Raw genomic sequence first — 111489 nt, forward strand, 5'->3', positions numbered from 1 at the left:
CGGTTGTAGTTGGGGTGCGGCTCGGCGCCGAAGACGGTGATGTCGTACAGGTCGGGGGCGAGCTTCAGCAGCTCTTCGAGCGTGCGCACGCCGGCCATGCCGTTGCCGACCATCACGAGCTTGAGTTTCTTCATCATGGGTGGGGCCTTCGGAGAATCAATCGATTCGAAACAACAAATACAAATGCCGACATGCAGCCTTTGCGGGGCCGCATCGTCGGGCGGGGATTAAGGGGGCAGGGAAGCCCGCGGAGCGCGGGCGGGGTGCTGGGCGCTCTTCACGCTCCGGGCTCCGCAAGACCGCGGAAACCTCACCAAAACAGTGCTTCGTTACACCGTGAGCTTGCAGTCACGCAAAGACCGTGCCTGCGCCACGCCGGGTTTGCGCGGCGCGAAAAACCTTCGGTCCGGCACTTCCAACAAGCGGGCCGAGGGGTCAACATGTGTGCCGTGCGGCCGATCCGCACCGAGAGCAGCTGCGGCGCACCAATTCAAGGAGCAAAAGACATGTCGAATCACGTTTACAAGTCGCTCGAGCTGACCGGCTCTTCGCCGATCGGCATCGAGGATGCCGTGCAGACGGCCATCACCAAGGCGCACGAGACGGTCCGCAACATCCAGTGGTTCACCGTGACCGAGACGCGCGGCCACGTGGTGGATGGCAAGGTCGCGCACTGGCAGGTGACGGTGAAGATCGGATTCACTCTGGAGTAACCGCGGGCAGCGTACCGGCGCAGCCCGGCAGAGAAGGGCGGTGGGCCGGGCCGCTAGGACCCGATCAGGTGCAGGGCCACCTGCCTCCGGTGCGGCTTCAGCCGGTGCTCCCACAGGTAGATGCCCTGCCAGGTGCCCAGCGCCATGCGGCCGTTCGTCACCGGAACCGACAGCTGGACCGCGGTCAGCGCCGAACGCACATGGGCCGGCATGTCGTCCGGCCCTTCGGCGCGATGCCGGAAAAGCGCGTCGCCATCGGGCACCAGGCGCGCAAGAAAACGGTCGAGATCCGCCTGCACTTCAGGATCCGCGTTCTCCTGCACCAGCAGGCTGGCCGAGGTATGGCGGATGAAGAGCGTCAGCAGCCCGGTCTGAAAGCCGGTGCTCGCGACCCATTGCGCCACGGCCTCCGTGATTTCCAGAAGGCCCCGGCCATCGGTGTCGAAGTCGAGTGTGGTGGTTGTCTGCCTGAGCATCGCATCGACACTTTAGCGGCCGCAAGTTTCTGCGCACCTGCTCCAGGTGCACGCCAGTGGGTACCTACCGGGCGAGAAATGCGTCGCCGCAAGCGTGGCCCAGGACTAGTATTCCATCGTTCGGCGCGCGGCTTGGCACGAGGCTGCCGCGGACTGCCTACTCACTCGTGCCAAGGAGAGTAGCGATGGCAAGTTCTATGAATGTCACCAAGCTTCAGACGAAATCCCATGACGAGCCGGACGAGGTTCGGGAGCCCGAAAAGACCCGCGTCGAAGTGGTCCGCCTCGAGGGCTACACCCTGGGGCGCTTCAAGTTTCAGCCCGGGTGGCGCTGGTCGCAGTGCATCAAGCCGGTCGTCGGCACGGACAGCTGCCAGGTGGCCCACGTCGGGTACGTGGTTTCCGGGCGGATCACGGTGCAAATGAACGACGGCTCGAAGACCATCCTCGAGGAAGGCATGTCGTACACCATTCCTCCGGGCCATGACGCATGGGTTGAAGGCAACGACCCGTTCGTTGGCGTCGAGGTGATGAGCGCAGAGGAATACGCAAAGCCCAAGAGCTGATGACCCCGATGGGTCTGTCGGCCGGCTGGCAATGGTGACGAGGATTTACCGCAGCAGCTGCAGGGAGCAGTGGGACATGGACGACAAGGTCCTGCGGGGCGGAGTTGCTGCTTATGTCATTTAACATAATGCACATTGTGTTCCTTTTGGGTGAAGCTGATCGAAGGCCATCCAGGCCAAGCCAGCCCGCCCTCAGGAACCCATGGGGCTCACCGACGCCAGCGTCGGATCGAAGTCCGCTTCCACGCGCCCCACATCCGGCACCCGTGGATAGCGCAGCACGCGGTAGCCGGCTTCCACCAGCAGCGCCTCGCGGTCCAGGTCGCGCTGCGACTTGCCCTTGCTGCTCTTGTCGCCGCCGAACGCGACCACGGCCACGACCTTGAACGAGCGGTCGCACACGACGAAGTCGGCGATCTTCCGGCTGAACGAGCTTCGCGCCGCGCGCGTGCGGGCCGTGAGCAATGCACCGAAGCTGACCTGCGGCAGCACCACGAGATCCGGCAGCGTCTGCACGAGCCGGTTGTACATGGCCTGTTCGCGCGCCGTGAGCGGCGGGCGTGCCTTGGGCTTGTCGACGAAACCGCTGCTGTTTTGCGCCGACCTCTTTTTGGCGACCGCTGCGAGCACAAGCAGTCCGATGGCCAGCAAAAAGATTATGAATAGGAACGTATTCATCTCTGCTTCTCCTTCAGCGCAGAGTCTCGCACGAGGCGCGGGCGCCCTCTTTTTGGCGTTTTCCCGGGCCTGCCGATGCGGCGGATTTGGCCCTCAATGGAGCGTATGGAAGCTCACCATTTGCCATCTTTCGGAATGGCCTTGGGGTCGGCCTTGGCGCCGGCCGCAGCAGCGATCAGCTGCGCAGCCTCCGGGCGGTTGGCCTTGTTCGCGAAGTCCACCGCCGTCATGCCGAGCTGGTTCTTCATGGTGGTGTCCGCGCCCTCGGCCAGCAGGAGCTTCACGGCCTCGGTCGAGCCGTACATCGCGGCCATCATGAGCGGCGTGGTGCCGTTGGGCGATTGCGCATCGATGAAGGCGAAGTTGTCGAGCAGCACCTTCATGATGCTCAGCTGGCCGCTGCTGGCGGCGTAATGCAGCGGCGTCCAGCCGGTCTTGTTGACGGCGGCGTCGCGCTTGAGCAGCTGCGCGACCACGTCCTGCTGGCCCTTGATGGCGGCCAGCATCAGCGGGGTTTCGTCCTTGGCGTTGGCGATGTCGACGTCGGTCTGCGGCGATTCGATCAGCACCTGGACCACCTTGGGCGACGGTTCGCGCAGCGCGATGATCAGGCCGGTCTGGCCGTGCTCGTCGCGCGTGTTGGGGTCGAAACCGCGGTTCAGCAGGGTGCGCACGCCGCTCGCGTTGTCTGCGCGCACGGCCCGGAAGAAATCTTCGAACGAGCCCGCGTGGGTGGAAAAAGTTGCTGCGAGGACAGCAAGATACAAGAACTTCTTGATGTATTTCTTCATATTGCTTTGACGCCCTTGAACAGCGTTTCGAAGTTGCTGCTGGTGGCCTCGGCCACGGCTTCGAGCGGCAGCTTGCGCAGTTCGGCGATCTGCTTGGCCACAAAGGGCACGTAGGACGGGTTGTTGGTCTTGCCGCGGTACGGCACCGGCGCCAGATACGGGCTGTCGGTTTCGATCAGCATGCGGTCGAGCGGCACGAAGGCCGCCACGTCGCGCAGGTCCTGCGCCTTCTTGAAGGTCAGGATGCCCGAAAAGGAAATGTAGAAACCCAGGTCGAGCGCCGCGCGCGCCACTTCGGCGGTTTCGGTGAAGCAATGGAACACGCCGCCCGCAGCCTTGCCGGCGCCGTCTTCACCCTCCTCCTTGAGGATGGCCAGCGTGTCGGCCGAGGCTTCGCGCGTATGGATGACCAGCGGCATGCGGGTTTGCTGCGCGGCGCGGATGTGCACGCGGAAGCGGTCGCGCTGCCACTCCATGTCGGAGATGCTGCGCCCGCCCTTGCGCTCTTCCATCTGGTAGTAGTCGAGCCCGGTTTCGCCGATGGCCACCACGCGGGGCAAGGCTGCGCGGCGCACCAGGTCGTCCACCGTGGGCTCGGCGATGTCCTCGTTGTCGGGGTGCACGCCGACGCTCGCCCAGAAGTTGTCGTAGCGCGCGGCCAGCGCCTGCACATCGTCGAACTCCTCGAGCTTGGTGCAGATGCACAAGGCCCGGTCGACCTGCGCCTCGGCCATGGCGGCGCGGATTTGCGGCATCTGGTCCGCGAATTCGGGGAAAGTGAGGTGGCAGTGGGAATCGGTGAACATGGCGCTGATTGTCTGGCTTATGCCAGAGACACCGAGGAACCGGCTTTGCCGGGCCTCTGGCGTCGCCCCCGGTAGGGGGTGGGCGTAGCGACACGAAGTGCGCGCAGCCTGGGGGCGAGCTAAATGGTTTGTGTGGGGCGGTCGGAGGCCATCGAGCCGCCGAGCGCCGCTTCGATGCGGGCCTTGAGCTGGCGCGATTTCTCGTCCGACGGAAAGCGGATGCCCACGCCCGGCGCCCGGTTGCCCGCGGCGCGCTGCGGCGTGATCCATGCGACCTTGCCGGCCACCGGATAGCGCTGCGGGTCTTCAGGCAGGGTCAGCAGCACGTAGACGTCGTCGCCCAGGCGGTATTCGCGCGTGGTCGGAATGAAGATGCCGCCTTCGGCAAAGAGCGGAATGTAGGCGGCATAGAGCGCGCCCTTTTCCTTGATGGCGAGCTGGATCACGCTCGGCCGTTGAGGCGCCGGGGCGGCGGGTGCGGGTGCGGCTGGTTGGTTCATGGGCGGCGAGCAGCAGAGTTTAGGGTGGTTCGCGCTTCGCTCACAAGCGCTTCCAGCATGAGGCCCGCATTGAAGGGGTGTTCGGCGGTCCTGGCCGCGTTCGCGAGCGACTTCGACCAGCGCGCGAGCGCCAGGTGCGAAGGCACCGCGGACGGCAGGTCGGCGGCATCGAAGAAGCGCGGCGCGGCGCCGCTGCCAACGGCCATCAGGTCGTGGCAGAGCTTCTGCAGCGAGCCGATGGCCTGCGAGGGCGACTGGTCCGCAAGCGCGGCCACGTCGCCGCGCGAAACGGCCTTGGGCAAGAGCGACCAGGCCTTGGGCGACTGGCCGGAGCGCGCAAGCCGCAAGGCATCGCTGGGGCGCCCGCCGGCGGCGCGCAGCAACGCAGTGGCATCCCCGGCGGGCACGTCCTGCGCGGCCAGCCAGGCTTCGGCCTCGGCCGTCTCGGGCCAGGGCAGCGTGAAGCCCAGGCAGCGGCTGCGGATGGTCGGCAGCAACTGCCAGGCCGCCTCGCTGGCCAGCACGAAGCGCACATCGCCGACCGGCTCCTCGAGCGTCTTGAGCAGCGCATTGGCCGTGATGGTGTTCATGCGCTCGGCCGGATACACCAGCACGACCTTGCCGCGGCCGCGGGCGCTGGTGCGCTGGGCAAAGCCGACGGCGTCGCGCATGGCCTCGACGCGGATCTCGCGGCTGGGCTTGCGCTTCTTGTCGTCGATGTCGGCCTGCGCCTTTTCGTCGAGCGGCCAGCCCAGTTCCTGCATGGCCACTTCGGGCATCAGCACGCAAAGGTCGGCATGGGTGCGCACCTCGATGGCATGGCAGCTCGGGCAATGGCCGCAGGCGGTGCCGCCCTCCTCCTTGCTGGGCTGTTCGCACAGCCAGGCCGCGGCAAGCGCGAGCGCGAGTTCGTATTGGCCCAGGCCCGAAGGCCCCTGCAGCAGCCAGGCGTGGCCGCGCTGGCGCAGCAGTTCCGCGAGCGGCCGATGCAGCCAGGGCGAGAGCGCGGGCGTGCTCATCGCGCCGCTCCAGTTGCAGGTGCCGGCGCGCCGCGCGCAACGAGCGCGGTCTCGACCTGTTGCCAGACCTGGTCGCGCGTCTGGCTGGCGTCGATGCGCACGAAGCGCTGCGCATCGGCCGCCGCGCGGGCCGCATAGCCCGCCGCCACGCGCCGGAAGAATTCGACCGGCTGCGATTCGAATTTGTCGGGCAGGCGCGCGCCCGCCAGCCGCTCGGCGGCAATCTCGGGCGCCAGGTCGAACCAGAGCGTGATGTGGGGCTGAAGAAGCAGCCCTGCCGCTCCCCTGCCCCCCTGCACCCATTGCTCCAGCGTCGACAGCAGCTGCGTATCGAAATCGCGGCCCGCGCCCTGGTAGGCGAAGGTGGCGTCGGTGAAGCGGTCGCACAACACCACGTCGCCGCGCGCCAGCGCCGGCTCGATGACCTGCACGATGTGGTCGCGCCGCGCGGCGAACACCAGCAGCGATTCGGTCAGCGGGTCCATCGGCTGCTCGAGGACGAGTCCGCGCAGGGTTTCGGCCAGCGGCGTGCCGCCGGGCTCGCGCGTGCGCACGACCGTGCGGCCGCGGGCCTTGAAGAGCGCCTCCATCGCGTCGAGATGGCTCGACTTGCCGGCGCCATCGATGCCCTCGAGCGTCAGAAACAAGCCTTCACTCATTGCGCAACTTTCGGTTTGGGTTCGCCGCCGCCGCGCTGGTAGCGGTTGACCGCGCGGTTGTGGTCGTCGAGCGAACTGCTGAACTGGCTGGTGCCGTCGCCGCGCGACACGAAGTACAGCGACTTGCTCTGCGCCGGCTGTACCGCCGCCAGCAGCGCCGCCTTGCCGGGCATCGCGATGGGCGTGGGCGGCAGGCCGCCGCGCGTGTAGGTGTTCCAGGGGGTATCGGCCAACAGGTCTTTCTTGCGCAGGTTGCCGTCGAACGCGGTGCCCAGGCCGTAGATCACGCTCGGGTCGGTCTGCAGCGGCATGCCGGCGCGCAGCCGGTTGACGAAGACGGCGGCGATCTCGGCGCGGTCCTTGGCTTTTCCTGTCTCCTTTTCGACAATGCTGGCCAGGATCAGCGCCTGATCCGCCGACTGGAGCGGCAAATCGGCCGCCCGGGCAGCCCACGCGGCTTCGAGCTTCTTGTCCATGGCCCGCATGGCGCGCTGCAGCAGCGCGATGTCGGTCGAGCCCTTCGAATAGGTGTAGGTGTCGGGGAAGAAGCGGCCCTCGGGATGCACGCCGGGCCGGCCCAGTTTGGCCATCAGCGCATCGTCTGGCAGGCCGACGGTTTCGGGCTTGAGCTGCTCGGCCTTGGCGAGCGCGGCGCGCACCTGGCGGATGTTCCAGCCTTCGACCAGCACGAGGCTGCGGGTGGCTTCCTCGCCGCGTACCAGCACGTTGAGCAGCATCTTGGGCGTGATGCCGCGCTCCAGCTCGTAGCTGCCGGCGCGGATCTGGCGGTCCTGTCCCGAAATGCGGAACCAGAAATAGAGCATCTGCGGCTGCACGTCGGTGCCGGTATCGGCCACCGCCTGCGCAACGCCGCGCGGCGTGGTGCCCGGTTCCACGGACAGGTCGACGCTGGGCGCGGGCAGCTTGAGCGGCTGGTGCACCCACCAGAGGCCGGCGGCGCCGAGGCCGAGCGCAGCCAGGGCGGCGAGCAGGAAAAGCGTGAGGAAGAAGCGGCGCACGGGTCCGATGATTTAGCGGAGAGAAGAAAACGAATCAGCACGAAAAGCCGGTGGCCCTGCGGGAACCGGGGCGGGATTCCCTGCGGACCCGACGGAACGGCTCCGACCATGATAATTCAGCGATGACTACTGTCGTTCTCAATGGTGTTACCGCTCTTTCCGACCTGGGCGTGATCCGCGCCGAGGGGCCCGATGCCGCCAGCTTCCTGCACGGCCAGCTCACCCAGGATTTCGCGCTGCTGGGCGCCACCGAGGCCCGTCTGGCGGCGCTTTGCACCGCCAAGGGCCGCGTGATTGCCAGCTTCGTCGGCATCCGGCCGCAGCCGGAGCTGGTGCTGCTGGTCTGCAGCCGCGACATCCTGGCCGCCACGCTCAAGCGCCTGTCGATGTACGTGCTGCGCGCCAAGGCCAAGCTCACCGACGCCACCGAGCAATTCGCGCTGTACGGCCTTGCCGGCACCGCGCTGGCCGCCAACGGGCTCGATGCCACGGCCCTGCCCGGCCAGCGCACCGCCATTGGCCAAGACATCAGCGCGGTGTCGCTGTACCCGGCCGACGGCGTGCCGCGCGCGATGTGGATCGCGCCGGCCGGCAGCCCGGCGCCCGCGGGCCCGGCGCTCGATGCGCAACTGTGGCAATGGAGCGAGGTCCGCAGCGGCATCGTGACCGTGACCACGCCGGTGGTCGAGGCCTTCGTGCCGCAGATGATCAACTACGAATCCGTGGGCGGCGTGAACTTCAAGAAGGGCTGCTATCCGGGCCAGGAAATCGTGGCGCGCAGCCAGTTCCGCGGCACCCTGAAGCGGCGCACCTACCTCGTGCAGGCCGATGCGCCCCTCGGCGCCGGCCAGGAGGTGTTCGCCGCCGGCGATGCCGAACAGCCCGTGGGCACGGTGGCGCAGGCCGCGCCGGCACCTGGCGGCGGCTGGGCCGCGCTGATCTCGATCCAGATCTCGGCACTCGAAACCGGCGGCCTGCATGCGGGCAGCGCCGACGGGCCGGCGCTCACGGTCGAGCCGCTGCCGTATCCGCTGCTCGAAGACATCTAGACGCAACCGGACTGAAGAAACGGACGCCTGGCGCCGCCCCGAAAGAGGCGGCGCCATTTTTTTGCGCGCGTTTAACCCTGCCGCCGGTGCTGCTCCGTAGAAGCCGTACCGATCCACTCCTGGCAAGGAAAGACATCATGAAGCGCAGACTCCTCTTCTCGACCGCCCTCGCATGGACCGCGCTGGGCGTGCTGCCGGCTTGCGCCGAAAGCCCGGTGCGGCCCCTGCCCCCGCTTTCGCCGCCCTCCAACCGCATCGGTTCGCTGATGCAGCTCAGCGTGGTCGACCGCGCGAGCGGCCGCGAACTGCCCATCTACCGCCACCGCGGCGAATACTGGGTGGCCGGCCGGCCCGGCACACGCTACGCGATCCGCGCGCGCAATGCGATGGGTGAGCGCGTCATGGCCGTGATGTCGGTGGACGGCATCAACATCGTGACCGGCGAGACCGCGGGCGTGCTGCAGAACGGCTATGTGTTTTCCGGCGGCGAGCGCAGCGACATCACGGGCTGGCGCAAGAGCGATTCGCAGATTGCGGCCTTCGAATTCACTTCCATTGGCAATTCGTACGCGAGCCGCACCGGCCGGCCAGATGACGTGGGCGTGATCGGCGTCGCGATGTTCCGCGAACGCGTGCCCGAGCCGCCGCCTGCGCCGCCCATCGCCTTTCCGCGCCGCGACGGCGGCACGCGCGAGATGGAACGCCGCAGCGAGGCGCCATCGGCCGCAGCCGAAGCCGCACCGGCCGCGCAGGCCCGCTCGGCCGACAGCGCCCTGGGCGCCGAGGCGGCGGCATCGGCGAAAGGCAGCCTGGCCCGGCCAGCGCCGCCCAGCCCGAGCCTGGGCACCGCCCACGGCCGGCGCGAGACTTCGCATGTCGGCCACACCAGCTTCGAGCGCGCCCAGTCCACGCCCGACGAGGTGGTGCGCATTCGCTACGACAGCCGCGAGAACCTCATCGCCGCGGGCGTGATCCCGGTGCCGCCGCCCGCGCGCTGGCCGCGTCCCAAAGGCCCGTCCGCCTTTCCGGGTTCGGAGATGGGCTACGTGCCCGATCCGCCGGCGCGCTACGAGTGAGCCCTCTCGAACGCCGCGATCAGGCCAGCGTGCGGCGCATCTCGATGTGCGGGATGCCGGCTTCCTCGAAGGGCTCGCCGTGCACGGCATAGCCCAGGCGCGCATAGAAACGCTCCGCGCTGCGCTGCGCGTGCAGGCCGATCTCGCGGTCGCCGCGCGCCTTGGCTGCCGCCTCCAGCGCCTGCATCACGGCGGCGCCGTGGCCGCCGCTGCGCAGCGCGCGGTGCACGGCCATGCGGCCGAGCATGGCGGTGCCGTCGACCGCATCGAGCAGCCGGCCGGTCGCAATCACCTGGCCGAGCCGGTTGCGGACCACCGCGTGCAGCACCACCGCATCGTGCGCGTCCCACTCCAGTTCCTTGGGGATGTTCTGCTCCTCGATGAAGACCGCGCGGCGCAGCGCACCCGCGCCTTCGCCCAGGGTTTTCCAGTCGCCCGTTTCCACCGTGCGCATCGGCTCGCCGGCCTCGAAGCCCGTGAGGATTTCGCGCAAGGCAGATGGCACCGGCTTGGAGGTCTGCGTGGCCGGGTCGGCAAACACATAGACGAGCTCGCAGCCCACCAGGTACTGGTCCTGCCGGAACAGCGCACCCTCGAAGACGATGGACGAGTTGCCGATGCGCGCGCACTTCATGCCCACGTCGATCACGTCGTCCATGCGCGCCGAGGCGCGAAAGTCGACCGTGGCCTTGCGCACGTAGAGGTCGCCGCCCAGCGCATGCATGGCTTCTTCGTATGGCAGCGCGAGCGCGCGCCAGTAGTCGGCAATGGCGGTGTCGAAGTACATCAGGTAGTGCGCATTGAATACGATCTTCTGCATGTCGACTTCGGCCCAGCGCACGCGCAGGCGATGAAAGAAGCGGAAGTCTTTTCTCTGGGGCATGGTCTTGTCGTTCATGGGTTCAGTGCGTCCTTGAGTGCACGGGCCGCATCGTCCTGCGCCTGCAGCGCCTCGGGGATGGCGCGGCCCATTTTCAGAAATTCGTGGATCACGCCGCGGTAGATCTCGAGGTCGACCGCCACTCCCGCGGCGCGGAGCTTGTCGGCGTAGGCAATGCCTTCATCCACCACCGGATCGCATTCGGCCAGGCCGATCCATGCGGGCGCCACGCCGTCGACGTCGTCGGCCAGGAGCGGCGCAAAGCGCCAGTCGTCGCGGTCGGCCGGCGTGCGCACGTACTGGCCGAAGAAATAATCGATCAGCGCCTTGGTGAGCAGCGGGCCGTGGGCGTAGCGCCGGTGCGAGGCGGTGTCCTGGTGCGCCGCGGTGCCGGGATAGATGAGCATCTGCAGCGCGAGCGGCAGGCCCGCGTCGCGCGCGAGGATGGCGCACACCGCGGCCAGCGTGCCGCCGGCGCTGTCGCCGCCCACGGCCAGGCGGCCCGCGTCGATGCCCAGGCGCGCACCTTCGTTTGCAATGAAGGCAAAGGCATCCCATGCATCGTCCGATGCCGTCGGAAACCTGAACGCAGGCGCCAGCCGGTAATCGACCGACACCACCGCGCAGCCGCTCTTGCTGGCCAGCACGCGGCACAGCGTGTCGTGCGTGCGGATGTTGCCGACCGTGAAGCCGCCGCCATGAAAATACACCAGCGCCGGCAGCATCGCCGTTGCCGACGGCGCATAGAGCCGCGCCGGAATCGCGAAGCCGTCGCGCGCCGGTATCGTGAAGTCGTCGACCCGGGCCAGCGCGGGCTTTTGCACTTCGAGCACGCCCGCGCCTTTTTCGTAGGAGGCCTTGGCCTCGTCGGGCGTGAGCTGGTCGAGCGATGGATGGCCGGCCCGCGCCATGCGCTCGACCACGTTGGCCATCTTCGCGGTGAGCGGAGGCTGCCATGTGCCGGGTGCGACAGCGGCAAGGGTTTTGTTCATGTGCAAGACTGTCCCTGCTTGTTAGATTTGGGTGGTCTGCAATCGTACTGCCCCAGGCAAACCCACCTCATGGCCCTCATCCAATACCTCACCCAGATCCAGTTCGAATTCGGCGCCATCAAGCTGCTGTCCAGCGAATGCGCGCGCATCGGCATCAACCGGCCGCTGATCGTGACCGATGCAGGCGTGCGCGCGGCCGGCGTGCTGCAGAAGGCGCTCGATGCCATCGCCGACCTGGAAGTAGCGGTGTTCGACCAGACCCCCTCCAACCCCACCGAAGCCGCCGTGCGCGCAGCCGTCGAGTTGTACCGCAGCGGCCGCTGCGACGGCCTCATTGCCGTGGGCGGCGGCTCGGCCATCGACTGCGCCAAGGGCGTGGCCATCGCCGCCACGCACGAAGGCCCGCTCAAGACCTATGCCACCATCGAAGGCGGCTCGCCGAAGATCACCGACCGCGCGGTGCCGCTCATCGCGGTGCCCACCACCAGCGGCACCGGCAGCGAGGTGGCGCGCGGCGCCATCGTGATCGTCGACGACCACCGCAAGCTCGGCTTCCACAGCTGGTTCCTGATGCCCAAGGCCGCCATCTGCGACCCCGAGCTCACGCTCGGCCTGCCGCCCCGGCTCACGGCCGCCACCGGCATGGACGCGATTGCGCACTGCATGGAAACCTTCATGTCGGCCGCCTTCAATCCGCCGGCCGACGGCATCGGCCTGGACGGCCTGGAGCGCGCCTGGCTGCACATCGAGCGCGCCACCAAGGACGGCAGCGACCGCGAGGCGCGCCTCAACCTCATGAGCGCGTCGATGCAGGGCGCCATGGCGTTCCAGAAGGGCCTGGGCTGCGTGCACTCGCTGAGCCACAGCCTGGGCGGCGTCGATCCGCGCCTGCACCATGGCACGCTCAACGCCCTCTTCCTGCCGGCCGTGATCCACTTCAACGCCGGTGCCGAGTCGGTGCAGAAGGAGCAGCGGCTGCAGCGCATGGCGCGGGCCATGCACCTCGATTCGCCCGGCGATCTCGGCGACGCGATCCGCGACATGAACGCGCGCCTGGGCCTGCCCAAGGGCCTGGCCGAAGTGGGCGTCACGCCCGCCCTGTTCGAGCAGATCATCGACGGCGCCATGGCCGACCACTGCCACAAGACCAACCCGCGGCTGGCTTCGCGCGACGACTACAAGGCGATGCTCGAGGCATCGATGTAGGGGGCGGGTGCGGTTGTTCGGGGCGCGATCACGCCGACGGGGTACCTTGCTCCGCGAATGTCCTCCGGCCTGCGGCCTCCCCCTTGATTTCGCTGCGCAAGGCACCCCATCGACGTGATCGTTATTCAGCGCGGTCGTTGATCAGCGGTACACCGAGAGCGTGCCCCTGTGCACAGAGCATCGGGTGCTCCCCGCAGCGAAATCAAGGAGGAGGCCGCAGGCCGGGGGACATTCGCGGAGGGGAGTACCCGGTGATCTGTGCACGCGCCCCGAACCCTTGAACGCCCCGCAACAGAAGCGCACGTCATGTATATGACATAAGGAATTTCTAGACTGCCAATCGAAGGCTTCGCATCCGCAGAAGCCCCAAGGGCCAGGGAAATTTCGAATGCCACGTACCGTCCAGGTTCACACCGTACTCAACGCCGAGCAGCTGAAGTTCCGCGCGATGCGGGGACAGGAAGGCCTCTCGCAGCTGTTCGAGTTCGAGGTCGACATGGTCAGCCCCAGCTTCAACCTCGACCTGAAGAAGCTGCTGGGCACTTCGCTCACGCTCGAACTGCAGGACGAAGGCGCATCGCGCTTTCTCAACGGCACCGTGGTGCGCTTCGAGCTCGTGGGCCGCGCCAACGAAACCGGCCGCCACTACGTCTACCGCGCATTGGTGCAGCCCTGGCTCTGGTACCTCACGCGCACCACCGACTGCCGCATCTTCCAGAACAAGAGCGTGCCCGACGTGCTCGACGAGGTGCTCGGCAAATACGGCTTCGAATACGAGAAGCGCCTCAGCGGCAGCTACCGCCCGTGGGAATACTGCGTGCAGTACCAGGAGAGCGACTTCGCCTTCGTCTGCCGCCTCATGGAGCACGAGGGCATCGCCTACCACTTCGAGCACCGCAGCGGCTCGCACCTGCTGGTGCTGGCCGACGACATCGGCGGCTACCGCACCCTGCCGGGCCACGCCACCATTGCCTACCGTCCGCGCGACCGCGTAGTGAATGCCATGGAGCCCTGCATCGACCAGTGGCGCATCTCCGAGCAGATCACCTCGGGCCGCGTGATGCTCGACGACTTCGACTTCAGGAAGTCGCGCGCCTCGCTCCAGAGCGTGCAGCAGGATCCGAAGGGCCACGACCATTCGAGCTACGAAGTCTATGAATGGCTGGGCGGCTACAGCGAGAACGACCAGGGCGACAGCTACGCGAAGATCCGGCTGCAGGAGCTGCAGTGCGCGCACGAGCTGGCCACGGGCCACACCAACGTGGCGGGCATGGCGCCGGGCTACCTGTTCCAGATGACGCACTGCCCGCGCGACGCCGACAACCGCGAATACCTCGTCACCCAGACGCGCTACGAACTGCAGGAGCCCGAGTACGCGACCGGCGGCACGGCCGAATCGGTGTGCGAGTTCGACTTCACCGTGCTGCCCTCCAGCGTGCCCTACCGTCCCGCGCGCAAGACGCCCAAGCCGCGCACCAACGGCCCGCAGACCGCCACCGTGGTCGGCCCCGAAGAAATCTGGACCGACCGCTTCGGCCGCGTGAAGCTGCAGTTCCGCTGGGACCGCTACGGCCAGTCGGACGAGAACAGCTCGTGCTGGGTGCGCGTGTCGAGCAACTGGGCCGGCGCCAACTACGGCACCATGCACATGCCGCGCGTGGGCCAGGAAGTGATCGTCGATTTCATCGGCGGCGAACCCGACCGCCCCATCATCACCGGCCGCGTCTACAACAACGACCAGATGCCGCCGTGGGAGCTGCCCGCCAATGCCACGGCCAGCGGCATCCTCACGCGATCCAGCACAGGCGGCGCGGCCAACCAGGCCAACATGCTGCGCTTCGAGGACCGCACGGGTGCCGAGCAGATCCTGCTGCACGCAGAGCGCAACCTCGACGTCGAGGTGGAAGCCGACGAAACACACACCACCGGCGGCACCCGCACCACGCTCATCAAGGGCCACGAGTCGGCCACCTACCAGAGCGGCGAGACGCGCGACATCACCGCGGGCGCGAAAGAAAGCATCACCGGCGGCGACACGCGCGACGTGACGGGCGGCTTCAGCGAAACGGTCAGCGGCGGCGTCACGCAGACCATTTCGGGCGGCAAGAAGCGCACGCTCAGCGGCGGGCTGAACGACACCATCAGCGGCGGCGTCAACCTTGCGATCACCGGCGGCTTCCACGGCACCATCGATGGACGGGAGATCCGCTTCGTGAGCGGCGGACGCAACGACACCATCGACACCTCGAACACCGTGCTGGTCAACGGCCCCTCGAACACCACCGTGACCGGCCCGACGGTGCACACCTCCCCGGATGTGACCTTCAACACGACCAACCACATCCACAACACGACGCAGCACGTCATCAACACCAACGTCTACAACACGACCTCGAACACCTACAACAACCTGACCAACAACTACACGAACAACTCGGTCAGCTACACCAACAACTACTCCAAGAGCAGCGACTGGAGGTGGTTCCGCCTGGGCGGCACCGGCCTGAACATGGACGTGTCGGGCATTTCGCTGGGCGTGGTGGCCGTGCGTTCGATGGCCATCGGCGTGCAGGCGCAGGCCATCGGCGTGAAGCTGGAGGCTGTGGGCGCGGAGTGGAAGAACAAGGCAATGTCGCTGGGGGATGCCGGTGCGCTCATCCAGCTCGTGGGCACGGAGATCAAGACGGGCGGCCTGCGCGCCGGCATCCAGGCGCTCAAGATCCTGCTCTGAAGCGTGGAAAACGTGCTCGAGATCGTGCTGTGGGGAGTGTTCGGCATCGTCAGCCTGGGCGTGATCGTGCTCGCCGCAATCGTGCTCACCGTGTCGCTGATGAGCCATCGCGCCTATGCCGAGGAAGGCCGGCTGTGGCAGCAGCTGCAGGCCAGCGGGCGTCCGCTGCAGGGCGTTGCGGTTTCCCTGGTGCGCTCGCCCAGCGGCTACTCCCGGCGCGGCCCCGTCGGGCAGCGCATGACAGCCGTGCAGCTGGGCGTTGCCTACGTCGATGCCGACGGCATCGAGCAGCAGACCACCTTGCGCACGCTCATCGACGAGGACCTGCTGGCCCATTTTTCCGCGGGCCGGCCCGACATTCATCTGCTGCAGGACCCGCAAGACCCGTCGCGACTGGCCATCGACCGCAGGCACACCCCGCTGGTGATCCGCGGCGCAAGGCGCTGATCCCGCTGTGAAAACCATCAAGCCCCTGCGCCTGAGCGTCCTGACGCGACCCTTCCTGCGCGCGCAAAGCCAGCGTCTCGCACTCACCGTGATCGGCATGCACACCCTCGGCGAAGGGGGCGTGCTGCTGCCGGAGACGGAGCTCTGGAAGACCGTCTCTGCCGAACTGGGAAACCAGTCCGCGATCGATCTCGGCATTCCCAAGCTGCGGCCCGAATTCCTGGTGAGCGGCCAGGCCTACACCTGCCACCAGCAGGACAAGACTCGCTGCGCGGTCGACCTGCGCGTCGGCACCTTGCGGCGCCAGTTCCTCGTTTCGGGCGACCGCTACTGGCTGGATGGCCGCGCCACCGAGCCGCAGGCTTTCGACACCATGCGCCTGGACTGGCGACACGCGTTCGGTGGCCCCGGCTTTGCCGCCAACCCCGCGGGCATCGGGTACGCACCCGAGATGGTCAATGGCCTGCTGGTGCAGCGGCTGCCCAACGTCGAACGCCCGGGCGATGGCATGGACCGCCCCGACCGCAGGCCGGTCCCGGCCTGCCCGGGTGCGATGGACGTCGATCTGCCCGAACGCCTGAAGCTGCTGGGAACGGACTACGGCGACCAGTGGCGCGAGACGCTTTACCCCGGCTTTGCGCGCGACATGGACTGGCAGTTCTTCAATGCCGCGGCTGCGGAACAACGCTGGAACGACGAACTGTCCATTCCCGCAGCCGCGCCCTACGAGATCTGGAACATGCACCCGGAGCATGCGGTGCTGCGCGGACGGCTTCCGGATCTGCGCGCACGCGGCTTCGTGGCGAGAAAGTCTGCGCGGCCCCTTGCGCTGGAAGAGGTGCCGCTGCGGCTGACCACCGCCTGGTTCTTCCCGCACATGGCGCAGGTCATGCTGATCTTTCACGGCGAGACGCTCATCGCCGAGGACGACGCCGCGGATATCACGCATGTCATGCCGGCGATGGAAGCGGCAGACGGCCCGCTGCGCCCCCTCTCCCATTACGAGAAGGTCTTCGAGAATCGCTGCAACCTGGAGAAAGGCGCGATCCATGCGCTGCTCGACGAGGAACTGCTGCCGGCCTCGGCCATCGGCCCCTGGCTGGACCAGATCGACGCGCGCGAATCGATCCTGGCAAGGAACATCAAGGACAAGGGCGAGCGCCTGCGCGCCGAACTGACGGCGCGCGGCCTGGAGGCCGGCCACAAGGCGCGCCATTTCCGGGAACGGCCCCTGCCGAAGCCTTTCGACAAGATGCCCACGCTGGCCGAACTGCCCGAGTTCATCGACAAGACACGCGCCTACCAGCGCGAACAGGAACGCAAGCTGGAGGAAGCCAGGCAGGAGGTCGCGAAGGCGGCCCGGGACAACGCATCCGAATCGCGCAAGGCGGGCTTCGATAGCAGCCGGATCACCGAGGAAAGCCAGAACGCGCAGCTCAAGGGCCCGCCGAAATTCGAGGCCGAGACGATCGTCAAGGGCCTGGCCGGCATCGCCGCGGCCACGGGCGCCCCGGCCATGAGCGCCGCCGAGCACGCCGAGCTGCAGGCCATGGGGCAGCGGGGCCGGCAGGACATGCTGGCGCTGTACCGCATGGCGGCCCACCACCAGGCCGCTGCCGATCCGATGGCTGCCGAACAGAATGCGCAGGCGCGCGAATGCGTGCTCGCCGCCATGGCCGCGGACCGCGATCTGTCCGCCATGGATCTGACGGGCTGCGACCTGTCGGGCCTCGATCTGCGGGGCGCCCGCATGCACCAGACCTTGCTCGAAGGCGCCCGTCTCCAGGGCGCCCGGCTGGATGGTGCCGACCTGAGCCAATCGGTGCTGGTGCGCGCCGACCTGCGCCAGGCCTCGTTGACGGGCTGCAACCTGGAGCGCGCCAACCTCAGCCTCGCGCGCTGCGAAAACACCAACTTCGCGCAGGCCCGCTTCGAGCGCACGCAGATGGAAAAGCTGCGCCTCGACGGCTGCTGTCTCGACGAAGCGAGGTGGAGCCATCTGTTGCTGCAGGGGATCGAACTCGCGGATTGCAGCCTGCGGCGCGCCGACCTCCGCTACGTGAGCATGGCCGAACACTGCCGGCTGGCGCGCTGCGACTTCGGCGAGGCACGCCTGGAAAAGGTGCTGTTCGTGCAGGCCGAATTCGAGTCGGTGGATTTTTCCGGCGCCACCGTCGAAGCCTGCAGCTGGGCCCACACGCCGCTGCACAAGGGCATCCGGTTTCGGCATGCCTTGCTCAAGACCACCAGCTTCGTCGGCACCACGGATCTTCGCGAGGCCGACTTCGAGGATGCCACGCTGGTGCATTGCACCCTGCGCGAGCTGCCTCTCGATGGCGCGAACTTCAGGCGGGCGACGCTCGATACCTGCGATTTCTCCTCCGCGTCGCTCAAGGGCGCGGACCTGCGCGCGGCGGCGGCGCCCGACAGCCTCTTCATCCGCGCCGATTTCACGCGTGCCTCCCTGCGGCTCGCCAATCTCATGAATGCCAACCTTCAGAAGGCCTGCCTGGTCGATGCCGACCTGGGCGAAGCGAACCTGTTCCGTGCCGATGTCTCCCAGATCCTCATCACCCCCGGCACGATCACCCTGGGTGCCCACATCGACCAGATAAAGACACTGCCCCGGCGCCCCGAGGCGGGCGGCGCGTGAATGCCGAGACGCTGGCAGCCCAGGTCCGCAACGGCGAGCCGATCCGCGAGAAGGACTTCAGCCACATGGACTTGAGGGGCATCGACCTGCGCGGCGGCGTGTTCAGCGAATGCAGCTTCCGGGGCGTTCAGGCCGATGCCGCGCGCCTGGGCGAATCCCTCTTCGAGAAATGCCGCTTCGACCAGGCGCAGCTGCCGGCGGCGGAACTGACGCGCACCGCCTTCCACGAGTGCAGCCTGCAGGATGCGGTGCTGGATGCGGCCTCCATGCCGCATTCGGTGTTCAGCGGCTGCACGCTGTGGGGCATTCGGCTGGAAGAGGCCTTCATGGACCAGGCGAACTTCCATCGAAGCGAGCTGCGCAACGCCTGCCTGGACCGTGCCAGCCTCGACAAGGCCGTGTTCTCCGAGTGCGACCTGACGGGCGCGTCCTTCAATGCGGTGGCCTTCTCGTCGACCATCTTCTTTCGCGCAGCGTTGGCGGGCACGCGCTACGCCGGAGCCAGCTTCACGAACGCGATCTTCAGCGAGGCGGATCTTGCGGGACAGGACTTCTCCGGGCAGCAGTTCCACCTCTGCCAGTTCATCGATGCGGTGCTGGCGGCGTGCCGATTCCGCGATGCGCGCCTCACGCAGTGCAACTTCAAGGGGGCCGACCTGCGCAATGCGGTGCTGGCAGGGGCGCAGGCCATGCAGTGCCTGTTTCCCGAGGCCGATCTGCGCGGCGTCGATGCGCGGCGCGGCCAATTCCAGCAGAGCATCTGGGTCGACGCCTATCTCGACGGCGCAGACTTCTCGCAGGCGCAGCTCGAGCAAGGCGTCTTCCATCGCGCGCACTGCGGGCAGACCGCATTCGCCGGCAGCCGCCTGGACTACGCCGATTTTTCCTACGCTTCGCTGGTCCAGGCCGACTTCCGCGATGCCGCTTTCCTGCGCACCGTGTTCCATCGCGCCGACCTGGACGGTGCCCGGTTCAGTACCCGCCTGGGAACGCTGGAGCGGGACCCTGCGCTGCACGAAGCCGAGAAGGTGGCGCTCCAGCAACCCGAGCGCCCATCCCGCCTGGACCGCGACATCCATGGCCGCCGCCCCAAGAAAGAAAGCCCATGACCTCCACCCGGACCACCGACGGCCACACGATCGCCACTGCACGCCATGCAACGCAAGGCGTGCTGGATCCGCTCATGCAGCGCCCTTCGCATGCGGCCCGCGCGGACTCCGGCACGCGGACCGCCACGGTGATCGCCAGCGATGGCGATCCCTGGTTCGAGGTCGACCTCGACGACGGCCAGGGATCGCTGCGCTGCCGGCGCGTCGCCAGCTGCCTGCTGCTGCCCGCGCCGGGCGATACGGTGCTGATCACCTCGACCCGCCAGGGCGGCAGCTACGTCATCGCGGTGGTCGTCCAGGCCGACCCGCGGCAGGCGACGCTGGCCGTGGACGGCGACCTGACGCTGGTGTCGCGCTCGGGTGGCATCCGCGCGCGCAGCGCCGGCCCGATGGCGCTGGAGTCGGACACCTCGATCGCCATGCAGTCGCCCGAGTGGCGCGCGCAGGCCCGGCGGGTCCATTGCGAGATCGGCGAGATGGACTACCAGGGCGCCCGCATCCGCTTCAGCGTGCTGGTGTCGCGCTTCGTCGGGCGCACCTGCGAGGTGGTGCTGGATCGCCTCAACCTGCTCACCCGCTCGAGCTTCCGCCTGACCGAGGAGATGGAACAGGTGCGTGCCGGCCAGATCGACATCCAGGCCGAACAGACCTTGCGCCTGCATTCGAAGAACACGCTGCTGACCAGCAAGGGGCTGGTCAAGGTCGATGCCGAGCAGATTCACATGGGCTGAAAAAAGGAGCACCGCATGTTCGCCAACTGCCAGATGATGGGCCTCGATCTCGCCTTCCCCGACGTCTGCAAGACGCCGCCGGCGCTGCCCATTCCCTACCCGAACTTCGCGCTCGGGCCCACGGCCATTCCCAACGCCTGGAACATCCTGTACGGCGGCGCGCCGGCGCACAACCTGGCCACCGTCACGCCCATCACCAACGGCGACAACGCGGGCGTGCTGATGGGCGTGGTGTCGCAGACGGTGATGGGCCCTTCGCGCCACATCACGGGCGCATTCACCGTGCTGCTCAAGGGCACGCCCTGCACGCGCATGACCAGCCTGTCGGTGCAGAACCGCGGCAACATCGTCGGCATGCGGATCGTGCCGAGCCAGTTCAAGGTGCTGGTGCTGGCGGCCTGATTTTTTTTATTCCGCCTTCACACCCGCCGTGCGGATGACCTTGCCCCACTTGGCCGTCTCGGCCTTGATGAAGGCATCGAACTCCTCGGGCGTGCTGCCGGCCGGAATGGTGCCCATGGCGTCGAGCTTGGCGCGCGTCTCGTCGCTCCTGATGATGCGCGCGAGCTCGTCCGACATGCGCTTGACGATGTCGCGCGGCGTGCCGGCCGGCGCCAGCATGCCGGCCCAGGTGCTGCCGGTGAAGCCCGCGAAGCCCTGCTCGATGAAGGTCGGCACATCGGGCGCAGCGGCCAGGCGCTTGTCGCCCGCCACGCCGATGAGCCGCACCTTGCCTGCCTTGGCCTGGTTGATGAGGCCCGTGGGTGCATCGAAGAACAGCTGGATCTGGCCGCCCATCAGGTCCGTGAGCGCGGGCACTGCGCCGCGGTACGGAATGTGGATCATGTAGGTCTGCGTGAGCGACTTCCACAGCTCGGTCGTCAGGTGCGCGGCCGAGCCGTTGCCCGACGAGCCGAAGCTCACCTTGCCGGGGTTCGCGCGCGCGTAGTCGATGAGTTCGCGCGCGGTCTTGAACGGTGCATTGATGTTGACCGCCGCCAGCAGCGGCGAGATGCCCATCAGCGAGACGCCCGCCAGGTCCTTTTGCGGGTCGTAGGGCAGCTTGGGGTACAGCGTGGTGTTGGCCGCATAGGCCGCGATCACGACGCCGAAGGTGCTGCCGTCGGGCGGCGCCTTGGCAATGGCATCGACGCCGATGAGGCTGTTGGCACCGGGCTTGTTGTCGACCAGCACCGGCTGGCCGAGCCGCGCCTGCAGGCCCACCTGCACCAGCCGCGCCATCTGGTCCGTGAACCCGCCCGGCGTGTAGGGCACGATGATGCGGATCGGCTTGTTCGGCCACGCGCTCTGTGCCAGCACGGGCATCGGAACAGTCGCAGCGGCAGCGGCGGCGGCAAGGGTGAATCGGCGGCGTGAAATGCGGGCCTGCGGCATGGATGGCGGCTTTCTCTGGACAAGAATGATCCGGCCATTCTCGAAGCCGCTGCGCCGCCGACCCCTCAGGGTTTGCCCCGGCGGGGCCTGTTCAGAGCGGCAGGATGTCGCGCGTGCGACCGCCGGTTGCGAGCCAGGCTTCGAACTCGTCCGACAGCCGCTCGGCCTCGCGCGTGGCACGGCTCCATGCGCTGATGCGCGCCTGCGCGTCGTTCGCAAAGTGGATGAAGTCCTTGCGGTCGGGCAGCTTGCCGTTGGGCAGCGAGCGCACCCAATCGGCATCGGGCGCGAGCACCACCATGCGGTCCAGAAAGCTGGTGGACCTGTGGCGCCAGCGCAGGCCCTTGTCGAGCCAGCCCGGCACCACCGCGCGCTGGAAATGCGGGTACAGCACGATGCCTTCGTCGGCCGGCTGGTAGTCCAGGTGCAGGTGGTAATCGGTGATGCCGCCGTCCCAATAGGCACCGCGTGGTGCACCGGGAATGTCGTGCACCGCGGCCAGGAGAAACGGAATGGAGCACGAGGCTTGCAGCACCAGGTTGAAGTTCTCTTCGCTGAGCGCGTGCTGGCGCGTGCGGAAATCTTTCGTGCCGAAAGGCAAGGCCGCGCCAGGCGTGGAAAACACGCAGCGCTCCAGCCATGCACCCAGCCCCTTGCGATGCAGGCTGTTGGTGGCAAAGGCGCCCAGGTAGCCGACCGGCGTGCGCGCCCTGCCCTCGCGCCCGAGGATGTGGCGGCCGCGCGAAGTCACCACATGGAGCTTGTAGCGCGAGTGGTGCAGCACCTCGCCGATGCGTCCGCCGTAGAAGTCGGCCAGGCTTTCGGCAAAGCGCTCGCTGAGCTGCTGCGGGCTCAGGCGCTTCTGCCCCGGCGGTACTTCGAACTGCTGGCGCACGTAGTCGTGCTCGAAACGCGCAAAGGCTTTCTGCGGATCCGCGAGGCAGGCCGTGGCCAGCCGCCATGCGCCGATCGACGCGCCCACCAGGTGCACCGGCTGGCTCGACTGCGCGAGCCAGCGCCCGAAGATGAAGCGGTCGAGCGGCCCAAGGATCAGGCCCTTGGGGCCGCCCGCCGCGCCGGGAATGGTACGCACGTCCTGCGGGCGCAGGCCGTGCTGTTCGATGTGCTTGCGGGCGGTGGGGCCGGCGTAGATGCGCAGGGCTTTCATGCCACCCTTTGCTCGGAAATGACATCCATGTGCAAAGAAGGCATCCGGACTTCTCTCATTGATCCGGCGCAACACCCCGCCTGCGTGCTTCACCTCTCCGCAGAACGAGGAGCTCGCTACGCGCAGGCGCGAAAAGCAGCAACTCCTTGATCGAGGGAGTGGCCGCAGTGGCCTCTTCGCCTTCGGGTTGAGCGCCTTCTTTCGATTGCCCGCTCGGACAGGCATTCGGACGATCGATGACGCGCACCTTCGTGATTGGGACTGGCTGGCGGCTCATTGCACTCACTCCCTCGGCCCGGTTTCTGACTTGCTCGGCAACTTGATCGCCCCGTTCGCTACGAGATGACGCTCTCAATGAATACTACTTGCGCAACCCCTGCAGCTTGGCAAACGCACTCGCCATCTGCCCCGCGGGCTGCGGCGAATTGTCGCGGCGCGGGCCCTGCTGCTGGCCGCGGCCAGCGCCCTCGAAACGGTTGTCGCGCGGGCCGTCGCGGCGCGCGGGCGCCGCATCGAGCTTCATCGACAGGCCGATGCGCTTGCGCGCCACGTCCACTTCCATCACCTTGACCTTGACGATGTCGCCGGTCTTCACGACCTCGCGCGCATCGTTGACGAACTTGTGGCTCAGCTGGCTCACGTGCACCAGGCCGTCCTGGTGCACGCCCAGGTCGATGAAGGCGCCGAACTGCGCCACGTTGCTCACGGTGCCTTCGAGGATCATGCCCTCGACCAGGTCCTTGATGTCGTCCACGCCGTCGTTGAAGCGCGCCACCTTGAAGTCCGGGCGCGGGTCGCGGCCGGGCTTCTCGAGTTCGCCCAGGATGTCCTTGACCGTGATGACGCCGAACTTCTCGTTCGCGAACAGCTCGGGCTTCAGGGTCTTGAGCATCTCGGCGCGGCCCATCAGCTCGGCAATGGGCTTGCCGGTCTTGACGATGATCTGCTCGACCAGCGGATAGGTCTCGGGGTGCACGCCGGTCACGTCGAGCGGGTCGGCGCCGCCGCGGATGCGCAAAAAGCCCGCGCTCTGCTCGAAGGCCTTGGGGCCGAAGCCGCTCACGTCGAGCAGCTGCTTGCGCGTGGAGAACGCGCCGTTGGCTTCCCGCCAGCGCACCACCGCCTTGGCCACGCTGGCCGACAGGCCCGAGACGCGGCTCAGCAGCGGCACGCTCGCGGTGTTGAGGTCCACGCCCACCGAGTTCACGCAGTCTTCCACCACGGCCTGCAGCGTGCGCGCGAGTTCGCTCTGGTTCACGTCGTGCTGGTACTGGCCCACGCCGATGCTCTTGGGGTCGATCTTCACGAGCTCGGCCAGCGGGTCCTGCAGGCGGCGCGCAATGCTGGCGGCGCCGCGCAGGCTCACGTCCACGTCGGGCATTTCCTGCGAGGCGAATTCGCTGGCCGAATAGACGGAAGCACCGGCCTCGCTGACCACCACCTTGTCGACCTTCATCTCGGGCGCGCCGGCCTGCGCGGCCATCTTGGCCAGCAGCTTGATGAGGTCGGCGGCCAGCTTGTCGGTCTCGCGGCTGGCGGTGCCGTTGCCGATCGCGATCAGGTTCACGCCGTGCTTGGCGCACAGCTTGCCGAGCGTGTGCAGCGAGCCTTCCCAGTCCTTGCGCGGCTCGTGCGGGAACACGGTGGCGGTCTCGACCAGCTTGCCGGTGGCATCGACCACGGCCACCTTCACGCCGGTGCGGATGCCGGGGTCCAGCCCCATCACGACGCGCGGGCCGGCCGGTGCGGCCAGCAGCAGGTCGCGCAGGTTGTCGGCAAACACCTTGATCGCCACCTTCTCGGCCTCTTCGCGCAGGCGGGTGAACAGGTCGCGCTCAGTGGAAAGCGCGAGCTTCACGCGCCAGGTCCAGGCCACGCACTTGCGCAGCAGGTCGTCGGCCGCGCGGCCGGCGTGGCTCCAGCCCAGGTGCAGCGCGATGCGGCCTTCGGCGACGCTGGGCTTGCCCGGCTCGGGCTCCACCGGCAGCACCAGCTTGGCGTCGAGGATGTCGAGCGCGCGGCCGCGGAACACCGCCAGTGCGCGGTGCGAAGGCACGCGGCCGATGGGCTCGTCGTAGTCGAAGTAGTCGCGGAACTTGGCGACATCGGCGTTGTTCTCGTCCTTGCCGGCCATCAGCGTGGACTTGAGCAGGCCTTCGTTCCAGAGCCATTCGCGCAGGCTCTGCACCAGCGCTGCATCCTCGGCCCAGCGTTCGGAAAGGATGTCGCGCACGCCGTCGAGCACGGCGGGAACGGTCGAGAATTCAGGGCCCGGCTTGCCGTCGTCGAGCGTGGTGGCGGGCTGCAGGAAGGCCTTGGCTTCCACGGCGGGGTCGAACGTGGGGTCGGCCAGCAGCTTGTCGGCGAGCGGCTCGATGCCGAACTCGCGCGCGATCTGGCCCTTGGTGCGGCGCTTCTGCTTGAACGGCAGGTACAGGTCCTCGAGCTCCTGCTTGGTCGGCGCGAATTCGATCGCGGCGCGCAGCTCGGGCGTGAGCTTGCCCTGCTCGTCGATGCTCTTCAACACCGCGGCGCGGCGGTCTTCGAGCTCGCGCAGGTACGAAAGGCGCGCCTCGAGTTCGCGCAGCTGGATGTCGTCGAGGCCGTCGGTCACTTCCTTGCGGTAGCGGGCAATGAACGGAACCGTGGCACCGCCATCGAGCAGTTCGATGGCCGCCTTCACCTGGTGCTCGCCTACCTTGATCTCGGCGGCGAGCTGGCGAATGATTTTTTGCATGTCGGAGGGGATCCCTGGAACTGGCGACGCCGTTCGGACGCCTTGCGGATAAAGCGCGGAAGTTTGCCATAGGGTGCGGCCGCCCCAAGCGCCGCGGCGACCGCGCAAACGCCAGCGCTAGTGGTAAACCACTATGGGCGGAATTGGTATGCCACGCAAAATGTGGTCTAACCACTTTGATCCGCCATGGCCCTCAAGCTCATTCACCCATCCTCCGAAGCGATGTCGAAAATCGGCCAACCTCCAATGGAGAAGCCGTACCAGCGCTTGGCTGCCAATATCCATGAATTGGTCAAACAGGGTGAGTTTCTGGTTGGCCAGCGGCTGCCCTCCGAACGGGCGCTGGCCGAGCGCTTCGACGTCAGCCGCACCTCGGTGCGCGAGGCCATCATTGCGCTGGAACTGCAGGGCGTGGTCGAGGTGCGCGGCGGTTCCGGCATCTACATCTGCCAGCCGCAGGACGCGCCCACGCGGCTGCCGGTGGTGCAGGAAACCGGTGCCGGCCCCTTCGAACTGCTGCGCGCGCGCTGCCTGATCGAGTCCGAGATCGCCTCGCTGGCGGCCACCACGCGCAAGGACGCCGACCTCGACAAGATGTTCGGCGCGCTCGCCACCATGCGCGAGCAGATGCACGACAAGGAAGCCAACGAGGCGGCCGACCGCATGTACCACCTGCACATTGCCGAATCCACCGGCAACAGCGTGCTGCTGCAGACGGTGACGAATCTCTGGGACCAGGCCAAGGGCCCGATCTGGACGCAGATCGAGCAGCACTTCCATTCGCCCGCACTTCGCCTCCAGTCGCAGGACGACCACCAGCGCATCTTCGCCGCGATCGTCTCGGCCGATGCCGAGGCCGCGCGGCTGGCCATGCGGGCGCACCTGGAACGCGTGATCGGCGAGTTCGCCCAGAGCTGGCGCTAGGCGCCCTGCCCCGCGCGCGGCGGCCCCGGCGCGCTTGACCCTTTCAAAAAAAGACGGAGACACGAACCATGAAGCCCAAACTCGCCCGCGGCCTGGCCGCACTGCTGCTCGCCGGCAGCTTCGGCGCCGTCCAGGCGCAGGAACCGCCCGCGCCCGGCGCGAGCCCGCGCATCGACGCCATCCGCAAGGCCGGCGAACTGCGCGTCGGCGTGCTGCAGAACGCGCCTTGGCTGATCGAGAACACCACCGGCAACGGCGAGCCCTGGAGCGGCCCGGCCTGGCTCTTGGCCAAGGAGTACGCCCGCCTGCTCGACGTCAAGCTCAGCACGGTGCCGGTGTCGCACGAGACCAAGGTGCCGGTGCTGGCATCGAACCAGGTCGACATGACCATCAGCCCGCTGGGCGAAACGCCCGAGCGCTTGAAGGTGGTCGACTTCGTCGTCTATTCCGCCACCAGCGTGTGCATGTTCGGCCGTGCCGACAACGCCAAGCTGGCCAAGGCCGCATCAGTGGACGACCTCAACCGGCCCGAGGTGACGATCGCCTACTTCACCGGCGGCGCCGAGGAAGGCTGGGTCAAGGAACGCTTCCCCAAGGCCAGGCTGCGCGCCGTGGCCAGCTCCGGCGCCACCGCGCCGGTGGAAGAAATCATGGCGCGCCGCGCCGATGCGGCACCGATCAACCGCGTGCCGTGGGTCGGGCTGCAGCACAAGGTCAAGGGCCTCGCGGTGCTGCCGAAGGAAAACAACTGCCAGAGCAGCACCGAAAAAGCCTCGCCGGTCGGCCTGGCCGTCGACAAGAACCAGCCCGCCTACCTCGAATGGCTGCGGCAGGTCGCCAAGGCCCGCAAGGCGCAGCTCGACGCCGACGAGGCCCGCGTGATCGGCGCACTGAAATAAGCAAGCAAGTCACACATCAAGCCAACAGAAAACCGGAGACCTTCATGCCACACATCCCCCGCACTTTCCTCGGCCGCAAGCTGGCCCGCGCAGCACTCGCGGCCGCCCTGGCCGGCAGCTGCATCGGCGCACTGGCGCAGACGCCGCCGCCACCCGGCGCGAGCCCGCGCATCGACGCCATCCGCAAGGCCGGCGTGCTGCGCGTGGGCGTGGTCAACAACCCGCCCTGGCTCGCACAGAACACCGCGGGCGACGGCGAGCCGTGGTCCGGCCCGTCGTGGACGCTGGGCAAGGAGTTTGCGAAGCTGCTGGGCGTGAAGGTGGAGCCCGTGCCGGTGAGCCACGAGACCAAGGTGCCGTCGCTCACGGCCAACCAGATGGACATCATGATCGGGCCGCTGAACGAGACCGCGGAGCGCGCCAAGATCATCGACTTCGTCACCTTCTCGAGCACCGGCGTGTGCATGTTCGGCCGCGCCGACAACCCGAAGTTCACCAGCGCGCGCACGCTGGAAGACTTCAACAAGCCCGAGATCACCATGGCGTATTTCTCGGGCGCGGGCGAGGAGCCGCTGGTGCGCCAGCAGTTCGCGAAGGCCAAGCTGCGCGGCGTGGCCAACTCCGGTTCGGTCGCGCCCATCGAAGAGGTGCTGGCCGGCCGCTCCGACGTGGCGCCGCTCAACCGCATGCTGTGGCCCAACATCAGCAAGAAGGTCAAGGGCCTTGCCGTGTTCCCCAAGGAGAACGACTGCCAGGACAGCAAGATCTTCCAGATCCAGACCGGCATGGGCGTGGCGAAGGACCAGCAGGTGTACCTCGACTGGCTGCGCGCCGTGGCCCAGCGCATGCAGCCCGCGCTCAGCGAAGAAGAGCGCCGCATGACGCAGAACCTGAAGTAACAACACCATGCTGAACTGCGAAATCCACGGCGCGCTCGACCTGCGCCTTGCCGAACGCCCGGCCGAACCGCTGGCGCCCACCCAGGTGCGCGTGGCCGTCAAGGCGGTGGGCATCTGCGGCTCCGACCTGCACTACTACCGCCACGGCCGCGTCGGCGACTTCGTCATCCGCGCGCCGCTGACGCCGGGGCACGAGGCCTCGGGCCAGGTCATCGAAGTGGGCGCGCAGGTGAGCTCGGTGAAGCCGGGCGACCGCGTGGCCCTCAACCCGTCGCGCACCTGCGGCGTCTGCCGCTTCTGCCGCGCGGGCGCCTCCAACCACTGCGAGAACGTGCACTTCTTCGGCAGCGCGAGCCGCTGGCCCCACATGCAGGGCGCGATGCGCGAGCAGGTGGTGGTGGAGGCCACGCAGTGCCTCATCGTGCCCGACACGCTGTCGTTCGAGCTGGCCGCCTTCGGCGAGCCGCTGGCGGTGGCGCTGCATGCGGTGCAGGAGGCCGGCTCGCTGCTCGGCAAGACGGTGATGGTGGTGGGCGCGGGGCCGATCGGCGCACTGATCCTCATGGCCGCGAAGCTCGCGGGCGCGAGCCAGCTGATTGCGGTGGACATCGTCGACGAGACGCTCGCGGCCTGCACCCGCGTCGGCGCGACGCGCACCATCAACGCGGCCACGCAGCCCGATGCGCTGCAGGCATTGGCCGCGGACAAGGGCCAGGTCGATGCGTGCTTCGAGGTTTCGGGCCACTACGGCGGCCTGGCCAATTGCATCCGGTCGACGCGCCCGCGCGGCACCATCGTGCAGGTGGGCACGCTCGGCGGCAACAGCGAGGGCTGCCCGTTCAACCAGGTCATGGTCAAGAGCCTGCACCTGGTCGGCAGCTTCCGCTTCGTCGACGAATACGCCTGGGCGGTGGACTACCTGAGCCGCGGCCTGCTGGACGTGTCGCCCCTGCTGACCGAGGCGGTGCCGGTGGCACGCGTGCACGACGCCTTCGCGCTGGCGGCGGACCGGCACCGCGCGATGAAGGTGCTCGTCACGTTCTGAGGGCGGGGTCGCTTGATCCTGCCGCCCTTCCCTCTCCCGCGGAGCTTCCATGGAATTCGACTTTTCCCCGATTGCCGACAACTGGCGTTTCTTCGCCAGCGGCCTGGGCGTGACGGTCGCGCTGAGCCTGATCAGCGCAGTCACCAGCATCCTCGCGGGCCTGGCGATCGCGCTGCTGCGGCTGTACGGCCCCGGCTGGCTGCGCCGGCTGCTCGTGTTCTACATCGACTCGATGCGCGCCATTCCGGTGCTGGTGGTGCTGGTGTGGATGTACTTCGCGTTCCCGCTGCTCGTGGGCTTCACCTTCGCGCCGTTCTGGGCCGCGGTGATCGCGCTGACGCTGCACATCGCGGCCTATGCGGCCGAGGTGATCCGCGCGGGCATCGAGTCGATCCGGCCGGGCCAGACGCGCGCCGCATTGGCGCTGGGCATGTCGCGTGCGCAGCTGCTGCGCAAGGTGCTGCTGCCGCAGGCCACCATCCGCATGCTGCCGGCTTTCGGCTCGATCCTCACCATCGCCATCAAGGACACGGCCATTGCCACCGTGATTGCCGTGCCCGAGCTGATGCACCGCGCCGAAACGGTGGCGGGCCAGAGCTACCGGCCGGTGGAAGTGTTCACCGCGGTGATGGTGGCGTACTTCGCGATCCTGTTCCCGGTCACGCGCGGCATCGACCGGCTCTACCACCGCGTCGCGCACCTGGGGCGTTCATGATGAAGAGGGCCATCCCATGACTTTCGACTGGTCCGTGATCTGGACGCACCGCCAGGCCTTGCTCGAAGGCGCGGCGCTCACCGTGGGCCTCACGGTGCTGACCATGCTGCTGGCCGTGCCGGGCGGCATCGTGCTGGCACTGATGCGGCTGTCGTCCAACAAGCTGCTGCAGTCGGCCTCGCTCGGCTTCGTGGAGTTCTTCCGCAACCTGCCGCTGATCCTGGTGATCTACTGGGTCTTCTACGTGATGCCGATGGCGGTGGACTTCCAGCTGTCGCCGCTCGTCACCGCGCTGGTGGCGCTGGTGCTCAACATCTCGGCCTACAACGCCGAGACCTTCCGCGCCGGCATCAACTCCATCCGCAAGGGGCAGCTGGAGGCGGCGCTTGCCATGGGCATGTCGCGCCGCCAGGCCATGTTCAAGGTAGTCATTCCGCAGGCGGGCCGCCGCATCCTGCCGGTGATCGCGAGCACCTGGGTCTCGCTCTTCAAGGACACCTCGCTGGTGTCCGTCATCGCCGTGAGCGAACTGGCCTACACGGCGATGCAGATCCGCGCGCAGACCTCCCGCGTGCTGGAAATGCTCACCGCCATGGCCGTCCTCTACTGGCTGATGGGCTACCCGCAAGCCAAGCTGGTGGACTGGATCCACCGCAAATATGGAGTCAAGGAATGATCAACGACATTGCCCGCGCCCCGGCGCGCAAGAACGCCGACCAGCCGCCGGTGCTGGTCTACGAAGAGGTGCGCAAGCTCTATGGCGACTTCGTGGCGCTCGATGGCGTCTCGCTGCAGGTCCACAAGGGCGAGGTGATGTGCCTGATCGGCCCTTCGGGCTCGGGCAAGTCGACCCTGCTGCGCTGTACCAACGCGCTGGAAACCATCAACGGCGGGCGCGTGCTGATCGACGGCGTGCCGCTGCCCGCGCAGGAATCGGCGGTGCGCAAGGTGCGCCAGCGCATGGGCATGGTGTTCCAGAGCTTCGAGCTGTTTCCGCACAAGTCGGCGCTCGACAACGTGGCCATGGGCCCGATCACCGTGCTGGGCATGCGCGAGGCCGAGGCCAAGGCGCGCGCCATGGCGCTGCTCGAGAAGGTCGGCCTGTCGGCCAAGGCCGGCAACTTTCCGGCCAATCTCTCGGGCGGCCAGCAGCAGCGCGTGGCCATCGCGCGCGCCCTGGCCATGGAACCCGAGGTGATGCTGTTCGACGAGCCCACCTCCGCGCTCGACCCCGAGACCGTGGGCGAAGTGCTCAGCGTGATGCAGAAGCTCGCGCAGGAGGGCATGACCATGATCGTGGTCACGCATGAAATGGGCTTTGCGCGGCGCGTGGCCGACTGGGTGGTGGTGTTCGAGTCCGGCGCCATCATCGAGCAGGGCCCGCCGGCACAGATCTTCGAGCACCCCACCGTGGAGCGCACGCGCGACTTCCTCGGCCACCTCGGCTGGAACGGCTGACGACGCACGAACGCTGCTGCCGCCCCCGCCATCTCTCTTGCTTCAACCATGAAAATCACCAACGCCCGCGTCATCGTCTGCAGCCCCGGCCGCAACTTCGTCACCCTCAAGATCGAAACCGACGAGGGCCTGACCGGCATCGGCGACGCCACGCTCAACGGGCGCGAACTCTCCGTGGCCGCCTACCTCACCGAGCATGTCATCCCCTGCCTGATCGGCCGCGACGCCCACCAGATCGAGGACATCTGGCAGTACCTCTACAAGGGCGCCTACTGGCGCCGCGGCCCGGTCACCATGACCGCCATCGCCGCCGTGGACACCGCCTTGTGGGACATCAAGGCCAAGGCCGCCGGCCTGCCGCTGTACCAGCTGCTGGGCGGCAAGAGCCGCACCGGCGTGATGGTCTACGGCCATGCCAACGGCAGCGACATCGAGCACACGGTGGACGAGGTGCTGCGCTATGCGGACGCCGGCTACAAGGCCATCCGCGCGCAAAGCGGCGTGCCGGGGCTGGAGAAGGTCTACGGCGTGGGCAAGGGCACTCTCTTCTACGAACCGGCCGATGCCGACCTGCCCTCCGAGCACGACTGGTCCACCGAGAAGTACCTGCGCCACACGCCCAAGCTGTTCGAGCGCATCCGCGAGAAGCTGGGCTTCGAGCACCACCTGCTGCACGACGTGCACCACCGCCTCACGCCGATCGAGGCCGGGCGCCTGGGCAAGGCGCTGGAGCCCTACAACCTTTTCTGGATGGAAGACGCGACGCCGGCCGAGAACCAGGACGCCTTCCGCCTGATCCGCCAGCACACCACCACGCCGCTGGCGGTGGGCGAGATCTTCAACTCCATCTGGGACTGCAAGGCGCTCATCGAGAACCAGCTGATCGACTACGTGCGCGCCACCGTGGTCCACGCCGGCGGCATCACGCACCTGCGCCGCATTGCCGACCTGGCCTCGCTCTACCAGGTGCGCACCGGCTGCCACGGCGCCACCGACCTGTCGCCGGTGTGCATGGGGGCGGCGCTGCACTTCGACCTGTGGGTGCCGAACTTCGGCATCCAGGAATACATGCGCCACACCGAAGAGACCGACGCCGTGTTCCCGCACGCCTACACCTTCGACCAGGGCATGCTCTACCCCGGCGACGTGCCCGGCCACGGCGTGGAAATCGACGAGGCGCTGGCCGCGAAGTACCCCTACAAGCGCGCCTACCTGCCGGTGAACCGCCTGCAGCACGACGGCACGCTGTGGAACTGGTGAGCGCCATGACCAGGCTGAATGCCGAGATGCTGGCCGCGCTGCCGCCCGCGGTGTCACGCCCCGCCTACGACCGCGCCACGCTCGAGGCCGGCATCGTCCACCTCGGCGTCGGCGCGTTCCAGCGCGGGCACCTGGCCGCCGTCAACGAAGCCGCACTGCATGCGAGCGGCGACTTGCGCTGGGGCATTGCGGGCGTGTCGCTGCGCAGCCCCGACACGCGCGATGCGCTCGCGCCCCAGGACGGCCTCTACACGCTCACGCTGCGCGACGTGGACGAGGCCGGCACGCCGCGCGCGTCGCTGCAGGTCATCGGCTGCCTGCTCGGCGTGCAGGTCGCGCCCGAGGACCCGGCGGCGGTGCTCGCGCGCATCGCGCATCCCGCGACCCGCATCGTGAGCCTCACCGTGACGGAAAAGGGCTACTGCCACGACCCCGCCACCGGTGCGCTGCGCGCCGACCATCCCGACGTGCTGCACGACCTCGCGCGCCCCGATGCGCCGCGCGGCACGCTCGGCTTCGTGGTCTCGGGCCTGCGCCTGCGGCAGCTGCGCGGGCTCGCACCGGTCACGCTGCTGTCGCTCGACAACCTGCCGTCCAACGGCCATTTGCTGCGCGGCCTGGTATTGGACTTCGCGCAGCGCGTCGATCCGCAGCTGGCACGCTGGATCGCCGAGCACTGCAGCTTTCCCTGCTCGATGGTGGACCGCATCGTGCCGCGCACCACCGACGCCGACCGCGCGCAGGTCAACGCCGCGCTCGGGCTGGAGGACGCCTGGCCGGTGGTCGGCGAACGTTTTCTCGAATGGGTGGTGGAAGACGATTTCGCGGCCGGCCGCCCGGCATGGGATGCCGGCGGCGCCCGCTTCGTGCCCGACGCGCGGCCCTTCGAGACGCTCAAGCTGCGCATGGTCAACGGCGCGCATTCGGCGCTTGCGTACCTGGGCGCGATGGCAGGGCTCGACACCGTGGACCGCGCCGTCGCCACGCCGGCCCTGCACCGCTACCTCGACCGCCTGATGCGCGAGGAGATTGCGCCCACGCTGCCGGCGCTGCCCGGCCTCGACCTCGATGCCTACCGCCGGCGCCTGCTCGAACGCTTCGCCAACCCGGCGCTCGCGCACCGCACCGCGCAGATCGCAATGGACGGCTCGCAGAAGCTGCCGCAGCGCCTTCTGGGCACGGTGCGCGACCGCCTGGCCGCGGGTGCTCCGATCGACCGTCTTGCACTCGCCGTCGCGGCCTGGCTGCACTACCTGCGCGGCATCGACGAACTGGGCCGCCGCCACGAGATCCAGGACCCGCTCGCCGATGCGCTGGCCGAACACTGCGCTGCGGCCGAACGCGCGGCGGCCGCGTCCGCGCCGGCACAGGCCGACGAAGCGCGCGTGGCCGTGTTCGCGGCCTTCGCGCCGGTGTTCGACAACGACCTGGGGAGCAATCCGCGCTTCGTCTCGGCCCTGGCCACGCAGCTGCGTGCGTTGCGCGAACTCGGCGTGCACAAGACACTGGCCGACCAGCCCTGAGCCAGCGCGCATCGGCCCGCGGTCACAATGCCGTGGCCATGCGCTTCTTCATCCGCCTCCTGCGCGCCCTTGCCGCGGCGCTGCTCGTTCCCATCCTGCTGTTCGAAGAATGGGGCTGGGAGCCGCTCGCCGCGCTGGTGCGCCGCCTCGCGCGGCTGCCGCTCTGGGCGCGGCTCGAAAATCGGCTGCGCGAACTGCCGCCGTGGGGCGCGCTGCTCGCGTTCCTGCTGCCGGTGCTCCTGCTGCTGCCGGTCAAGGTGCTCGCGCTCTTCCTGTTCGGCCGCGGCCATGCCGCAAGCGGCGTGACGGTGCTTGTCGCCGCCAAGCTGATCGGCACCGCCTTCGTGGCGCGCATCTTCCAGCTGGTCGAGCCCGCGCTCATGCGCATTCCGCTGTTCGCCCGCTGGTATCCGCGCTGGAAAGCCTGGAAGGACCATGTACTGACGCTCGTCCGCGAGAGCCGGCCATGGCGCGTGGTGCGAGCCCTCAACCGCCGGCTCGCACGCGGATGGCGGCGACTGCGCGGGGGGTGACTTCTTATTTTTACCCGGGTATATTGTATTTTTAGTTTTACCCGGATAATATATGGCGCATGAACATGCCCCAGGAGACGAGGCGCGCCCTCGCCAGGAAATACAAGGAAACGGTCCGCCCCGCGGGCGTCTTCGCCATCCGCAATACGCTCAGCGGCCGCCTCTACGTGGCCGGCAGTCTCGATGTGGAGGGAGCGATGAACCGCGCCCGCTTCGAACTCGGCCTGCGCTCGCATCGCAACAAGGCACTGGTGCGCGACTGGGCTGCGCATGGTGCGGCCAACTTCAGCTTCGAGGTGATCGACCGCGTCAAGGAGCGCGACGACCCGGCCTTCGACCGCGCCGCGGAACTCGAAAAACTCCTTGTGCTCTGGCGCGAGGAGCTTCAATGCCACGGCGACCGGGGCTACGACGCACCATGAGCATCGATCCGCTGGACCTGTGCCTCAACATCGGCCGCGCCCACGCCAGCCTGAACCTGAAGCTCCAGGAGCATCTGGGCGCTTTCCATGGCCTGGACTACGAAGACTTCACGCTGCTTCATCGGCTGCTGGGCGCCGAAGGCGGCCGCATGCCCACGGCCGAGCTTGCGCGATCCCTCGGGTTGCCGGTCTCGGCGTTGATTCGCAAAATGGTCCTGCTCGAAAAAACGGGCCTCGCCGAACGCACGGCCGGCGCGAATGGAAGCGGCCGCCACGCAGCCATCCGCCCCGGCGGCAGAAAATTGATGCAAGCTGCCGTTACGACCGCCGACGCGATCTGCGCCGATGCGGTGAAATCGCTGTCTCCGCAAAGCCTGCCGCAAATCAACGCTGCGCTCCTTGCGCTTTGCCGCGACGACACGCGCTACGACCGAAGAAACCCGACATGCCATCCGACACGCCACCCGGCAACCTGATAGTTTTTGCCGACTTCAAATGCATCGCCCAGGGAAGCACCGCCGACGTGCTCGCGCAATTGCGCGAGCGCAGGGACGACACGCCCTACCTGGTGTTCAACGAACAGACCGGTGAACTGCTCGACTTCGACGTGCACAACCGGGCCGGCGCCGTGGCGCATGCGGCCAGCGCCGAGACCGCCGAGGAAGCCCCGCGCGGCGTGGGCCGCCCCAAGCTCGGCGTGGTCGCGCGCGAAGTCACCCTGCTGCCGCGCCACTGGGACTGGCTCAACCGCCAGCCCGGCGGCGCCTCGGTCGCACTGCGGCGGCTGGTCCAGGAAGCGAGCCGCGTCAACGCCGACCGCGACGCCGTGCGCGCATCGCGCGAAGCCGCCTACCGCTTCATGACCGCGATCGCCGGCGCCCTGCCCGGCTTCGAGGAAGCCACGCGCGCGCTGTTCGCGGACGAACGCGAACGCTTCGAGGCGCTGATCGGCTCCTGGCCCGCGGACCTGCGCATCCACCTTCAAAAATTGTCTGCCGCCGGCTGGAGCACCACCGCATGAGAGCAAGTCCTGAAAACGCAGCCACCGGCCAGAGCGGCCTGCACGGAACTCCCGTGGCGCCCGTGGGCGCGCCGCGCGCGCTGTGGAAGACCTTCCTTTTCTTCCTGGCGCCGATGCTGCTCAGCAACATCCTGCAGTCGATGTCGGGCACCATCAACAACATCTACATCGGCCAGATGATCGGCGTTGGCGCGCTGGCGGCCGTGTCGAGCTTCTTTCCGGTGATGTTCTTCTTCATCGCCTTCGTCATCGGTCTGGGCGCCGGCGCCTCGGTGCTGATCGGCCAGGCCTGGGGCGCGCGCGATGCCGCCAAGGCCAAGGCCATCGCGGGCACCGCGCTGTCGGTGGGCATCCTGCTCGGGCTGGCGGTGGCCGTGTTCGGCGGCGCCTTCACGACGCCGCTCTTGTCCTTCCTGGGCACGCCGCCCGACGTGCTGGCCGACTCCACGCGCTATGCGCGCATCATGCTGATCGCGATGCCGGGGCTGTTCGTGTTCCTGCTGTCCACCGCGATGCTGCGCGGCGTCGGCGACACGGTCACGCCGCTGCTCACGCTGCTGATCTCCACCGGCACCGGCCTCGTCGTCACGCCCGCGCTGATCCGCGGCTGGGGCGGCCTGCCGCAGCTGGGCGTTGCGAGCGCCGCCTGGGCCTCGGTGCTGGCCTTCGTGCTTGCCACGCTGTGGCTGGGCTGGCGCCTGCGCCGCCGCGGCAGCCCGCTGGCGCCCGATGCGGAGTTCATCCGCCACCTGCGCATCGACCCCAAGCTGCTGAAGGCCGTGCTGAAGGTGGGCATACCCACAGGCGTGCAGATGATCGTGGTGGCGCTGGCCGAGGTGGCGCTGCTCTCGCTGGTCAACAGCTATGGCTCCAGCGCGACCGCGGCCTACGGCGCGGTGAACCAGGTGGTGGCCTACGTGCAGTTCCCGGCCATCTCGATCGCCATCACGGCGTCCATTCTTGGCGCGCAGGCCATCGGCGCGGGCCGGGCCGACCGGCTGGGCGCCATCGCCAAGACCGCGCTGCTGATGAACCTGGTGCTCACGGGCGGCCTGGTGCTGCTGGGCTACCTGTTCTCGCGCCACCTCATGGGCTTCTTCATCACCAGCGCGCCGGTGATCGAGATCGCGCAGACGCTCTTGCACATCATGCTGTGGAGCCTGGTGATCTTCGGCATGGCCTCGGCCATCTCGGGGATCATGCGCGCCAGCGGCTCGGTGCTGGTGCCCACGGCCATCTCGATCCTGTGCCTGATCGGCATCGAGGTGCCCGTGGCCTGGTTCATGAGCCACCGCATCGGGCTCAACGGCATCTGGTGGGCCTACCCCGTGACCTTCGGCGCGATGCTGCTGCTGCAGACGGCCTACTACCGGCTGGTGTGGCGCAAGAAGGCGATCCGCCGGCTGGTGTAGGGCCGCGGGGCCGGCGCTTGCTCACTCGCCGTCGAAGGCCTTCTGCGCGGCGGCGAGGTCGAGCTTGATCATCTTCATCATCGCCCGCATCGCGCGCGCGGCCTTGGCCGAATCCTTGTCCTGGAACATCCGGATCATCGCCATGGGCACGACCTGCCACGACACGCCGTAGCGGTCGGTGAGCCAGCCGCACTGCACCGGCTGGCCGCCGCCCTCGAGCAGCCTGTCCCAGTAGTGGTCCACTTCGGCCTGTGTTTCGCACTGCACGAGCATCGAGATGGCCGGCGTGAACTTGTACTCCGGCCCGCCGTTGAGCACCATGAACGACTGCCCGTCGAGCTCGAAGGTGGCGGTCAGCAACGAACCCTTGAGGCTCGGATTGGTGTCGCCCCAGAACAGCCGGTCGGTGACGCGCGAGTTCGGAAAGATCGAACTGTAGAACTTGAGCGCGTCTTCGCCGTTGCCGTCGAACCAGAGGCAGGGAATGATCTTCTGCATGGGAATCTCCTGGGTCTTGATAATGAACCTGAAGGTTCAGTATCCAGGTGATGCGAGGTGCTTGTCAACCCTTCGGGCTCGCCGGCAGTACGACGCGGAATCCCACGCCCTGGTTCAAAAGGCCCTCGGTCACTTCCACCCTGCCCCCCATGCGGCCGGCAGCCTGCCTGACGATGGCAAGGCCCAGGCCCGAACCGCTCGCTTCGTGTCCCGATCCGCGATAGAAGCGCTCGAACACCTGCTCATGCTCGGCCGCCGGAATACCGGGGCCGTCGTCGGCCACCGTGAGCACCAAGCCTGCCGGGTCTTCGGTGCGAAGCGTCACGGTCACGTGTGCACCGCCGTGCACATACTGGACCGCGTTGTTGAGCAGGTTCTCCAATATCGACTGGAACGCCGGCACGTCGATGGGCGCGTTCAGGCTGTCCGGCGCATCGAATGTCAGCTCGACGCCGCGCGCCATGGCCCGCGGCGCCGCCTGTGCGAGGACCTCGCGGGCCAGCTGCGCAACGTCGACGCGTTTCGGCACCGCGGGCTGGGCATCGTCCAGCAGCGCAAGATCGAGCAGCTGCTGCGTCAGGTGCGAGGCCCGCGCGATCGCCTGCTCCAGATGAGCCTGGGCACGGCCGCGGCTCTCGCTGCTGTCCGCGCCCGCCAGCGCATGCGCCTGAGCCGCAATGACCGCCATCGGCGTTCGCAGTTCGTGCGCGGCGTCGTGCACGAACGCGCGCTCGCGCGCCACCTTGTCGCGCAGCTGCTGCAGCATGCGTTCGATTGCGGATGTCAGCGGCCTGAGTTCCGCATAGGGCGGATCGACGCCCAGCGGCGAGAGGTCGGATGCCTTTCGATGCCCGATGCCGTCGGCCAGGCGGCGCAACGGCCGCAAGCCGTGCTTCACCGCAAACCAGACCGGCAGCAGCACGATGGGAAAGGCGAGCAGCAGATAGGGCAGCACGCTGCGCGTGTTGTTGGGCAGCACCTTGACGAAGGTGCGCTCAGGCTCTGCAATGCGCAGCGACCAGCGCGGCGTTTCGTCCTGGTACACCCAGTACGGCTCGCCATCGATGTGCTGCGTTGCCACCTTTCGCAAGGGCCCGGCCAGGATCTCGCTGCGCAGTTCCGGCGACGAATGAATCAGCTTTCCGCCGCGTTCCGACAGCTGGAACCGGAGCGTCCCCGCCGGGTTGCCGCTGATCCGCATGCTCTTGTAGATCGTTTCGGCCGAGGCGATCACGGCGCGCGCGCGCGCTTCGTCATCGAGCTGCGAGATCGCCTGCGTCAACGACCTGCCGAGCCGGCTCAACCCCTGGTCGACGGTCAACGACTGCCGGAAGTTGATATACATGTACGCCTGCAATGCCAGCAGCACGAAGACGAAGGCCAGCAGCACCGCAAGAAACACACGCTGCACGAGCGAGGGGCGCCACAGCCTGCTCATGGCACGAGCATGTAGCCCACGCCGCGCACGGTGTGCACCATGGCACCGCCGATCTTGCGCCGCAGGTTGGACACATGCACCTCCACCGCGGCGAAATCCACCGGTTCGCCCAGGGGCTCCAGCTTTTGCGCGAGCACGCCCTTGGCGACCACCGCGCCCAGCTCGCGCGCCAACTCGAGCAGCAGCCGGAACTCGCGCGGCGACAGTTCCAGCGGCTCGCCGTTCAGCGACGCCACGTGCCGGCGCGGTTCGATGGACAGCGTGCCCAGGGTCCACACCTCGCTGGCCTGCCGCGCCGAGCGGCGCAGCACGGCGCGAATGCGCGAAATCAGCTCGGCGGTGGCGAAGGGCTTGACCACGAAATCGTCCGCGCCTCCGTCGAGCCCGGCCAGCCTGTCTTCCACCGCCGAACGGGCGGTGATCACGATGACGGGGAGGCTGCTGCCCCCGCGCCGCCAGCGTGCGAGCAGCTCAAGGCCATTGCCGTCGGGCAGCGACAGGTCGAGCAGCACGCAGTCGAATGCGCTCCCGTCCAGTTCGCGTGGCGCATCCGCCGCCCGCCGGCGCCATTCGCTGCTCAGGCCGTCGACCTTGAGCGCGGCCTGCAGGGCGCGGCCAAGTTCAAGGTCGTCTTCGATCAGCAGGATGTGCACCCGGCCATTGTGCGCGAGCGAACCTTTGGCAAAGCCAAAGGTTGCGGCCCGCAGAATCCAGGCGCGGACAAGGCCGCACGCCAGAACATTCACGAGGGACCCCAAAGCATGAGAAACACCAGGACCCCCAGCGGTTGGTACGCCGCTCTTGCAGCCATGTGCAGCGCCGCGGCACTGCTTGCCGGCTGCGCCACCGGCCCCACGCACCCCGCGCTGGTGTCGGCGCGGCAGGACAACACGCTCCCGCCGCTCGTGCCGATGCGGCGTTTCGTGGCGAACATCGATGCGGTCAACGGCCACGTTCTCTCGCCCGATGGACAACAGCTTGCATGGGTGCAGGCGGTCGGCACCGATGTGGGACTTGGCGTGCGCAAGACCTCCGATGCGGCCGAGGTCAAAAGCCCCAGCACCCGCACCTTTGCGACCGGCACGCTCGCGCGGCCCTTCGTGTCCGGGCCAACCTACATGTGGCTGCCCGACAGCCGCCACCTGGCCTACCTCAAAGACTTCACGGGCGACGAGAACACGCAGATCTTCGTGCTCGACACCGAGGCTCCGGGCGCCAGGCCCTGGGCCGTCACGCCCTGGCCGGGCGTGCGCTCGGCCATGCTGGGATGGGGCGCGCCGGGCAGCGCCAGCTTCCTGTTCGCGAACAATCAGCGGGACCGCTCCAGCATGGATCTTTTCGAAGGCGATGCCCGCACGCGCACCGTGCGCGAAATTGCGCGCAGCGAGCCCGACAGCCGCGTGCTGGCCTGGTTCATCGACACCCGGCGCGAACTCGCGGGCCGCATGCGGCAGCTCGGAAGCGCGGACGGCTCCGACCGGCTTCTGGAACTGCGCCAACCCGACGGCAGCTGGCGCGCCTTCCGGACGGTGAAGGCATTCGATTCCTTTTGGCCGCAGCGCATCGATCTCGCCGCGGGGCGGCTCTGGGCATTGACGAATGTGGGGCGCGACAAGCTTGCGCTGGTCGAGGTCGATCTTGCCAACGGCACGGAGAAGCTGCTCGCGGAAGATGCCGAGGTCGACCTTGACTACGGCGTGTTCCCGCCGCAGCAGGGAGCGCCGCTGGCGTATGTTTCCGAACCCGGCCGTCCCCGCATCTCCTACCTCGACACCGCACTGGCCGGCGAAGTGGCCGGCGCCGTGAAGACGGCCCGGGAGCGCGGCTGGCTGGAGGCCGAACCCGTCATCACGCGGCCCGCGAGCATGGCCAACGACGTGCGCCGCATCGTGCTGCGCTCGACCACCGAGAACGAACGCGTCGAACTGCTGCTGGACCGCACGAGCGGTCAGCTCACGCGCCTCACGCCGCCGCGCGAGCCGACGGCCGACCTCTTCTCGCCCATGGAACCCTTCTCCTTCAAGGCATCGGATGGTCTCATCGTGCATGGCTATCTCGTGCGGCCGCTCGGGGTAAAAGGGCCCGCGCCGCTGGTGGTCGACATCCACGGCGGCCCCTGGAGCCGCGACTCATGGCAATCTGCCGGCTTTACACCCACGCAGATGCTGGCGAACCGAGGCTATGCCGTGCTCAACGTGAACTACCGCGGCTCCGGCGGCTACGGGCGCGCCTTCATGATGGCGGGCGCGCGCGAAACCAGCGGCCGGCTTCAGCGCGACATTGCCGAGGCCGTGCAATGGGCCATCGACCAGGGCGTGGCCGACCCCAAGCGCATGGCCGTGCTCGGCGGCAGCTTCGGCGGGTTCTCGGTGCTCGCCCAATTGATCCAGAAGCCGCACGACTACCGGTGCGGCATCGACGTGGTGGGCGTCGCCAACTGGCCCCGCGTGATCGAGAACTGGCCGCCCTTCTGGCGCAACCGCCACTACTTCGCACTCTTCTACGGCGACGTGAACAAACCGGAGGAACGCGCACGCATGCTGCAGGACTCGCCCATCTCGCAGATCGACCGCATCACCGCGCCGTTGCTGGTGATTCATGGTGCAAACGACGTACGCGTGCTGCGGCAGGACTCGGACGACGTGGTGGCCACGCTCCAGAAGCTCGGCCGGCCGGTCGAGTACATGAGCTTTCCCGACGAGGGGCACAGCGTGCGCAAGTGGCGCAACCGGCTCGCGCAATGGCGAAAGATCGAGGACACCCTGGCGGTGTGCCTTGGCGGGCGCAGCAACGGGTTCGACTTCTACGAACTGATGCCCCGGCAATAGCCATCACGGCACCGGGCGCAGCGCGGCCCTTTTTTCAGCCGCCGCTGCCGTGGTCCTTCGCCGCCCCGCCGCCGATCATCAGCCAGGCGCTCAAGGCACTGAGCACGGCCAGGCCCGCGCTCAGCAGCATCACCCAGCGAAAGCCCGCGACGAAGGATTCGGCCACGGCCTTCTTCAGGGCCGCGGCGGTGGCCGCATCGACGCCCGGCGGCAGCGCGGCGCCGGCCAGCTTGCTGCGCTCGCTTTCGAGAAATGCCGTCGCCTCGGGCGATGCGCCGATGCCGCGCAGGTTGTCAACCAGCGCGCCGTCGAAAGCCCAGGCCATGATCACGCCGAACACCGCAATGGCCAGCACCGCGGCCGCACGCGACACCGCGTTGTTGACGCCCGAGGCCACGCCGGCCTGCTCCGGCCCCACCGCGTTCATCACGGTGGTGGTGAGCGGCGCCACGGTCACGGTCATGCCGAAGCCCAGCACCACCACCGCGGGAAAGAAGCCGCGCCAGTAGCTCGCTTCCACGCCGGGCACCGCGAACAGTGCGAAGCCCGCCGCGGCAATCGCGGGGCCGATCACCAGCGGCAGCCGCGGGCCGAAGCGGTCGACCAGCTGCCCGGCCCAGCCCGAGAGCGCGAACATGATGAGGATGAACGGCAGCAGCGCCGCGCCCGCCACCGTGGCCGAGTAGCCCTGCACCTGGATCAGGTTGAGCGGAAAGAAATACAGCCCGCCGCCGAGCGCCGCATACAGCAGCAGGGTCAGCAGGTTGGCGCCGCTGAAGTTGCCGATGCGCAGCAGCGCGAGCGGCAGCATCGGCGTGCGCGCACGGCGCTCCACGGCAATGAAGCCCGCACTGGCGGCGATGCCGATGCCCAGCGCCGCCAGCACCGCGGGCGAACGCCAGTGCTGCGTGGGCGCCTCGATGAATGCATAGACGATGCCGCCGAGGCCGGCCGTGGCCAGCAGCGCGCCCACGAGATCGAGCCCGCCGCTGGCCGACGAGCCGCGGCTCTCGGGCACGTGGCGCCATGCGATCCACAGCACCAGCAGCGCCATCGGCACGTTGATGAGGAAGGCCCAGGCCCACGAGAAGTGATCGACCAGGAAGCCGCCGAGCACCGGCCCCGCGGCCGCCGTGATGCCGCTGAAGCCCGACCAGACGCCGATGGCCTTGCCGCGCTCCTTCTCGGGAAATGCGGCGCTGATGAGCGCGAGGCTGCCGGGCACCAGCAAGGCCGCGCCAATGCCCTGCACCGCGCGCGCGGCAATCAGCTGATGCACGCTGCCCGAGAGCCCGCAGGCCACGGAAGCAAGGGCGAAGATGCCCACGCCGATCGCAAAGATGCGGCGCCGCCCGAAGTGGTCGCCGAGCGCGCCGCCCACCAGCAGCAGCGCCGCCAGCAGCAAGGCATAGGACTCGACCACCCACTGCGCCTGGAATGCCGTGGCCCGCAAATCGGCCTGGATGGCCGGCAGCGCCACGTTGACCACCGTGCCGTCGATGAAGGCCATGCTCGACCCCACGATGGCCGCGGCCAGCACCCAGGGCTTGGACGCGTCGGGACAGGCGCCCTCCTGCGTCTTGGCGCCATGCAGGATCAATGCGTTGTCGCAGGGTGCCTTGCCGATCTGTGCCATGGTGAGCTCCGATCTATCTGGAAGCAGATGCCCGTCTTGCTCCTTCCCCTTCCGGGGGAAGGTCGGGATGGGGGCTGCTCGCAACGGGACGCCACGCATCGATGAGCGCCGTCGTGCCCCCACCCCGCCCCTCCCCCGGAAGGGGAGGGAGAAAGAGAATCAGACCGGACATAAGGTTGCCGCCGGATTCGCCCGCGCCGCATCCACGCTGCGCGCAATGGCCGCGGCCGCCGCGGCGGTGATGCGCTGCGCGCCCTGCGCCACCGCATCGATGCCGCCCGCGACCGCTTCGCCCGCGTCCAGCTGACACACCACGGTGCGCGGCTCGTCGGAGCGCCGCAGCGTCCAGTTGAAGCCTGCATCCACGCGCCCGCCGTCGACCGCGTCGAACCGCCGCACCTGCACGGCGATGCGCCACACGGGCTGAGCGGACGGGCGGCCGCCCTTGGTGACATCGAGCGCACCGAGCCGCGCCGCGATGCCGCTGGCCAGCGCGTCCTGCAGCTCGTTCTCGAACGACGCGGCCCAGCGGTGCTGCTCGAGCACGTCGACCTGCACGCTGCCGCCCGGCCGGCCCACCACCATCTGCGGCCGCGCGAGCCGCTCGGGCACCGCCACCGGCGCCAGCTCGATGTAGAGCGGCGCGGCGGTGCCGAGCGTCGACGGGGCCGCCTCCGCGGCCGGCACCGCGCTGGCCAGCGTGTAGTAGCTGTCGGGCTTGCTCGCGCAGCCTGCGAGGACCGCCAGCACCGCAATGGCCGCAAGCGGAAGCAGCGTTTTCCTGTTCTTCATTTCTTGTCGTCCGGTTTGCCGCGCAGGAGCGATTCGGGATGCCGCTCGAGGTAGTCGGTCAGCACGCGCACCGAGCCCGCGGCGCGCGTGAGTTCGCGCAGCGTCTGGCGCATGTCCTGCTGCAGCGGAGAGTCGTCGGCCAGCGTGCGCTCGGCGCTGTTGACGGTCTTGCGCACGTCCTTCATGGCGGCGGCCAGTTCGGGCGTCAGGTCGGTGTTGATGCGGTTCACCGCCTGCTCGGTGCTGGCCAGCGTCTTGTTGAGCGAGGCCAGCGTGGTGCGCAGGTCGGCCGCGATCTGCTCGTAGGGCACCTTGTTGAGCTTGCTTGCGATCTCCTGCACCTGCGACTGGATCTCGTCCAGGCTGTTGGCGATGGTGGGCAGCTCGATCGGGTTCTTCGTCACGTCGATGCGGGCCGGCGGCGCCTTGGGAAAGAAGTCGAGCGCCACGTACACCTGCCCGGTCAGCAGGTTGCCGTTGCGCAGCTGCGCGCGCAGCCCCTTCTCGGCCAGGAAGCGCAGCCGCTCCTGCTGGGTGGCGCGAGACTCCACGCCGCTCTCGCCCGCGCGGCGGCGCAGCCGGTCCGGGTAGACCTGCACCAGCACCGGCATGCGGAACTCGCGCTCGGCGCGGTCGAACTCCACGCCGATCGACTTGACCTCGCCGATCACCACGCCGCGGAAATCGACCGGCGCCCCCGGCGTGAGGCCGCGCAGCGACTGGTTGAAGTACATCAGCAGCGTCTGCGGCGGGCCGTCGGGTTCCTTCATGGCCGCGGTTTCGTCCTGCGCCAGCGTGAAGGCCGTGTTCTCCTTGGCCAGCGGGCCCATGGCGTCGTCGGGCGCCTGGAAGGCGATGCCGCCGAGCAGGATGGTGGCGAGCGACTGCGTGCGCAGCGTGAAGCCGCTGGCGCTGAGCTGCGCGTCGATGCCGCTGGCCTGCCAGAAGCGCGTGTTGACGCCCACGAACTTGTCGTAGGGCGCATTCACGAAGATGCGCAGCGTCACGCCGCGGCCGTCGCCATCGAGTTCGTAGGCGGCCACCTGGCCCACCTTGATGCGCCGGAAATACACCGGCGAGCCCACGTCGAGCGAGCCCACGTCGGTGGCGCGCAGCAGGAACTGCTGGCCCGAGGCATCGCGCGTGACGATCGGCGGCACCTCCAGTCCCTTGAACTCGCTCGCGGTTTCCTTCGACACGCCCGCGTCGGCGCCGATGTAGGCGCCCGACAGCAAGGTGCCCAGGCCCGAGATGCCCGAGGTGTCGAGCCGCGGCCGCACCACCCAGAAGCGCGAATCCTCGGCGGTGAAGCTCTCGGCTTCCTTGCTGAGCTGCACGGTCACGCGCACATGCGAGCGGTCGCGCGCGAGCTTCAGGCTCTGCACCGTGCCGATCTGCACGTCCTTGTACTTGACGGCCGTCTTGTTGGCCTCCAGGCCCTCGGCCGTGTTGAAGGTGAGCACGATCTCGGGGCCGCGCTGCATCAGGATCCGGACCACCAGCATCACGCCGACCAGCGCGGCAACGATGGGGATCAGCCAGATCAGCGAGGGCAGCCATTCGCGCCGGCGCACCACGCGCGGCGGAGGAAGTCCGGGCGGGGGGGATGGATCGTTGGGGGGTCTGGCTTCGTCGTCGCTCATGCTGGCTTGTGTTCCCTGTTGTCGCGTGCCGGTTCCCGGCGTTCCCGTTCGGCTTCCTGCTGCTGCTCCTGCCGGCTGTCCCAGTTGAGCCTGGGGTCGAAGCTCAGCGAGGCCAGCATCGTCAGCACCACCACCGATCCGAAGGCCGCAATGCCCACGCCCGCGTTGATGACCGCAAAGCCCTGGATCTGCACCAGGCCGGTGAGCAGCGACACCACGAACACGTCGAGCATCGACCAGCGGCCGATGATCTCGATGATGTGATAGAGCCTGGCCCGCTCGGGCCGGCGCCAGCTGCTGCCGCGCTGCGCCAGCAAGGCCAGCAGGATCAGCACCGTGAGCTTGAACAGCGGCACCAGAAAGCTCGCAATGAAGATGATGGCCGCGAGCCCGTAGGCGCCCGATACCCAGAAGTAGATGACGCCGCTCAGGATGGTGTCGTACTGCGCGCCGAAGAGCGTGCGCGTGATCATCACCGGCAGCAGGTTGGCCGGGATGTACATGATGCACGCCGCAATGAGAAAGGCCCAGGTGCGGTTCAGGCTGTAGGGCTTGCGCGTGTGCAGGTGCGTGCCGCAGCGCCCGCAGGGCTCGCCCTCGGCAGCGCCGCGCCAGACGGCATCGCAATGCGGGCAGGCCAGGAGGCCCAGCGCGCTGGCCGTGGCCACCGGCGCTTCGGCGTCGTCCGGCGCCTGGAATTCGCCTGCGCTCACGCGGCCTCCCTGCCGGGCTCGCCGGATTCGCCGGGCGGGCGAAAGGTCATCTCCCAGAAGGCATTGGGGTTGAACGAGAGCACCGCGGTGAGCAGCACCGTGAGCGCCATGAAAGCCCACAGCGCCGGCCCCGCCACCACGCTCGCCATGCTCGAGAGCTTGACGATCGCCACCAGCACGCCGAGCAGGAACACCTCGATCATTCCCCAGGGCCGCAGCATCTGCATCGCGCGCACCAGGATCGCAAAGCCGGCCGGGCGGCGCTCGCGGCTGAGCGGCACCAGCAGGTAGGCCAGGATGCACAGCTGCATCAGCGGAAAGAGCAGCGTCGTCGCCAGCACCAAGAGCGCCACCACCGACATGCCCTCGCGGCTCAGCACCAGCACGGCGCCGGCCAGCGTGGTCTGGCTGCGCAGGCCCTGCAGCTCGATCTCGACGATCGGGAACAGGTTGGCAATGGCGAACATGATCAGAGAGGCCACCGTCAACGGCAGGATGCGGCGCTGCTGGTCGCCCGCGTGGCGATAGAGCTCGGTGCCGCAGCGGGCGCAGCGCGACACCTCGCGCGGCTTCAGGGGCGCGCGGCTGAAGACCGCATCGCAGCCCGGGCAAACCACGGTTCCAGGTACTTCCGTCATAGGGGCGTACCCTAACCTATTCAGCCGCCCTGCCCCGTCGTCTTCAGCCGCAGGCTGCTGAAGACCGCCGCCAGGCCCGCGCAGCAGGCCGCCAGCACCAGCGCCACCACCGGCCCGCGGCCGCCATGCGGGGTCCAGATGCTGAACACGCCGGCCAGCACCACCGCGCCCAGCGTCTGCCCCGTGAGCCGCGCCGTGCCCAGCATGCCGCTGGCCGCGCCGCTGCGGTGCGCCGGCGGCGAGGTCACGATGGTGTGGTTGTTCGGCGACTGGAACAGGCCGAAGCCCAGCCCGCACAGCGCCATGCGCCAGGCGATGTCGGCATTGCCCGGATGCGCCGGCAGCGCCGCCAGCAACGCCAGGCCGATGGCCAGCAGGCCCAGCCCGATGCCGCCCAGCAGCCCGTCCGGATAGCGCCCGATCAGCCGGCCCGCGATGGGCGCCATGGCCACGATGGCCAGCGGCCAGGCGGTGATGAGCAGCCCGGCCTCGATGTGGCTGCGGCCGTACACCTCCAGCAGCAGGAACGGCAGCGCAATGTAGGCCAGCATCTGCGCGCAGAAGGCCGCCACCGACGTGCCCATGGAAAGCGCGAACACCGGAATGCGCAGCAGGTCGATCGGAAACAGCGGCACCGCCAGCCTGCGCTGGCGCCGCAGATAGACGAAGCCCACCGCCACGCCGGCCAGCAGGATGGCCCAGGCCGAGGCCTGCGCGCCGCCGGGCACGCCGCCCTCGCGCACGCCCAGCCGGTCGACGCCCAGGAACACCAGCGAGAACATCAGCACGTTGAGCGCCACGTCGATCGGCGAGAAGCGCAGGCCCGCCGCCGGCGCCACGCGGTTGAACGGCAGCGCCTTGAGGCCCAGCGCCAGCGTGATGGCGCCCAGCGGCACGTTGATGGCAAACAGCCACGGCCACGAAGCCACCGAGAGAATGGCGGCCGCCACCGAGGGCCCGGCCACCGAGGACGTGGCCACCACCATCGAGTTGATCGCCATGCCGCGCCCCAGCAGCGCCGACGGGAAGGTCAGCCGCACCAGCGCCGCGTTCACGCTCATGATGCCGGCCGCGCCCAGGCCCTGGAAGGTGCGTGCGGCAATCAGCGTGGCGAGCGAATCGGCAAAGGTGGCGCCGATCGAGGACACCGTGAACACCGCCATGCCCAGCAGGTAGACGCGCCGGTAGCCGACCAGGTCGCCGAGCGATGCCAGCGGCAGCAGCATCACCAGCGTGGCGATCTGGTAGGCGTTGACCACCCAGATCGCATGCGAGGGGCTGGCCTGCAGTTCGCGCGCAATGCCCGGCAGCGCCAGGTTGACGATGGTGCCGTCGAGCACCGCCACCATGATGCCGAGGATGATCACCAGCATTGCGCGCTGGCGCGCGGGCTGGTCCAGCCCGTCGGCGGCCTGCCCGGCGTTGCCCTCGACCGCCGCCGCGGCTTGCATGTGCGCTGCGCCGCTCACGCCTCTTGCGTCCTGCGCGTGGGTTCAGAACGCACGCTGCCCAGGGTGAGCCAGGTCAGCACCAGCGCGATCAGCGCGCCGCCGGCCATGCCCGCCACCATCGGCAGCGGGCGGCCGTCGGTGAAGAGGCCCACCACCGCCATGGCCAGTGCGCCGGTCAGCATCTGCAGCGTGCCGAGCAGCGCCGAGGCCGTGCCCGCGATGGCGCCGTGCATCTCCAGCGCCAGCACGCCGGTGGTCGGGATCACCAGGCCCATGAAGCCGGAGGCGATGAAGTACAGCACGATCAGCACCCAGAGGCTGTCGCCGCCCGCGGCAAAGTACGCGAACATCGCCAGCATCGCCATGCCCGAGGCCACCACGCCAAACTTGACGAGGCCCACCAGCCCGAAGCGCTCGCCCAGCGAACCGGTGAACTGCGAGGCACCGATGAAGGCCGCCGCGTTCACGCCGAAGGCCACGCTGTAGAGCGCGGGCGACAGGCCGTAGTGGTCGATCATCACGAACGACGAATTCGCCAGGTAGGTGAAGAAGCCCGCCATCGCAAAGCCGCCGATGAACACCAGCCCGAGGTAGTGCCAGTCGCGCAGCAGCACCCAATAGGCCGACAAGGCGCTGCCGAGGCTGCTCTCGACGCGCTCCGAGGCCGGCCGCGTTTCGCGCAGCTGCGTGACCATCATCGCAAGGCCCGCCACCGCGGCAAGGGTCACGGCCCAGAACACGCCGCGCCAGCCCGCCACCGCAATCACCGCGCTGCCCGCGAGCGGCGCGAGGATCGGCGACACGCTGAACACCAGGATCAGCAGCGACATGAGGCGCGCGGCATCGGTGCCGGTGTGCAGGTCGCGCACCACCGCGCGCGGAATCGCCATGCCGGCCGCCGCGCCCAGGCCCTGCACGAAGCGCAGCGCGATCAGCGTGTGGATGTCGGTGGCCAGCGCGCAGCCCACGCTCGCCAGCGCGAACAGCACCAGCCCGGCGTACAGCGGCGGCTTGCGCCCGACCATGTCCGAGACCGGCCCGTACAGCAGCTGGCCCGCACCCAGCGAAAGAAAGAACGCCGTGAGGCTCATCTGCACCGCGCCGATGTCGGCGCGCAGCGCCTGGCCGATGGCCGGCAGCGCCGGCAGGTACATGTCAATGGCGAAGGGCCCGATGGCCGAGAGCAGGCCCAGCAGCAGGGCCATCTTGAAAAAAGGAGACGAAGAACGCATTGGAGCGATTGTCGCCAAGCGCGGCATCCGGTGCAGGCGTGGGGTCGCCGCATCGCCGTTGCTAATTCTGCGCAAAGAGTACGACCTTCGTATTCACGCCATGCGCATGCACGATTTTCGACATACGCAAGGAGGCAAACGCCCGCTACGCTATCGCCTTTCCGGCCGGTTTTGCACAACGAATCACAACATCGCATCCAGGAGAAGCACCCCATGGCCCTCGCCCGAACGATCCATGCCGACCTCTTTCGCGTCTTCCTTCTGACCCTGGTGTCGCTCTTCGCCATTCCGGCGGCGACGCTGGTCTTCACGGAGTACGCGCTGCGCACGGAGGACGCCGAATTCCTGCAGGCGATCGAGAAGCGCATCGCCTCCGACACCAGCCTGTCCGCCGGCAACAAGGCGCAGGCCACCGAGTTCTACCGCGGCCATCCGCTCTCCAAGGCCTGCAGCGCGACCGCGCCCGAAGACAAGAACTACCACGACAAGGTGTGCAGCCCCTACTCGATGCACTGGCAGTTCCACTGGGCCGACCGCGCCGCCGGCTGGACGCTGGTTCTGGGCGCCGCCCTGCTCGCGGCGGCGCTGGTGCTGGGCGCCTTGGCCTTTGCCAACCGGGGCCTGCGCTATGCGAGCTTCGTGGCGGGCTGGCGGCTCATGACGGTGTCGAGCGCGCTCGAGGTCGCGCTGCAGGGCGCGATGCTGGTGTGGCTGTCGTTCTGGGTCACGGCCTACTTCTGGCACAGCTACTACGTCAAGCTGATCATCATCGCGGGCATCGCGGCCGCGGTGGCCGTGTTCTATGCGATCTACACGCTGTTCAAGAAGCTGCCCTTCGGCAACGAGATCGAGGGCGAAGTGGTGGCCGAGGCCGATGCGCCGCGCCTGTGGGAGCGCATCCGCCAGCTGGCCGCGCGCGTGAAGACCGCGCCGCCCGACCAGATCGTGGCCGGCATCGACACCAACTTCTTCGTCACCGAGGCGCCCTGCGACGTGGGCGGGCGCACGCTGCAAGGCCGCACGCTGTTCGTGAGCATTCCGCTGCTGCGCGTGCTCGACCAGTCGGAGGCCGACGCGGTGCTGGCGCACGAGCTGGCCCACCTGGGCGGCGGCGACACCCGCAGCAGCGCGGCGCTCGGCCCCAAGCTGCTGCAGTTCGACCAGTACACCTGGAAGATGCGCGACGGCGGCCTGAGCATCGTGGCGCACTACCTGCTGCGCCTGTATCGCATGATCTTCGCCTTTGCCCTGGCGCGCGACAGCCGCGAGCGCGAATACAAGGCCGACAGCGTGTCCGCGAGCCTCACGGCGCCCGGCGCCATCGTGCAGTCGCTCATCAAGATCGCGGCCTATGCGAGCTACCGCAACGACGTCGAACGCAAGCTCTTTGCGCAGGACCGCCAGCACGACGGCGCGCTCGGCATCGCGGGCTTCGTGGCCGCCGGCCTGCCGCCCTATGCCAGTTCGGATGCGTTCGTCGAGACCATGAAGACCGCCGACGTGCCGCACCCCTACGACAGCCATCCGCCGCTGCTCGAACGCATGCGCAACGTCGGCCACCATGTGCCCGAAAGCGCCTACGGTGCGATCGTCGCGACCGCGCCCGCGGCCTCGTGGGCCGACGACATCGAAACCGCCGCCGCCATCGAACAGCGGCTGTGGAGCGACTACGAGCAGCGCTTCGTGCAGAACCACGAACTGAGCCTCGCCTACCGCTACGAGCCGGCCACCGAGGAGGAGCGCGCCGTGGTGCTGCGCCACTTTCCGCCGGTTGCCTTCGCGCTGAAGAACAGCGAGAGCATCGAGGTGAGCCATGCGGGCCTGCGCCAGAGCGTGGATGGCGGCCCGACCGTCGGCTGGGACGAGGTCAAGGACCTGACCTTCCAGGACAACACCTTCGGCGACCTGCTGGTGGTCACGCACCACGACAAGGGCATGCTCGGCGCGCGCACCACCAAGCTCAAGGTGGGCGGCCTCGGCAAGCAGAAGGAAAACTTCAAGGGCGCGGTGGGCCGCTACTGGCAGCGCCACCAGATCATGCGGGCGCAGCAGCAGCACCAGGCCTCGCCCGAGCCCTGAACGAACCGAAAGGCGCTGCTCAATACAAGGTGGCGCGCTGCCGCGCCGGCAGCTCGCGGTCGTAGCTCTCGCCGTCGAAGGCGGCACCGGTCAGCGCTGACAGGATGGCGCCGGGCGTGGGCACCTCGCGGCGCGAATCCGCCGGCAGCGGCGCCCACAGCTTCGAGCGCTGGATGGCGCGCGCACACTGGAAGAAAACCGATTCCACCCGGATCTCGATCACGCACTGCGGCGGCTTGCCCTCCATTGCGAAGCGGGCCATGAGCCCGGGCTCGGTCGTGATGCGCGCCCTGCCGTTCACGCGCAGGGTCTCGCCCACGCCTGGAATCAGGAACAGCAGCGCCACGCGCGGATCGGCCACGATGTTGCGCAGGCTGTCGATGCGGTTGTTGCCGCGGCGCTCGGGCAGCAGCAGCGTCTTCTCGTCCTGCACCGCCACGAAGCCCGGCGGGTCGCCGCGCGGCGAGGCGTCGAGGCCGCCGGGTCCGGTGGTGGCCAGCACCGCGAAGGGCGAAGCGGCAATCAGCGCCTGGTAGCTCGGGTGCAGCCAGGGCACCTCCTTCTTGAGCGAGGCCTCGCCGGCTTCGCCGAACAGCGCTTCGAGCTGCGCGAGGGTGTCGATGGCATGGGTCATGGGATCACTCCTTGTTGCTTGTCCGGCGATGCCGACGGGTTCCTGCCGCAGGCCAGCGCCGCGGCGGCGAGCAGCAGCGCGCAGATGCCGTAGAGCCAGGACGATGCCACGACCGGCAGCAGGAGCCCGGCCAGCAGCGGCCCGATGCCGGCGCCCACGTCGCGCCACACCGCGCGCGCGGCCAGCGCATGCATGCGCTCGGGCCCCGGGGTGCGGCGCGCCACGATCGGCGGCAGCAATGGCAGCTGCAAGGCGCGCAGCACCACGATCAGTGCCGCGCAGCTCCACAGCCAGCCCAACCCGAAGCCCGCCAGCGCGATCGCCGTCACGAGCGAGAGGCTCACCAGCAGCCGCTCGGCACCGAAGCGCTCCGCCATGTGGCCGCCGACCGGGCTCAGCAGGATTTCCGCGAGGTAGCGCAGGGCCATCAGCGAACCCGCCATGACCACCGCGCCGCCCGGCATCAGGTCCTTGCCCAGATAGGACAGGCCGACGATGAAGAGCCCGTCGAGCGTGAGTCCTTCCATGAACGACCAGGCATCGAGGCTGTTGGGCCGCCCGAAGCGGCGCGCGGGCCGGCTGTGCGGGCTGCCGTGCGGCGCCGCAGGCAGGCGCCGCGTGGCCAGCACCGCCACCAGCGAGAACGCCGCAAGAATGCAGAAGATGATGCGCGGCCCGGCCCACAGCGCCAGCAGCGCGCCCAGCGGCAATGCGAGCACAGGCCCCATCGCGATGAGTGCGCGCGAACGCCCGCTGCGGCGCGCCGCACCCAGCAGTTCGGCCGTGGCCAGCGACTGCGTCGACAGGTTGAGCGCGGCAAAGCACAACCCCCACACGAGCCGCAGCGGCAGCAGCGCCCAGAAGCCCGAGAGCGTGGCATAGCCCAGTCCGCAGAACGCAGCCGCCATCACCGCGATGGTGCAGGTGAGCCGATCACCGTTGCGCGCATAGAAGCGCGCCACCGCGCCATAGCCCGCAATGCGCACGAGCCGGTTGGCCGCAAGCAGCATGCCGGCCTCCGCCAGCGTGACGCCGAACTGCGCCGCATACATCGGCAGCAGCAGGTAGAGCACCACGTCGGCCGGCAGCGAAAGGCCGAGCGCAATGGCCGCGTGGCGGGAGTTCAGGTCGGTGGCAGCGGGAGCTGGAGCGGGCGTGGTGCGAAACATCGAGCCCGCATCGTGCGCCGGCGCAAGGCATGCCGACAAACGACATTAACGCCCGCCATGCGTGAGAAAATTGCACGCATGCCGCTTCGAGAACCGCCCCTCAATGCCGTGCGCGCCTTCGTCGCCGCGGCCCGCCACCAGAGCTTCACGCGCGCGGCCATCGAGCTTCATGTGACGCACAGCGCGGTGAGCCGGCAGATCAAGAGCCTGGAGGAATGCCTGGGCGTCGCGCTGTTCGAGCGCCGCATCCGCCAGGTCGCCCTGACCGCGGAGGGGCAGCAGTTCTTCGCCGAGGCGGGCCCGGCCATCGCGCAGATCCATGCGGCGGCGCGTGCATTGCAGGCGCAAGGGCCGGCCCGTGCCGTGAGGATCAACGTGCGGCCCTCCTTCGCGGTGCGGTGGCTCATTCCGCGCCTGCCCTTGTTCGTCGAGCGCTACCCGGAGATCGAACCGCAGGTGGTCACGAGCACGGTCATGCCCGAACAGGCCGCGGGCAGCTTCGACATCGCGGTGCGCCGCGGGCTCGAGGGCTGGCCGCCTTCCATCGAGGTGCGCCCCTTCCTCGAGGACGAAGTGCTGGTGGTCGGCGCGCCGGCGCTGTTCAAGGCGCATCCGCTTTCGGACCTGCGCGCGCTGGCCTCGCATGTGCAGCTGTCGGCCCGCACGCGCAAGGAAGACTGGGACGCCTGGAAGAAGCACGTCGGCGCACCGCGCGCCAAGCCGGCGGGGCGGCTGCAGTTCGACCACCTGCACTTCGTGCTGCAGGCCGCCGTCGACGGGCTCGGCATCGCGCTGGCGCCGACCTCGCTGGTGGCCCACGACCTGGCCTCGGGCCGGCTGCAGTCGCCACTGCCCGCGCTGCGCATGCCGCTGAACCGCTACTACTACGGCCTCTCGCCCGACGCCGCGCCGGAAGCCGCGTACGTCGCGCAATGGTTCGAGGAAATGATGGGCCCGCGCTAGAACAGCGAAGCCATTCCGTTCGGCCGCGCGCCTTCGATGTCGAGCATGCGCAGCTTCGTCAGCGCGCCGCCGCCCGCCGAAAAGCCGCCGGGCTTGTTGCCCGCGGCCAGCACGCGGTGGCATGGCACCACGGGCGCGAAGGGGTTGTGGCCCATGGCCTGGCCCACCGCGCGCGACAGGCCCTTGTCGCCGAGTTCGGCCGCGATCTCGCCATAGGTGCGCGTCTGTCCGGGCGGAATGCGCCGTGCGATCGCATAGATGCGCTGGTGGAATTCCGACACATGGCTCATGTCGAGCACGATGCCGCTGAGGTCGTCATCGGATTCGCCGTTCAGCAGGCCCTGGATGGCCGCGATCGCGCGCCGCGCGCTTTCGGGCGGCTCGGCTTCGCTCAGGTTTGCAAAGCGGCGCCGCATGCGCGCCCGCGTGGCAGCCTCACCGTTTTCTTCGGGCAACTGCACGCCGACGAGCCCACGCGGTCCCCAGGCCAGCGCGCAGGTGCCGATGGCGGTTTCGAACAAGGCAAAGCCTGGCTCGATGGTTTCGCTGCTGGTGCTGCCCGATGCTGCATTCATCGCGCCATTTTCTGCCAGCCGCTAAGCCTGATCGGGCGACAGGGTTGGCGGCACCAAGTGCCGCTCCAGCAGCACCGCCACGTGCACCGCCTCGCGCTGCGCGCCGTCGCCGATCTGGTGGCGGCAGCTGGTGCCGTCGGCCACCACGATGGCGTCGGGCCGCGCGCGGATCGCGGGCAGCAGGCTGGCCTCGGCCATCTGCATCGACACGTCGATGTGCCGCGCCTCGTAGCCGAAGCTGCCCGCCATGCCGCAGCAGGAGCTTTCGATCAACTCGGGCTCGGCACCGGGAATGAGCCGCAGCACGTCCAATATCGGGCTCACCGCGCCAAAGGCCTTCTGGTGGCAGTGGCCGTGCAGCAGGATCGGCGCCGTGGCCGGCGTGAGCGCGAGCTTGAAGCGCCCGGCCTTGAGCTCGCGCGCAATGAACTCCTCGAACAGCAAAGCCTGCTTCGCCACGGTTTCGGCCTTCTTGCCGAAGCCCATCACCAGGGTTTCGTCGCGCAGCGTGAGCAGGCACGAAGGCTCGAGCCCGACGATGGGCACGCCGGCCTCGGCCAGCGGCCGGAGCGCGTCGATCAATGCTTCCGCACGGCGCTTGGCCTCGCCCACCATGCCGCTCGCCAGGAAGGTGCGGCCGCAGCAGTGGTGCCCGCCGCTCTTCTCGACCGTGTGCAGCGTGTAGCCCGCGGCCTTGAGCACGCGGGCCGCCGCCAGCGCGTTCTCGCTCTCGAAGGTGCCGTTGAAGGTGTCGACGAAGAGCACCGCCGCGCGGCCGCCGTTCGCCTGCACCGACAGCACGGCCTCGCGGCTGGCGAACATGCCGTGCAGCTCGGCCTTGGCGCGCCAGAAGGTGTCGGAGCGCCATTCGGGCAGCGACCGGCGCGCCGAAAGGCCCAGCAGCTTCTCGCCGAGCCAGGCCGCGCCGGGCACGGTGTTGCGCAGGTTCATGAGCCACGGCAGGCGGCTCGCGCGGTGCGCGTAGTCGGGCATGTGGGCCACCAGCTTGTCTTTTAGCGAGTGGCCGTGGCGCTTCTTGTAGTGGTCGAGGAACTCGATCTTCATCTTCGCCATGTCGACGCCGGTCGGGCAATCGCGCTTGCAGCCCTTGCAGCCCACGCACAGGTCCATGGTCTCGTGCATCTCTTCGCTGGTGAAGGCATCGGCGCCGAGCTGGCCCGAGAGCGCGAGCCGCAGCGTGTTGGCGCGTCCGCGCGTGAGGTGCTGCTCGTCGCGCGTCACGCGGTAGCTCGGGCACATGGTGCCGGCGTCGAACTTGCGGCAGTGGCCGTTGTTGTTGCACATCTCCACGGCCTTGGCGAGGCCGCCGGTGCTGTCGCCACCGGTGCCGGGCGCGGTGGTCTTCTCGGTCACCGGGTCGGCGTTGACGTTCCAGGCCGACCAGTCGAGCACGGGCTTGAGCTCGATGCGCCGGTAGGGCCTGGGCGCGGTAGGCGGCGCAAAGCGCAGCAGCGAGGCGTCGTCCATGCGCGGCGTATCGACGATCTTGCCGGGGTTGAACAGGTTGGCCGGATCGAGCTCGTGCTTGATGGCGCGAAAGGCCTCGTTGAGGACCGGCCCGAACTGCCATTCGATCCACTCGCCGCGGCACAGGCCGTCGCCATGCTCGCCGCTGAAGGCGCCCTTGTACTTGCGCACCAGCGCCGCGGCTTCTTCCGCAATGGCGCGCATCTTGGCGCCGCCGTCGGTGCGCATGTCCAGGATCGGCCGCACGTGCAGCGTGCCGACCGAGGCATGCGCATACCAGGTGCCGCGGCTGCCGTACCTCGCAAACACCTCGGTCAGTGCATCGGTGTATTCGGCCAGGTGCTCGAGCGGCACGGCGCAGTCCTCGATGAAGCTCACCGGCTTGCCGTCGCCCTTCAGGCTCATCATGATGTTGAGGCCGGCCTTGCGCACTTCCCAGAGGTTCTTCTGGCGCGCGTCGTCGGGCATTTCGACCACGCTGCCGGGCAGGCCGAGGTCGCCCATCAGCTCGACCAGCTGCCTGAGCCGTGGCAGCAGCGCGGCTTTCTCGGCGCCGGCAAACTCGACCAGCAGGATGGCCGCGGGCTTGCCGATCAGCGCGGTTTCCACCGTGGGCTTGAAGGCCGGGTTGGCAAGGCTCAGCTCGATCATCGTGCGGTCGACCAGCTCCACCGCCGTGGGGCCCAGCTTCACGATGTGCTGCGCCGCATCCATGGCCGCATGGAAGGTCGGAAAGTTCACGATGCCCAGCACCTTGGCGCGCGGCAGCGGCGCGAGCTTGAGCGTGAGGCTCCGGGTGTAGGCCAGCGTGCCCTCGGCGCCGACCAGAAGGTGCGCGAGGTTCACGCTGCCGTCGGCGGTGTAGGGGCGCTCGCTCTGGTTGTCGAAGATGTCGAGGTTGTAGCCCGCGACGCGGCGCAGCACCTTGGGCCAGTGGGCGTGGATCTGCTCGCGGTGCGCCAGCGCAAGCCCGTGCACGAACTTTGCGATGCCCGCCGCGCGGGCGCCCAGCGTGGATTGCGGGCCGAACTCCACCAGCTCGCCGCTCGAGAGCCAGGCGCTCGCACCCAGCACGTTGTGCACCATGTTGCCGTAGGCGATGGAGCGCGAGCCGCAGGAGTTGTTGCCCGCCATGCCGCCCAGCGTGGCCTGCGCGCTGGTCGACACATCGACCGGATACCAGAGGCCGTGCGGCTTGAGCTGCGCATTGAGGTGGTCGAGCACCAGGCCGGGTTCGACGGTGGCGGTGCCCTCCTCCAGGTTCACGTCGAGCACGCGGCGGAAATGCTTGCTGTTGTCGATGACCAATGCAGCGCCCGTGGTCTGGCCGCACTGGCTGGTGCCGCCGCCGCGCGCGAGCACCGGCACCTTCAGGTCGCGTGCGATGTCGATGGCGGTGGCAATGTCGCGTTCATTCGTCGGCACGAAGGCGCCGACCGGCGTGATCTGGTAGATCGACGCATCGGTGGCATAGCGGCCGCGCGAGCCGGCGTCGAACAGCACCTCGCCCTCGGTCTCGGCGCAGAGCCGCCGTGCGAGCAGCTCGCAGGTGTCGTTGGGCGGAAGAACGGTTCCGGCGGGCTGGATGTGGCTGGCGGGATCGACGCGCATGGTGAAGGTCAGCTCGCTGTGTTGGCCTGGGGATAGATCTGGCCGGTGCGCATCAGCTCCAGCACCGTGTCGCGCTTGCGCATCACGTGGGAGATGAGCACCTTGCGCAGGCCGGCGGCGTCGCGCGCGGCCAGCGCAACGATCATCTGCTCGTGCTCCTCGACCGCGTGCTTCCACTTGGCATCGTTCTGGTTGGTGCGAAAGCGCAGCGACTGCACGCGGGCATTGATGGAGCGGTAGGTGCTGGACAGCACCGGGTTGCCCGCGGCCTCGTTGATGGCGGTGTGGATGCGCGCGTTGAGGCGGTAGTAGCCCGAGAGATCGCGCCGCGCGAAGCAGGCCATCATTTCGTAGTGCAGCGCGCGCACCTCGGCCAGTTCCTCGTCGGTGATGCGCTTGGCCGCGAGCTCGCCCGACATGCCTTCGAGCATGGCCAGCACCTCGAAGGTGTTGAGCACGTCGGCCTCGGTGAGCTTCACCGCCACCGCGCCGCGATTGGGCAGCAGGTCGACCAGCCCTTCGGCCGCGAGCAGCTTGATGGCCTCGCGCAGCGGCGTGCGCGAGACGCGCAATTGAAGGCACAGCTCGCGCTCGTTGAGCTTGGCGCCGGGCGCGATGTGCCCTTCGACCAGCATCGTGCGCAGGCGCGACGCGACCTGGTCGTGCAGCGCGAGGCGCGAGATTTCGATGATGTCTGCGGTCATTTCTGTTTCCCTTGAATGCATTTTGAATGCAAAAAACCACAGCTGCAATCCCATTAATTAAGGGTAAACCAGCATGTTTAAATCAGTTTTGAATGCAAAACTGAAAGCGAAAGGACAGTCCCATGCTGCAACTCGACATCCATCCCACCGGCCGCCACTTCCTCCAGATCCCCGGCCCGAGCCCGGTGCCCGACCGCATCCTGCGGGCCATGAGCCTGCCGACCATCGACCACCGCGGACCCGAGTTCGGCACGCTGGGGCTCAAGGTGCTCGGCGGCATCAAGCAGATCTTCAAGACGAAGCATCCGGTCGCGATCTACCCCGCTTCCGGCACCGGTGCCTGGGAGGCCGCGCTCGCCAACACGCTGAGCCCGGGCGACCACGTGCTGATGTACGAGACCGGCCACTTCGCATCGCTGTGGCAGAAGATGGCCACGCGGCTCGGCCTGTCGACCGAATTCCTCGCCTGGTCCGGCAAGGACGAGCAGCTGCCCGCCGCGCCCAGCTGGCGCCGCGGCGTGCAGGCCGACCTCATCGAGGCGCGCCTGCGCAAGGACACCGAAAAGAAGATCAAGGCCGTGTGCGTGGTGCACAACGAAACCTCCACCGGCGTCACTTCCGACATCGCCTCGGTGCGCAAGGCCATCGATGCGGCGGGCCATCCGGCGCTGCTGATGGTCGACAGCATCTCGGGCCTCGCGAGCGCCGATTTCCGGCACGACGAATGGGGCGTGGACGTGACCATCAGCGGCTCGCAGAAGGGCCTGATGCTGCCGCCGGGGATCAGCTTCAACGCGCTCTCGCCGCGGGCGCTCGAAGCCTCGAAAAGCGCGAAGCTGCCGCGCGCCTTCTGGGCCTGGGACGAGATCGTGGAGATGAACAAGGACGGCTACTGGCCCTACACGCCCAACACCAACCTCCTCTATGGCCTGTCCGAATCGCTCGACATGCTGCTGGGCGAAGGGCTGGACAACGTGTTCGCGCGCCACCAGCGCTGGGCCGCCGGCGTGCGCGCGGCGGTCGATGCCTGGGGCCTGCCGATCCAGTGCGCCGACCCGGCCGTGTATTCGCCCGTGCTCACCGGCGTGATCACGCCCGAAGGCGTGGATGCCGATGCGCTGCGCCGGCTCATCCACCAGCGCTTCGATCTTTCCTTGGGCACGGGCCTGGGCAAGCTCAAGGGCCGCATGTTCCGCATGGGCCACCTGGGCGACAGCAACGACCTGACGCTGGTGGCCATGGTCGCGGGCGTCGAGATGGGCATGAAGCTCAGCGGCATCAAGCTCGCGGGCAGCGGCGTGCAGGCGGCGATGGACCATTTCGCGAGCCATGCGGCGGCGCATGCCGGCCTGCAGAAGGCCGCCTAGCTGCGAGCACGCATCGAGCCCGGCACGCATCGGACCCACCACACAACGGAGACAAAGATGATGATGCAGAGACGTTCGCTGATCCAGGCCGCGGGAGCCGCAGCCGCCACGCTGGGCGTACCCCGGCTCTTCGCGCAGGAGTGGCCTTCGGGACCGGTGCGCATCGTGGTGGGCTTTCCGCCCGGCGGCGGCACCGATGCGCTCGCGCGCGTGGTGGCGCAGAAGCTCACGGTGATGTGGAACCAGCAGGTCATCGTCGAGAACAAGGGCGGCGTGGCCGGCGTGCTGGCGGCCGAATACGTGTCGCAGCAGCCCAGCGACGGCAGCACGCTGCTGATGGCGCACATCAACAGCCATGCGCTCGCGCCCAGCCTGCAGCCCAAGCTGCGCTACAGCGTGGAGCGCGACTTCGTGCCGATCGTGCTGGTGGGCGTCACGCCCAACCTGCTGATCGCGAGCCCGGCGCAGAAGGCGCTCACGGTGAACGACATCGTGGCCGCCTGCAAGGCCTCGCCCGGCACGGTGAGCTTCGGCTCCGCGGGCGCGGGCTCGGCGCAGCACCTGGCGCTGGAGATGTTCAAGCTGCAGGCCCGGGTCGATGCGCTGCACGTGCCCTACAAGGGCAGCGGCCCGCTGCTGGCCGACCTGATGGGCGGGCAGATCCAGTACAGCTTCGAGACCATGACCGCGGCCACGCCGCATGTGAAGAGCGGCCGCGTGCTGGCCGTGGCGCAAACGCGCACCAAGCGCGCCAAGGGCCACCCGGGCGTGCCGACGATGCAGGAGCAGGGCTTCGCGGGCTTCGAGGCCACCACCTGGTATGGGCTCGCAGGTCCGGGCAAGCTGCCGCCGGCGATTGCCGAGAAGGTGAACCGCGACGTCAATGCTGTGCTCGCGATGCCCGACGTGCAGGAAAAGCTCGACACCTACGGCGCCGAGGACGGCGGCGGGTCGCAGGACAAGTTCAAGCAGTTCATCTCGACTGAAATCACCAAGTGGGCGAAGGTGGTGAAGGACGGCAAGGTTCATGTGGACACTTGACGTGCTGTTGTTCGGGGTGCGCTCCCGCCGACGGGGTACCTTGCTCCGCGAATGTCCTCCGGCCTGCGGCCTCCCCCTTGATTTCGCTGCGCAAGGCACCCCATCAGCGGGAGCGTGATCAGAGCACTGGTTGATCAGCGGTGCACCCAGAGCGTGCCCAAGTGCACAGGGCATCGGGTGCTCCCCGCAGCGAAATCAAGGAGGAGGCCGCAGGCCGGGGGACATTCGCGGAGGGGAGTACCCGGTGGCCTGTGCACGCGCCCTGAACAACAGCGCCAAGAACAAGATACAAAAGCAGCGAAGACAATCCAACCCATGACCCCTTCAATGACAGCCCTCGCCAACGCCCTGATCCAGGCCCGCCAAAGCAACCAGACGCTCGATGCCACGTCCTGGCTCAACACGCTGGAGACGGCCGACCAGGCCTATGAAGTGCAGGACGCCGTCGCTTCGGCGCTGGCCTGGTTCGGCGGCCAGGCCGTGCCCCGTTATTGGAAATCCGGCGGCGCCTCGCGCAGCGCCACGCTCACGCATGCGCCGCTGCCCCCGGCCGGCGTGCGCGCGGGCCCGGCGGATTTCAGCGACATGGCCTTTCACGTGCCTGGCATCGAGGCCGAGATCGCGCTGCGCCTCGGGCAGGACGTGACGCCCGCCATGGCCGCGAAGCTCGACCATGGCGATGCCGCTTCGCTCATCGATGCCATGGCCGTCTCGGTGGAAATCGTCGATTCGCGCTGGCAGGACCTGGCCGCCACGCCCGCCCTGCTGCGCCTGGCCGATTCGCAGGTGCACGGCGCGCTCGCGATTGGCGAGTGGCAGCCCTATGCGGCCGTCGACTGGGCTTCGCAGCGCTGCGAAACAAAAGTCGGCAGCGCCGAAACCGTGGTGCGCGAAGGCACCCATCCGCTCGCCGATCCGGCGTGGCTGCTGCCGGCCTGGCTGCGCCACGCCACGCGGCACGGGCAGACCGCGCCGGCTGGCACCGTCGTCACCACCGGCTCGTGGATCGGCATCGTGCCCTGCCGCCGCGGCGATCAGGTGGCGGTGGAGTTCGCGGGCATCGGCGCGCTGCGCTTGAGCGTGTAGCGCCCTCCTCCCACGCCCGAGTACGCCACCAGGAAGTCGAGCACCGCGCGCACGCGCGCCGGCAGCGTGCCGGCCTTGCCGATGTACACCGCGTGGATCGGCTCCACCTCGCCGGGGTTGAATTCCTCGAGCAGCGGCACCAGCCGGCCGGCATCGATGTCGTGCTGGACGTGGTACAGCGACAACCGCGCCACGCCCGCGCCGGCAATCGCCAGCTGGCGCAGGGTTTCGCCGTCGCCCGCGCGCACCGGCCCGGCCACGGGCACCGCAATCATTCGTCCATCCACGCGCAGGGGCCAGTCGGGCGTATTGCGGCGGTAGCTCCAGCCCAGCCGGTTGTGCGCCTCCAGCTCCTGCGGCGTGCGCGGCGTGCCGTACTTCTCAAGGTAGCCCGGCGAGGCCACGATGGACTGGCTGGTCTCGCCCAGGCGCCGCGCCACCAGGTCGGACGGCGGCAGCTGGCCCCAGCGGATCGCGATGTCGGCGCGCTCGTCCATCAGGTCGACGATGCGGTCGGTCAGCGCAATGTCCAGCGTGATCTGCGGATGCAGCTCGAGCAGGCGCGGCACCAGCGGCACCAGCTTGTGGTGCCCGAAGGACACGCTCGCGTTGATGCTCACGCGCCCGCGCGGCGCGGCACCCGCGGCGGCGCAGCGCTCGGCCTCGTCCATGTCGGCCAGCACGCGCGTGCTGCGCTCGTAGAAATGCAGGCCCTCGGGCGTGAGCTGCAGCTTGCGCGTGGAGCGGTACACCAGCTGGATGCCCAGCCGCAGCTCGAGCCGCGCGACCAGCTTGCTCACCGCGGAAGGCGTCATGTCGAGCAGCCGCGCCGCCGCGGAAAACCCGCCGGATTCGACCACCTGCACGAAGGCTTCCATTTCGCCGGAGCGGTTGACGTCGATGCGCGGCATTGCGGATGTCCTTGTCTGTGACTTCAATTCACAAGTGCGTGTAGCAGCGGCATTCTAGTCATCAAGGCCGGATGCCCGCACAGTACAGGACATCATGCCAATCGCTCTACTCGCCCTTACCGCCGGTGCCTTCGGAATAGGCACCACCGAATTCGTCATCATGGGCCTGCTGATGCAGGTCTCGGCGGATCTGCACGTCTCCATCACGGCCGCCGGCCTGCTGATCTCGGGCTATGCGCTCGGGGTGGCCGTGGGCGCGCCGATCCTCACCATCGCCACCCGCAAGCTGCCGCGCAAGACCGTGCTGCTCGCGCTGATGGCGATCTTCACACTCGGCAACCTGGCCTGTGCGCTCGCGCCCAGCTACGAGCTGCTGATGGCCGCGCGCGTGGTCACCTCGCTCGCGCACGGCACCTTCTTCGGCGTCGGCTCGGTGGTGGCCACCGGACTCGTGGCGCCGGAACGGCGCGCCTCGGCCATCGCCATCATGTTCACCGGCCTCACGGCCGCCACGCTGCTGGGCGTGCCGGCCGGTGCCTGGCTCGGGCTGCACTACGGCTGGCGCGCCACCTTCTGGGCGGTAACGCTGATCGGCGTGCTGGCCTTTGCGGTGCTTGCCGTGTTCGTGCCCCGCGTCAAGGGCGAAGCCAAGACGGCGCCGCTGCGCGAGGAGCTCGCGGTGCTCGCGCGGCCGCAGGTGCTGCTCGGCCTGGCGATGACGGTACTCGGCTTTGCGGGCGTGTTCGCGGTGTTCACCTACATCCAGCCCTTGCTGACGCAGGTCACGGGCCTGTCCGGATCGGCGGTGTCGCCGATCCTGCTGGTGTTCGGCGGCGGCCTGGCCGTGGGCAACATCCTCGGCGGCAGGCTGGCCGACAGGTCGACCATGCCGGCCGTGCTCGGCACGCTGGTGGCGCTGGCCGCGGTGCTCGGCGCGATGCAGTTCACCATCGGAACGCCGTTCGCAGCGGTGGTGTTCGTCGGCCTGCTCGGCATTGCTTCGTTTGCCACCGTGGCGCCGATGCAGCTGCGCGTGCTCGAGAAGGCCTCGGGCGCGGGCCAGAACCTGGCGTCGAGCCTCAACATCGCGGCCTTCAACCTGGGCAATGCGCTCGGCGCCTGGGTGGGCGGCGTGGTCATCGACCATGGCCCGGGCCTGCGCGCGCTCGGCTGGGTGGCCGCGCTGCTCACGCTCGCCGGGCTTGCGATCGCGCTCTGGAGCCGTGCGCTCGACCGGCGCGAAGGCGGCAATGCCGGGGCGGCCGATTGCGCGTCGGCCCGGGCCTGAACTCTCCATTCTTTTTTTTCAACGACCACAAAGACACGACATCATGGAACAACGCTTTCTCGGCCGCTCCGGCTTCAAGGTTCCCGCACTCGGCTTCGGCGCCGGCACTTTCGGCGGACAGGGCCCGCTCTTCAGCGCCTGGGGCAACACCGACGTGGAGGGCGCACGCAGCATCGTCGACCTGGCGCTGGACGCCGGCGTGACGCTGTTCGACACGGCCGACGTGTATTCGAACGGCGCTTCGGAATCGATCCTCGGCGCCGCGCTCAAGGGCCGGCGTGACAAGGCCATCATCTCGACCAAGCTCGCGCTGCGCGCCGGCGACGGGCCGAACGACGTCGGCGCCTCGCGCCACCACCTGATCGCCGCGACCGATGCCGCGCTCAAGCGCCTGGGCACCGACTACATCGACATCCTGCAGCTGCACGCCTTCGACGCGATGACGCCGGTCGAGATGGTGCTCGACACGCTCGACGACCTGGTGCGCGTGGGCAAGGTGCGGCTGATCGGCGCCTCGAACTTCTCTGGCTGGCAGCTGATGAAATCGCTCTCGGCCTCCGACCGGCTCGGGCTGCAGCGCTTCGTGGCCAACCAGACCTACTATTCGCTGATCGGACGCGACTACGAATTCGAGCTGATGCCGCTGGGCCTGGACCAGGGCCTGGGCGCCATCGTCTGGAGCCCGCTCGGCTGGGGCCGCCTGACCGGCAAGGTTCGCCGCGGCCGGCCGCTGCCCGCCGGAAGCCGCCTGCATGAAACCGCCGGCTTCGCGCCGCCGGTGGACGACGAGCGCCTGTACCGCGTGGTCGATGCGATGGACCAGGTGGCCGAAGAAACCGGCAAGACGCTGCCGCAGATCGCGCTCAACTGGCTGCTGCAGCGGCCCACCGTGTCGAGCGTGCTGATCGGTGCGCGCAACGAGGAGCAGCTCAGGCAGAACCTCGGCGCGCTCGGCTGGCAGCTCAGCGCCGACCAGATCCAGCGGCTCGATGCGGCCAGCGCAGTGACGCCGCCCTACCCTTACTACCCGTACTGGAACGGTCAGTTCGCCGAGCGCAGCCCGGTGGCCGTGTGAGCTGAGCGCGGCTCGGCGGCGAGCCGGTCCACCAGCCCATCGACCTTCCGCTCTGCCTGCCGCAGCGACTCGGCCAGCTGCTCGCCGCCGAACTCGTCGCACTCCACCGCGGCCTCGAACACCTCGGTGATGCCGATGTAGCCGAACACCGAGCGCACCGTGCGCTCGGCATGGTTCAGGTGCGCGATGCGCCCGCCCGGGTCGTAGCCGTGGTCGCCGCGCGCGCCGAGCAGCACCATGCGCTTGCCCGCGTCGGCGAGCATCGGCCAGTACGGCACCGCGCCGCGCGCACGGTCGAAGCCGAAGGTGCGGCCCACGCGCACGATGTTGTCGATCCAGGCCTTGAACTGCGCGGGCACGCTGAAGTTGTACATCGGCAGGCCCACCACGATCAGGTCGGCGGCCACGAGCTGGTCGACCAGCCGGTCGCTCTCGGCCAGCGCCTCGGCCATCCAGGGTTCGCGCTCGGCGGGCATGGTGAAGGCAGCATGGATCCAGCGGGCATCGACATGCGCGGGCGGATGCTGGCCCACGTCGAGGTAGTCGACGCGGTCGTCCGGCCGCGCCTCGCGCCAGCGCTCGACAAAACGCGCGGACAACCGGCGCGTGTGCGAGCCATGAGCGTCGATGCCGGAGCGGCCCGGACGGGCACTGGCGTCGATGTGAAGAAGGTTCATTGTATTCATGGATGAATTTCTCTGTTCTGTCTTGCGCTGCCACAATGGCGGTACAGGTCTCTAATCTAGAGAAGTAGACGACCTCCGACAAACGATCATTTCTCCATCGATGAACGAGATTGGCTCATCCGTGCGGCGCCCCCGGCACCTGCCGCCCCTGCTCTCGTTGCGGGCCTTCGAAGCGGCGGCCGCGCACCTGAGCTTCCAGCGCGCGGCGCTCGAGCTGTCGGTCACGCCCTCGGCCATCAGCCACCAGGTGCGCGCGCTCGAAGACACGCTGGGCCGGCCGCTGTTCCGCCGGCTCACGCGGCAGCTCGCGCTGACGCCCGCGGGCGAGCGGCTGTTCGACGACCTGCGCGCCGGCTTCGACGCGCTGGAGGCCGGCGTCGAAAGGCTGCGCCAGCCGTCGGCCCCGCAGGCCGTCACGCTCACCACCAACACCGCCTTCGCGGCCCGCTGGGTGCTGCCGCGCATGGCGGCCTTTCGCAAGGCCTGCCCCGGCATCGAGCTGCGGCTGCATGCGAGCGACACGCTGGTCGACCTGGCGCGCGGCGGCGCCGACATTGCCGTGCGCTCAGGCAGCGGCAACTGGCCGGGCCTGGTGTCGCGCGAACTGATGCCCGAGCGCTACGCGCCGCTGTGCAGCCCGATGCTGGGCCTGAAGCGCGCGGCCGATCTGCCGAAGCACGAGCTGATCCATTGCGACTGGCAGCCCGGCGCAGCGGCGCCCGCGCTGTGGCCGCGGTGGTTCAAGAAAGCCGGCATCGCGCCGCCGCGCGGCCGGTCGATGAAGGCCGCGGGTCTGTCGTTCTCGGACGAGACCCACGCCATCCTTGCCGCGCTCGCGGGCCACGGCGTGGCGCTGCTGAGCCTCACGCTCGCAGCGGAGGAGCTGCGCAGCGGCGCGCTGGTGCAGCCCTTCGGCCCGGCGCTCGACACGGGCAGCTACTTTCTCGCGGTGGCCGCCGGGCATGAGGGCGAGCCGGCCGTGCGCGCCGTGTGGGAGTGGATTGCTTCGCAGGCTGCCTGAGGGCTGAAATCTGCCGGTGAATGACCCACTGCGGTTCAGGGCGCGCTCCCGCCGACGGGGTACCTTGCTCCGCGAATGTCCCCCGGCCTTCGGCCTCCTCCTTAATTTCGCTGCGCAAGGCACCCCATCGACGGGAGCGTTATGCGGAGCGGTCGTTGATCAGCGATACACAACGAGCGTGCCCAGTGCACAGGGCATCGGGTGCTCCCCGCAGCGAAATCAAGGAGGAGGCCGCAGGCCGGGGGACATTCGCGGAGGGGAGTACCCGGTGGCCTGTGCACGCGCCCTGAACAAGAACAACAGCGCCAAGAAACACAGCGCCCTGAACAAAGCTCACCCCGCCCGCAGCTGCTCCCGCAACTTCTGCCCGATCTCCGGCCGCTCGAGGAACGGGTCGGCCGGGTTCTTGACCGCCACGATGTTCTCCATGCGGCTCCTCACGTTGCCCAGCGCCTTTGGATGGCTGAACACATAGAACTGGTTGTCGCTGATCGCGTCGAACACCTTCGCCGCCACTTCGGCCGCCGTGATCTTGCCGCTGCTCACCGCCTTGTTGCTCATGGCCTGGCCGATCAGCTGGCTCTTGGTGAGCTCGGTTTCCTTGGGCGCGTTCGGGCGGTTGCGCTCGCTGCTCGTGATGCCGGTCGGCACGAAGTACGGGCACAGGAGGCTCGCGCCGATCTGGTCGGTGACCAGCGTCAGGTCCTGGTACAGCGTCTCGGTGAGGCTCACCACCGCGGCTTTCGCTGCGTTGTAGATGCCCATGTTGGGCGGCGTGAGCAGACCGGCCATGCTGGCCGTGTTGGTGATGTGGCCGCGGTAGGCCGGGTCCTTGGCGGCGGCCTCGAGCATCATCGGCGTGAACAGGCGCACGCCGTGGATCACGCCCCACAGGTCCACGCCCAGCACCCACTCCCAGTCGGCCACGGTGTTCTCCCACACCAGGCCGCCCGCGCCCACGCCGGCGTTGTTGAACACGAAGTGCGGCGCGCCGAAGCGCTCCTTCACCGCAAGGGCCAGGGCTTCCATCTGCGCGGCGTCCGACACGTCGACCTTGCGCGCCAGCACCTGCGCGCCGGCGGCTTCCATCTCGGCGCGGGCCTTGTCGAGCGCGTCCTGCTGCACGTCGACCAGCACGAGGTTCATGCCGCGCGCAGCCCCGATGCGCGCGCATTCGAGGCCGAAGCCCGAACCCGCGCCGGTGAGTACGGCCGTCTTGCCCTTGAAGTCCTGAATCATTTGCCGGTGTCCTTCTTGCGTTGAATGTCTCTGACTGAGCTTGGAGCCGCTATTGAAATACGGAACGCGCCGCGGCGCAGTCACGAAGGTGCCCATGCCGGCGCTTCTGCTTCTTCTTCAGGCCTCCGCTTTCTTCAGCACGTAGCCGATGCGCGGGAAGTGCACGTGCACCGTGCCCACGCGCTCGTGGCTGCGCTCCAGCGTGTAGTGCGTGCGCGTGGCGGCCACCAGCGTGCCGGGGGTTTCCTCCAGGCCGAAGCTCTCGGCGCGAATGGTGACCGCAGTGCCCAGCGCAATGCCGTGGTCGTCCTGGAAGGTGCTGTCTGTCAGCAGCGTGTGCGGCGTGCCGGCCTTGGCGATGGCGATGGCTTCGTCCGAGCTGGATTTTTCGATGCTGCCGTGGCCGATGGCGGCCATGCGGTCCATCCAGTCGACGACCGCGGGCGTGAGGTCGAGGATGCCGCGCACCGAGTCGATGCGGCGCGTGTACCAGAGCGGGTGGTAGACCGAGAAGTCGGCAATGCACGGCACCTCGCCCAGCAGGTAGGGCTTGTCGTCGAGCATGTCGGACAGGCGGCGCAGGTACGACTTGTACGCGCTGGTGGCATCGGCCGGACGCAGCCGCGTCATGTTGCCCGTGCTCATCTTCGCGCGGTCTTCGCCGAAGGCCTTGGCGGCTTCGGGCGGCGCTTTCGCAAACAGCTCGGCCGCGCCGCGGGGCTGCATGCTCCAGGCCATGGCGGCCCAGAACAGCGTGGTGTCGGCCCACTGCGCGAGGATGCGCGACATGCCTTTTTCGGGCTCGGGGTAGAGCGTGGCTTCGGGCTGCAGGTGCTCGAGCACGTCGGCGATCAGTGCGCTGTCGCAGTAGATGTCGGCGCCGATCTGCAGGAACGGCGTCTTGCGGTAGCCGCCCGTGAGCACCTCCACGTCGGGCTTGGGCATGACGGGCGGAATGAGCACGGACTTCCACGCCAGCTTCTTGGCGCCGAGGATGAGCCGCACCTTCTCGGAAAACGGCGAGGTGTTGTAGTGGTGCAGGATGAGTTCGGCCATGTGCTGGTTTCCCGTGGATGAAATGTTGGAGCTCAGCGCGGCTGCGCGCGCTCGATGATCGAATCGAAATCGGTGCCCGCGCCCAGCGTGCCGAAGGCATTGCCCCAGTCGCCGCCCAGCCGCGATGCGCAGAAGGCGCCCACGACGGCCGGCGGTGCGGTCTGTGCGAGCAATGCCGCCTGCACCGCCAGGGCCACGTCCTGCGCGAGGCGGCGCGCCTCGGCCTCGGAAGCCATGGCCTCGATGCGGGCCGGCAGCGCATCGGCCAGGCGGTCGAGCGCCGCATGCTGGCCGCGCGCGGGCGCCAGCTCCTTGGCCAATGCGGCCACGGCATCGCCCTTGCGCAGGCCGCGCAGCAGGTCGAGCGCCATGATGTTGCCGGCGCCTTCCCAGATCGAGTTGAGCGGCATCTCGCGGTAGATGCGCGCCATGATGCCCTCGCCGCCCTCTTCCACATAGCCGTTGCCGCCGAGGCATTCCATGGCTTCCTGGGCGAAGTGGCTGCCGCGCTTGCAGATCCAGAACTTGGCGACCGGCGTGAGCAGGCGCGCCATCAGGCGCTCGTGCTCGTCGGCCTGCCGGTCGAAGGCGCGCGCGAGGCGAATGGCCAGCGCGGTGGAGGCCTCGCTTTCGAGCGCGAGGTCGGCCAGCACGTTCTTCATGAGCGGCTGTCCGATCAGCGGCTTGCCGAAGGCCATGCGCTGGCTCGCATGGTTGAGCGCGATGCCGAGCGCCTGCCGCATCAGGCCGCTGGTGCCCAGCGCGCAGTCGAGCCGGGTCATGGTGCCCATCTCGAGGATCTGCGGAATGCCGCGGCCCTCTTCGCCCACGAGCCAGGCGCTGGCGCCGTGGAACTCGACCTCGGAGCTCGCATTGGCCTTGTTGCCGAGCTTGTCCTTCAGGCGCTGGATGTGGATGGCGTTGCGGCTGCCGTCGGGCAGCACGCGCGGCAGGAAGAAGCAGCTCAGGCCGGCCGGCGCCTGCGCGAGCACCAGGAAGGCGTCGCACATCGGCGCCGAGAAGAACCACTTGTGGCCGGTGATCGCGTAGCGCTCGCCCCAGGCGTCGCTGCCATCGCGCACGGCCTGCGTGGTGTTGGCGCGCACGTCGGAGCCGCCCTGCTTCTCGGTCATGCCCATGCCCATGGTCACGCCGGGCTTGTCCTTGAACGAAGCGAGCGCCGGGTCGTACCAGAGGCTGCCGAGCTTCGGGCCCCAGTCGGCGTACACGGCGGCATTGCTGCGCAGCGCCGGCGTGGCGGCGTAGGTCATCGAGACCGGGCAAAGGATCGATGGCTCCAGCTCGGTGAAGAGCATGAAGCCGGCCGCCCGCAGCACGTGCGGCGAGGCCGAAGTGCCCGTCCAGGGCGTGCCGTGCAGGCCTGCGCCCACGGCGGCGGCCATGAGCACGTGATAGCTCGGGTGGAACTCCACCTCGTCGATGCGCCGGCCGAAGCGGTCGTGCGTGTGCAGTTCGGGCGGATGGGTGTTGGCGAGCCGCGCATGCGCCTGCATCTCGGCCGAGCCGATGGTTGCGCCCAGCTCGCTCAGCTGCGCGAGCTGAAGCGATGGCGCATTGAACTTCAACGCATCGCGCAGGGGCCGGTTGGTTTCGAAGAGGTTGTAGCCCACCAGCGGCTCGGGCTGGTTGAACACCTCGTGCGTCGTTTCCATAAACCGGCCTCCTTGCCGTGCGTTCAGCTCATTCAGACTAGCTTGACGAGCTGCTTGCCGAAATTCTTGCCCTTGAGCAAACCCAGGAAGGCCTCAGGGGCAGCCGCTATGCCTTGCGCCACCGACTCGCGCGGCCTGAGCTTGCCGCTGGCCACCAGCGCACCGAGCTCGGCCAGCGCCTCGGGCCACACTTCCATGTGCTCGCTCACGATGAAGCCTTCGATCTTCATGCGGTTGATGAGGATCAGCGCCGGGTTCGCGAGCGGCAGCGGCTGGCCGTCGTAGCCCGCGATCATTCCGCACAGCGCCACGCGCGAGAAGGCATTGGCGCGCAGCAGCACGGCGTCGAAGATGTAGCCGCCCACGTTCTCGAAATAGCCGTCGATGCCATTCGGGCAGGCTTCCTTGAGCGCGGCGCTCATGCTCTTGGCGTCGGGGTGCTGGCGGTAGTCGATGCAGGCATCGAAGCCGAGCTCGTCGGTCACGTACTTGCACTTGTCCGGCCCGCCTGCAATGCCCACCACGCGGCAGCCGCGCGCCTTGGCCAATGCACCGAAGGCGCTGCCGACCGCTCCGCTGGCGGCCGTGACCACCATCGTCTCGCCGGCCTTCGGCGCAATGATCTTCACGAGGCCGTACCAGGCCGTGACGCCCGGCATGCCGACCGCGCCGAGGTAGTGCGACAGCGGCACCTGCGTGGTGTCGACCTTCTTGAGCGCGCCGGGCTGCGAGGCATCGACCACGCTGTATTCCTGCCAGCCGCCGAAGCCCACCACCTTGTCGCCGACGGCGTACTTGGGGTGCTTGCTCTCGACCACTTCGCCGGCCGTGCCGCCCTGCATGACCTGGCCCAGCGGCTGCGGCTGGGCGTAGCTCTTGGAGTCGTTCATGCGACCGCGCATGTAGGGGTCGAGGCTCATGTAGTGGTGGCGCACCAGCACCTGGTTGTCCTTGAGCGCGGGCGTCTCGGCGGTCACGAGCTTGAAGTTGCCGGCAACGGCTTCGCCTTCGGGGCGGTTGTCGAGGTGGATCTGCTTGTTGGTGGGCATGGGGGTCTCCGGGAAAATGCAATCAATCGGTGGAAGGTGGGCGCATCGCATTGGCGCTCGCGGGGCCGGTGGGCAGGCGGCGCTTCACGTACTTGAAGGTGCCGGTGGCGTGCGCGCACACGCGCTCCAGTTCGTCGTAGATCTTGGCCTCGGTGAAGGCCAGCGTCGCGGTGCGGTGGATCAGCGTGCCGCGCGCATGCAGCGGACCGACCGAAGGCTGCATGAAGCTGGTCTTCATCTCGATGGTGACCACGCCGGTTTCGGGCGCCACGCTGCGCGCGGCGGCTGCCATGGTGATGTCGAGCAGCGTCATGCAGGCGCCGCCGTGCGTCACGTCGAAGGTGTTGAGATGTTCGGGCTTGGCGGTGTAGATGATCTCGGACTCGCCGCCCTCGAACTTGGTGAGCTCGAAGCCCAGGTGCCGCGCGAACGGGATCTGGCTCGTGTAGGAGAGGATGTTGATGTCGGTGGAATCGGGGGAAGGCATCTCAGGTTTGCTTTGCGTGTCGTGTTGTGGGGTTCATGTGTTCGGGGCGCTGTTGTTCTTGTTCGGGGCGCGTGCACAGGCCACCGGGTACTCCCCTCCGCGAATGTCCCCCGGCCTGCGGCCTCCTCCTTGATTTCGCTGCGGGGAGCACCCGATGCCCTGTGCACCTGGGCACGCTCGTTGTGTACCGCTGATCAACCGGTGCTCTGTCCAACGCTCCCGCCGATGGGGTGCCTTGCGCAGCGAAATCAAGGAGGAGCGCGAAGCGCGGGGGACATTCGCGGAGCAAGGTACCCCATCGGCGGGAGCGCGCCCTGAACAACCCACAACCCGGCCGGTCAAAGCGCGAGCCCGCATCTAGGCCCCGAGCACCACGCTCACGCCGCCGTCCACCGCCAGCCACTGGCCGGTAATGTGCTTGCCCGCATCGCTCGCATACAGCAGCGTCAAGCCCTTCAGGTCTTCGTCGTCGCCAAGCCGCCCGAGCGGCGCATGCGAGGCCATCTTTTCCTCGCCCAGCGACTTGATCAGCCCGGCGGCCATCTTGGTCATGAAGAAACCCGGGCAGATCGCGTTCACGTTGATGTTGTACTTGCCCCATTCGGCGGCCAGCGTGCGCGTGAAGCCGATCACCGCGGTCTTGGAGGTGTTGTAAGCCAGCGTCTGCATCTCGGGCGGGTTGCCATTGAGGCCCGCGATCGAGGCGATGTTGATGATGCGGCCCGTCTTCTTCGGGATCATGTAGCCGTTGGCCACATGCTGCGAGAGGATGAAATAGCCGCGCACATTGAGGTTCATCACCTTGTCCCAGGCCTCCACCGGATGGCTTTCTGCCGGCGCGCCCCAGCTGGCGCCCGCGTTGTTCACGAGGATGTCGATCGCGCCCATGCGCTGCAGCGTCTCGTCGGCCAGGCGGCGCGTGTCTTCTTCCTTCGAACAGTCAGCGGCGATCCAGCGCGCGTCGATGCCGGCCGATTGCAGCTCGGCCGCGGCCTGCTCCAGGTCGTCGGCCTTGCGCGAGCTCAGCATGATCTTTGCGCCGGCCTCGCCGAGGGCATGCGCCATCTGCAGGCCCAGGCCGCGCGAGCCGCCGGTGATGAGGGCGGTCTTGCCGCTGAGGTCGAACAGCTTTTGAATGGTGCGGGCGGTCATGGGAAAGTCTCCGTTGTTCGGTTTGGAATGTTCAGGCGATGTAGTCCATGCACTGGCGCGCTTCGCGCACCGCGCCGATGAAGGGCTTCAGCGCCACGTGCTGCGGATGGTCCGCATAGGCCGCGAGCGCGGCCGCGTCGGTGAATTCCGAATACAGGACCAGGTCGCAGGTCGCTTCGAGCCCGGGCTGGGCAACGGCCACCTCGAAACGCAAGGTGCCGGGCGACAGCCTGGCGCAGGCGTCGAGCAGCGCCTTGGCCTTCAGCAGGTTGGTCGCCTTGTCGGCGCCTTCGGCATGTTCCTTGAACTTCCACATCACGATGTGCTTGAGCATGGTCTGCCTTTCCTTGGCCTCGTTATTTGTCGCCGAGGCGCGAGCGCACGTAAATGAGCACAAAGCCCACCAGCGCGACCACGGCGCCGGGCACGGCCATCGACCACCCGAGCGCCGGCTCGGTGCGGCCCGTGGCAATGCCGAGGATCACGAGAAACAGGCCGCCGTAGATCAGGATCCAGATCCACTTCTCGAGCCGCGCATGCGGCTTTGGCGGCTTGACGGGGGTGGGCGTGTTGTTGGGAGCGGCGTTGGCCATTGTCAAAAAGCGTCCTCGGGCAATGCTGTACAGGTAGGGTCGCGGCTCTCGACCACGTTGAGCCAGGCACCGATTTTCGGCAGCTCGTAGTGGAAGAAGTAGTCCGTGGCGCCTATCTTGCCAGCTGTTACCGCCCTCGCCTTGTCCGCATCGATCTCCAGCGCCCGCCGCGCCACGTCCAGCCAGATCCAGGCCAGCACGGTGTGGCCGAAGGCCTGCATGTAGGGCACGGCGTTGGCCAGCGCGTCGGCCGGATCGCCGGTGGACCAGGCCGCCTGGGTGGCGTTGACGATGCGCTGCCATGCGGCGCCCAGCGCCCCGGCATGCGCCGCGAGCGCGGGCACCTTGGCCGCGTGGCCGATGGTCTCGGCGATGCGCCCGCCCAGCAGCTGCAGGCCGCGGCCCTTTTCCATCAGCACCTTGCGGCCCAGCAGGTCGGCCGCCTGGATGCCGTGCGTGCCCTCGTGGATCATGTTCAGGCGGTTGTCGCGCCAGTACTGCTCCACCGGAAAGTCGCGCGTGTATCCGTAGCCGCCATGCACCTGGATGGCCAGCGAATTGGCCTCCAGGCACCACTCGCTGGGCCAGCTCTTGGCAATGGGCGTGAGCACCTCCAGCAAGAGGCGCGCGTCGTCCGCGGCCTGCGCGTTGCCGGTCTTCTGCTCGTCGACCAGCCGCGCGCAGTACAGCTCCAGCGCCAGCGCGCCTTCGCAGTACGCTTTCTGCGCAAGCAGCATGCGGCGCACGTCGGCATGCTCGATGATGCGCACCTGCGGGCTGGCCGAGTCCTTGGCGACCGCCGTGCCGGGCTGCTCCGCCTTCTTCACGAGCCGGCCCTGCGGCCGCGTCTTCGCATAGTCGAGCGAGGCGTAATAGCCGGCCATGCCCAGCATGGTGGCGGCCGTGCCGACGCCGATGCGCGCCTCGTTCATCATGTGGAACATGCAGTGCAGGCCCTTGCCGGGCTCGCCGACCAGGTAGCCCACCGCACCTGCCTTGCCGCCGACCGGGTACTTGCCCTCGCCGAAGTTCAGCAGCGTGTTGGTGGTGCCGCGCCAGCCGAGCTTGTGGTTGAGGCCGGCGAGCGCCACGTCGTTGCGCTCGCCGGTCAACTCGCCTTGGGTGTTCACCATGCGCTTGGGCACGATGAACAGCGAAATCCCGCGCGTGCCCGGCACCAGCTTGCCGTTCGCATCCGGAATCTTCGCGAGCACGATATGCACGATGTTCTCGGTGAGCTCATGGTCCCCGGCCGAGATCCACATCTTGTTGCCCGTGAGCCTGTAGCGCGGCCCGAGCGGATCGTCCTGGTAGTCGTCGCCATCGGGCACGGCGCGCGTGGCCACGTCGCTCAGCGACGAGCCGGCCTGCGGCTCGGACAGGCACATGGTGCCCGCCCAGCGGCCCGAGAACTCGTTCTTCGCGAACACGTCCTTCTGCATCTCGGTGCCGTGCACCATCAGCAGGTTGGCGTTGCCGCTGGTGAGCATGTTCGAGCCGATGCTGACCGACGCCATCGCGAAGAAGCTGTTGGCCGCGGCCTGCAGCGTGTAGGGCAGCTGCATGCCGCCGATGTCGTAGTCCTGCGCCGCGCTCATCATTCCCGATTCGACAAAGGCCTTGTGCGCGTCATGCGTGGCCTGCGGCAGCACCACCTTCTCGCCGTCGAAATGCGGCTCCTGCGTGTCGACGATGCGATTGGCCGGCGCGTACTTTTCGCGCGCAATGCGCTCGCAGGTGTCAAGCACCGCATCGAAGGTTTCGCGCGAGTGATCTGAGAAACGCTCGCGTTGGCTCAGCGATTCCGCGTCGAGCCAGTCATAAAGCAGGAAGTCGAGGGTGGGACGCAGGCTCATGATCGATCTCGGTGTGAATGGATGCGCGGGTTCTGCGCCAGGAACACCGCGGAGGCGACACGCTGTGCGCCGCAGACTGGGCGAGAGTCAGATGATCTCGAAAACGCCGGCAGCACCCATGCCGCCGCCAATGCACATCGTGACCAGCACCTTCTTCGCGCCGCGGCGCTTGCCTTCGATGAGCGCATGGCCCGTGAGGCGCTGGCCGCTCACGCCGTAGGGGTGGCCCACGGCAATGGCGCCGCCGTCCACGTTCAGGCGGTCGGCCGGGATGCCGAGCTTGTCGCGGCAGTAGATCACCTGCACCGCGAAGGCTTCGTTCAGTTCCCACAGGTCGATGTCGTTGACCGTGAGGCCCAGGCGCTTGAGCACCTTCGGGATCGCGAACACCGGGCCGATGCCCATCTCGTCGGGCTCGCAGCCGGCCACCGCAAAGCCGAGGAAGCGGCCGAGCGGCTTCAGGCCCTTCTGCTGCGCGTACTTTTCGTCGACCACCACGCAGGCGCCGCCGCCGTCGGAGAACTGGCTCGCGTTGCCGGCCGAGATCAGGCCGCCGGGCATCGCCGAACGGATGCCGCTGATGCCTTCCTTGGTGGTGCCGGGGCGGATGCCTTCGTCGTTCTCGATCGTCACTTCCTTGGTGCGCAGGCCCATCACGGGATCGGCCACGCCGGCCAGCACGGTGATCGGTGCGATCTCGTCCTTGAATCGGCCGGCCTCGAGCGCGGCCGTGGCCTTCTGCTGGCTGGCGGCGCCGTATTCGTCCATGGCGTCGCGGCCGATGTTGTAGCGCTTGGCGACCTGCTCGGCCGTCTGCAGCATGTTCCAGTAGATCTCGGGCTTGTGCTTCACGAGCCAGGGGTCGGCCAGCATGTGCTTGTTGGCTTCGTTCTGCACGCAGGAGATGCTCTCCACGCCGCCGGCCACGTACACCTCGCCCTCGCCCGCGATGATGCGCTGCGCCGCGGTGGCGATGGTCTGCAGGCCCGACGAGCAGAAGCGGTTGATCGTCATGCCCGAAGTGGTGACCGGGCAGCCGGCGCGCAGCGCGATCTGGCGCGCGATGTTGGAGCCGGTCGCGCCCTCGGGCGTGGCGCAGCCCATGATCACGTCGTCGACTTCGGCGGCTTCGATGCCGGCGCGCGCAATGGCGTGCTGCACGGCATGGCCGCCGAGCGTGGCGCCGTGCGTCATGTTGAAGGCACCCTTCCAGCTCTTCGCGAGTGGCGTGCGGGCGGTGGAAACGATGACGGCGCTGGTCATGGTGAGGTCCTTTGAAGATGGAAGGGAAAGAGGGTTGTGGTGGTCATTGCGCCGGCGCGGCGTTGCCGTTGCGCAGGAGCTGGTGATAGAAGCCGATCATCTCGCCGTAGTTGGCGATGGAGACGCGCTCGTTGTTGCCATGGAAGCGCGCAAGGTCCTCGCCCTTCATGCGCAGCGGCGAGAAGCGGAAGACCGCGTCGCTCACGAGGCTGAAGTGGCGCGAATCGGTGGCGGCCGTCATGAGGCCGGGCGCCACCACCACATCGGGGAACGACTGGCGCACCGCCTGCTGGATCGCGCGGTAGCCGGTGCTGTCGGTCGGCGACACGGCCGACGGCTCCGAGTTGCCGGGATAGCGCTTGATCTTGATCTCGTCGTTGCCCAGGCTCTTGCGCAGGTGCGCTTCCACGCTGTCGATGCTGTCGCCCGGCAGGATGCGGAAGTTGACCGCCGCTTCGGCGCGGCCGGGCAGCACGTTGTCCTTGTTGCCGGCACGCACGATGGTCAGCGCCGTGGTCGTGCGCAGCATCGCGTTGCTGCTCGGGCTCTTTTCGAGCTGGCCGCGCACCAGCGGTTCGGTGAGCCACAGGTTGGAGAGCATGACGCGGTTCACGCCGCTCATCTCGGGCGCGAGCGCGCCGAACATCTGCGCGGCCACGCCCTTGATGCCGCCGGGCATCGGGTTGGCCTCGAGCCGCGCGAGCGCCGCACTCATGCTGCCGATGGCGCTGTGCTGCGGCGGCATCGACGAATGGCCGGGCGCAGTGTCGAGCGAGAGAAAGAAGGTCCCGTAGCCCTTCTCCGCCAGGCCGATGAGCGCCGCGGGCTTGGAAAGACCCGGCAGCACGCCGTCGAGGACCAGCAGGCCCTCGTCGAGCACCCAATCGAGCCGCACGTTGCGCGACTTGAGCAGCTCGGCAATCGGCTGCGCACCGCGCAGGCCGCTCACCTCCTCGTCGTCGCCCATCACGAGGTAGACGGTCTGCCTCGGCTGGAAGCCGCTCGCAACCAGCAGCTCGATGGCTTCCATCTGCGCGAACAGGTTGCTCTTGTTGTCGAGCGTGCCGCGGCCCCAGACGAAGCCGTCCCTGATCTCGCCCGCGAAGGGGTCGACCGTCCAGGCCTTCTCGGTACCCGGGGCAACGGGCACCATGTCCTGGTGCGCCATGAGCGCAATGGGCTTGGCCTGCGGATCGCTGCCGGCCCATGTGTAGAGCAGCGCCCTGTTGCCGACCACTTCCTTCTTGAGGGTGGCGTGGAGCTTGGGGAACTGCTGCGCGAGGTAGGCATGCAGCTTGTCGAACTCGGCCAGGTTCGCGGCCGGGTCGTCCAGGGCCGACACCGTGCGGAACGTGATCGCGGTGGACAGCCGCTTCGCGGCCGCCTGCAGGTCGATGTCCAGCTTGGGTGCGGGCGCCACCGCCAGCTGCTGCGATGGCGTGGTCCAGGTCTTGACCGCCACGGCCGCCACCAGTGCCAGAAGCACCAGCAGCAGCCCGAGAAAGATGCGTTTCAACATGGGCGGCCGGAGTCCTTCGCGATCAGCTGAACTGCTTGCCTTCGGCCACCAGCTTCTGGATCAGCGGCGCGGGCTGCCAGAACTCGGCATCGTCGCGCGGGTTCTTGGCAAAGCGCTTCATGGTTTCGGCCACGTTGTACAGGCCCACCTGCGACGCGTAGTGCATCGGGCCGCCGCGCCAGACCGGGAAGCCGTAGCCGGTGAGGTACACCATGTCGATGTCGCCCGACTTCGAGGCAATGCCGTCCTCCAGGATGTGCGCGCCTTCGTTGACCAGCGCATACACCAGGCGCTGCACGATCTCTTCGTCGGAAATCTTGCGCGGCGTGATACCCAGTTCCTTGCGGTGGTCCTCGATCATCTTGTTGACGAGCTCCGAGGGAATCGCATCGCGCTTGCCGGCCTGGTAGTCGTACCACCCTGCCCCGGTCTTCTGGCCGAAGCGGCCCAGCTCGCAGAGCTTGTCGGCCGTGCGGCTGTACTTCATGTCCGGATGCTCCACGGCCCGGCGCTTGCGAATGGCCCAGCCGATGTCGTTGCCAGCCAGGTCGCCCATGCGGAACGGACCCATCGCAAAGCCGAACTTCTCGACGGCCTTGTCGACCTGCTGCGGCGTGGCGCCCTCGTCCAGCAGGAAGCCGGCCTGGCGCGAGTACTGCTCGATCATGCGGTTGCCGATGAAGCCGTCGCACACGCCCGAGACCACGGCCGTCTTCTTGATCTTCTTGCCAATGTCCATCACCGTGGCCAGCACGTCCTTGGACGTGGCCTTGCCGCGCACCACTTCGAGCAGCTTCATCACGTTGGCCGGGCTGAAGAAGTGCATGCCGACCACGTCCTGCGGGCGCTGGGTGAAGGCTCCGATCTTGTCGACGTCGAGCGTCGAGGTGTTGGAAGCCAGGATCGCGCCCTTCTTGGCCACGCGGTCGAGCTCCTTGAACACCTTCTCCTTCACGCCGAGTTCCTCGAACACGGCTTCGATGATCAGGTCGGCATCCTTCAGGTCGTTGTAGTCGAGCGTGGTGCTCAACAGCGCCATGCGCTGCTCGTACTTGTCCTGCTTGAGCTTGCCCTTCTTGACCTGCGATTCGTAGTTCTTCTTGATGGTCGCAATGCCGCGGTCGAGCGCTTCCTGCTTCATCTCAAGAATCTTCACGGGAATGCCCGCGTTCAAAAAGTTCATCGAGATGCCGCCGCCCATGGTGCCGGCGCCGATCACGCCCACCGACTTGACTTCGCGCTTGGACGTGTCTTCGGGCACGTCTGGAATCTTGGAGGCCGCGCGCTCGGCCATGAACAGGTGGCGCAGCGCCAGCGATTCGGGCGTGAACATCAGCGCGGTGAAGATCCGGCGCTCCTCGGCCATGCCTTCGTCGAACTTCATCTTGGTGGCAGCCTGAACGGCGTCGACGCACTTGAGCGGCGCCGGGTAGTTCTTCGACATGCCGCCGACCATGTTCTTCGCGAACTGGAAGTAGGCATCGCCCTGCGGGTGCTTGCACGGCAGGTTGCGCACCAGCGGCAGCGCGTCGCCGGTCTTGCCCGCCACGCTCTTGGCGAATGCAAGGGCTTCCTCGAACACCGATTCGGGCGAGGCCGCGAGCTTGTCGAACAGCTTCTGGCCCGGCAGGCCGGCGAGCAGTTCGCTCTTGACGGACTCGCCGCTCACGATCATGTTGAGCGCGGTCTCCACGCCCAGCACGCGCGGCAGGCGCTGCGTGCCGCCGGCGCCGGGAATCAGACCCAGCTTGACCTCGGGCAGCGCAATGCTGGTGCCGGGCGCCGCCACGCGGTAGTGGCAGCCGAGCGCCAGCTCGAGGCCGCCGCCCATGCACACCGAGTGGATCGCCGCGACGATCGGCTTGGGCGAAGCCTCGAGCGCAAGGATCACGCTCAGCAGGTTGGGCTCCTGCAGCGCCTTGGGCGTGCCGAATTCCTTGATGTCCGCACCGCCCGAGAACGCCTTGCCGGCGCCGGTGATGACGATGGCCTTGACGGCGTCGTCGGCATTGGCCTTCGCGAGCCCATCGGTGATGCCGATGCGGGTCGAGAAACCGAGACCGTTGACCGGAGGGTTGGTCATTGTGATCACGGCGACATCGCCGAGCACTTTGTATTCAGCCGTCATGCTGCGTTCCTTGGTGTGTGAAGAAAAAGAAGAAAAAGCACGAGTGTTCTTTTTCGGGAGATTCTAGGCGTTTGGCGCAGCGCAACAATGGCACGCAGTCGCTGTTGGGACAAGGGGATCCGGGGCGCGGCCCGGATCCGCGGAGGGCTTCTTCAGACCTCTAGCCACTCTTTGCGAGTGGTGGCGTCAGCGCGCAGGCCGTCGGGCGTGCCGTCGAACACGATGCTGCCGTGGCCCATGACGAGCGCGCGGTCGGATATCTGCATCGCGATGGTCAGCTTCTGCTCGATCAGCAGCACCGAGATGCCCTTGTCCTTGAGCGTCTTCAGGTACTGCCCCACCAGTTCGACGATCTTGGGTGCAAGGCCTTCGGTGGGCTCGTCGATGATGATCAGGTCGGGGTCGCCCATCAGCGTGCGGCACAGCGTGAGCATCTGCTGCTCGCCGCCCGAGAGCACGCCGGCCTCGGTGTGCTGGCGCTCCTTCAGGCGCGGGAACATGCCGTACATGTCGTCGAAGGACCAGCGGCTGCCCTTGCCCGATCCTTTCTGGCCCAGGAGCAGGTTCTGGTGCACCGTGAGCTTGGGAAAGATGTCGCGGTTCTCGGGCACGTAGCCGATGCCCAGGTGGGCGATCTCGTAGGCCTTCCTGCGCAGGATGTCCTGGTCCTTCCAGCGCAGCGTGCCTTCGGCATGCACCAGGCCCATGATGGCCTTGGCGGTGGTCGAGCGGCCCGAGCCATTGCGGCCCAGCAGCGCGACGATCTCGCCGGCGCCCACGTTGAAGGAAACGCCATGCAGCACATGGCTCTTGCCGTAGTAGGCGTGGATGTCGTGAAGCTTCAGCATGTCAGTGGCTCCGCGGCGTGTTGTTGTGTTGCGGGTTGCTTGTGTCCTTGGCGTTGTTGTTCTTGGCGCTGTCGTTCGGGGTGGGTGCGCAGGCCACCGGGTACTCCCCTCCGCGAATGTCCCCCGCCTTCGGCTCCTCCTTGATTTCGCTGCGGGGAGCACCCGATGCCCTGTGCACCTGGGCACGCTCTGGGTGCATCGCTGATCAACAACCGCTCTGCATGACGCTCCCGCTGATGGGGTGCCTTGCGCAGCGAAATCAAGGGGGAGGCCGCAGGCCGGAGGACATTCGCGGAGCAAGGTACCCCGTCGGCGGGAGCGAGCCCTGAACGACGGAAACCACGTCGAGTCGAAGTGCAGTGCGTCATCAATGCCCCGCCCCTTGTGCATCGGCAACCGAAGATCCCAGATAGGCTTCCTGAACCCGCGCATTGGCGCGAACGGCAGCCGGCGTGTCGAAGGCGATGACCTCGCCATACACCACCACCGCAATCTTGTCGGCCAGCCCGAAGACCACGCCCATGTCGTGCTCCACCGTCAGCAGCGTCTTGCCGACCGTGACGTGCTTGATGAGCGAGATGAAGTGCGCCGTCTCGGTCTTGCTCATGCCCGCCGTGGGCTCGTCCAGAAGAATGACGCCGGCGCCGCCCGCAATGGTCACGCCGATCTCCAGCGCGCGCTGCTCCGCATAGGTGAGGTTCACTGCGTGCACGTCGCGCTTGCGCTGCAGGCCGATCTGCTTGATGAGCTCTTCGGTGCGCGCGTTGGCGTCGTCCAGGTTCGAGAGAAAGCGCAGGAAGGTGTAGCGGTAGCCCAGGCTCCACAGCACGCCGCAGCGCAGGTTCTCGAACACGCTGAGCTTCGGGAAGATGTTGGTGATCTGGAAGCTGCGCGACAAGCCCAGCCGGTTGATCTCGTAGGGCTTCTTGCCGTCGATGCGCTGGCCGTTCAGCAGCACTTCGCCGCTGGTGGGTGCGAGCCGCCCGCTGATCAGGTTGAACAGCGTCGACTTTCCCGCCCCGTTCGGGCCGATGATGGCCACGCGTTCCCCGGCCTTCACGGCCAGGTCCACGCCGCGGATGATTTCGGTCTTGCCGAAATTCTTGCGCAGCGACTTCAGTTCCAGTGCATATTGCGCGCTCATTACGCAGCCTCCCGGCGCTTGATTTCTGCTTCGATCTCTTCCTGCGCCTGGCCCCAGACACGCACGAAGCGCCGGCGCGCCACCTCCAGCGCAGCCAGGCCCACGGCCAGGATCGCGGCGGCGCCGAGCCAACTTGCCGCAGAGGATGTATCGATCGCCACGCCGAAGTAGTTCAGGTTGGGTCCGAGCGCTGCATTGAGCTGGATGTGATAGATCATCTCGATCAGCGCGGCGGCGCCCACCACCACCGGCACCAGTGCCACCGCGAGCGCGACGTACAGCAGCCAGAAGCGGCCGAACTTGCCGAACCTGGCAACCCGCAGGTTCATCATCACCAGGCTGGCGATGCCGCCGGGCGCGAACATCACCATGAACACGAACACCAGGCCGAAATAGAGCTGCCAGGCCTTCGAGAGCTCCGACAGCAGGATCGAGGCGAACACCAGCAGCACCGCGCCGATGATCGGCCCGAAGAAGAACACCGCGCCGCCCAGGAAGGTGAACAGCAGGTAGCCGCCCGAGCGGATGGCGCTCAGGCTGTCGGCCGCATTCACGATCTCGAAGTTGATCGACGCCAGCCCGCCGCCGATGCCCGCGAAGAAGCCCGCGATGATGAAGGCGAAGTAGCGCACGCGCTGCGTGTTGTAGCCGATGAACTCCACGCGCTCCGGGTTGTCGCGCACCGCATTCAGCATGCGCCCGAGCGGCGTGCCGGTGAAGGCATACATGAGCGCGGTGCAGACGAAGCAGTAGGCGGCGATCAGGTAGTACACCTGGATCTGCGGGCCGAAGTTGAAGCCGAAGAAGCTCGGCCCGTACACGCGGTTGGTGGTGATGCCGCCCTCGCCGCCGAAGAAGCTCGGGAACATCAGCGCCATGGAGGCCACCAGCTCGCCGATGCCCAGCGTGATCATCGCGAAGGTGGTGCCCGACTTCTTCGTCGTGACGAAGCCCAGCAGGATGGCAAAGAACATGCCGGCCAGGCCACCCACCAGCGGAATGGCCACCAGCGGAATCTGCAGCCCGCCCTTCTCGCCCATGTTCATCGCATGGATCGCAAGGAAGGAACCGAGCCCGACATACACGGCATGCCCGAAGCTCAGCATGCCGCCCTGCCCCAGCAGGATGTTGTAGCTCAGGCAGATGATGATCAGGTAGCCCATCTGCGAGAGCATGGTGAGCGCCAGGCTGCTCTTGAACAGCAGCGGCGAGACGATCAGCACGATCGCGAACAGCGACCAGATCAGGAAGCGCCCGATGTTCCAGGGCTTGAAGCGGTAGTACTGCGTGGTGGTGGCCGCAGTGGTCGTGGTGGTTGTGCTTGTCATGGCTTCAGTCCTCCCGGGTGCCAAGAAGACCCTTGGGCCTGAAGATGAGAATCAGCACCAGGAACAGGTACGGCAGGATCGGCGCGACCTGCGAGATCGTGAGCTTGAGCAGCTCGTAGCCGAAGGTCTGGTCGGTCACCGTGAAGCCCAGCATCTGCAGGCCGCCGGCAAACGACTGGTCCATGGCCACCGCGAAGGTCTGGATGATGCCGATCAGGAGCGACGCCAGGAACGCGCCGGCCAGCGAGCCCATGCCGCCGACCACCACCACCACGAAGATGATCGAGCCCACGGAGGCCGCCATCGCCGGTTCGGTGACGTAGGTGTTGCCGCCCACCACGCCCGCAAGGCCCGCGAGCGCGGCGCCGCCGCCGAACACCAGCATGAAGACGCGCGGCACGTTGTGGCCCAGCGCCTCGACCATGTCGGGGTGCTTGAGCGCCGCCTGGATCACCAGGCCGATGCGCGTGCGCGTGAGCAGCAGCCACACCGAGATGAGCATCAAGACGGCCACCAGCATGATGAACGAGCGCGACTTGGGAAACTGCGTGCCGTACAGCGAGAACAGCGGCCCCTGCAGCTGCGGCGGCAGGCCGTAGGGCACGGTCGAGCGCCCCCAGGCAAGCTGCACCAGCTCCAGGATGAGGTACGAAAGCCCGAAGGTCACCAGCAGTTCCGGCACGTGGCCGAACTTGTGGACCCGGCGCAGGCTGTAGCGCTCGAAGGCCGCGCCCAAGAGGCCCACCAAGAGCGGCGCGATGAACAGCGCCGGCCAGAAGCCGACGATGCCCGAGAGCGTGTAGGCGATGTAGGCGCCCAGCATGTAGAAGCTGGCGTGCGCAAAGTTGAGCACGCCCATCATGCTGAAGATCAGCGTGAGGCCGGAGCTCAGCATGAACAGCAGCAGCCCGTAGCTGACGCCGTTGAGCAGCGAGATGACGAAGAATTCGACGTTCATCGGTCTTTCGTGTCAGGTGAGAAAAGAAAAGGCCCGAGTGTTGAAGTCGGGCCTCGACCGGTCGGCGCGCGATCGGGCGATCAGGAGTTGTTGGGCCGCTTCATCTGGCACGAGGTGGGCGTGCTCGCAACGTAGGCTTCGTAGAACTTGACGGGCGCCAGCGTGTAGCCGGTGTTTTCCGGGCTGTAGGGGTTCTTGGCGTCGGCCTTCTGCCAGCGCGTGATCCACAGGCCCTGCTGCAGTTGGTGGTCGGACTTGCGCATCTCGACATCGCCGTTGAAGCTCTTGAACTTCATGCCTTCCATCGCGGCCGCCACCTTGACGGGCTCGGTCGACTTGGTGCGCACGAAGGCTTCGCTGAGCATGGCGTACACCGTGTAGATGTCGGTGGTGTACATGTCGTCGTTGAACTTCTTCTTGAACTCGTTCATCAGCGGCTGCACCGGGCCGGGCGCGTTGTAGTGGCTGTAGCCCACCTGGTAGACCTTGCCGTCCGAAGCCGCGCCCATGGCGGTGGGCGTGCCGTTGGTCACGGCGTAGTAGGTGTAGAACTTGACGTTCAGGCCCGAGTCGTTGGCCGACTTGATGAGCAGCGCGAGGTCGGAACCCCAGTTGCCGGTGATGACGGTGTCGGCACCCGAAGCCTTGATCTTGGCGATGTAGGGCGAGAAGTCGCGCACCTGGGCCAGCGGATGCAGGTCGTCGCCCACGATCTCGACATCGGGCCGCTTGTCCTTGAGGTTCTGCTTGGCGAACTTGGAGACCTGCTGGCCGTGCGAGTAGTTCTGGTTGATGAGGTAGACCTTCTTGATGTCGGGCTGCTCCTTCATGAAGGCGGTCAGCGCTTCCATCTTCATGGAGGTGTCGGCATCGAGGCGGAAGTGCCAGTAGCTGCACTTGCTGTTGGTGAGGTCGGGGTCGACGGCCGCGTAGTTGATGTAGAGCACTTCCTTGCCCGGGTTGCGGGCGTTGTGCTTCTCGAGCGCGTCGATGATGGCCAGCGCCGGGCCGGAGCCGTTGCCCTGCACCACGTAGCGTGCGCCCTGGTCCATGGCCGAGCGCAGCGCGCTGGTGGTCTCCTGCGGGCTCAGCTTGTTGTCGATGGCGATGACCTCGAACTTCACGCCGGCCGCGTTCTTCTTGTTGAACTCCTCGGCCAGGAACTGGAAGGTCTTGAGCTGGTTGGTGCCAACGGCGGCCATCAGGCCCGACAGCGGGTCGAGCCAGGCGATCTTCACGGTTTCGCCCTTCTGGGCCAGCGCGCCGGCGGCGCTCGCTGCAAGGATGGAGGCGGTAGCGATTTTCAGAGCGAACTTCACGATCTATTTCTCCTGGTCAAACCGATTCAAATGGCCGCACGAGAGTACAAGCGTTTGTGGCCCCTACCCTCAGGGAATGCCCGTAAGGAGGCGGCCGCAAGGCCCGTTTCTATCGCGCAGGCGACACTGCATTTCTCAAGCTTGCTACCGCGCGGTAGGCAGCTGCTACCAGCGGGTAGGAAACGCCATCACATGGATGCTCAGGGGCGCTTCATCTGGCAGGTGGTGGGCGTGCTCGCCACATACGACTCGTAGTACTTCACGGGGACATTCGTGTAGCCGGTGTTCTCGGCGTCGTAGGGGTACTTGGCGCTCGCCTTTTCCCAGCGCGAGATGTACAGGCCCTGCTGCAGCTGGTGGTCGGCCTTGCGCATCTCGACCTCGCCGTTGAAGCTCTTGATCTTCATGCCTTCGAGTGCCGCGGCCACCTTGACCGGGTCGGTCGATTTGGTCTGGACGAAAGCGGCATCGAGCAATGCGAACGTGTGGTAGATCGAGGACTGCGTCAGGTCGTCGTTCATCTTCTTCTTGTAGCCGGCAAGAAGCCGCTGGATCTCGCCGCCCATGTTGTAGTGGGCATAGGCCACGGTGTAGACCTTGCCTGCCGAGGTGGCGCCCATGGCCGTGGGCGTGCCGGCGCCCGGCGCGTAGTACGTCAGGAACTTGACGTCCAGCCCCGAGTCGTTCGCAGCCTTGATGAGCAGCGACAGGTCGGAGCCCCAGTTGCCCGTGATGACCGTGTCGGCGCCCGAGGCCTTGATCTTGGCAATGTAGGGCGAGAAGTCGCGCACCTGCGCGAGCGGGTGCAGGTCGTCGCCCACGATCTGGATGTCGGGGCGCTTGGCCTTCAGGTCTTCCTTGGCGAACTTCGACACCTGCTGGCCGTGCGAATAGTTCTGGCCAAGGATGTAGACCTTCTTGATGTCGGGCTGGTCCTTCATCCAGGTGGTCAGCGCTTCCATCTTCATGGAGGTGTCGGCGTCGAGCCGGAAGTGCCAGTAGCTGCACTTGCTGTTGGTGAGGTCGGGGTCCACCGCCGCGTAGTTCAGGTAGAGCAGTTCCTTGCCGGGATTGCGCGCGTTGTTCTTTTCGACGGCGTCGATGATCGCAAGCGCCGGGCCCGAGCCGTTGCCCTGGGTGATGTAGCGCGCACCCTGGTCCTGCGCGGAGCGCAGCGCCGCGGTCGTCTCTTGCGGGCTGAGCTTGTTGTCGATCGCGATGATCTCGAACTTCACGCCCGAGGCATTCTTCTTGTTGAACTCCTCGGCCAGGAACTGCGTGGTCTTGAGCTGGTTGGTTCCCACCGCCGCCATCAGGCCCGACAGCGGATCGAGCCAGGCGATCTTGACGGTCTCGCCCTTCTGGGCGAGTGCGGCCGTCATGCCGACCAACATGGCACAGGCGGCTGCTGACTTGATGGCAAATTGCATGAAGAGTCTCCGGAGTGAAAGGCGGGATGCCAGCGTACAAGCGCCCTTTTCTTCGCCGCACAGGGATTGCCCGGAAGGAAGGCCGCCGAAGCGGCCTTGCTATCGCATGCGCGACAGTGCGGCCAGGCCTTGGCGCGGGGTCAGCAGGTGGGCAGCTTGTAGTCCTTGAGCAGTTCGCGAAGCTTGGTCTTGAGGATCTTGCCGGTGGCGCCGATCGGAATGGCATCGACAAACACCACGTCGTCGGGGATCTGCCACTTGGCCGTCTTGCCCTCGTAGAACTTCAGCAGCTCCTCGCGCGCGACCTCCGCGTTGGGCTTCTTCACCACCGCGATGATCGGCCGCTCGTCCCACTTGGGGTGGTACACGCCGATGCAGGCGGCCATGGCCACGCCCGGGTGCGCGACGGCGATGTTCTCGATCTCGATGGAGCTGATCCACTCGCCGCCGGACTTGATCACGTCCTTGCTGCGGTCGGTGATCTGCAGGTAGCCCTCGGCGTCGATGGTGGCGACGTCGCCGGTCGGGAACCAGCCGCGGCCCTGCGCGTCGCGCACGAGCGGATCGCCGCCCTCACCCTTGAAGTATTCCTTCACGATCCAGGGGCCCTTGACCAACAGGTCGCCGTAGGCCTTGCCGTCCCAGGGCAGCTCCTTGCCGTTGCCGTCGACGATCTTCATGTCGACGCCGAAGATCGCGCGGCCCTGCTTCATGCGGATCTGCAGCTGCGCATCGGGCGGCAGCGACAGGTGCTTGTTCTTGAGCGTGCACAGCGTGCCCAGCGGGCTCATCTCGGTCATGCCCCAGGCATGCAGCACCTCGACGCTGTAGTTCTCCTGGAACGCCGTGATCATGGCCGGCGGGCAGGCCGAGCCGCCGATCACCGTGCGGTTGAGCTTGCTGAACTTCAGGCCGTTGGCCTGCATGTGGCCGAGCATCATCTGCCACACGGTGGGCACGCCGGCCGCGAAGGTGACGCCCTCGGATTCGATCAGCTCGTACACCGACCTGCCGTCGAGCGCCGGCCCCGGAAACACGAGCTTGCAGCCCACCAGCGCGGCCGAGTACGGAATGCCCCAGGCGTTGACGTGGAACATCGGCACCACCGGCAGCACCGAGTCGCGCGCCGACAGCCGCATGACGTCGGGCAGGGCCGCGGCGTAGGCATGCAGCATGGTCGAGCGGTGGCTGTAGAGCGCGGCCTTGGGGTTGCCGGTGGTGCCGCTCGTGTAGCACATGCTCGAGGCCGAGTTCTCGTCGAAGGTGGGCCAGTCGTAGCCGGTGGACTGCCCGCCGATCCAGCTTTCGTAGCTCACGAGGTTGGGCACGCCGCTGTCCGCCGGCAGCCTGTCGGCGTCGCACAGGGCAATCCATTTGCGCACCGTGGGGCACTTGGCGTGCACTGCCTGCACCAGCGGCAGGAAGTTCAGGTCGAAGCACAGGATCTGGTCTTCCGCGTGGTTGGCGATCCAGGCGATCTGGTCGGGGTGCAGGCGCGGGTTGATGGTGTGCAGCACGCGGCCGCTGCCGCTCACGCCGTAGTACAGCTCCAGGTGCCGGTAGCCGTTCCACGCCAGCGTGGCGATGCGGTCGCTGAACAGCAGCTGCTCGCCGTCCAGCGCATTGGCCACCTGCCGGGCGCGCGATGCGATCCCGCCCCACGTCGTGCGGTGGATGTCGCCCTCGACCCGGCGCGAGACGATCTCGCCGTCGCCGTTGTGGCGCTCGGCGAACTCGATCAGCGACGAGATCAAGAGCGGTTGGTCTTGCATCAAACCCAGCATCTACGGACTCCTTTTTGAAATGACTTCATGAAAGCTTGCGGACAACGGATTCACGCAAGCTTCGGCCACTTCCACAATGACACAAACCCGCACTGCCGGATTGAACGGAGCGGCTCATTGATGTGCCCGATCAAGGCACGGCCTGCGCCGGCGTGACCACCGCCGCCGAGGGCGTGGCGTCGAGCCGCAGCTGCGACGGCCATGTCGCCCAGGTTGCACCAAGTTCGGGCGTGTTCGGGTCGCCCTTGCGCATGAAGGCGCCGACGCTGGCCATCACCGCCCTGGACAGCGCGAGCCGGCCCGCCTGGTTGGCCTTGCCGCCCATCACGTTGCTGAGCAGCGAGCCGCTGAAGTTGCCGAACACGAACGGCAGGTCGAAGGCATGCGCGGCCCCGTACACGTCGTTCCACGGCGAGGGCTCCTGCGCCCAGTCGAGGCGGTAGTGCCAGATGTTCGACTGCTGCGTCTTCATGGTGTTGAGCAGGTTGTCGCGGTTGGCCTCGAACAGGCCCTTCGTGATGACGGCGGTGGCCGCGTTGTAGCCGGTGCCGGGCGTGTCTACCGGAAGGTAGGACGCATCGATGATGTCGGCCACCGTGAGCGTGGGCGGTGCATCGGGGTCGAAGTTGAACATCATCGAGAAGCGCTGGGCATCGGTGACGATCCAGCCCGGCTTGGGGAAGCCGATGGTTCCCAGCAGCGAGGCGAAGAGCTTGCCCTCGTCGCGCGTGTTGCCGGCCAGCATCGGCACCTTGGCGTAGTTGCCGGCCGCGATGGCGCCGATCGGATCGGCCGGCAGCACCGTGCCGTCGGGAATCGGCGCGACGCTGCCCAGGCCGCTGGCAACCACCGTGGCCAGCATCGCCCCACCCTCCTGGGCGCGCAGGTACTCGGCAATCTGGGCCGGCGTGCGCGTGCCGATGTAGGCCTTGGCGGCGGCCGCGTCGGCGGCGGTGCCGTCGGCCACGAGCAGCTTCTCGAGGATCGACTGCCCCTGCGCGAGCGAAGCCGCTGCCGGCGCCAGGGTCGGCAGCGTGCCTGGCGGCAGGTTGCTCGCGAGCGAGATGCCGCCGCTCATCTCGAAGGCCTTGTGGAACAGGCCCTTGGCCATCGGCGAGGTCATCACCGCCAGCAGGTTGGTGGCGCCGGCCGATTCGCCTGAGAGCGTGACGTTGCCCGGATCGCCGCCGAAGTTCGCGATGTTGTTCTTGATGAAGCGCAGCGCCGCCATGTTGTCGAGCAGCGCGAAGTTGCCCGAGTCGTCGCCCGCGCTGCCGCCCGGGCGCAACTGCGGCATGTTCAGGAAGCCCAGGATGCCCAGGCGGTAGCTGGCGGTGACGACCACCGCGTTGGCGGCCTTCGCGAGCCGGGCGCCGTCGTAGAGCGGATCGGCCGTGTAGCCCGAAATATTGCTGCCGCCGTGCACGAACAGCAGCACGGGCAGGTTCCGCTCGTCCGTCGCGGGCCGCCAGATGTTGACGAACAGGCAGTCCTCGCTGCCGACCGGCTTGCCCAGCGTGGTGCCGATGGTGGCGTCGTAGGTGTTGTTGGCGCCGGGGCTGAAGAGCCGGCCGATCTGCAGGCAGGCATTGCCGAACTTCGCGGCCGGGCGGATGCCGCTCCAGGCCTCGGGTTCCACCGGCGCACGCCAGCGCAGCGCGCCGACCGGCGGCTGCGCGAAGGGAACGCCCTTCCAGAACCAGGTGCCCGAGCTGGCGCTGTCGTCCACGCCCTCGATCTTGCCGGCGGTGGTCTGGCGCACCATGGGACCCTCGGCGGCCGGCGGCGGCGCGGCTGGCGGCGGCGGTGCAGGCGGCGCGGCCGGCAGGAACGAGAACGACCCGCCCGAGGAGCCGCCGCCGCAGGCCGCGAGGGCCAGGCAGGCCGCCGCGGCCAGTGCCCGCGCCGCCGCTGCCGTGGCCGTTGCCGCCATGCCCTGGTTTTCTGGCCGGGCGCGTAGCGCTGCTGTCAGTGCCTTGTCCATTATTTGTCTCCACACCGGGTTAATCGGAATTCCTGCCTGCGCGTCCGGTGGCCATACTCCGGCCCGCCGAACCCCTCAAAAATTCTAGGAACGCACGCCGTTTCCGCCGCTATCGCAAGCGCGCCAATTCAATGACTTCAGGAGCCTCCATGCCGCATGCCCAGCGCCGGCCGCAACGCCGGTCCGGCTGCGCGCAGCAGCCCGAGCTGCGGACCAGTTCGGCCGCCTGGCTCGAAGGCGTGCTCTCGATGTTCGAGGCCGAAGGAATCGACGTACCCTCGCTGCTGCGCGACGCGGGCTTCGACCCCGATTCGCTGCATCGGCAGAACACCCGCATTCCGGTGGACGAGATCTCGGTGCTCTGGCAGCTGGCGGTGGCTCGCGCCGGCAAGCCCACGCTGGGCCTCGCGCGCGACCTGGCCGCCACGCACAGCAAGCTGGGCACGGTCGGCCACGCCATGGCCTGCAGCGCCGACCTGGGCGCGGCGCTCGCGCGGCTCACGCGCTACATGGCGGTCATCTCCGACGCGACCGCCTTCTCGCTGCAGCGCGAGGCGCGCGGCTGCTGGATGGTGATGGAGCACACCGGCGGCAGCCTGCCGATTCCGCGCCAGCGCGTCGAATACGCCCTGCTCACCGTCTTCATGCAGTGCCAGTGGCTCACGCGGCGCGAGCTGCAGCCGCTGGCGCTCGAATTCGTCTATCCGCCGCCGGCCGACGACCGGCTGCACCGCGAGGCCTTCGGCTGCGCAATCCGCTACAACGCGCCGGCCAACCGGCTGCTGCTGTCGGCGGCCGACATGGCGATGCCGCTGCCCACCCATCACCCCACGCTGGGCGAAATGCAGGAGCACCTGCTGGACGACCAGCTGAACCTGCTGGGCCAGACCACCACCAGCACCCTGGTGTGCGCCGAGATCGCGCGCCGGCTGCCGCAAGGCGAACCGCGCCGGCAGGACGTGGCCGCGGGCCTCGGCCTTGCGGAGCGCACGCTGCAGCGGCGGCTGCAGCAGGAGTCGGTGTCGTTCCAGTCGCTGCTCGACCGCACCCGCCGCGAACTGGCGCAGCAGTACCTGGCGGAAGACCGCCACACCCTCACCGACGTGGCCGACATGCTCGGCTTCGTCGACAGCAGCAACTTCTTCCGGGCCTGCAAGCGCTGGTTCGGGCTGCCGCCCGCCCAATACCGGGCGCGCATCTGGGACACGCCGGCGCTGGCCCACTGAAGGGGCCTCGACCTTCCGATGGCCCGCATCGCCAGGGGTCTCGCGCTCTGCCGGACAATCCGGGCATGAGCTTGCTTGCTGAAGACACGGCCGCCGCGGACCTGGGATTGCGCTGGAAACCCGGATTCCGGGCGCTGGGCCCCGCCTTTCTCACCGAACTGCGGCCGACGCCCCTGCCCGATCCCCCCTACTGGGTGGGCCACAGCGAGGCAGCGGCCCGCCTGCTCGGCCTGCCGGCCGATTGGCGGCAATCGGAGGGCACGCTGGCGGCACTGACCGGCAACCTGCCCGTCGCCGGAACGCAGCCCTTCGCCACCGTGTACAGCGGCCACCAGTTCGGCGTCTGGGCCGGCCAGCTCGGCGACGGCCGCGCCATCATGCTTGGCGAAACCGAGGGCGGCCTCGAAGTGCAGCTCAAGGGCGCGGGCCGCACGCCCTACTCGCGCGGCGCCGACGGCCGCGCCGTGCTGCGCTCCAGCATCCGCGAATTCCTCTGCAGCGAGGCCATGCACGGCCTGGGCATCCCAACCACCCGCGCGCTCTGCGTCACGGGCTCCGACGCCCGCGTGTACCGCGAAATGCCCGAAACCGCCGCCGTCGTGACCCGCGTGGCGCCCAGCTTCATCCGCTTCGGCCACTTCGAGCACTTCTCGGCCAGCCAGCGCGATGCCGAGCTGCGCGCGCTGGCCGACTACGTCATCGACCGCTACTACCCGGACTGCCGCAGCACCAGCCGCTTCAACGGCAATGCCTACGCGGCCTTCCTGGAAGCCGTGAGCGAGCGCACCGCCGCCCTGCTCGCGCAATGGCAGGCCGTGGGCTTTTGCCACGGCGTGATGAACACCGACAACATGAGCATCCTCGGGCTCACCATCGACTACGGGCCGTTCCAGTTCCTGGACGGCTTCGATCCGCGCCACATCTGCAACCACAGCGACACCAGCGGCCGCTACGCCTTCAACCAGCAGCCCAACGTGGCCTACTGGAACCTGTTCTGCCTGGCGCAGGCGCTGTTGCCGCTGATCGGCGACCAGGAAATCGCCGTCGCCGCGCTGGAGTCCTACAAGACGGTGTTCCCGCGCGAATTCGAGAGCCGCATGCGCGCCAAGCTCGGCCTCGCGGAGCCGGCCGAAGGCGATCGCGCGCTCATCGAGGGCGTGCTGAAGCTCTTGGCTGCCGAAAAGGTCGACTACACCATCTTCTGGCGCCGCCTTTCGCAGCACATGGCGGGCGGCAACGCCGAACCGGTGCGCGACCTGTTCCTGGACCGTGCGGGCTTCGATGCCTGGCTGCTATCCTTTTCAGAGCGCCATGCGCAGGCACCGCGCGCCCAGGCCGCGGACCTGATGCTCAGATCGAATCCGAAGTACGTCTTGCGGAACCACCTGGGCCAGCAGGCCATCGAAGCGGCGAGCCAGAAGGACTTCTCGGCTGTGGCAACCTTGTTGGCGCTGCTCGAAACCCCATTTGAAGAACATCCCGGCGCCGATGCCTATGCCGGGTTCCCGCCCGACTGGGCCTCCACGATCGAAATCAGCTGCTCATCATGACCACTCCCATCGAGAAAACCGACGCCGAATGGAAAGCCCTGCTTGCCGAAAAAGGCGCCGAGCCCGCGGCTTTCGAGGTCACGCGCCACGCGGCCACCGAACGCCCCTTCACCGGCAAGTACGAGGCGCACTGGGACGACGGCACCTACCACTGCATCTGCTGCGGCGCCAAGCTGTTCGAATCGTCCACCAAGTTCGACGCGGGCTGCGGCTGGCCGAGCTTCTCGCAAGAGGCCGTGCCGGGCGCCATCCGCAACATCGTCGACCGCTCGCACGGCATGGTGCGCACCGAGAACGTCTGCGCCAATTGCGGCGCCCACCTGGGCCACGTGTTCCCCGACGGCCCCACCGAAACCGGCCTGCGCTACTGCATGAACTCCGCCTCGCTCGATTTCAAGAAGAAATAAGCAACCACCGAACCGGCCTGCCCAGCGCATGAAACTGATCCTCGACTTCTTTCCGATCCTGCTGTTCTTCGGCGCCTACAAGCTGGCCGACATCTATACCGCCACCGGCGTGCTGATGGCCGCCACCGTGCTGCAGATGGGCATCATCTACGCCATGGAGCGCAAGCTGCAGGCCATGCAGAAGGCCACGCTGGTGCTGATCCTGCTGTTCGGCACGCTCACGCTGGTGCTGCACGACGACCGCTTCATCAAGTGGAAGCCCACGGTCCTGTACGGCGCCATGGCCATCGCGCTGGCGGTGGCGCTCTGGGCGCTGAAGAAGAACTTCCTCAAGATGCTGCTGGGCTCGCAGCTGCAGCTGCCGGACCGCATCTGGGGGCGCCTGAACGTGGCGTGGATCGGCTACTGCCTCTTCATGGCGGCCATCAACGGCTACGTGGCGGCCTACTTCACCACCGAGGCATGGGTCAACTTCAAGCTCTGGGGCTACGTGTTCCCGATCGTGTTCCTGGTGGCGCAGGGCCTCTACATCTCGCCGCACCTCAAGAACGACGAACCCTCCGTATGAGCACCGCCGCCACCCATCCGCTGCCCACGGCGCGCGACCTCGAAGCGGCGCTGCGCCAGGCGCTGCAGCCCACCACGCTCGAGGTGATCGACGAGAGCGGCGCCCATGCCGGCCACGCCGGCGCCAATGCCGAGGGCCGGGGCACCCACTTCCGGGTCCGCATTGCTTCCCCACTGTTCGAAGGGAAGCCCCGCGTGGCGCGACATCGCCTTGTGTATGATGCCCTCCAAGTTTTTATCGCACAGGGTCTGCACGCCATCGCCATCGAGGTGCTCTGAGTCGTTCGATTGCCGGCACGCGCCGATACGGCCGCGGCGGCCCGACCCTTTTTTCCCGCTCCTCCGCTTTTTTTCCACGCGCTTTTTCCTACACGCGCATTTCCCCTCCAGCCTGATATTCATTTCATGAAAAAACAACTCTTGCAGGCCGTTGCGGCCGCAGCGCTGCTCGGTGCGATTCCTCTGGCGGCCGTGGCGCAGAACGCAGCCATCGTCAACGGCAAGCCCGTGCCCAAGGCGCGCATGGACGTGCTGGCCCAGCAGCTGGCCGCGGCCGGCCGCCCGGTCACGCCGGAAATGCAGGGCCAGCTGCGCGAGGAAATCGTCGCGCGCGAAGTGTTCATGCAGGAAGCGCAGAAGCAGGGCCTGGACGCCACCGACGACTACAGGAACCAGCTCGAACTCGCCCGCCAGGCCATCCTGATCCGCGCGCTGTTCGAGAACTACCGCAAGACCAGCCCGGTCTCCGATGCCGAGGTGAAGGCCGAGTACGACAAGTTCGTGGCGGCCAACGGCGGCAAGGAATACAAGGCCCGCCACATCCTGGTCGAGACCGAGGACCAGGCCAAGAAGATCATGGCCGACCTGAAGAAGGGCGCCAAGTTCGAGGACATCGCCAAGAAGCAGAGCAAGGACCCGGGATCGGGCGCCAACGGCGGCGATCTCGACTGGGCCAACCCCGCGAGCTTCGTGCCCGAGTTCTCCGAAGCAATGATCAAGCTCAAGAAGGGCGAGACCACGCCCGCCCCCGTCAAGACGCAGTTTGGCTACCACATCATCCGCGTCGACGATGTCCGCCAGGCGCAACTGCCGAAGCTGGAAGAAGTTCAGCCGCAGATCACGCAGCAGCTGCAGCAGCAGCGCCTGCAGAAGTACCAGGAAGAACTGCGCGCGAAGGCCAAGGTCGAGTAAGCCCCGCGGCTTTCCTGCCCCATGAAGAAAGCGGCCCGCGGGCCGCTTTTTCGTTCCGGGCTCTTTCTTTCAGCCTACCCAGCGGCGCGCGTTGCGCCAGATCCGCATCCAGGGGCTCAGCTCGCTCCGGTCGCCGCCGGTCCAGCTCATCTGGATGTTGCGGAACACGCGCTCGGGGTGCGGCATCACCGCGGTGAAGCGGCCGTCCGGCGTGGTCACCGAGGTCAGGCCGCCGGCGCTGCCGTTCGGGTTGAACGGGTACTGCTCGGTCGGGTTGCCGTGGTTGTCCACGAAGCGCATCGCCGCAATGGCCTTGGCCGCGTCGCCGCGGTGCTTGAAGTTGGCATAGCCCTCGCCGTGAGCCACCGCGATCGGCAGGCGCGTGCCCGCCATGCCCGCAAAGAAGAGGCTCGGCGATTCGAGCACTTCGACCATCGACAGGCGCGCCTCGAAGCGTTCGCTCTGGTTGGTGGTGAAGCGCGGCCAGGCCTCGGCGCCCGGAATGATGTCGGCCAGCTCGGCGAACATCTGGCAGCCGTTGCACACGCCCAGGCCGAAGGTGTCTTCGCGGCCGAAGAAGGCCTTGAACTGTTCGGCGAGCTTCGGGTTGAAGGTGATGCTGCGCGCCCAGCCGATGCCGGCGCCCAGCGTGTCGCCGTAGCTGAAGCCGCCGCAGGCCACCACGCCCTTGAAGTCGGCGAGGTCCGCCCTGCCGGCCTGCAGGTCGGTCATGTGGACGTCGAAGGCCTCGAAGCCGGCCTCGGTGAAGGCGTAGGCCATCTCGACATGCGAATTGACGCCCTGCTCGCGCAGGATGGCGACCTTGGGGCGGTTCTGAAGGATGGCGGGGGCGTTGAGCCCGTTGCCCTCACCCCTGCCCTCTCCCGGAGGGAGAGGGAGGAAGACGTGCATGCCGGGGTCCGAAGGTTCGCCGGCCGCGGCGTGCTCGGCATCGGCGCAGGCCGGGTTGTCGCGCTCGCGGGCGATCTTCCAGCTGACCGAATCCCACACCTGGTGCAGGTCCTGCAGCGTTGCGCTGAACACCGACTTGGCATCGCGCCAGACTTCGAGCTTGCCCTTGCCGGCCTCCATCGTGGAACTGGCGGGCCGCGTCTTGCCGACGAAATGGCTGTGGGCGCTGAGGCCGTGGGCCCGCAGCACCTGCATCACCTCGTTGCGCTCCTCGGTGCGCACCTGCAGCACCATGCCGAGCTCTTCGTTGAACAGCGCCTTGAGCGTGAGCTCCTCGCGCCGCGCGCTGACCTGCTGCGCCCAGTTCTTGGCGTCGCCGGTTTCCATGCGGCTGTCGGAGATGCCGTCGCCTTCGGTCACCAGCATGTCGACGTTGAGCGCCACGCCCACGTGGCCCGCGAAGGCCATTTCGCAGGCGGTGGCGAACAGGCCGCCGTCGCTGCGGTCGTGCATGGCCAGGATCTTGCCGTCGGCGCGCAGCGCGTTCACGGCATTGACCAGCGCGACGAGCTGCGCGGGATCGTCGAGGTCGGGCACCGTGTCGCCGCTCTGGTTCAGCGTCTGCGCGAGGATGCTGCCGGCCATGCGGTGCTGGCCGCGGCCCAGGTCGATCAGCACCAGCGTGCTGTCGGCCTCTTGTGCATCGAGCTGCGGCGTGAGCGTGCCGCGCACATCGGCCAGCGTGGCGAAGGCGGTCACGATCAGGCTCACGGGCGAGGTGACCTTCCGGGCTTCGCCGCCATCCTTCCACTGCGTGCGCATCGACAGCGAATCCTTGCCGACCGGAATCGACACGCCGAGTGCCGGGCACAGCTCCAGGCCCACGGCCTTGACGGTTTCGTACAGCGCGGCATCTTCACCGGGCTCGCCGCAGGCGGCCATCCAGTTGGCCGACAGCTTCACGCGCGAGAGCTCGATCGGCGCGGCCAGCAGGTTGGTGATGGCCTCGGCCACGGCCATGCGGCCCGAGGCCGGCGCGTCGAGCGCGGCCAGCGGCGTGCGCTCGCCCATGCTCATCGCCTCGCCGGCAAAGCCCTTGTAGTCGGCCAGCGTCACGGCGCAGTCGGCCACCGGCACCTGCCAGGGGCCGACCATCTGGTCGCGGTGGCTCAGGCCGCCCACGGTGCGGTCGCCGATGGTGATGAGGAAACGCTTGGAGGCCACGGTCGGGTGCGAGAGCACGTCGATGGCGGCCTTCTGCAGGTCGACGCCCGTGAGGTCGAGCGGCTTGAACGTGCGGGCGACGCTCTTCACGTCGCGGTGCATCTTGGGCGGCTTGCCGAGCAGCACGTCCATGGGCATGTCGACGGGCTGCGGCGTGTCCTCGCTGCGCGCGGCGCCTTCGTCGGCCACCAGCAGCTGGCGCTCCTCGGTCGCCACGCCCACCACCGAAAACGGGCAGCGCTCGCGCTCGCAGAAGGCCTTGAACTGCTCGAGCGATTCGGGCGCAATGGCCAGCACGTAGCGCTCCTGGCTTTCGTTGCACCAGATTTCCTTGGGCGCCATGCCCGACTCTTCGAGCGGCACCGCGCGCAGGTCGAAGCGCGCGCCGCGGCCGGCGTCGTTGGTCAGTTCGGGGAAGGCATTGCTCAGGCCGCCCGCGCCCACGTCGTGGATCGCAAGGATCGGGTTGGCCGCGCCCTGCTGCCAGCAATGGTTGATGACCTCCTGCGCACGGCGCTCGATCTCGGGGTTGCCGCGCTGCACCGAGTCGAAGTCGAGCTCGGCCGCGTTGGCGCCCGTGGCCATGGAACTTGCGGCGCTGCCGCCCATGCCGATGCGCATGCCGGGGCCGCCGAGCTGGATCAGCAGCGAGCCGGCCGGGAACTGGATCTTCTTCGTCTGCGTGGCGTCGATGCTGCCGAGGCCGCCCGCGATCATGATGGGCTTGTGGTAGCCGCGCTGCACCGTGTCGACGTCGCTCGCCACGGTCTGCTCGTATTCGCGGAAGTAGCCCAGCAGGTTGGGCCGGCCGAACTCGTTGTTGAACGCGGCGCCGCCCAGCGGACCCTCGGTCATGATCTGCAGCGGGCTCGCGATGTGCTCGGGCTTGCCGTAGTGGCCCTCTTCGGGCCAGAGCTTCGACACCGTGAAGCCGGTCAGGCCGGCCTTGGGCTTGGAGCCGCGGCCGGTGGCGCCTTCGTCGCGGATCTCGCCGCCCGCGCCGGTCGAGGCGCCCGGGAACGGCGAAATGGCGGTCGGATGGTTGTGCGTCTCGACCTTCATCAGCACATGGCTCAGCGCGCTATCTTTTTGATAGCTCTGCGAATCCGGCGCCGGAATGAAGCGCTCGAGCGTCGTGCCCTCCATCACCGAGGCGTTGTCGGCATAGGCGATGACGGTGTGCTGCGGATTCTGCTTCTCGGTGTGGCGGATCATCGAGAACAGGCTTTGCGGCTGGGCCTGGCCGTCGATGGCGAAGCTGGCGTTGAAGATCTTGTGGCGGCAGTGCTCGCTGTTGGCCTGTGCGAACATCATCAGCTCGACGTCGCTCGGGTTGCGCCCGAGCCGGGTGAAGGCTTCGACCAGGTAGTCGATTTCGTCTTCCGCCAGCGCCAGGCCAAAACCCGTGTTGGCCGCCACCAGCGCGGCGCGGCCGCCGCCCTGCACGTCGACCAGCGCCATGGGCTGAGCCGGCAGTTCGCTGAACAGGCTGGCGGCCTGCTCGACCGTGGCCAGCACCGATTCGGTCATGCGGTCGTGCAGCGGGACGGCCACGGCGGCCAGCAGGTCGCCTTCGAGCACGGGTGCCTTGCCGATCAGCGGGGCCTTGAGCTTCAGGTGGTACTGCGTGACCCGCTCGACCCGGCGCAGCGCCAGGCCGCAGTTGTGGGCGATGTCGGTGGCCTTGGAGGCCCAGGGCGAGACGGTGCCCAGGCGCGGCGTGACGACCACCGAGGCGCCCGCCTTGGCCGGCGCCTCGAAGGGCTCGCCGTAAGCCAGGAGCGCGGCAAAGCGCTCGCGGCCGGCCGCATCGAGCGCCGCATCGGTGACCACCAGGTGCACGAAACGGGCGCTGACGCCCTCGATGCGCGCATCGATCGCCTGCAGCTTCGGCAGCAGCTGCCGCGCGCGGAAATCGCTGAGTGCGCTGCCGCCCTCGAAAAAGGTTACGACGGGAAGGGCTTGAGGTGCGGGCTGCGTCACGGTCGAATGGGCCTGGGGCCGCGTTGGGAATCAAGAAATCTGGGCGAATGGCCGCTGACTGGGGTCATCCGCGTTAACCCGGAATTTTAGGCCATCGCCGGGCCGCCCCAAGATGGCGGCCCCCTCGGGGGGCAGCGGGGCACGAAGTGCTCCGCGTCGGGGGCAGGTTCTTCTGCTGAATGGGATAATTCCGGGATGAGCATTACCTACAAAGACGCCGCAGGCATCGAAGCCATGCGCGTCGCCTGCCGCCTGGCCTCCGAGGTGCTGGACTACCTCACGCCCCTCATCAAGCCCGGCATCACCACGAACGACGTCGACCGCCTGGCCGCCGAATACATGGTCAAGCAGGGCACCACCTCGGCCACCGTGGGCTACATGGGCGCCAGCAGCGTGCCTTTTCCGAAGTCGCTCTGCACCTCGGTGAACCACGTGGTGTGCCACGGCATTCCCAATGACAAGCCCTTGAAGAAGGGCGACATCATGAACGTCGACGTGACCGTCATCAAGGACGGCTGGTTTGGCGACAACAGCCGCATGTACATCATCGGCGATGCCTCCATTGCCGCCAAGCGCCTGTGCAGCATCACCTTCGAAGCCATGTGGCACGGCATCCTGCAGGTGCGCCCGGGCGCCCACCTGGGCGACGTCGGCCATGCGATCCAGAAGTTCGCCGAAGGCCAGGGCTATTCGGTGGTGCGCGAATTCTGCGGCCACGGCGTGGGCCAGCGCTTTCACGAAGAGCCGCAGGTGCTGCACTACGGCCGTCCGGGCACGCTGGAAGAACTCAAGCCCGGCATGATCTTCACCATCGAGCCGATGATCAACGCCGGCAAGCGCGAGGTGAAGGAAGACTTCAAGGGCGGCCAGTACGACGGCTGGACCATCGTCACGCGCGACCATTCGCTGTCGGCGCAATGGGAACACACGGTGCTGGTCACCGAAACGGGCTACGAGGTGCTCACGCTGTCCGAAGGCAGCCCACCCCTGCCCTCGTTCGTCACTTCCACGAAAACGTGAGCCGCGCGAGCGGCGCACGGCCGAGGACACTGCCGTGATCGAACCCGCCAAGATCGATGTCGCCACCTTGCGCGAGGCCTATCGCGCCAGGAAGCTGGCGCTGTTCGACACCCTGCGCTTTGCGCGCGCGCCCACGCGCAGCGTGCACACGGTGCTGCGGCAGCTGTCGGCCCTGGCCGACCAGACGCTGTGCACGCTCTGGCGCGAGGCCGATTTCGGCGACGCGCTCGCGCTGGTGGCCGTGGGCGGCTTCGGCCGCGGCGAGCTGTTCCCCTACTCCGATGTCGACGTGCTGCTGCTGCTGCCGCCCGAGGGCGAGGCCGGCGCGATCGATCCTGCGCGCATCGAGGCCTTCATCGGCCACTGCTGGGACGCGGGGCTCGAGATCGGCTCCAGCGTGCGCACCGTCGACGAATGCCTGGCCGAAGCCGAGAAGGACGTCACGGTCCAGACCTCGCTGCTCGAATCGCGGCTGATCACGGGCGACAAGAAGCTCTTCGTGGGCTTCCGCCGGCGCTTTGCACGCGCCATCGATCCGCAGGCCTTCTTCGTGGCCAAGTCGCAGGAAATGCGCCACCGCCACCAGAAGTTCGACAACACGCCCTACGCGCTCGAACCCAACTGCAAGGAATCGCCGGGGGGCCTGCGCGACCTGCAGACCATCCTCTGGATGACCAAGGCCGCGGGCTTCGGCAGCCGCTGGGACGACCTGGCCAAGAACGGCCTGGCCACCTCGTTCGAGGCACAGCAGATCAAGCGCAACGAAGCGCTGCTCTCGCTGATCCGCGCGCGCCTGCACGTGATTGCCAACCGGCGCGAGGACCGCCTGGTGTTCGACCTGCAGACCGCGGTGGCGGCAAGCTTCGGCTATGAAAGCGAATCGCAGCGCAAGTCGAGCGAGGCGCTGATGCGGCGCTACTACTGGGCGGCCAAGGCGGTGTCGCAGCTCAACCAGATCCTGCTGCTGAACATCGCGGAGCGGCTGCAGCCGGTGGACGAGCAGCACACGCCGATCAACGAACGCTTCTTCGAGCGCGCAGGCCTCATCGAGATTGCGAGCGACGACCTCTACGAGCGCGAGCCGCACGCCATTCTCGAGACCTTCCTGCTCTACCAGAAGACCATCGGCGTGAAGGGCCTGTCGGCCCGTACGCTGCGCGCGCTCTACAACGCGCGCCACGTGATGGACAGCAAGTTCCGCAACGACCCGGTCAACCACCAGACCTTCATGCGCATCCTGCTGCAGCCCTACGGCATCACGCATGCGTTCCGGCTCATGAACCAGACCTCGGTGCTGGGGCGCTACCTGCGGGTGTTCCGCAGCATCGTGGGGCAGATGCAGCATGACCTGTTCCACGTGTACACGGTGGACCAGCACATCCTGATGGTGCTGCGCAACGTACGGCGCTTCTTCATCGCCGAGCATGCGCATGAGTACCCGTTCTGCTCGCAGCTTGCGGCGGGCTGGGACAAGCCATGGATCCTTTACGTGGCGGCGCTGTTCCACGACATCGCCAAGGGCCGCGGCGGCGACCATTCCACGCTCGGCGCACGCGACGTGCAGCGCTTCTGCAAGCAGCACGGCATCGCGCGCGAGGATTCCAGGCTGATCGAATTCCTGGTTGCGGAGCACCTGGTGATGAGCCAGGTCGCGCAGAAGCAGGACCTGAGCGACCCCGAGGTGATCGGCGCCTTCGCCAGGCGCGTGGGCAACGAGCGCTACCTCACGGCGCTCTACCTGCTGACGGTGGCCGACATCCGCGGCACCTCGCCGCGCGTGTGGAATGCCTGGAAGGGCAAGCTGCTCGAAGACCTGTACCGCTACACGCTGCGCGCGCTCGGCGGCCGCATGCCCGATCCCGACGCCGAGGTGGAATCGCGCAAGCGCGAGGCGCTGGTGCAGCTGGCCCTGCACGCGCAGCCCTTCGAGGCCCACAAGGCCCTGTGGGCCACGCTCGACGTCGGCTACTTCATGCGCCACGAGGCCACCGAGATCGCCTGGCATGCCAAGCAGCTCTCGCGCTTCGTGCCGCCGCCCAACGTGCCCATCGACCCCAAGGCGCCGCCGATCGTGCGGGCCCGTCTTTCGCCGGTGGGCGAAGGCCTGCAGGTGGTGGTCTACACGCCCGACCAGCCCGACCTGTTCGCGCGCATCTGCGGCTACTTCGACCAGGCCTCGTTCAGCATCCTCGATGCGAAAGTGCACACCGCGACCAACGGCTACGCGCTCGACACGTTTCAGGTGGTGACCACCTTCCTGCCCGACCACTACCGCGATCTCATCAGCATGGTGGAGTCGGGCCTGGCGCAGACGCTGACCGAAGCCGGCCCCCTGCCCCCGCCCAGCGTGGGCCGCGTGTCGCGGCGCGTGCGCAGCTTTCCGATCAAGCCGCGCATCAGCCTTTTGCCCGACGACAAGGCGCAGCGCTGGCTGCTCAACATCTCGGCCAGCGACCGCGCCGGGCTGCTCTATTCGGTGGCGCGCGTGCTCGCCCGGCATCACCTGAACCTGCAGCTCGCCAAGGTCACGACGCTCGGCGAGCGCGTGGAAGACACCTTCCTGATCAGCGGGCCCGAACTGCAGGGCCAGAAGACGCAGCTGGCCATCGAGACCGACCTGATGGAAGCGCTGGCCTCCTGAGGCCCGCTTGCCGCTTGTTTCATCCGCAGGCGCATCCTGCGGCATGATGGTGCCGACTCTTGTTTCAACTCGAACGGCAACCCTCGACATGAGCCAGAAAACCAATCCCCTCGCAGGCCAGCCCGCACCGCTGGACCTGCTCGTCAATGTCCCGCGCCTCGTCTCGGCCTACTACACGGGCCGGCCCGATCCCTCGGTGCCCGCGCAGCGCGTGGCCTTCGGCACCTCGGGCCACCGCGGCTCCTCCTTCGACAACGCGTTCAACGAATGGCATGTGCTGGCCATGAGCCAGGCCATTGCCGACTACCGGCGCCAGAAGGGCATCGACGGCCCGCTGTTCCTCGGCATCGACACGCATGCGCTTTCGACGCCCGCCTTCAACAGCGCGGTGGAAGTGCTGGCGGCCAACGGCGTCGAGCTGATGCTCTCGAAGGACGACGAGTACACGCCCACGCCCGCCGTCTCGCACGCCATCCTGGTCTACAACCGCGGACGCACGGCGGGGCTGGCCGATGGCATCGTGATCACGCCTTCGCACAACCCGCCCGAAAGCGGCGGCTTCAAGTACAACCCGCCCAATGGCGGCCCCGCGGGCACCGACATCACCTCGGCGGTCGAAGCCGCGGCCAATGCCTTTCTTGCGGCGGACCTCAAGGGCGTGAAGCGCCTGCCGCTCGCCCAGGCGCTGCGCGCTGCGACCACGCACCGCCACGACTACCTCAACACCTACGTCGAAGACCTCGCGCAGGTGCTCGACATGGATGCGATCCGCGGCGTGGAGATCGACTTGGGCGTCGATCCGCTGGGCGGCGCGGGCGTGCGCTACTGGCCGGCCATCGCCGAGCGCTACAAGCTCGGGCGGCTCAATGTGCTGAGCCAGGAGGTCGACCCCACCTTCCGCTTCATGTCGCTCGACTGGGACGGCCGCATCCGCATGGACCCGTCGTCGCCCGATGCCATGCACCAGCTGATCGGCCTGCGGGAGCGCTTCGGCATCGCCTTTGCCTGCGACACCGACCATGACCGCCACGGCGTCGTCACGCGCAGCGCGGGGCTGCTGCCGCCCAACAACTACCTGGCGGTGATGGTCGACTACCTCTTCACGCACCGGCCGCAGTGGGCGGCGCATGCGGCCGTGGGCAAGACGGTGGTCAGCAGTCAGATGATCGACCGCGTCGCCGCCCGGCTGGGCCGCAAGCTGTACGAGGTGCCGGTCGGCTTCAAGTGGTTCGTCGACGGGCTGGTGGATTCGTCGCTGGGCTTTGGCGGCGAGGAAAGCGCGGGCGCCACCTTCCTGCGGCGCGACGGCACGGTATGGACCACCGACAAGGACGGCATCGTGCCTGCCCTGCTCTCGGCCGAGATCGCCGCGCGCACCGGGCGCGACCCCGGCGAACGCTTTGCCGAACTGGCGCAGGCGCTGGGCCAGCCGGTGGCCAATCGCGTGGATGCGGCGGCCACCGTCGAGCAGAAGAAGAAGCTCTCCAGCCTGTCGCCGCAGCAGGTGCTGTCCACCGAGCTCGCGGGCGAGAAGATCCAGAACGTGCTGAGCCACGCACCCGGCAACGGCGCGGCCATTGGCGGCGTGAAGGTTGTCACCGAGAACGGCTGGTTCGCCGCGCGGCCTTCGGGCACCGAGAACATCTACAAGATCTACGGCGAGAGTTTTCTCGGTGCCGAGCACCTGGGCCGCATTCTCGAGGAGGCGCAGCTGCTGGTCGACAAGGCGCTGGCGGGCTGAGTGCGGCCGGCGCGTTCAGCGCGCGCCCTCTCCCAGCCGCCGCTCGAGCCACACGCTGTAGCGCGACAGCCCGAAGCACAGCACCCAGTACACCGCCGCAACGAAGAGGTAGCCCTCGAGGTAGAACGGCCGCCAGGTCGGGTCGCCGCCGAGTGCGAGGCCCAGCGCGCCGGTCAGCTCGAACAGGCCGACCACCGTGACCAGCGAGGTGTCCTTCAAGGTACCGACCACGCTGTTGGTCAGCGCCGGCACCACCAGCCGCAGGGCCTGCGGCAGCACGATGTCCCGCTGCACCGGCCAGCGGCCGAAGCCCAGCGCCATCGCCACTTCAGTCTGGCCGCGTGGCACGGCCTGCAAGCCGCCGCGGATGATCTCGGCCAGGTAGGCCGCAACGAACAGCGTGAGCCCCGCCAGCACGCGCACCAGCACATCGGGCTGCCAGCCCGCGGGCCAGAGCAGCGGCAGCAGGAACGAGGCCATGAACAGCACCGAGATCAGCGGCACGCCGCGCACCAGCTCGATGTAGCTCGCACTGAGCGTGCGGACCACCGGCCAACCCGAGCGGCGCCCGAGCGCGAGCAGCAGCGCGAGCGGAAAGGCCAGCGCGAGGCCCACCACCGCCAGGCCGATGGTGAGCGGCAATCCGCCCCAGCGGCTGGTCGGCACGGGGGCGAGGCCCGCCGCGCCGCCGCGCATCAGCAGCACGAACAACAGCAGCGCCGCAGCCCAGAGCGGCGCCAGCCACCAGCGCCAGCTGCGCGGCCAGGCGCTCAGCACAGTGACGGCCGACAGCACGGCCACGGCAATGGCCGGGCGCCATTGCTCTTCGTAGGGAAAGCGGCCGAACAGCATCGGGCGCCATTTCTCGGCCACCACGCCCCAGCAGGCGCCATGCTGCACTGCGCGACAGGCTTCCGCGTCAGGCCGGAAGACGGCGTGCAGCACGCCCCATTCGACCGCGTGGTAGCCGCCCCATGCCAGCAGCGCGAGCAGCAGCACGGTCGCCAGCGCCCGCGGCGGCGAACCCCAGAGTTCGCTGCGCCAGGCGATCGGGCCCTGGGCCACGTTCCTCATCGCCAGCCCCTGAGCGCGACGCGCGCGTTGTAGCGGTTCATGCCGAAGGAGATCAGCAGCGACAACAGCAGGTAGACCGCCATGATGATGGCGATGCACTCGAAGGCACGGCCGTTCGAGCCGATGGTGGTGTTGGCCACCGACACCAGTTCCGGATAGCCCACGGCCACCGCGAGCGATGAATTCTTGACGAGGCTCAGCAGCTGGTTGGTGAGCGAGGGCACGATCACCCGCAGCGCCTGCGGCAGGATCACGATGCGCAGCTGCTGCACCGGCGCGAGTCCCAGCGCTTGGCCCGCAAGCACCTGCCCCTGCGGCACCGAGAGGATGCCGGCGCGCACGATCTCGGCCACGAACGCGGCCGAGTAAAAGGACAGGCCCGCGACGATGGTCACGTACTCCGGGCTCAGCGCCGCGCCACCGCTCACGCCGAAGTCGCCGCGCTCGGGCCAATCGAAATGCGTGGGCCACCAGCCACCCTCGCCCGACGCCGGCCAGGGCACGCTCAGGCCGCCCTTGCTGAGCCACACGCCCGGCAGCAGCCGCACGGGTTCGGTCGGATCAGGCAGCAGGTTGGCAATCGCAAAGGCCAGCATCAGCAGCTGCACGAGCAGTGGCACGTTGCGCAGCAGCTCGACATAAGCGGTGCAGATGCCGCGCAGCAGCACATGAGGCGCGAGCCGGCCGATACCGATCAAGGTGCCGAGCAGCACCGAAAAGATGGCGGCGGGCACCGAGGCGCGCACCGTGTTGACCAGGCCCGCAAGGAAGGCGCGCCAGAACGGCTGGCTGGCCTCGAAGCCGAGCCAGCCTTCGCTGATGGAGAAGCCCGCAGGCTCAGTAAGAAAGTCGAAGCCCGAGCGCACGCCGCGCGCCCGCAAGACCTCGAGCGCATGGTTCACGACCCAGGCCGCGCCGGCCACCACGGCCAGCACCAGCAGCGCCTGGACGACCCAGGCCAGCCAGGCGCCGCGGCGCGAGGCTCCGCTGCTCATCGAACCGGTGGTGCGTAGATCAGGCCGCCCTTGTTCCAGAGGTTGTTCGAGCCGCGCGGCAGCTTCAGGACCGACTTGGGGCCCACGTTGCGCTCGAACATCTCGCCGTAGTTGCCGACGGCCTTGATGGCGCGGAACGACCAGTCCTTGTCCAGGCCCAGCAGCTTGCCCAGGTCTTCGCCGGCGCCCAGCAGGCGCTGCTGCGCCGGGTCCTTGCTGCTCGCCTTGAGCTCGTCGGCATTGGCCTGCGTGACGCCGAGTTCTTCTGCCTCGATGAGCGCGTTGGGCACCCACTTGGCAATGGCGAACCATTCGTCGTCGCCGCGGCGCACCAGCGGCGCGAGCGGCTCCTTGGAAATGAGCTCGGGCAGGATGACGTAGTCGTCGGGGTTCGGCGCTTCCTTGTTGCGCAGGCCCGCCAGCGCCGAGGCGTCGGTGGTGAAGGCCTGGCAGCGGCCCGAGAAGAAGGCCTTGAACGAGGCCTCGAAGCTCTCGAACACCACCGTCTTGACCGGGATGTTCTGCGCGCGGAAGTAGTCGGACACGTTCTTCTCGTTGGTGGTGCCCGACTGCGTGCAGATGGTCGCGTTCTTGAGCTGCTTGGCGCTCGTCACCTTGAGCTTCTTCGGCACCAGGAAGCCCTGGCCGTCGTAGTAGGTGATGGTGGTGAAGTTGAAGCCCAGCGACGCATCGCGCGTGAGCGTCCAGGTGGTGTTGCGCGCGAGGATGTCGATCTCGCCGGCCTGCAGCGCCGAGAAGCGCTGCTGCGAATTGAGCGGCACGAAGTCGACCTTCTTCGGGTCGCCCAGCACGGCCGCCGCAATGGCGCGGCAGGTGTCGACGTCCAGGCCCGACCAGTTGCCCTGCGTATCGGGCGCGGAAAAGCCGGCCACGCCATTGGTCACGCCGCACTTGACGGTGCCGCGCTGCTTGACGGCATCGAGGGTCTTGCCGGCAAAGGCGGGAGCGGCAGCGGCAGCGGCAAGCGCTGCAACGGCTGCGGCTACAGCCAGTGCGGGACGGAATCGGTTCTTCATTGGTGTGTTCTCCTCAACAACAAGCAAAAGCCAGTGTACGAGGCTGCGCGCCACTCTGCCAAAGAACGGGCGGTTGGATGCATATGCCGCAAGCGCCGGTCCGGTGTTTTTCTTGGACGCCGCATTCACTAACATACGGGCCTTCAATCACTTCACCAGGAATCTGCACATGACCAAATCCGATGACACCGGCAAGCTCGTTCTGCGCGTCGCGCTCGGCATCCTCATCCTGCTGCACGGCATTGCGAAGGTCGGCAAGGGCGTCGACGGCATCGGCGGCATGCTGGCATCCCACGGCTTGCCGGCCGCCATGGCTTACCTGGTCTATGTGGGCGAGATCCTTGCGCCCGTGCTGCTCATCGTGGGCCTGTTCACCCGTCCGGCTGCGCTGATCGTTGCGCTCAACATGCTGGTGGCCATCTGGCTCGTGCACCGGAAAGACCTGGGCGCACTCAATGGCCAGGGCGGCTGGGCGCTGGAACTGCAGGGCATGTTCCTGTTCTCGGCACTTGCCATTGCGCTCTTCGGCGGCGGCCGGTTCGGCCTGGGCGGCAAGTACAACTGAAGGAAGAAGGAAGGAAGCATGCGGCCGGCGGCGTGCCGGCCGTTCTTTCGTCACTCGTCGTCGTTCGCGTCCAGCCCTGGAAACAGGACATCGGTATAGCCGAAGCGCGAGAAGTCGCGCACCCGCATCGGATAGAGCTTGCCCAGCAGGTGATCGACTTCATGCTGCACCACGCGTGCATGAAAGCCGCTAGCGACGCGGTCGATCGGATCGCCGTAGGGGTCGAAGCCGGTATAGCGGATGTTGGCAAAGCGCGGCACCACGCCGCGCAGGCCCGGCACCGAGAGGCACCCTTCCCAACCCTCTTCTTCCTCGTCGCCGATCGGCGTGATGACCGGGTTCAGCAGCACGGTGCGCGGCACCGGCGGCGCGTCGGGGTAGCGGGGGTTGACCACGTCGGTGCCGAAGATCACGAGCTGCTGGTCGACACCGATCTGCGGCGCCGCCAGGCCCGCCCCATTGACGGC

The 111489-nt window shown here is 67.9% G+C and carries 99 protein-coding genes (1 of these 99 only partly in view); 44 read left to right on the top strand and 55 right to left on the bottom strand.

Features of this window, described 5'->3' with window-relative positions; all coding sequences use genetic code 11:
* Positions 1 to 506: 506 nt before the first annotated feature.
* Positions 507 to 713, top strand: coding sequence for a dodecin (locus tag AC1DSC_RS07835; RefSeq protein WP_025569376.1), 207 nt, complete (start codon positions 507 to 509; stop codon positions 711 to 713).
* 53 nt (positions 714 to 766) lie between these two features.
* Here AC1DSC_RS07835 and AC1DSC_RS07840 read toward each other — a convergent pair whose 3' ends face one another.
* Positions 767 to 1189: a secondary thiamine-phosphate synthase enzyme YjbQ gene (locus AC1DSC_RS07840; RefSeq protein ID WP_018905825.1), complete on the bottom strand. Its 423-nt coding sequence runs from the start codon at positions 1187 to 1189 to the stop codon at positions 767 to 769.
* Positions 1190 to 1374: 185 nt separating this feature from the next.
* Here AC1DSC_RS07840 and AC1DSC_RS07845 point away from each other — a divergent pair, with 185 nt between their 5' ends.
* Positions 1375 to 1755: a cupin domain-containing protein gene (locus tag AC1DSC_RS07845; RefSeq protein ID WP_062367364.1), complete on the top strand. Its 381-nt coding sequence runs from the start codon at positions 1375 to 1377 to the stop codon at positions 1753 to 1755.
* Between the two features lie 192 nt (positions 1756 to 1947).
* Here the strand turns inward: AC1DSC_RS07845 and AC1DSC_RS07850 are convergent, their stop codons facing one another.
* From AC1DSC_RS07850 to mltG, 7 genes are all read right to left on the bottom strand, one after another.
* Positions 1948 to 2433: a DUF2726 domain-containing protein gene (locus tag AC1DSC_RS07850; RefSeq protein ID WP_018905827.1), complete on the bottom strand. Its 486-nt coding sequence runs from the start codon at positions 2431 to 2433 to the stop codon at positions 1948 to 1950.
* Positions 2434 to 2546: 113 nt separating this feature from the next.
* The gene (locus tag AC1DSC_RS07855; protein ID WP_027729629.1) at positions 2547 to 3224 is read right to left on the bottom strand and encodes an ankyrin repeat domain-containing protein; all 678 of its coding nucleotides are present in this window, start codon (positions 3222 to 3224) and stop codon (positions 2547 to 2549) included.
* Complete coding sequence (locus AC1DSC_RS07860; protein ID WP_278879282.1) at positions 3221 to 4030, bottom strand: TatD family hydrolase; 810 nt, start codon at positions 4028 to 4030, stop codon at positions 3221 to 3223. The genes AC1DSC_RS07855 and AC1DSC_RS07860 overlap by 4 nt, the downstream gene beginning before the upstream one ends.
* Before the next feature lie 119 nt (positions 4031 to 4149).
* A complete protein-coding gene (locus AC1DSC_RS07865) occupies positions 4150 to 4530 on the bottom strand; it encodes a PilZ domain-containing protein (protein WP_012747958.1) in 381 nt (126 codons plus the stop codon).
* Positions 4527 to 5549, bottom strand: a complete 1023-nt coding sequence (locus AC1DSC_RS07870) for a DNA polymerase (RefSeq protein ID WP_027729627.1) — start codon at positions 5547 to 5549, stop codon at positions 4527 to 4529. Before AC1DSC_RS07870 ends, AC1DSC_RS07865 begins: the two co-directional genes overlap by 4 nt.
* Complete coding sequence (gene tmk / locus AC1DSC_RS07875; RefSeq protein WP_436287704.1) at positions 5546 to 6208, bottom strand: dTMP kinase; 663 nt, start codon at positions 6206 to 6208, stop codon at positions 5546 to 5548. The genes AC1DSC_RS07870 and tmk overlap by 4 nt, the downstream gene beginning before the upstream one ends.
* Positions 6205 to 7227: an endolytic transglycosylase MltG gene (gene mltG / locus AC1DSC_RS07880; protein ID WP_012747961.1), complete on the bottom strand. Its 1023-nt coding sequence runs from the start codon at positions 7225 to 7227 to the stop codon at positions 6205 to 6207. The genes tmk and mltG overlap by 4 nt, the downstream gene beginning before the upstream one ends.
* Positions 7228 to 7349: 122 nt before the next feature.
* On the opposite strand from mltG, the gene ygfZ reads away from it, so the two are divergent.
* Entirely contained in the window at positions 7350 to 8276 is a 927-nt protein-coding gene (gene ygfZ / locus AC1DSC_RS07885; protein WP_012747962.1) for a CAF17-like 4Fe-4S cluster assembly/insertion protein YgfZ, read from the top strand.
* A gap of 137 nt (positions 8277 to 8413) precedes the next feature.
* The gene (locus AC1DSC_RS07890) at positions 8414 to 9352 is read left to right on the top strand and encodes a hypothetical protein (RefSeq protein ID WP_018905834.1); all 939 of its coding nucleotides are present in this window, start codon (positions 8414 to 8416) and stop codon (positions 9350 to 9352) included.
* A 19-nt stretch (positions 9353 to 9371) separates the two neighbouring features.
* Here the strand turns inward: AC1DSC_RS07890 and AC1DSC_RS07895 are convergent, their stop codons facing one another.
* Together AC1DSC_RS07895 and AC1DSC_RS07900 are read right to left on the bottom strand one after the other, a co-directional pair.
* Positions 9372 to 10250: a YbgC/FadM family acyl-CoA thioesterase gene (locus tag AC1DSC_RS07895; RefSeq protein ID WP_436287706.1), complete on the bottom strand. Its 879-nt coding sequence runs from the start codon at positions 10248 to 10250 to the stop codon at positions 9372 to 9374.
* Positions 10247 to 11224, bottom strand: coding sequence for an alpha/beta hydrolase (locus AC1DSC_RS07900; protein ID WP_436287707.1), 978 nt, complete (start codon positions 11222 to 11224; stop codon positions 10247 to 10249). Before AC1DSC_RS07900 ends, AC1DSC_RS07895 begins: the two co-directional genes overlap by 4 nt.
* A gap of 69 nt (positions 11225 to 11293) precedes the next feature.
* On the opposite strand from AC1DSC_RS07900, the gene AC1DSC_RS07905 reads away from it, so the two are divergent.
* The 7 genes from AC1DSC_RS07905 (at position 11294) to AC1DSC_RS07935 (ending at position 20503) form a co-directional block, all read left to right on the top strand.
* Positions 11294 to 12430 carry an iron-containing alcohol dehydrogenase gene (locus AC1DSC_RS07905; protein ID WP_018905837.1) on the top strand — a complete coding sequence of 379 codons (1137 nt, stop codon included), beginning with the start codon at positions 11294 to 11296 and terminating at the stop codon, positions 12428 to 12430.
* A gap of 388 nt (positions 12431 to 12818) precedes the next feature.
* Entirely contained in the window at positions 12819 to 15161 is a 2343-nt protein-coding gene (locus AC1DSC_RS07910; protein WP_436287708.1) for a type VI secretion system Vgr family protein, read from the top strand.
* A 3-nt stretch (positions 15162 to 15164) separates the two neighbouring features.
* Positions 15165 to 15608: a hypothetical protein gene (locus AC1DSC_RS07915; RefSeq protein ID WP_278879269.1), complete on the top strand. Its 444-nt coding sequence runs from the start codon at positions 15165 to 15167 to the stop codon at positions 15606 to 15608.
* Between the two features lie 7 nt (positions 15609 to 15615).
* Positions 15616 to 18261 carry a DUF2169 family type VI secretion system accessory protein gene (locus AC1DSC_RS07920; RefSeq protein WP_436287709.1) on the top strand — a complete coding sequence of 882 codons (2646 nt, stop codon included), beginning with the start codon at positions 15616 to 15618 and terminating at the stop codon, positions 18259 to 18261.
* Positions 18258 to 19370 (top strand): pentapeptide repeat-containing protein, encoded by a 1113-nt coding sequence (locus tag AC1DSC_RS07925; protein ID WP_436287710.1) that lies wholly within the window; start codon positions 18258 to 18260, stop codon positions 19368 to 19370. Before AC1DSC_RS07920 ends, AC1DSC_RS07925 begins: the two co-directional genes overlap by 4 nt.
* Positions 19367 to 20101, top strand: coding sequence for a DUF3540 domain-containing protein (locus tag AC1DSC_RS07930; protein WP_436287711.1), 735 nt, complete (start codon positions 19367 to 19369; stop codon positions 20099 to 20101). Before AC1DSC_RS07925 ends, AC1DSC_RS07930 begins: the two co-directional genes overlap by 4 nt.
* Before the next feature lie 15 nt (positions 20102 to 20116).
* Positions 20117 to 20503 carry a DUF4150 domain-containing protein gene (locus AC1DSC_RS07935; protein WP_436287712.1) on the top strand — a complete coding sequence of 129 codons (387 nt, stop codon included), beginning with the start codon at positions 20117 to 20119 and terminating at the stop codon, positions 20501 to 20503.
* Between the two features lie 6 nt (positions 20504 to 20509).
* On the opposite strand, the gene AC1DSC_RS07940 is transcribed toward AC1DSC_RS07935, so the two are convergent.
* From AC1DSC_RS07940 to AC1DSC_RS07950, 3 genes are all read right to left on the bottom strand, one after another.
* Positions 20510 to 21496 carry a tripartite tricarboxylate transporter substrate binding protein gene (locus AC1DSC_RS07940; protein WP_436287713.1) on the bottom strand — a complete coding sequence of 329 codons (987 nt, stop codon included), beginning with the start codon at positions 21494 to 21496 and terminating at the stop codon, positions 20510 to 20512.
* A 91-nt stretch (positions 21497 to 21587) separates the two neighbouring features.
* Positions 21588 to 22664, bottom strand: coding sequence for a patatin-like phospholipase family protein (locus AC1DSC_RS07945; protein WP_436287714.1), 1077 nt, complete (start codon positions 22662 to 22664; stop codon positions 21588 to 21590).
* A gap of 361 nt (positions 22665 to 23025) precedes the next feature.
* Positions 23026 to 25401, bottom strand: coding sequence for a Tex family protein (locus AC1DSC_RS07950; protein ID WP_436287715.1), 2376 nt, complete (start codon positions 25399 to 25401; stop codon positions 23026 to 23028).
* Between the two features lie 186 nt (positions 25402 to 25587).
* Here AC1DSC_RS07950 and AC1DSC_RS07955 point away from each other — a divergent pair, with 186 nt between their 5' ends.
* From AC1DSC_RS07955 to AC1DSC_RS08020, 14 genes are all read left to right on the top strand, one after another.
* Positions 25588 to 26325: a FadR/GntR family transcriptional regulator gene (locus AC1DSC_RS07955; RefSeq protein ID WP_436287716.1), complete on the top strand. Its 738-nt coding sequence runs from the start codon at positions 25588 to 25590 to the stop codon at positions 26323 to 26325.
* Positions 26326 to 26393: 68 nt separating this feature from the next.
* Positions 26394 to 27224, top strand: a complete 831-nt coding sequence (locus tag AC1DSC_RS07960; protein ID WP_436287717.1) for a substrate-binding periplasmic protein — start codon at positions 26394 to 26396, stop codon at positions 27222 to 27224.
* 44 nt (positions 27225 to 27268) lie between these two features.
* A complete protein-coding gene (locus AC1DSC_RS07965) occupies positions 27269 to 28123 on the top strand; it encodes a substrate-binding periplasmic protein (protein WP_012747980.1) in 855 nt (284 codons plus the stop codon).
* 7 nt (positions 28124 to 28130) lie between these two features.
* Positions 28131 to 29168: an L-idonate 5-dehydrogenase gene (locus AC1DSC_RS07970; RefSeq protein ID WP_018904451.1), complete on the top strand. Its 1038-nt coding sequence runs from the start codon at positions 28131 to 28133 to the stop codon at positions 29166 to 29168.
* A gap of 49 nt (positions 29169 to 29217) precedes the next feature.
* Positions 29218 to 29883, top strand: a complete 666-nt coding sequence (locus AC1DSC_RS07975) for an amino acid ABC transporter permease (protein ID WP_012747982.1) — start codon at positions 29218 to 29220, stop codon at positions 29881 to 29883.
* Between the two features lie 16 nt (positions 29884 to 29899).
* The gene (locus tag AC1DSC_RS07980) at positions 29900 to 30559 is read left to right on the top strand and encodes an amino acid ABC transporter permease (RefSeq protein WP_478131798.1); all 660 of its coding nucleotides are present in this window, start codon (positions 29900 to 29902) and stop codon (positions 30557 to 30559) included.
* Positions 30556 to 31341 carry an amino acid ABC transporter ATP-binding protein gene (locus AC1DSC_RS07985; RefSeq protein WP_436287718.1) on the top strand — a complete coding sequence of 262 codons (786 nt, stop codon included), beginning with the start codon at positions 30556 to 30558 and terminating at the stop codon, positions 31339 to 31341. The genes AC1DSC_RS07980 and AC1DSC_RS07985 overlap by 4 nt, the downstream gene beginning before the upstream one ends.
* A gap of 48 nt (positions 31342 to 31389) precedes the next feature.
* Complete coding sequence (manD, locus tag AC1DSC_RS07990; RefSeq protein ID WP_436287719.1) at positions 31390 to 32601, top strand: D-mannonate dehydratase ManD; 1212 nt, start codon at positions 31390 to 31392, stop codon at positions 32599 to 32601.
* Between the two features lie 5 nt (positions 32602 to 32606).
* On the top strand, positions 32607 to 34124 hold the full coding sequence (locus AC1DSC_RS07995) for a mannitol dehydrogenase family protein (RefSeq protein ID WP_436287720.1): 1518 nt from the start codon (positions 32607 to 32609) through the stop codon (positions 34122 to 34124).
* A gap of 38 nt (positions 34125 to 34162) precedes the next feature.
* Complete coding sequence (locus tag AC1DSC_RS08000; protein ID WP_038107168.1) at positions 34163 to 34657, top strand: hypothetical protein; 495 nt, start codon at positions 34163 to 34165, stop codon at positions 34655 to 34657.
* Positions 34658 to 34716: 59 nt separating this feature from the next.
* Positions 34717 to 35079, top strand: coding sequence for a GIY-YIG nuclease family protein (locus tag AC1DSC_RS08005; RefSeq protein ID WP_012747988.1), 363 nt, complete (start codon positions 34717 to 34719; stop codon positions 35077 to 35079).
* A complete protein-coding gene (locus AC1DSC_RS08010; RefSeq protein WP_027729610.1) occupies positions 35076 to 35555 on the top strand; it encodes a MarR family winged helix-turn-helix transcriptional regulator in 480 nt (159 codons plus the stop codon). The genes AC1DSC_RS08005 and AC1DSC_RS08010 overlap by 4 nt, the downstream gene beginning before the upstream one ends.
* Positions 35525 to 36100, top strand: coding sequence for a DUF2239 family protein (locus AC1DSC_RS08015; protein WP_436287721.1), 576 nt, complete (start codon positions 35525 to 35527; stop codon positions 36098 to 36100). The genes AC1DSC_RS08010 and AC1DSC_RS08015 overlap by 31 nt, the downstream gene beginning before the upstream one ends.
* Entirely contained in the window at positions 36097 to 37512 is a 1416-nt protein-coding gene (locus AC1DSC_RS08020; protein ID WP_018904458.1) for an MATE family efflux transporter, read from the top strand. The genes AC1DSC_RS08015 and AC1DSC_RS08020 overlap by 4 nt, the downstream gene beginning before the upstream one ends.
* Before the next feature lie 21 nt (positions 37513 to 37533).
* On the opposite strand, the gene AC1DSC_RS08025 is transcribed toward AC1DSC_RS08020, so the two are convergent.
* The 3 genes from AC1DSC_RS08025 to AC1DSC_RS08035 all read right to left on the bottom strand — a co-directional run bounded on the left by AC1DSC_RS08025 (position 37534) and on the right by AC1DSC_RS08035 (position 40101).
* A complete protein-coding gene (locus tag AC1DSC_RS08025; RefSeq protein WP_012747992.1) occupies positions 37534 to 38010 on the bottom strand; it encodes a VOC family protein in 477 nt (158 codons plus the stop codon).
* A 64-nt stretch (positions 38011 to 38074) separates the two neighbouring features.
* Positions 38075 to 39448, bottom strand: coding sequence for a sensor histidine kinase (locus AC1DSC_RS08030; RefSeq protein WP_018904460.1), 1374 nt, complete (start codon positions 39446 to 39448; stop codon positions 38075 to 38077).
* Entirely contained in the window at positions 39445 to 40101 is a 657-nt protein-coding gene (locus AC1DSC_RS08035; protein ID WP_436288295.1) for a response regulator, read from the bottom strand. Before AC1DSC_RS08035 ends, AC1DSC_RS08030 begins: the two co-directional genes overlap by 4 nt.
* A gap of 108 nt (positions 40102 to 40209) precedes the next feature.
* On the opposite strand from AC1DSC_RS08035, the gene AC1DSC_RS08040 reads away from it, so the two are divergent.
* Entirely contained in the window at positions 40210 to 42276 is a 2067-nt protein-coding gene (locus AC1DSC_RS08040) for a S9 family peptidase (protein ID WP_436287722.1), read from the top strand.
* Between the two features lie 34 nt (positions 42277 to 42310).
* On the opposite strand, the gene AC1DSC_RS08045 is transcribed toward AC1DSC_RS08040, so the two are convergent.
* The 7 genes from AC1DSC_RS08045 to AC1DSC_RS08075 all read right to left on the bottom strand — a co-directional run bounded on the left by AC1DSC_RS08045 (position 42311) and on the right by AC1DSC_RS08075 (position 50354).
* Positions 42311 to 43912, bottom strand: a complete 1602-nt coding sequence (locus tag AC1DSC_RS08045) for an MFS transporter (RefSeq protein WP_436287723.1) — start codon at positions 43910 to 43912, stop codon at positions 42311 to 42313.
* Positions 43913 to 44071: 159 nt separating this feature from the next.
* Positions 44072 to 44704, bottom strand: a complete 633-nt coding sequence (locus AC1DSC_RS08050; protein ID WP_436287724.1) for a PqiC family protein — start codon at positions 44702 to 44704, stop codon at positions 44072 to 44074.
* Complete coding sequence (locus AC1DSC_RS08055) at positions 44701 to 46347, bottom strand: PqiB family protein (protein WP_436287725.1); 1647 nt, start codon at positions 46345 to 46347, stop codon at positions 44701 to 44703. Before AC1DSC_RS08055 ends, AC1DSC_RS08050 begins: the two co-directional genes overlap by 4 nt.
* The gene (locus tag AC1DSC_RS08060; protein ID WP_018904466.1) at positions 46344 to 47060 is read right to left on the bottom strand and encodes a paraquat-inducible protein A; all 717 of its coding nucleotides are present in this window, start codon (positions 47058 to 47060) and stop codon (positions 46344 to 46346) included. The genes AC1DSC_RS08055 and AC1DSC_RS08060 overlap by 4 nt, the downstream gene beginning before the upstream one ends.
* The gene (locus tag AC1DSC_RS08065) at positions 47057 to 47698 is read right to left on the bottom strand and encodes a paraquat-inducible protein A (protein ID WP_018904467.1); all 642 of its coding nucleotides are present in this window, start codon (positions 47696 to 47698) and stop codon (positions 47057 to 47059) included. Before AC1DSC_RS08065 ends, AC1DSC_RS08060 begins: the two co-directional genes overlap by 4 nt.
* 20 nt (positions 47699 to 47718) lie before the next feature.
* Positions 47719 to 49149 carry an MFS transporter gene (locus AC1DSC_RS08070; RefSeq protein WP_436288296.1) on the bottom strand — a complete coding sequence of 477 codons (1431 nt, stop codon included), beginning with the start codon at positions 49147 to 49149 and terminating at the stop codon, positions 47719 to 47721.
* Between the two features lie 14 nt (positions 49150 to 49163).
* On the bottom strand, positions 49164 to 50354 hold the full coding sequence (locus AC1DSC_RS08075; protein ID WP_370880672.1) for a multidrug effflux MFS transporter: 1191 nt from the start codon (positions 50352 to 50354) through the stop codon (positions 49164 to 49166).
* Positions 50355 to 50594: 240 nt separating this feature from the next.
* On the opposite strand from AC1DSC_RS08075, the gene AC1DSC_RS08080 reads away from it, so the two are divergent.
* A complete protein-coding gene (locus AC1DSC_RS08080; RefSeq protein ID WP_436287726.1) occupies positions 50595 to 52460 on the top strand; it encodes a M48 family metallopeptidase in 1866 nt (621 codons plus the stop codon).
* 19 nt (positions 52461 to 52479) lie between these two features.
* On the opposite strand, the gene AC1DSC_RS08085 is transcribed toward AC1DSC_RS08080, so the two are convergent.
* Together AC1DSC_RS08085 and AC1DSC_RS08090 are read right to left on the bottom strand one after the other, a co-directional pair.
* Positions 52480 to 53094 carry a pyridoxamine 5'-phosphate oxidase family protein gene (locus tag AC1DSC_RS08085; RefSeq protein WP_018904471.1) on the bottom strand — a complete coding sequence of 205 codons (615 nt, stop codon included), beginning with the start codon at positions 53092 to 53094 and terminating at the stop codon, positions 52480 to 52482.
* The gene (locus tag AC1DSC_RS08090; protein ID WP_436287727.1) at positions 53091 to 54263 is read right to left on the bottom strand and encodes an MFS transporter; all 1173 of its coding nucleotides are present in this window, start codon (positions 54261 to 54263) and stop codon (positions 53091 to 53093) included. Before AC1DSC_RS08090 ends, AC1DSC_RS08085 begins: the two co-directional genes overlap by 4 nt.
* Positions 54264 to 54341: 78 nt before the next feature.
* Between AC1DSC_RS08090 and AC1DSC_RS08095 the strand changes: the two genes are divergently transcribed.
* Positions 54342 to 55226: a LysR substrate-binding domain-containing protein gene (locus AC1DSC_RS08095; protein ID WP_436287728.1), complete on the top strand. Its 885-nt coding sequence runs from the start codon at positions 54342 to 54344 to the stop codon at positions 55224 to 55226.
* On the opposite strand, the gene AC1DSC_RS08100 is transcribed toward AC1DSC_RS08095, so the two are convergent.
* Genes AC1DSC_RS08100 through AC1DSC_RS08110 form a run of 3 tightly spaced genes read right to left on the bottom strand, consistent with a single transcriptional unit; the run spans position 55223 to position 59604 of the window.
* Positions 55223 to 55801, bottom strand: coding sequence for a methylated-DNA--[protein]-cysteine S-methyltransferase (locus tag AC1DSC_RS08100; RefSeq protein WP_369663033.1), 579 nt, complete (start codon positions 55799 to 55801; stop codon positions 55223 to 55225). The genes AC1DSC_RS08095 and AC1DSC_RS08100 overlap by 4 nt on opposite strands.
* Before the next feature lie 21 nt (positions 55802 to 55822).
* Entirely contained in the window at positions 55823 to 58900 is a 3078-nt protein-coding gene (locus AC1DSC_RS08105; RefSeq protein ID WP_436287729.1) for an FAD-binding and (Fe-S)-binding domain-containing protein, read from the bottom strand.
* An 8-nt stretch (positions 58901 to 58908) separates the two neighbouring features.
* Positions 58909 to 59604: a GntR family transcriptional regulator gene (locus tag AC1DSC_RS08110; RefSeq protein WP_436287730.1), complete on the bottom strand. Its 696-nt coding sequence runs from the start codon at positions 59602 to 59604 to the stop codon at positions 58909 to 58911.
* Between the two features lie 122 nt (positions 59605 to 59726).
* Here AC1DSC_RS08110 and AC1DSC_RS08115 point away from each other — a divergent pair, with 122 nt between their 5' ends.
* The 3 genes from AC1DSC_RS08115 (at position 59727) to AC1DSC_RS08125 (ending at position 63098) form a co-directional block, all read left to right on the top strand.
* Positions 59727 to 60971 (top strand): pyridoxal-phosphate-dependent aminotransferase family protein, encoded by a 1245-nt coding sequence (locus AC1DSC_RS08115; protein WP_012748008.1) that lies wholly within the window; start codon positions 59727 to 59729, stop codon positions 60969 to 60971.
* 57 nt (positions 60972 to 61028) lie between these two features.
* Positions 61029 to 62012 (top strand): Bug family tripartite tricarboxylate transporter substrate binding protein, encoded by a 984-nt coding sequence (locus AC1DSC_RS08120; protein ID WP_436287731.1) that lies wholly within the window; start codon positions 61029 to 61031, stop codon positions 62010 to 62012.
* A gap of 327 nt (positions 62013 to 62339) precedes the next feature.
* Positions 62340 to 63098: a fumarylacetoacetate hydrolase family protein gene (locus AC1DSC_RS08125; RefSeq protein WP_436287732.1), complete on the top strand. Its 759-nt coding sequence runs from the start codon at positions 62340 to 62342 to the stop codon at positions 63096 to 63098.
* On the opposite strand, the gene AC1DSC_RS08130 is transcribed toward AC1DSC_RS08125, so the two are convergent.
* Entirely contained in the window at positions 63047 to 64009 is a 963-nt protein-coding gene (locus tag AC1DSC_RS08130) for a LysR family transcriptional regulator (RefSeq protein WP_027729590.1), read from the bottom strand. The genes AC1DSC_RS08125 and AC1DSC_RS08130 overlap by 52 nt on opposite strands.
* Positions 64010 to 64103: 94 nt before the next feature.
* On the opposite strand from AC1DSC_RS08130, the gene AC1DSC_RS08135 reads away from it, so the two are divergent.
* Together AC1DSC_RS08135 and AC1DSC_RS08140 are read left to right on the top strand one after the other, a co-directional pair.
* Positions 64104 to 65297, top strand: coding sequence for an MFS transporter (locus tag AC1DSC_RS08135; RefSeq protein WP_436287733.1), 1194 nt, complete (start codon positions 64104 to 64106; stop codon positions 65295 to 65297).
* Between the two features lie 43 nt (positions 65298 to 65340).
* Entirely contained in the window at positions 65341 to 66372 is a 1032-nt protein-coding gene (locus tag AC1DSC_RS08140) for an aldo/keto reductase (protein ID WP_369663039.1), read from the top strand.
* Here AC1DSC_RS08140 and AC1DSC_RS08145 read toward each other — a convergent pair.
* A complete protein-coding gene (locus AC1DSC_RS08145; protein ID WP_436044065.1) occupies positions 66339 to 67058 on the bottom strand; it encodes an FMN-dependent NADH-azoreductase in 720 nt (239 codons plus the stop codon). The genes AC1DSC_RS08140 and AC1DSC_RS08145 overlap by 34 nt on opposite strands.
* A 100-nt stretch (positions 67059 to 67158) precedes the next feature.
* Between AC1DSC_RS08145 and AC1DSC_RS08150 the strand changes: the two genes are divergently transcribed.
* Positions 67159 to 68079, top strand: coding sequence for a LysR substrate-binding domain-containing protein (locus AC1DSC_RS08150; protein ID WP_436287734.1), 921 nt, complete (start codon positions 67159 to 67161; stop codon positions 68077 to 68079).
* Between the two features lie 333 nt (positions 68080 to 68412).
* Here the strand turns inward: AC1DSC_RS08150 and AC1DSC_RS08155 are convergent, their stop codons facing one another.
* From AC1DSC_RS08155 to AC1DSC_RS08250, 20 genes are all read right to left on the bottom strand, one after another.
* Positions 68413 to 69318 (bottom strand): SDR family oxidoreductase, encoded by a 906-nt coding sequence (locus AC1DSC_RS08155; protein ID WP_012748016.1) that lies wholly within the window; start codon positions 69316 to 69318, stop codon positions 68413 to 68415.
* Between the two features lie 117 nt (positions 69319 to 69435).
* Positions 69436 to 70374 carry a glutathione S-transferase family protein gene (locus tag AC1DSC_RS08160; RefSeq protein WP_012748017.1) on the bottom strand — a complete coding sequence of 313 codons (939 nt, stop codon included), beginning with the start codon at positions 70372 to 70374 and terminating at the stop codon, positions 69436 to 69438.
* 32 nt (positions 70375 to 70406) lie between these two features.
* A complete protein-coding gene (locus AC1DSC_RS08165) occupies positions 70407 to 72047 on the bottom strand; it encodes an isovaleryl-CoA dehydrogenase (RefSeq protein ID WP_436287735.1) in 1641 nt (546 codons plus the stop codon).
* 32 nt (positions 72048 to 72079) lie between these two features.
* Positions 72080 to 73096 (bottom strand): NADP-dependent oxidoreductase, encoded by a 1017-nt coding sequence (locus AC1DSC_RS08170; RefSeq protein WP_027729637.1) that lies wholly within the window; start codon positions 73094 to 73096, stop codon positions 72080 to 72082.
* 22 nt (positions 73097 to 73118) lie between these two features.
* On the bottom strand, positions 73119 to 73583 hold the full coding sequence (locus tag AC1DSC_RS08175; protein WP_012748020.1) for a PaaI family thioesterase: 465 nt from the start codon (positions 73581 to 73583) through the stop codon (positions 73119 to 73121).
* Between the two features lie 357 nt (positions 73584 to 73940).
* The gene (locus tag AC1DSC_RS08180; RefSeq protein ID WP_307592741.1) at positions 73941 to 74735 is read right to left on the bottom strand and encodes an SDR family oxidoreductase; all 795 of its coding nucleotides are present in this window, start codon (positions 74733 to 74735) and stop codon (positions 73941 to 73943) included.
* Positions 74736 to 74766: 31 nt separating this feature from the next.
* Entirely contained in the window at positions 74767 to 75069 is a 303-nt protein-coding gene (locus AC1DSC_RS08185) for a Dabb family protein (protein WP_027729639.1), read from the bottom strand.
* A 22-nt stretch (positions 75070 to 75091) separates the two neighbouring features.
* On the bottom strand, positions 75092 to 75328 hold the full coding sequence (locus AC1DSC_RS08190) for a hypothetical protein (protein ID WP_018904488.1): 237 nt from the start codon (positions 75326 to 75328) through the stop codon (positions 75092 to 75094).
* Positions 75329 to 75330: 2 nt separating this feature from the next.
* Positions 75331 to 77184 (bottom strand): acyl-CoA dehydrogenase, encoded by a 1854-nt coding sequence (locus AC1DSC_RS08195; RefSeq protein ID WP_436287736.1) that lies wholly within the window; start codon positions 77182 to 77184, stop codon positions 75331 to 75333.
* 87 nt (positions 77185 to 77271) lie between these two features.
* On the bottom strand, positions 77272 to 78447 hold the full coding sequence (locus AC1DSC_RS08200; RefSeq protein ID WP_436287737.1) for an acetyl-CoA C-acyltransferase: 1176 nt from the start codon (positions 78445 to 78447) through the stop codon (positions 77272 to 77274).
* Between the two features lie 43 nt (positions 78448 to 78490).
* Entirely contained in the window at positions 78491 to 79966 is a 1476-nt protein-coding gene (locus AC1DSC_RS08205; RefSeq protein ID WP_436287738.1) for a M20 family peptidase, read from the bottom strand.
* A 22-nt stretch (positions 79967 to 79988) separates the two neighbouring features.
* Positions 79989 to 82094: a 3-hydroxyacyl-CoA dehydrogenase NAD-binding domain-containing protein gene (locus AC1DSC_RS08210; protein WP_436287739.1), complete on the bottom strand. Its 2106-nt coding sequence runs from the start codon at positions 82092 to 82094 to the stop codon at positions 79989 to 79991.
* A gap of 152 nt (positions 82095 to 82246) precedes the next feature.
* The gene (locus AC1DSC_RS08215) at positions 82247 to 82942 is read right to left on the bottom strand and encodes an ABC transporter ATP-binding protein (RefSeq protein WP_012748028.1); all 696 of its coding nucleotides are present in this window, start codon (positions 82940 to 82942) and stop codon (positions 82247 to 82249) included.
* Positions 82943 to 83309: 367 nt separating this feature from the next.
* The gene (locus AC1DSC_RS08220; RefSeq protein WP_012748029.1) at positions 83310 to 84086 is read right to left on the bottom strand and encodes an ABC transporter ATP-binding protein; all 777 of its coding nucleotides are present in this window, start codon (positions 84084 to 84086) and stop codon (positions 83310 to 83312) included.
* Entirely contained in the window at positions 84086 to 85414 is a 1329-nt protein-coding gene (locus AC1DSC_RS08225; RefSeq protein ID WP_027729939.1) for a branched-chain amino acid ABC transporter permease, read from the bottom strand. Before AC1DSC_RS08225 ends, AC1DSC_RS08220 begins: the two co-directional genes overlap by 1 nt.
* Before the next feature lie 4 nt (positions 85415 to 85418).
* On the bottom strand, positions 85419 to 86372 hold the full coding sequence (locus AC1DSC_RS08230; protein ID WP_012748031.1) for a branched-chain amino acid ABC transporter permease: 954 nt from the start codon (positions 86370 to 86372) through the stop codon (positions 85419 to 85421).
* 80 nt (positions 86373 to 86452) lie between these two features.
* A complete protein-coding gene (locus AC1DSC_RS08235) occupies positions 86453 to 87691 on the bottom strand; it encodes a branched-chain amino acid ABC transporter substrate-binding protein (protein ID WP_012748032.1) in 1239 nt (412 codons plus the stop codon).
* A 200-nt stretch (positions 87692 to 87891) separates the two neighbouring features.
* Complete coding sequence (locus AC1DSC_RS08240; protein ID WP_012748033.1) at positions 87892 to 89121, bottom strand: branched-chain amino acid ABC transporter substrate-binding protein; 1230 nt, start codon at positions 89119 to 89121, stop codon at positions 87892 to 87894.
* A 140-nt stretch (positions 89122 to 89261) separates the two neighbouring features.
* Positions 89262 to 90905, bottom strand: coding sequence for a 3-(methylthio)propionyl-CoA ligase (locus AC1DSC_RS08245; protein WP_436287740.1), 1644 nt, complete (start codon positions 90903 to 90905; stop codon positions 89262 to 89264).
* A 130-nt stretch (positions 90906 to 91035) separates the two neighbouring features.
* Positions 91036 to 92838, bottom strand: coding sequence for a carboxylesterase/lipase family protein (locus AC1DSC_RS08250; protein ID WP_436287741.1), 1803 nt, complete (start codon positions 92836 to 92838; stop codon positions 91036 to 91038).
* Between the two features lie 200 nt (positions 92839 to 93038).
* Between AC1DSC_RS08250 and AC1DSC_RS08255 the strand changes: the two genes are divergently transcribed.
* The 6 genes from AC1DSC_RS08255 to AC1DSC_RS08280 all read left to right on the top strand — a co-directional run bounded on the left by AC1DSC_RS08255 (position 93039) and on the right by AC1DSC_RS08280 (position 97830).
* The gene (locus AC1DSC_RS08255; RefSeq protein WP_436287742.1) at positions 93039 to 94115 is read left to right on the top strand and encodes an AraC family transcriptional regulator; all 1077 of its coding nucleotides are present in this window, start codon (positions 93039 to 93041) and stop codon (positions 94113 to 94115) included.
* Between the two features lie 65 nt (positions 94116 to 94180).
* Positions 94181 to 95665 (top strand): protein adenylyltransferase SelO, encoded by a 1485-nt coding sequence (locus AC1DSC_RS08260; RefSeq protein WP_436287743.1) that lies wholly within the window; start codon positions 94181 to 94183, stop codon positions 95663 to 95665.
* On the top strand, positions 95662 to 96072 hold the full coding sequence (gene msrB, locus AC1DSC_RS08265) for a peptide-methionine (R)-S-oxide reductase MsrB (protein ID WP_012748038.1): 411 nt from the start codon (positions 95662 to 95664) through the stop codon (positions 96070 to 96072). The genes AC1DSC_RS08260 and msrB overlap by 4 nt, the downstream gene beginning before the upstream one ends.
* Before the next feature lie 28 nt (positions 96073 to 96100).
* Positions 96101 to 96640 carry a septation protein A gene (locus AC1DSC_RS08270; RefSeq protein WP_012748039.1) on the top strand — a complete coding sequence of 180 codons (540 nt, stop codon included), beginning with the start codon at positions 96101 to 96103 and terminating at the stop codon, positions 96638 to 96640.
* Entirely contained in the window at positions 96637 to 96918 is a 282-nt protein-coding gene (locus tag AC1DSC_RS08275; RefSeq protein WP_436287744.1) for a BolA family protein, read from the top strand. The genes AC1DSC_RS08270 and AC1DSC_RS08275 overlap by 4 nt, the downstream gene beginning before the upstream one ends.
* Positions 96919 to 97044: 126 nt before the next feature.
* Positions 97045 to 97830, top strand: a complete 786-nt coding sequence (locus tag AC1DSC_RS08280) for a peptidylprolyl isomerase (RefSeq protein ID WP_012748041.1) — start codon at positions 97045 to 97047, stop codon at positions 97828 to 97830.
* A 69-nt stretch (positions 97831 to 97899) separates the two neighbouring features.
* Here the strand turns inward: AC1DSC_RS08280 and purL are convergent, their stop codons facing one another.
* Complete coding sequence (purL, locus tag AC1DSC_RS08285) at positions 97900 to 101949, bottom strand: phosphoribosylformylglycinamidine synthase (RefSeq protein ID WP_436287745.1); 4050 nt, start codon at positions 101947 to 101949, stop codon at positions 97900 to 97902.
* Between the two features lie 195 nt (positions 101950 to 102144).
* Between purL and map the strand changes: the two genes are divergently transcribed.
* The 3 genes from map to pgm all read left to right on the top strand — a co-directional run bounded on the left by map (position 102145) and on the right by pgm (position 107351).
* Positions 102145 to 102969, top strand: a complete 825-nt coding sequence (map, locus tag AC1DSC_RS08290) for a type I methionyl aminopeptidase (protein ID WP_018904501.1) — start codon at positions 102145 to 102147, stop codon at positions 102967 to 102969.
* 34 nt (positions 102970 to 103003) lie between these two features.
* On the top strand, positions 103004 to 105610 hold the full coding sequence (locus AC1DSC_RS08295; RefSeq protein ID WP_012748044.1) for a [protein-PII] uridylyltransferase: 2607 nt from the start codon (positions 103004 to 103006) through the stop codon (positions 105608 to 105610).
* 88 nt (positions 105611 to 105698) lie between these two features.
* Positions 105699 to 107351, top strand: a complete 1653-nt coding sequence (gene pgm / locus AC1DSC_RS08300; protein WP_478131799.1) for a phosphoglucomutase (alpha-D-glucose-1,6-bisphosphate-dependent) — start codon at positions 105699 to 105701, stop codon at positions 107349 to 107351.
* Between the two features lie 15 nt (positions 107352 to 107366).
* Here pgm and AC1DSC_RS08305 read toward each other — a convergent pair whose 3' ends face one another.
* The 3 genes from AC1DSC_RS08305 to AC1DSC_RS08315 are packed head-to-tail and all read right to left on the bottom strand — an operon-like array spanning position 107367 to position 110457.
* Positions 107367 to 108425: an amino acid ABC transporter permease gene (locus AC1DSC_RS08305; RefSeq protein WP_436287747.1), complete on the bottom strand. Its 1059-nt coding sequence runs from the start codon at positions 108423 to 108425 to the stop codon at positions 107367 to 107369.
* Positions 108422 to 109420 carry an ABC transporter permease subunit gene (locus tag AC1DSC_RS08310; RefSeq protein WP_307592709.1) on the bottom strand — a complete coding sequence of 333 codons (999 nt, stop codon included), beginning with the start codon at positions 109418 to 109420 and terminating at the stop codon, positions 108422 to 108424. Before AC1DSC_RS08310 ends, AC1DSC_RS08305 begins: the two co-directional genes overlap by 4 nt.
* Positions 109417 to 110457: an amino acid ABC transporter substrate-binding protein gene (locus tag AC1DSC_RS08315; RefSeq protein WP_436287749.1), complete on the bottom strand. Its 1041-nt coding sequence runs from the start codon at positions 110455 to 110457 to the stop codon at positions 109417 to 109419. The genes AC1DSC_RS08310 and AC1DSC_RS08315 overlap by 4 nt, the downstream gene beginning before the upstream one ends.
* A 169-nt stretch (positions 110458 to 110626) precedes the next feature.
* Here AC1DSC_RS08315 and AC1DSC_RS08320 point away from each other — a divergent pair, with 169 nt between their 5' ends.
* Positions 110627 to 111022, top strand: coding sequence for a DoxX family protein (locus AC1DSC_RS08320; protein ID WP_012748049.1), 396 nt, complete (start codon positions 110627 to 110629; stop codon positions 111020 to 111022).
* 50 nt (positions 111023 to 111072) lie between these two features.
* On the opposite strand, the gene def is transcribed toward AC1DSC_RS08320, so the two are convergent.
* Positions 111073 to 111489, bottom strand: the 3' portion of a protein-coding gene (gene def / locus AC1DSC_RS08325; protein WP_307592705.1) for a peptide deformylase. The gene runs 123 nt beyond the window's last position; 417 of the gene's 540 nt are visible here — the last part of the coding sequence; its start codon lies beyond the right edge, outside the window — the gene reads right to left on this strand; its stop codon occupies positions 111073 to 111075.

It is taken from the genome of Variovorax sp. 01N425 (genome assembly GCF_056399465.1).

What these genes read in the sequence shown, in the direction of transcription:
- AC1DSC_RS08105 (WP_436287729.1), bottom strand. Translation starts at nt 58,900, where the DNA reads ATGCGCGTCGATCCCGCCAGCCACATCCAGCCCGCCGGAACCGTTCTT.
- AC1DSC_RS08015 (WP_436287721.1), top strand. Translation starts at nt 35,525, where the DNA reads ATGCCATCCGACACGCCACCCGGCAACCTGATAGTTTTTGCCGACTTC.
- AC1DSC_RS08145 (WP_436044065.1), bottom strand. Translation starts at nt 67,058, where the DNA reads ATGAATACAATGAACCTTCTTCACATCGACGCCAGTGCCCGTCCGGGC.
- AC1DSC_RS08160 (WP_012748017.1), bottom strand. Translation starts at nt 70,374, where the DNA reads ATGGCCGAACTCATCCTGCACCACTACAACACCTCGCCGTTTTCCGAG.
- AC1DSC_RS07980 (WP_478131798.1), top strand. Translation starts at nt 29,900, where the DNA reads ATGACTTTCGACTGGTCCGTGATCTGGACGCACCGCCAGGCCTTGCTC.
- AC1DSC_RS07905 (WP_018905837.1), top strand. Translation starts at nt 11,294, where the DNA reads ATGGCCCTCATCCAATACCTCACCCAGATCCAGTTCGAATTCGGCGCC.
- AC1DSC_RS08260 (WP_436287743.1), top strand. Translation starts at nt 94,181, where the DNA reads ATGAGCTTGCTTGCTGAAGACACGGCCGCCGCGGACCTGGGATTGCGC.
- AC1DSC_RS08245 (WP_436287740.1), bottom strand. Translation starts at nt 90,905, where the DNA reads ATGCTGGGTTTGATGCAAGACCAACCGCTCTTGATCTCGTCGCTGATC.
- msrB (WP_012748038.1), top strand. Translation starts at nt 95,662, where the DNA reads ATGACCACTCCCATCGAGAAAACCGACGCCGAATGGAAAGCCCTGCTT.
- AC1DSC_RS08135 (WP_436287733.1), top strand. Translation starts at nt 64,104, where the DNA reads ATGCCAATCGCTCTACTCGCCCTTACCGCCGGTGCCTTCGGAATAGGC.
- AC1DSC_RS08025 (WP_012747992.1), bottom strand. Translation starts at nt 38,010, where the DNA reads ATGCAGAAGATCATTCCCTGCCTCTGGTTCGACGGCAACGGCGAAGAC.
- AC1DSC_RS07840 (WP_018905825.1), bottom strand. Translation starts at nt 1,189, where the DNA reads ATGCTCAGGCAGACAACCACCACACTCGACTTCGACACCGATGGCCGG.
- AC1DSC_RS08205 (WP_436287738.1), bottom strand. Translation starts at nt 79,966, where the DNA reads ATGTTGAAACGCATCTTTCTCGGGCTGCTGCTGGTGCTTCTGGCACTG.
- AC1DSC_RS08080 (WP_436287726.1), top strand. Translation starts at nt 50,595, where the DNA reads ATGGCCCTCGCCCGAACGATCCATGCCGACCTCTTTCGCGTCTTCCTT.
- AC1DSC_RS07975 (WP_012747982.1), top strand. Translation starts at nt 29,218, where the DNA reads ATGGAATTCGACTTTTCCCCGATTGCCGACAACTGGCGTTTCTTCGCC.
- AC1DSC_RS08005 (WP_012747988.1), top strand. Translation starts at nt 34,717, where the DNA reads ATGAACATGCCCCAGGAGACGAGGCGCGCCCTCGCCAGGAAATACAAG.
- AC1DSC_RS08170 (WP_027729637.1), bottom strand. Translation starts at nt 73,096, where the DNA reads ATGCCCACCAACAAGCAGATCCACCTCGACAACCGCCCCGAAGGCGAA.
- AC1DSC_RS08250 (WP_436287741.1), bottom strand. Translation starts at nt 92,838, where the DNA reads ATGGCGGCAACGGCCACGGCAGCGGCGGCGCGGGCACTGGCCGCGGCG.
- AC1DSC_RS08050 (WP_436287724.1), bottom strand. Translation starts at nt 44,704, where the DNA reads ATGAAGAACAGGAAAACGCTGCTTCCGCTTGCGGCCATTGCGGTGCTG.
- AC1DSC_RS08320 (WP_012748049.1), top strand. Translation starts at nt 110,627, where the DNA reads ATGACCAAATCCGATGACACCGGCAAGCTCGTTCTGCGCGTCGCGCTC.
- AC1DSC_RS08315 (WP_436287749.1), bottom strand. Translation starts at nt 110,457, where the DNA reads ATGAAGAACCGATTCCGTCCCGCACTGGCTGTAGCCGCAGCCGTTGCA.
- AC1DSC_RS08305 (WP_436287747.1), bottom strand. Translation starts at nt 108,425, where the DNA reads ATGAGGAACGTGGCCCAGGGCCCGATCGCCTGGCGCAGCGAACTCTGG.
- AC1DSC_RS08100 (WP_369663033.1), bottom strand. Translation starts at nt 55,801, where the DNA reads ATGAATGCAGCATCGGGCAGCACCAGCAGCGAAACCATCGAGCCAGGC.
- AC1DSC_RS08075 (WP_370880672.1), bottom strand. Translation starts at nt 50,354, where the DNA reads ATGGCCCTGCTGCTGGGCCTGCTCTCGGCCATCGGGCCCTTCGCCATT.
- AC1DSC_RS07945 (WP_436287714.1), bottom strand. Translation starts at nt 22,664, where the DNA reads ATGAAAGCCCTGCGCATCTACGCCGGCCCCACCGCCCGCAAGCACATC.
- AC1DSC_RS08195 (WP_436287736.1), bottom strand. Translation starts at nt 77,184, where the DNA reads ATGAGCCTGCGTCCCACCCTCGACTTCCTGCTTTATGACTGGCTCGAC.
- AC1DSC_RS08255 (WP_436287742.1), top strand. Translation starts at nt 93,039, where the DNA reads ATGCCGCATGCCCAGCGCCGGCCGCAACGCCGGTCCGGCTGCGCGCAG.
- AC1DSC_RS08200 (WP_436287737.1), bottom strand. Translation starts at nt 78,447, where the DNA reads ATGACCAGCGCCGTCATCGTTTCCACCGCCCGCACGCCACTCGCGAAG.
- AC1DSC_RS08000 (WP_038107168.1), top strand. Translation starts at nt 34,163, where the DNA reads ATGCGCTTCTTCATCCGCCTCCTGCGCGCCCTTGCCGCGGCGCTGCTC.
- AC1DSC_RS08110 (WP_436287730.1), bottom strand. Translation starts at nt 59,604, where the DNA reads ATGACCGCAGACATCATCGAAATCTCGCGCCTCGCGCTGCACGACCAG.
- AC1DSC_RS08020 (WP_018904458.1), top strand. Translation starts at nt 36,097, where the DNA reads ATGAGAGCAAGTCCTGAAAACGCAGCCACCGGCCAGAGCGGCCTGCAC.
- AC1DSC_RS08155 (WP_012748016.1), bottom strand. Translation starts at nt 69,318, where the DNA reads ATGATTCAGGACTTCAAGGGCAAGACGGCCGTACTCACCGGCGCGGGT.
- AC1DSC_RS07930 (WP_436287711.1), top strand. Translation starts at nt 19,367, where the DNA reads ATGACCTCCACCCGGACCACCGACGGCCACACGATCGCCACTGCACGC.
- AC1DSC_RS08055 (WP_436287725.1), bottom strand. Translation starts at nt 46,347, where the DNA reads ATGAGCGACGACGAAGCCAGACCCCCCAACGATCCATCCCCCCCGCCC.
- AC1DSC_RS08185 (WP_027729639.1), bottom strand. Translation starts at nt 75,069, where the DNA reads ATGCTCAAGCACATCGTGATGTGGAAGTTCAAGGAACATGCCGAAGGC.
- AC1DSC_RS07910 (WP_436287708.1), top strand. Translation starts at nt 12,819, where the DNA reads ATGCCACGTACCGTCCAGGTTCACACCGTACTCAACGCCGAGCAGCTG.
- AC1DSC_RS07985 (WP_436287718.1), top strand. Translation starts at nt 30,556, where the DNA reads ATGATCAACGACATTGCCCGCGCCCCGGCGCGCAAGAACGCCGACCAG.
- AC1DSC_RS07835 (WP_025569376.1), top strand. Translation starts at nt 507, where the DNA reads ATGTCGAATCACGTTTACAAGTCGCTCGAGCTGACCGGCTCTTCGCCG.
- AC1DSC_RS08225 (WP_027729939.1), bottom strand. Translation starts at nt 85,414, where the DNA reads ATGACAAGCACAACCACCACGACCACTGCGGCCACCACCACGCAGTAC.
- AC1DSC_RS07970 (WP_018904451.1), top strand. Translation starts at nt 28,131, where the DNA reads ATGCTGAACTGCGAAATCCACGGCGCGCTCGACCTGCGCCTTGCCGAA.
- AC1DSC_RS08095 (WP_436287728.1), top strand. Translation starts at nt 54,342, where the DNA reads ATGCCGCTTCGAGAACCGCCCCTCAATGCCGTGCGCGCCTTCGTCGCC.
- AC1DSC_RS07850 (WP_018905827.1), bottom strand. Translation starts at nt 2,433, where the DNA reads ATGAATACGTTCCTATTCATAATCTTTTTGCTGGCCATCGGACTGCTT.
- AC1DSC_RS08070 (WP_436288296.1), bottom strand. Translation starts at nt 49,149, where the DNA reads ATGCAAGCCGCGGCGGCGGTCGAGGGCAACGCCGGGCAGGCCGCCGAC.
- AC1DSC_RS07855 (WP_027729629.1), bottom strand. Translation starts at nt 3,224, where the DNA reads ATGAAGAAATACATCAAGAAGTTCTTGTATCTTGCTGTCCTCGCAGCA.
- AC1DSC_RS07900 (WP_436287707.1), bottom strand. Translation starts at nt 11,224, where the DNA reads ATGAACAAAACCCTTGCCGCTGTCGCACCCGGCACATGGCAGCCTCCG.
- AC1DSC_RS07940 (WP_436287713.1), bottom strand. Translation starts at nt 21,496, where the DNA reads ATGCCGCAGGCCCGCATTTCACGCCGCCGATTCACCCTTGCCGCCGCC.
- AC1DSC_RS08210 (WP_436287739.1), bottom strand. Translation starts at nt 82,094, where the DNA reads ATGACGGCTGAATACAAAGTGCTCGGCGATGTCGCCGTGATCACAATG.
- AC1DSC_RS08045 (WP_436287723.1), bottom strand. Translation starts at nt 43,912, where the DNA reads ATGGCACAGATCGGCAAGGCACCCTGCGACAACGCATTGATCCTGCAT.
- AC1DSC_RS07865 (WP_012747958.1), bottom strand. Translation starts at nt 4,530, where the DNA reads ATGAACCAACCAGCCGCACCCGCACCCGCCGCCCCGGCGCCTCAACGG.
- AC1DSC_RS08220 (WP_012748029.1), bottom strand. Translation starts at nt 84,086, where the DNA reads ATGAGCGCGCAATATGCACTGGAACTGAAGTCGCTGCGCAAGAATTTC.
- AC1DSC_RS07950 (WP_436287715.1), bottom strand. Translation starts at nt 25,401, where the DNA reads ATGCAAAAAATCATTCGCCAGCTCGCCGCCGAGATCAAGGTAGGCGAG.
- map (WP_018904501.1), top strand. Translation starts at nt 102,145, where the DNA reads ATGAGCATTACCTACAAAGACGCCGCAGGCATCGAAGCCATGCGCGTC.
- AC1DSC_RS08090 (WP_436287727.1), bottom strand. Translation starts at nt 54,263, where the DNA reads ATGTTTCGCACCACGCCCGCTCCAGCTCCCGCTGCCACCGACCTGAAC.
- AC1DSC_RS08280 (WP_012748041.1), top strand. Translation starts at nt 97,045, where the DNA reads ATGAAAAAACAACTCTTGCAGGCCGTTGCGGCCGCAGCGCTGCTCGGT.
- AC1DSC_RS08275 (WP_436287744.1), top strand. Translation starts at nt 96,637, where the DNA reads ATGAGCACCGCCGCCACCCATCCGCTGCCCACGGCGCGCGACCTCGAA.
- AC1DSC_RS08310 (WP_307592709.1), bottom strand. Translation starts at nt 109,420, where the DNA reads ATGAGCAGCGGAGCCTCGCGCCGCGGCGCCTGGCTGGCCTGGGTCGTC.
- AC1DSC_RS08180 (WP_307592741.1), bottom strand. Translation starts at nt 74,735, where the DNA reads ATGACCGCCCGCACCATTCAAAAGCTGTTCGACCTCAGCGGCAAGACC.
- tmk (WP_436287704.1), bottom strand. Translation starts at nt 6,208, where the DNA reads ATGAGTGAAGGCTTGTTTCTGACGCTCGAGGGCATCGATGGCGCCGGC.
- AC1DSC_RS08040 (WP_436287722.1), top strand. Translation starts at nt 40,210, where the DNA reads ATGAGAAACACCAGGACCCCCAGCGGTTGGTACGCCGCTCTTGCAGCC.
- AC1DSC_RS08215 (WP_012748028.1), bottom strand. Translation starts at nt 82,942, where the DNA reads ATGCTGAAGCTTCACGACATCCACGCCTACTACGGCAAGAGCCATGTG.
- AC1DSC_RS08130 (WP_027729590.1), bottom strand. Translation starts at nt 64,009, where the DNA reads ATGCCGCGCATCGACGTCAACCGCTCCGGCGAAATGGAAGCCTTCGTG.
- AC1DSC_RS07965 (WP_012747980.1), top strand. Translation starts at nt 27,269, where the DNA reads ATGCCACACATCCCCCGCACTTTCCTCGGCCGCAAGCTGGCCCGCGCA.
- AC1DSC_RS08010 (WP_027729610.1), top strand. Translation starts at nt 35,076, where the DNA reads ATGAGCATCGATCCGCTGGACCTGTGCCTCAACATCGGCCGCGCCCAC.
- AC1DSC_RS07870 (WP_027729627.1), bottom strand. Translation starts at nt 5,549, where the DNA reads ATGAGCACGCCCGCGCTCTCGCCCTGGCTGCATCGGCCGCTCGCGGAA.
- AC1DSC_RS08270 (WP_012748039.1), top strand. Translation starts at nt 96,101, where the DNA reads ATGAAACTGATCCTCGACTTCTTTCCGATCCTGCTGTTCTTCGGCGCC.
- AC1DSC_RS08030 (WP_018904460.1), bottom strand. Translation starts at nt 39,448, where the DNA reads ATGAGCAGGCTGTGGCGCCCCTCGCTCGTGCAGCGTGTGTTTCTTGCG.
- AC1DSC_RS07890 (WP_018905834.1), top strand. Translation starts at nt 8,414, where the DNA reads ATGAAGCGCAGACTCCTCTTCTCGACCGCCCTCGCATGGACCGCGCTG.
- AC1DSC_RS08165 (WP_436287735.1), bottom strand. Translation starts at nt 72,047, where the DNA reads ATGGAAACGACGCACGAGGTGTTCAACCAGCCCGAGCCGCTGGTGGGC.
- AC1DSC_RS07845 (WP_062367364.1), top strand. Translation starts at nt 1,375, where the DNA reads ATGGCAAGTTCTATGAATGTCACCAAGCTTCAGACGAAATCCCATGAC.
- AC1DSC_RS07895 (WP_436287706.1), bottom strand. Translation starts at nt 10,250, where the DNA reads ATGAACGACAAGACCATGCCCCAGAGAAAAGACTTCCGCTTCTTTCAT.
- manD (WP_436287719.1), top strand. Translation starts at nt 31,390, where the DNA reads ATGAAAATCACCAACGCCCGCGTCATCGTCTGCAGCCCCGGCCGCAAC.
- AC1DSC_RS08230 (WP_012748031.1), bottom strand. Translation starts at nt 86,372, where the DNA reads ATGAACGTCGAATTCTTCGTCATCTCGCTGCTCAACGGCGTCAGCTAC.
- AC1DSC_RS08120 (WP_436287731.1), top strand. Translation starts at nt 61,029, where the DNA reads ATGATGATGCAGAGACGTTCGCTGATCCAGGCCGCGGGAGCCGCAGCC.
- AC1DSC_RS07955 (WP_436287716.1), top strand. Translation starts at nt 25,588, where the DNA reads ATGGCCCTCAAGCTCATTCACCCATCCTCCGAAGCGATGTCGAAAATC.
- pgm (WP_478131799.1), top strand. Translation starts at nt 105,699, where the DNA reads ATGAGCCAGAAAACCAATCCCCTCGCAGGCCAGCCCGCACCGCTGGAC.
- ygfZ (WP_012747962.1), top strand. Translation starts at nt 7,350, where the DNA reads ATGACTACTGTCGTTCTCAATGGTGTTACCGCTCTTTCCGACCTGGGC.
- AC1DSC_RS08065 (WP_018904467.1), bottom strand. Translation starts at nt 47,698, where the DNA reads ATGACGGAAGTACCTGGAACCGTGGTTTGCCCGGGCTGCGATGCGGTC.
- AC1DSC_RS08115 (WP_012748008.1), top strand. Translation starts at nt 59,727, where the DNA reads ATGCTGCAACTCGACATCCATCCCACCGGCCGCCACTTCCTCCAGATC.
- AC1DSC_RS07995 (WP_436287720.1), top strand. Translation starts at nt 32,607, where the DNA reads ATGACCAGGCTGAATGCCGAGATGCTGGCCGCGCTGCCGCCCGCGGTG.
- AC1DSC_RS08150 (WP_436287734.1), top strand. Translation starts at nt 67,159, where the DNA reads ATGAACGAGATTGGCTCATCCGTGCGGCGCCCCCGGCACCTGCCGCCC.
- AC1DSC_RS07935 (WP_436287712.1), top strand. Translation starts at nt 20,117, where the DNA reads ATGTTCGCCAACTGCCAGATGATGGGCCTCGATCTCGCCTTCCCCGAC.
- AC1DSC_RS08140 (WP_369663039.1), top strand. Translation starts at nt 65,341, where the DNA reads ATGGAACAACGCTTTCTCGGCCGCTCCGGCTTCAAGGTTCCCGCACTC.
- AC1DSC_RS07860 (WP_278879282.1), bottom strand. Translation starts at nt 4,030, where the DNA reads ATGTTCACCGATTCCCACTGCCACCTCACTTTCCCCGAATTCGCGGAC.
- AC1DSC_RS07960 (WP_436287717.1), top strand. Translation starts at nt 26,394, where the DNA reads ATGAAGCCCAAACTCGCCCGCGGCCTGGCCGCACTGCTGCTCGCCGGC.
- AC1DSC_RS08190 (WP_018904488.1), bottom strand. Translation starts at nt 75,328, where the DNA reads ATGGCCAACGCCGCTCCCAACAACACGCCCACCCCCGTCAAGCCGCCA.
- AC1DSC_RS08125 (WP_436287732.1), top strand. Translation starts at nt 62,340, where the DNA reads ATGACAGCCCTCGCCAACGCCCTGATCCAGGCCCGCCAAAGCAACCAG.
- AC1DSC_RS08175 (WP_012748020.1), bottom strand. Translation starts at nt 73,583, where the DNA reads ATGCCTTCCCCCGATTCCACCGACATCAACATCCTCTCCTACACGAGC.
- AC1DSC_RS08085 (WP_018904471.1), bottom strand. Translation starts at nt 53,094, where the DNA reads ATGACCCATGCCATCGACACCCTCGCGCAGCTCGAAGCGCTGTTCGGC.
- AC1DSC_RS08240 (WP_012748033.1), bottom strand. Translation starts at nt 89,121, where the DNA reads ATGCAATTTGCCATCAAGTCAGCAGCCGCCTGTGCCATGTTGGTCGGC.